This window comes from Streptomyces asoensis (assembly GCF_016860545.1).
GTDB lineage: Bacteria > Actinomycetota > Actinomycetes > Streptomycetales > Streptomycetaceae > Streptomyces > Streptomyces asoensis.
Genome location: NZ_BNEB01000003.1, coordinates 167433 through 282775, shown reverse-complemented (window position 1 = coordinate 282775; position 115343 = coordinate 167433). Strand labels below are relative to the sequence as shown.

Genomic DNA, 115343 nt, shown 5'->3' with positions numbered 1-115343 from the left:
TGTCGGCCGGGTACTTGTCGACGTTCTCCCAGCTCAGCGACTCGTACCAGCCGCCGCCCTGCGCCTTCGCGCTCGCCGGCGGCTCGACGAAGTTCACGCCGAGGGCCTTGAAGTACTCCAGGTCGATGGAGAGGTCGGTGCCGGAGACGTAGAACAGCTCGGCGCTGGCCGAACCGGCCATCACCTTGATGCCGGGCTTGGCCTTGGCGGCGGCGCGCAGCCGGGCGGCGGCGGCCTCGAACTTCTTCTTCGCGTCGGTCACGGCAGCCGCCGTCATGTCGGCGCCCAGCGACTCGGCCAGCTCCCACATGCGCTGGAGCGGAGCGGTCAGCTGGCGGTCGTAGACGGAGACGCCGACGCTCGGCGCGAGCTTGGCGATCTTGTCCTTGGAGGCCTCGGGGACGTACCAGAGGGTGCCGGCGTCGTCGAACATCGTGGAGATGAGCACGTCGGGCGCGAGGGCCGCGTACTTCTCGACGTTGAACTCGTCCCAGACGTTGCCGAGGACCGTCACCTTGCTGACGTCCATGTCGCCCGCCTGGACGTCGGCCTTGCCCGCGGCGGTCCTGGTCGGACCGAACACGCCCTTGACCTGGATGCCGTAGTCGTGGAGCGCGGCGCCGACGCCGGTGAAGGCGACGATGTTCGCGGGGATCTTGTCGAGCTTCACCGTGGTGCCGCGGTCGTCCTTGAACGTCCAGGGCCCGGAGCCGGCCGAAGCGCCCGCCGTCGACGCGGAGCCGCCGCTGCCGGTGTCCTCGTCCCCGCAGGCGGCGAGTGCGGCACCGAGACCGAGGGCGCCACCGGCGGCGAGGATGCCACGGCGGGTGGGACGGGCGGCTCTGGCGTTGGGCATGTCTCTGGCTACTTTCGAACGGGGCGGATCACCCGAGGACTGATCGAACGTAGGTTAGCCTAACCTCATCTCAAATCGAAGGGCCCGGTGGCCTCCCGGCACACCGGACCCCTGGTCCCGCCTCTGCTTCCCGCCGCCGTCGGCTCAGCCGGTGAGTCCCAACTCCCTTGCGATCAGCATCCGTTGCACTTCGCTCGTGCCCTCGCCGATCTCCAGGATCTTGGAGTCGCGCCACATCCGGGCCACCGGATACTCGTTCATGAAGCCGTAGCCGCCGTGGATCTGGGTGGCGTCACGGGCGTTGTCGACGGCGACCGTCGACGAGTACAGCTTCGCGAGGGCCGCCTCCTTCTTGAACGGATCGCCCGCCACCAGCCGCGAGGCCGCGTCCCGCCAGGCGAGGCGGGCCGTGTGGGCCTTCATCTCCATGTCGGCGATCTTGAACTGGATGGCCTGGTTGGCGCCGATCGGACGGCCGAACGCGTGCCGCTCGCGGGCGTACTTGACCGACTCGTCCACACAGCCCTGCGCAAGACCGGTCGCCAGCGCCGCGATGGCGATCCGCCCCTCGTCGAGGATGCGCAGGAACTGCGCGTATCCGCGGCCCTCCTCGCCGAGCAGGTTCGCCGCCGGGACCCGCACGTCGGAGAAGGACAGTTCACGGGTGTCGGACGCGTTCCAGCCGACCTTCGAGTACGGGCTCGCCACCGTGAAGCCCGGGGTGCCGGACGGCACGATGATCGCCGAGATCAGCGGCCGGCCGTCCGGCTTGCGGCCCGTCACCGCCGTGACCGTGACCAGACCCGTGATGTCCGTACCCGAATTGGTGATGAAGCACTTGGTGCCGTTGATCACCCACTCGTCCGTGTCCGGGTCGAGGCGGGCCGTCGTGCGCGTCGCTCCCGCGTCCGAGCCGCCGTCCGGCTCGGTCAGCCCGAAGGCACCCAGGATCTCGCCGGAGCACAGCCGCGGCAGCCACTGACGCTTCTGCTCCGGCGTCCCGAAGAGATGGATCGGCATGGCGCCCAGCGAGACGCCCGCCTCCAGGGTGATCGCCACGGACGAGTCGACCCGCGCCAGTTCCTCCAGCGCGATGCCGAGGGCGAGGTAGTCGCCGCCCATACCGCCGTGCTCCTCGGGGAACGGCAGGCCGAACAGGCCCATGCGGCCCATCTCGCGGACGATCTCGTAGGGGAACTCGTGCCGCTCGTAGAAGTCGCCGATCTTGGGCGCGACCACGTCGTGCGCGAACTCCTCGACGGTACGGCGGAGTTCTTCCAGTTCGGGGGAGAGACGGTGGTCCATCGCGTTCACTGCTCCTTGTGGGGCTGTGTCATCGTGCCGAGGGCTCGGACGGTGCGTGACGGGCTGGGTCGGCCCAGTCGGCCGGCCATCCACTCGCTCGTGGCGACGAGACGGCCGAGATCGATACCGGTGTCGATGCCGAGGCCCCGCAGCATCCACACGAGGTCTTCGGTGGCGAGGTTGCCGGTGGCGGACTTGGCGTACGGGCAGCCGCCGAGACCGCCCGCCGAGGCGTCGACGGTGGTGACGCCGTGCTGGAGCGCGGCGAGGGTGTTGGCGAGCGCCTGACCGTAGGTGTCGTGGAAGTGGACACCCAGCACGTCTGCCGGGACGCCCTGTTCGCCGAGCGCGGTCAGCAGCGCCCGGACGTGTCCCGGGGTCGCCACGCCGATCGTGTCGCCCAGGCTCAGCTCGTCACAGCCCAGGTCGAGCAGGGCCCGGCAGACCCGGACGACCTGGTCGACCGGTACCGCGCCCTCCCAGGGGTCGCCGAAGCACATGGAGAGGTAGCCGCGCACGTGCACGCCCTGCTCCTTGGCCCGGGTCACCACCGGCTCGGTCATGGCCAGCGCCTCGTCCAGGGTGCGGTTGAGGTTGGCCTTCGCGAACGACTCGGTGGCGCTCACGAACACGGCGACCCGGCGGGCGTCCAGGGCGAGCGCGCGGTCGAGCCCGCGTACGTTCGGCACCAGGACCGGCAGCGCCACGTCCAGATCGCTCACCATCGGGAAGAGCCGCTCGGCGTCCGCGAGTTGGGGAACCCAGTCGGGGTGGACGAAGCTGGTCGCCTCGATGGTGGTCAGGCCCGCGTCGGCCAGCCGGCGCACGAACTCCGCCTTGACCTCCGTCGGTACGACCGTCTTCTCGTTCTGGAGGCCGTCGCGTGCGCCGACCTCGTGGATCCGCACCCGGGCGGGCAGCCCGGGGAGCGGCACCGTCATGGGAAGGGTCACCGGTCCTCCTCCACCGGGGCGATGACGGCCAGCACCTGGTCCATCGCGACCGTCGCGCCGGGCGCCACGTCCAGCTCGGCGACCGTGCCGGCGTGCGGGGCGGAGATGACGTGCTCCATCTTCATCGCCTCCACGACGAGCAGGCTCTGCCCGGCGGCCACCTCGTCGCCGACGGCGACCTTGACGACCGTGACCGTGCCCGGCATGGGCGCGGTGAGCGAGTCGGCGCCGGCGTGGGCGCCCCGGCCGAGGGAGTCGGCGACCGGGTCGTGGTCGCGCACCTGCCAGGCGTCGCCCTCGTGGCCCAGCCAGGTGCCGTCCGCCAGTGCGGCGAACGTCCGGCTCACGCCGTCGAGCCGGCAGGTGAACCGGGGATCGGCTCCCGGCCGCGGCGGCTGCCCCGCTGCGGCCCGCAGCGGGGTCGCGTCGCCGTCGAGCAGGACCTCCGCCCCGCCGTCCGCGGTGCCGCGCACCCGGACCGTCACCGGGTCCTGTCCCGGGACCTGGAGGTGGTGGGCCGTCCAGGCGGGGTCGCCGCCCAGACGCCAGCCGTCCGGTACCGAGAAGGGATCCACCCAGTCCGTGTCCGGGGACCGGGGGGCGAGCGCGGCCTGGCGCAGCAGCGCCGCGGCCGTGTACACCTCCTGCGGCACGCCGGCCGGGACGAGCGCCGCGGCCTCCCGCTCCACCAGCCCCGTGTCCAGCTCGCCGGCCACCACCGCCGGATGGGCCAGCAGCCGCCGCAGGAACCCGGCGTTGGTCTGCACGCCCAGCGTGACCGTCCCGGCGAGCGCCGCCCGCAGCCTGCGCAGCGCGGTCTCCCGGTCCGGCCCGTAGGCGATCACCTTGGAGAGCATCGGGTCGTAGAGGCTGCCGACCTCGGTGCCCTCGCTCAGCCCGGAGTCGGTGCGCACACCGTCGCCCTGCGGCTCGCGCAGCCGCAGCACGGTCCCGCCGGAGGGCAGGAACCCGCGGGCGGGGTCCTCGGCGCAGATCCGCGCCTCGACCGCGTGGCCGGTCAGCCGGACGTCCTCCTGGCCGAAGGACAGGGGCTCACCGGCGGCCACCCGCAGCTGCCACTCCACCAGGTCGAGGCCGGTGACCAGTTCGGTGACCGGGTGCTCCACCTGGAGGCGGGTGTTCATCTCCATGAAGTAGTACGAGGACGGGTCGCCGCCCGGCACGATGAACTCCACCGTGCCCGCGCCCCGGTAGCCGCAGGAGCGGGCCGCCTGGACCGCCGCCTCGCCCATGGCCGCGCGGGTCCGTTCGTCCAGCAGGACGGAGGGCGCCTCCTCGACGATCTTCTGGTGGCGGCGCTGGAGGGAGCACTCGCGCTCGCCCAGGTGCACCACGTTCCCGTGGCCGTCGGCCAGCACCTGGATCTCGATGTGCCGGGGCCGGTCGACCCACCGCTCCACCAGGAGCGTGTCGTCGCCGAAGGAGGTGCGCGCCTCGCGGCGGGCGGCGGCGATCTCCTCCTCCAGCACGGCCAGGTCCCGCACCAGGCGCATGCCCTTGCCGCCGCCGCCCGCCGAGGGCTTGAGCAGGACGGGGGCGCCCAGCCGGTGGGCCGCCCCGGCGAGGTCGGGGTCGCGGCCGCCGGGGACGACCGGCACGCCGGCCGCCTCCACGGTCTCCTTGGCGCGGATCTTGTCGCCCATCAGGGCGATGGCGTCCGCGGGCGGCCCGATGAAGACCAGCCCGGCGTCGGCGCACGCGCGCGCGAAACCGGCGTTCTCCGCGAGGAAGCCGTACCCCGGGTGGACCGCCTGGGCGCCGGTGCGGGCGGCCGCCTCCAGCAGCCGCTCCACCGACAGATAGCTCTCGGCCGCCGGCGGCGGACCGATGCGCACGGCCGTGTCCGCCTCCCGGACGTGCCGGGCGTCGGCGTCGGCGTCGGAGAAGACGGCCACCGAGCGCACCCCCAGCGCGCGCAGTGTCCGGATGACCCGGACGGCGATCTCGCCCCGGTTGGCCACAAGCACGGTGTCGAACATCAAGGCTCCCCTCCTCACATCCGGAAGACGCCGAACTGGGGGTCACCCAGCGGCGCGTGGGCACACGCGGTCAGTGCGAGACCCAGCACCTGGCGGGTCTCCAGCGGGTCGATGACGCCGTCGTCCCAGAGGCGGGCCGTGGCGTAGTAGGCGTTGCCCTGGCGCTCGTACTGCTGCCGGACCGGTGCCTTGAACGCCTCCTCCGCGTCCGCGGGCCACTCCTCGCCCTGCGCCTGGAGCTGGTCCCGCTTGACGGTCGCGAGGACGGAGGCGGCCTGCTCGCCGCCCATGACGGAGATCTTGGCGCCCGGCCACATCCACAGGAAGCGGGGCGAGTAGGCCCGGCCGCACATGGAGTAGTTCCCGGCGCCGTACGACCCGCCGACCACGACCGTCAGCTTCGGCACGCGCGTGCACGCCACGGCCGTCACCATCTTGGCGCCGTGCTTGGCGATGCCCCCGGCCTCGTAGTCGCGGCCGACCATGAACCCCGAGATGTTCTGGAGGAAGACCAGCGGGATCCCGCGCTGGTCGCACAGCTCGATGAAGTGGGCGCCCTTCTGGGCGGACTCGGAGAACAGGATGCCGTTGTTGGCGACGATGCCGACCGGGTGACCGTGGATCCGGGCGAAGCCGGTGACCAGGGTCTGCCCGAACTCGGCCTTGAACTCCGCGAAGCGGGAGCCGTCGACCACGCGCGCGATGACCTCGCGGACGTCGTAGGGGGTGCGGGGGTCGACGGGCACGGCGCCGTACAGGCCGAAGGGGTCGACCTTGGGCTCGACGGCGGCCCGCACCTCCCAGGGCAGGGGGCCGCGCGCGGGGAGGGTGGCGACGATGTTGCGGACGATCCGCAGCGCGTGCGCGTCGTCCTCGGCGAGGTGGTCGGTCACCCCCGACACGCGTGCGTGCACCTCGCCGCCGCCCAGCTCCTCCGCGGTGACGACCTCGCCGGTGGCGGCCTTCACCAGCGGGGGACCGCCCAGGAAGATCGTGCCCTGACCGCGGACGATGACCGCCTCGTCGCTCATGGCGGGGACATAGGCGCCGCCGGCCGTGCACGAGCCCAGTACGGCGGCGATCTGCGGGATCCCGGCGCCGGACATCCGGGCCTGGTTGTAGAAGATGCGCCCGAAGTGCTCGCGGTCCGGGAAGACCTCGTCCTGGAGGGGCAGGAAGGCCCCGCCGGAGTCCACGAGGTACAGACAGGGCAGCCGGTTCTCGAGGGCCACCTCCTGGGCCCGCAGGTGCTTCTTGACCGTCATCGGGTAGTAGGTGCCGCCCTTGACCGTGGCGTCGTTGGCGACGATCACACACGCGCGTCCGCTGACCCGGCCGATCCCGGCGATGACCCCGGCCGCCGGCGCCTGTCCGTCGTAGAGGCCGTCGGCGGCGAGCGGGGCGAGCTCCAGGAACGGCGAGCCCGGGTCCAGCAGGGCGTCCACCCGGTCCCTGGGCAGCAGTTTCCCGCGCGCGGTGTGGCGGGCCCGCGCCTTCTCCCCGCCGCCCAGCCGGGCGGCGGCCAGTTTGCCGCGCAGCTCCTCCACGAGGGCGCGGTGCGCCGCCTCGTTGGCCCGCCAGGCCTCCGACGCGGGATCTGCCGCGCTCGTCAGCTCCGGTGCCTGCTCCATCCTTGCGGTCCCCTCACCCAGTGATCGACTGTTAATGAGCGTTAACCATTTCCTTCAGGTTAACGACCGCTAACCTCCCTGTCTAGAATTGCCTTCATGGCCACGAGAACCGACGCCCCGACCCGTCGCGAGCAGATCCTCAGGGAGGCCGCCCGGCTGTTCGCCGAGCGCGGGTTCCACGGCGTCGGGGTGGACGAGATAGGGGCCGCGGTCGGCATCAGCGGTCCGGGGCTGTACCGGCACTTCCCCGGCAAGGACGCGATGCTCGCCGAACTGCTGGTGGGGATCAGCGGGCGGCTGCTGACGGGCGCCGAACGGCGTCTGGCGGAGGCCGACGGGGTGCCGTCCGAGGAGGTGCTCGACTCGCTCGTCGAGGGCCACATCGACTTCGCCCTCGACGACCGTCCCCTGATCACCCTGCACGACCGCGAGCTGGACCGCCTGCGTGACAGCGACCGCAAGATGGTCCGCCAGCTCCAGCGGCAGTACGTCGAGCTGTGGGTGAAGGTCCTGTGCGCCGTGTACCCGGGCCTCGCGGAGCCCGCCGCCCGCTCCGCGGTGCACTCCGTCTTCGGTCTGCTGAACTCCACCCCGCACCTGGGCCGACCGGGTTCCCTGCCCGGGCGCGCGGCCACGGCGGCGCTGCTGCACCGGATGGCCAGGGGGGCCTTCGCCGCGGCGGTGGAGTGACGAGCGTTACCCCCGTCCCACCCTGGACGCTGTTCGTACTCGCCGGTACGGTTGTTCTGAGCAAGCGCTTAGCCAATGAGGGCCGCAATCATCGATCGAGCACCCCGGCGGCGAGCAACCAGGTACGCGAGAGCGGCGCCGGTCCAGGCGCAGGGAAGGGTGGCGGCGGTGCGCCGTACGGTGTTCAACGAGGACCACGAGGCGTTCCGGGAGACCCTCCGGGCCTTCATCGAGGCCGAGGTCGTCCCCGTCTACGACGAGTGGTTCGCGGCCGGCCAGGCGCCGCGCGACTTCTACTACAAGCTCGCCGAGCTGGGCGTCTTCGGCATCCGCGTCGACGAGGAGTACGGCGGCGCCGGCATCGACTCGTACAAGTTCGAGGCCGTGCTCTACGAGGAGACCGCCCGCGCGGGCGTCTCCTTCGGCGGCTCCGGCGTGCACGTGCTGCTCGGCCTGCCCTACATCAAGCTGCTCGCCAACGACGAGCAGAAGAAGCGCTTCCTGCCGAAGTTCGTCTCCGGCGAGGAGATGTGGGCCATCGCGATGACCGAGCCGGGCACCGGCTCCGACCTCGCGGGCATGAAGAGCACCGCCAAGCTCTCCGAGGACGGCACGCACTACGTCCTCAACGGCTCCAAGACCTTCATCACCGGCGGTGTCCACGCCGACCGCATGATCGTCTGCGCCCGTACCTCCGCGCCGACCGCCGAGGACCGCCGGCACGGCATATCCCTCTTCGTCGTCGACACCAAGGCCGAGGGCTACTCGGTCGGCCGCAAGCTGGACAAGCTCGGCCTGAAGACCTCCGACACCGCCGAGCTGGCGTTCGTCGACGTCAAGGTGCCCGTCGAGGACCTGCTCGGCGAGGAGAACAAGGGCTTCTACTACCTCGGCCACAACCTCGCCTCCGAGCGCTGGGGCATCGCCTACGGCGCCTACGCGCAGGCCAAGGCCGCCGTCCGGTTCGCCAAGCAGTACGTGCAGGAGCGCGTCGTCTTCGGCAAGCCGGTCGCGCACTTCCAGAACACCAAGTTCGAGCTGGCCGCCTGCCAGGCCGAGGTCGACGCCGCCGAGGCCGTCGCCGACCGCGCCACGGAGGCCCTGGACGCGGGCGAGCTGACCCCGGCCGAGGCCGCCAGCGCCAAGCTGTTCTGCACCGAGGTCGCCCACCGGGTGATCGACCGCTGCCTCCAGCTGCACGGCGGCTACGGCTTCATGAACGAGTACCCGATCGCCCGCCTGTACGCGGACAACCGCGTCAACCGCATCTACGGCGGCACCAGCGAGATCATGAAGTCGATCATCGCGAAGGACATGGGTCTGTAAGCAGCCCGCCGTCACGGGCCGCTGCAACCAGAAGCCATGAGCCAGGCACTACAGGATCTCCTCGATCTGCTCGACCTCGAGCAGATCGAGGAGAACATCTTCCGCGGCCGGTCCCGCTCCGCCGTCGTCCCGCGGGTCTTCGGCGGGCAGGTCGCGGCGCAGGCGCTGGTCGCCGCGGGACGCACGGTCCCCGAGGACCGCCTCGCCCACTCCCTGCACGCCTACTTCCTGCGTACGGGCGACCCGGGCGCGCCCATCGTCTACACGGTCGAGCGGATGAACGACGGCCGGTCCTTCACCGCGCGCCGCGTCCTCGCCGTCCAGCACGGGCAGCCGATCTTCGCGCTGTCCGCCTCCTTCCAGCGGTACGAGGAGGGGTTCGAGCACCAGGCCCCCATGCCGCCCGCCCCGGACCCGGCCACCCTGCCCACCTCCGAACAGCGGCTGCGCGGCTACGCCCACCTGGACCCCGGCGTCGTCGAGAGGTTCCTGGAGGCCCGTGAGGCGGTCGACCTGCGCTACGTCGACGAACCGCCCTACGGCCGGTACGGCGCACCGCGCGAACCGCACTCCCAGGTGTGGTTCCGCGCCAACGGCAAGGTCGCCGACGACCCGCTCCTGCACGTCGTCCTCGCCACCTACGTCTCCGACATGACCCTGCTCGACTCGGTCCTGCTCGCGCACGGGCGCGGGGGCTGGGCGGTCGGTGACGTGGTGGGGGCGTCCCTGGACCACGCGATGTGGTTCCACCGGCCGTTCCGCGCCGACGAGTGGCTCCTGTACGACCAGGAGTCGCCGTCCGCGCACGGCGGCCGGGGCCTCGGACAGGCCCGCATCTACACCCAGGACGGGCGGCTCGCCGTCTCGGTGGTGCAGGAGGGCGTGGTCCGCGCTCCCCGGGGCGGGTGAGTCCGCGGCGCCGCACGCGCGTGCGGCGCCCTTCGGGCGGAACGCTCCGGCTACGCGGTCAGTCCCGCCGCGGCCAGCAGGTACGCCGTCATCGGGTCGTAGTGCCGCGGGCTGACGACGTGGTCGTCGAGGGGGACCGCCACCTGGACGGTGCCCTCCGACTCGGCGAGGAAGAGCGCCGGGTCGTTGCAGTCGGCGTAGCCGACGGAGTCCACGCCGTGCTGCCCGGCGTAACCCGCCCAGCCGTGGTCGGCGACGACCAGATCGGGCAGCGGGCGGCCCTCCCGCTCCAGCGCGGTGAGGACGGCCTTCATCGGCTCGCCCGAGTGGGTGTGCCACAGGGTGGCGCCGTGCTCGAGGACCGCCACGTCGGCCAGCTGCCACACGTACCCCTCGTCCGTCTGGAGCCCCTCGGGGATGACGACGATCTCGCAGCCCGCGGTGCGCAGCGCGGCGGCCGTGGCGCGGTGCACGTCGAGGAGCCCGCCGGGGTGACCGGTGGCGAACAGCACCCGCTGCTGCCCCTCGGCCGCCTTGCGCAGCCGCGCCGCGAGCCGGTCCAGGCCGTCGGCCGTCAGCTCGGGGTCGATGGTGTCCTGGCCGTAGCGGTACTCGGGATCGTCGTTCACGCCCACCCGCTCCGCCATCACCGCGAGCACGTCCTGCTCGTCGCTCCAGCGGTCACCGAGTTCCAGGCCGAGCCAGAAGTTGCGGACACCGTTCGCGAGCTGGCGGTAGTGCGAGAGGTTGTTCTCGCGGGGCGTGGCGACGTCCCCGGCGATACGGGTTCTGACGAGGTGGTCGACGAGTTCGGCGCGGCTGGGCGTCCCGGGTATCGGCATGGTCTCCATTGTGGGGCAGCCGGCTGTGCGCGTCCGTGCAGTTCCGGACGCTGGGACACGCGTCACTCACCGTCGTCCGAGGCAGAACCACAGCTCCATCCGCACGTCCGGATCGTCCAGGTCGGTCCCCAGCAGGGCCGCGCAGCGGGCGATGCGCTGCCGCACGGTGTTGCGGTGCACCGACAGGGCCACCGCCGTGCGGTCCCAACTGCCGTGCAGCGAGAGCCAGGTGCGCAGGGTCTCGAGGAGCGCCGCCCCGGCGGGGCTCGCCTCGACCGGCGCGAGGACCGCCCGGGCGTGCGCCCGGGCCTCCCCCTCGGGCAGCAGGCCGAGGAGCCCCGACCCGGCGGCGTGCCGGACGAGCGCCGTGCGGGTGGCGCGGGCCCGGGCCAGCGCGCGGGCCGCCTGCGCGTCGGCGGCCGGCCAGTCCGCGGGGGCCGTCTCCGCGCTCACGCCCAGGGTCCAGCCCGGTTGCGGCCGCGGCGCGCGGCCGGCCGGCACGAGGACCCGGACGACGTCCTGGCCGAGGTCGACCAGCGGTGACCCGAGCGCCGCGCCGAGCGCGGAGGCCGCCAGCGGGGTGAGGGGCTGGGCGTCCGGGCGGGCGTGCACGACGAGCCGGCGCCCGCCCCCGAGGAGCGGGGCCACCTCGGCGGGCGGGGCTCCCAGCAGCAGCCGTACCAGGGCCGACGAACGGGCCGCCCCGGGGCCGCTCTGGTGCTCCCCGGTGAGCAGGGAGAGCAGGACCGCGGCGACGGAGGCGATGGTGTGGTCGCCGGGGTCGCGCCGGGGCGCCGCCACCCCCAGCACGAACCCGCGGCCCGCCCCGAGCGCGTAGGCGGCGAGGTGCGTCCCGTCGGGCGCGGTGTCGCCGGCGGTGGCCGAGGCACGGGTGAGCAGGAGACGGGCCAGGTCCGCGAGGGGGGCGTCCGCGGCGGACGCCGCTCCCTCGCCCGCGAGCTCCGTCCCCTCCGGTCCGTACAGCACCGCGCGCCCCGCGACCCGCCGGGCCAGCTGCCGCAGGACCGAGGGGACCGGGTCGGGGCGGGACGCGGCGGTGGCGAGACTCTGCTGGGCCTCGGTCACCCGGCGCAGTTCGGCGGTGCGGGCCCGCTCCAGCAGCTTCCAGACCGCGCGGGCGACGGCCGAGAACGTCGTCCGGGGCGGCACTTCCAGCAGCGGCAGCCCGTGCGCCTCGCAGGCGGCGACCAGCGCCCCGGGCACGGTGTCGTGCACCGGCGCCAGCCCGAAGCCGAGCGCCGCGCCGCCCGCGGCCACGATCCGCGAGACGTAGGCCTCCAGGTGCTCGGCGGGTCCCGGCCCCGCCCGCCCGGCGGCGTCCGGGTGCGCGCCGGCGTCCGGGATGTGCACGCCCGCCGTCAGCAGCAGCTCGCCGCCCAGCAGATACGGGTACGGGTCGGCCATCTCCGAGGTGTGGGCGCCGTGCAGCACGACACCGGGTCCGGCGGGCCCCGCGATCTGCCGCAGGGCCAGGTCCTCGCGGGCCAGCAGGGCGGCGAGGGGGACCGGTGGGGTGGGCGGTACGGCGGGTTCCGACACCATGGACGTTCCCTCCATCAAGCGCCGGGCCAGTGGATGAAACGTACACTTCCAGGGCACTTTTCGGCCACCTAGGGTCAACCCCGAACCACCTCGGACCGAAGGAAGGGTGGGCCCCGTGGCCGTCGACTACACCGTGATCGCCGTCTATCTGGCCGGCATGCTGGCCATGGGCTGGTGGGGCATGCGCCGCGCCCGCTCCAAGAGCGAGTTCCTCGTAGCGGGCCGCCGGCTCGGGCCCGTCATGTACTCCGGCACCATGGCGGCGATCGTCCTCGGCGGCGCGTCCACCATCGGCGGCGTCGGCCTCGGGTACCGGTACGGGCTGTCCGGCGCGTGGATGGTGTTCACCATCGGCCTCGGCCTGCTGGCGCTCTCCGTCTTCTTCTCCGCCCGCATCGCCCGCCTGCGGGTCTACACCGTCTCCGAGATGCTGGACCTGCGCTACGGCGGCCGGGCCGGGGTGATCTCGGGCGTGGTGATGTGGGCGTACACCCTGATGCTCGCCGTGACGTCGACCATCGCCTACGCCACCATCTTCGACGTCCTGTTCGACATGGACCGGACCCTCGCGATCGTCCTCGGGGGCTCGATCGTCGTCGCGTACTCGACGCTCGGCGGCATGTGGTCGATCACCCTCACCGACATGGTGCAGTTCGTGGTGAAGACGATCGGCGTGCTCCTGCTGCTGCTCCCGATCGCCGTCGTCAAGGCGGGCGGATTCGGCGAGATGCGGGCGAAGCTGCCCACCGCGTACTTCGACCCGCTGGGCATCGGCGGCGAGACGATCTTCACCTACGTGCTGATCTACACCTTCGGCATGCTCATCGGCCAGGACATCTGGCAGCGCGTGTTCACCGCCCGCGGCGACCGCACGGCGAAGTGGGGCGGCACGGTGGCGGGCACCTACTGCCTGGTGTACGCCCTCGCCGGCGCCGTCATCGGCACCGCCGCCAAGGTGCTCTACCCCGACCTCGCCTCGGCCGACACCGCCTTCGCGACGATCGTGAAGGACGAACTCCCGGTCGGCGTACGGGGGCTGGTGCTGGCCGCCGCGCTCGCCGCGGTGATGTCCACCTCGTCGGGCGCCCTGATCGCCTGCGCCACCGTCGCCAACAACGACATCTGGTCCCGGCTGCGCGGCCTCGTGCGCCCCGAAGGCGCGGAACGGGACGAGGTGCGCGGCAACCGCCTGTTCATCCTCGTCATGGGCGTCGCGGTGATCGTCACCGCGATCGCGCTGAACAACGTCGTCGAGGCGCTGACCGTCGCCTACAACCTGCTCGTCGGCGGGTTGCTCGTCCCCATCCTCGGCGGGCTGCTCTGGAGGCGCGGCACGGTCCAGGGCGCCCTGGCCTCGGTCGTGGCCGGCGGTCTCGCGGTCGTCGGCCTGATGGCCGGTTACGGCATCCTCGCCAATGAGCCGGTCTACTACGGTCTTCTCGCCTCCCTGGCCGCCTACGTCGTCGTCTCCCTGGCGACCCCCGCCACCGACCCCGCCGTGCTGGCCGCCTGGCGCGAGCGGCTGGCCGGGCGGGCCCCCGGGGCGGCCGCGGCCCCGCCCGTTCCCGCCGCCCGGTAAAGTCGTACAAGAAGCAGTACATACGCGACGAAGCGTAGGAAAGAGAGCAGTTAAGCATGAACGGCAACGAGACGCCCCGCGGTCCCGTCGACTCCTCCCGCATCCCGCGGTACGCCGGTCCCGCGACCTTCGCCCGGCTGCCCCGCCTGGACGAGGTCGGCCGCACCGACGTCGCCGTGGTGGGCGTGCCGTTCGACTCGGGCGTCTCGTACCGGCCGGGCGCCCGCTTCGGCGGCAACGCGATCCGCGAGGCGTCCCGGCTGCTGCGGCCGTACAACCCGGCGCAGGACGCCTCCCCGTTCGCCCTCGCGCAGGTCGCGGACGGCGGTGACATCGCGGTGAACCCGTTCGACATCCACGAGGCCGTGGAGACCATCGAGGCGGCGGCCGACGAGCTGCTGGGCACCGGCGCCCGGCTGATGACCCTCGGCGGCGACCACACCATCGCGCTGCCGCTGCTGCGTTCCGTCGCGCGCAAGCACGGCCCCGTGGCCCTGCTCCACTTCGACGCGCACCTCGACACCTGGGACACCTACTTCGGCGCGGAATACACGCACGGCACGCCGTTCCGCCGCGCGGTGGAGGAGGGCATCCTCGACACCGAGGCCCTCTCCCACGTCGGCACCCGGGGCCCGCTGTACGGCAAGCAGGACCTCACCGACGACGAGAAGATGGGCTTCGGCATCGTCACCTCGGCGGACGTGTACCGGCGCGGCGCCGACGAGGTCGCCGACCAGCTGCGCCAGCGCATCGGCGACCGTCCGCTCTACATCTCCATCGACATCGACTGCCTGGACCCGGCGCACGCCCCCGGCACGGGCACCCCGGAGGCGGGCGGCATGACCTCCCGCGAGCTCCTGGAGATCCTGCGCGGCCTGGCCTCCTGCAATCTGGTCTCGGCGGACGTCGTCGAGGTGGCCCCCGCGTACGATCACGCGGAGATCACGTCGGTGGCCGCGTCCCACACGGCGTACGAACTGACCACGATCATGTCCCGACAGATTGCCGAGGCTCGCGCCAAGTGACCCACGACCACGACCTGGTGCTCCGCCCCACCCCGGCGCAGATCTCCGCCGCGCTGAACCCGCCCGCGGGCCGCATCGGCGGAGACCTGGTCGTGGAGACCCTCGCCGCACTCGGCGCGACCACCGTCTTCGGCCTGCCCGGCCAGCACGCGCTGGGCATGTTCGACGCGCTGCGCCGCTCCTCGCTGCGGTACGTCGGCCTGCGGGTGGAGAACAACGCGGGCTTCGCGGCGGACGCGTACGGCAGGATCACCGGCGAGGCGGCGCCGCTGCTGCTGTCGACGGGCCCGGGGGCGCTGACCTCGCTCGCGGCGCTCCAGGAGGCCGCGGCCGCCTCGGCCCCCGTCCTCGCGATCGGCAGCCAGGTCCCGACGGCCGGCCTCGGCGGCGGCCGCCACGGCTATCTGCACGAACTCCCCGACCAGGCGGCCTCGTTCCGGGGCGTGGTGAAGTCGGTCCACACCGTCCGCACCCAGTCCCAGATCCCGTCCGCGATCGAGGCGGCCTGGAAGTCGGCGCTGAGCGTGCCGCACGGCCCGGTGTGGGTGGAGATCCCGCAGGACGTCCTGCTGGCCCCCACGTCGATCCCCGTGGTGACCGGCGGCGACGCCTTCCCCGAGGAGCTGGCGCCCCGCCCCGAACTGACCGCCGTGGCGGCCCATCTCCTGTCCGGGGCGGCCCGTCCGGCGATCATCGCGGGCGGCGGGGTCGTACGCTCGGACGCGTCGGGCAAGCTGCGGCAGCTCGCCGAGCTGCTCCGGGCCCCGGTGGTCACCACGCCCGGCGGCAAGGGGGCGTTCCCCTGGACGCATCCGCTGTCGATGCAGTCCTGGCTGGAGGACCGCCACACGACGGACTTCCTCGAGGACGCCGACGTGCTGCTGGTGGTCGGGTCCGGCCTGGGCGAACTGTCGTCCAACTACCACACGTTCCGGCCCCGGGGGCGGGTCGTCCAGATCGAGGCCGACCTCGGCAAGCTGGAGTCCAACCACCCGGCCCTGGGCATCCACGCGGACGCCCGGCTGGCGCTCCAGGCCCTCCTGGAGACGGTGCGGGAGCGGCAGGACGACACGGCGCCCGAGCGGGTGCGCGAACTGCTCGCGCGGGTCTCGCGCCGCATCGCGTCCCAGGAACTGACCCTGGAACAGGAGTTGCTGGCGTCGATCCGGCGCGCCCTGCCCGACGACTCGCCGTCCTTCTGGGACATGACCGTCCTGGCCTACTGGGCCTGGTCGGCCTTCGATCCCAGGACCCCCAACTCGATGCACTCCGCCCAGGGAGCGGGCGGCCTGGGCTACGGCTTCCCGGCGGCGCTGGGCGCGGCGGCGGCCGACCCGACCCGCCCGGTGCTGGCGGTCTCCGGCGACGGCGGGGCGCTGTACTCGATCGCCGAACTGGCGACGGCGCGGCAGTACGGCCTCGACGTCACCTGGCTGATCGTCGACGACGGCGGCTACGGCATCCTGCGCGAGTACATGACCGACGCCTTCGGCGAGCCCACGGCCACCGAGCTGACCCGCCCGGACTACGTCGCCCTGGCGGAGTCCTTCGGGGTGCCGGGGGTGCTGACGTCGGCGGGGACCCTGGAGGCGGACCTGGCGAAGGCCCTGGCCACGCCCGGCCCTTCGGTGGTCGTCCTCCCGGCGGTGCTGCGGATGTTCGCACCGACGCACCTCGACGGGGAGCGGCCCGAAGCAGGTCGCTGATACGGTCCGCGCATGTCCGCAGCGCACGGTTCTCCCGGCCCCGGCCCCGTCACCGCCGACGACGTACGGGACGCGGTCCTGCTGGCGGCGGACGCGCTGCGCGCGGCCGGGCCGGCCGACTGGGACGCCAGGGCCGGTTCGCTGGAGTGGAGCTGCCGGGAGACCGTCGAGCACCTCGCCGACGACCTGTTCGCCTATGCCGCTCAGCTCGGCTCGCCCGACGCCGGCGCGCCGTCCGGCACCGAGGTGCCCTTCGTATGGCGCGCGCAGCGGCCAGGGGCGCCGGCGAACGTGATCTTCGCGGATCCCGCGGCCGGGGCGGCCGGCCTGGTCCGGGTGCTGGAGGCCTGCGGGGCGCTGCTGACCGCCATGGTGCGCACGACGTCCGCCGACGTGAGGTCCCATCACGTCTTCGGCGCCTCGGACCCCGAGGGCTTCGCCGCCATGGGGGTCGTCGAGACGCTGGTGCACCTGCACGACGTCGCCGAGGGGCTCGGCCTGCGCTGGGAGCCGGACGCCGGGCTGTGCGACCGGGCGCTGGCCCGGCTCTTCCCGGACGCCCCGGCGGACACCGGCCGGTGGCCCACCTTGCTGTGGGCCACCGGCCGGGGAGAGCTCCCCGGGCTGCCGCGCCGCACGAGCTGGCGCTGGTACGGCGCTCCGCGCGGCGCGGGCGAGGGGTAGCCGGGCGGACGCCGCCGCTACCAGATCGCCTCGACCCACTCCGGGTGGTCGATGAACGGGTTGCGGTTGTGCTGGTACGTGTCGTAGATGACCTGGTTGCGCTTCTCCTCGAAGGCGCTCGGCGGGTCCGCCTCGTTCCACGCCTTGAGGACGGACAGCTTGCCGATGTACGGGTTGCTGCCGTTGCCCACCTTCTCGTTGGGCTCCAGGTTGGCGAAGCCGTCGTCGCCCTCGTAGCGCACGGCCATGTAGAGGATCATGCGGGCCACGTCGCCCCGGTCCGCCGCGCGCGGCGCGAAGGAGTCGGAGTCGACGGTGCTGCCGCCGCCGTTGGTGACCGCGCTGCCGCCGTTGTCGAAGTCCAGGTTGCCGCGGATGCTGTTGACCTGGACGTCCGCGGGACGCAGGTGGTGCAGGTCGGTGCCCGGACCGGTCACCTCGCCGAAGTCGCCGTGGGACTTGGCCCACACGTGCTCGCGGTTCCAGTCGCCGACGTCACCGCCGTTGAGGGACTTGGCTCGCGAGACACCGCTGTACAGCAGGATCACGTTGCTGCTGTTGTTCGGGTCCTGGTCGGTGGCCTTCAGGGCGTCCCAGACCGCGGAGTACGAGATCTTCGTCTGGCTGCTGATGATCGTGTGCAGCGCGGACTTCAGGCTCGTGCCCGTCTTGCCGACCGCGTTCTTGTAGTACGTCGAGTCGTACGCCGTCGTGGTCGCCGCGGCGGGGGTCGCGGTGAGGGCGGGCGCGGAGAGGCCTACCAGGACGGCAGTGGTGGCCAGGGCCACCGACTTCCATCGGCGTATGCGTGTCGCCAGCATGTGGGGTGTCCGATCTACGCGGGTTGATTGAAGGCGGCAATCGGGAGAGTGACATGCACATGCGGTCATGGCAATGAATCTGACATGTCCATCGGGTGACGAGGACCGGCAAACCGTGCCCAGTCCACGCGGATCGAACGCGCTTCCTCACGCAGGAACGGCCCCTGACGTCCTGTCAGGGGCCGTTCCGTCCGGGGAGCCGCTCCGGGTCAGCTCACGTCCGAGGCGTCCAGCCGGTACACCGTCGACTGGCCGCCCTGCGCCGAGGTCTCCGAGCCGGAGGTCTCCGAGCCGGAGGTCTCCGAGCCGGACGCGGAGGCCGACGTCGCGCCGTACTCGCTCGCCTGCACCGCCGTGCCGTTCTTCTGCACCCAGGCGGTGATCTCCTGGTTCAGGCTGCTGTTGCCGCCCATCCCGCCGCCGCCGAGCTGGATGTAGTGCAGTTCGCCCTTCTTCACCAGCTTCTTGAGCTCGGCGAGCGTCATCGCCCGGTCGGAACCGGTGAAGCCCCACATGGAGATGACGGGCTTGCCGGTGCTCAGGATCATCTGGCCCGCGCTCTGCGAGTTGGACACGGCGATCAGCCAGGTGGCGCCGTCCTGGTGCTTCTCCAGGTACGACACGAGCCCGCTGTCGGCGCCGCCCATGCCACCGCCCCCGCCCATGCCGCCACCCGTACCGCCGCCGGGTCCGCCGTCGCCACCGCCCCGGGCGGTGCCCTCCTCGCCGCCCTGGGCGCTGCCGCCGGTGCCGCCGGCCTGCGGGAGTTCGCCGTTGCCGCCGCCGGGGAACCCGCCGCCGGTCCCGGCGCCCTGCCGGTCACCGCCGGGCGCCTGGCCGCCGGGACCGCCTTCGCCGCCCCCGAAGCCGCCCCGGCCGCCACCGCCGCCGGGTCCGCCCGTTCCACCGCCGGTGGACGGACCTGCGGTCGGGTTGGTGCCGCCCATCATGCCGCCGGACGAACCGAAGGCCGGCGAGGCGGCGTACGCCGTCGGACCGGCGAGGGACGCCACGATCGCCGCGGCGAGGGACACACCGAGCAGCCGGGCCCGGATGCCGGACCGCGCCGACCGCAGGACGAGCAGGCCCGCGACCGCGAGGACCGTCAGCACGGCGACGACCGGCCACAGCCAGGTGTTCCAGCCGGTGGCGCGGCGCAGCAGCACGACCGCCCAGACACCGGTGACCGCGAGCCCCGCGGGCAGCACCCACGACCAGCGGGCGCCGCCGTCGCGCAGGGCTCGCCACAGCATCACCCCGCCGCCCCCGCACAGCGCCGCGATGCCCGGGGCGAGCGCGGTCGTGTAGTACGGGTGCATGGTGCCCTCCGCCATGGCGAAGGTCAGGTAGTGCAGGACGAGCCAGCCGCCCCACAGGACCAGCGCGGCGCGCGTCACGTCGGTGCGCGGTGCGCGGCCGCGGAGCACCAGGCCGGCCACCAGCGCGATGCCCGCGAAGGGGATCAGCCAGGAGATCTGGCCGCCGAGGACGTCGTTGAACATCCGGCCGATCCCCGCCGTCCCGGCGAAGGTGCCGCCGCCCCCGCCGCCGCCCCCGTTGCCCTCGCCGCCGAGGACGCGGCCGAGCCCGTTGTAGCCCATGATCAGGTCCCAGGCGCTGCCGTCGGTCGAGCCGCCGATGTACGGGCGGTCGTCGGCGGGCACCAGGGACACGGCGGTCGCCCACCAGAAGCTGGCGACGGCCAGTGCCACGGCGGCCAGCGCCAGGTTCAGGGCCTTCCTGCCCCAGCCGAGCCGCGAGGCGTACAGGTATACGGCGAAGACGGCGGGCAGCGCGATGTAGCCCTGGAGCATCTTGGTGTTGAAGGCGAGCCCGAAGCACACGGCGGAGCCGATGAGCGGCAGCAGCCGGTCGTCGCGGGTGGCGCGCAGCGCGAGGGCGGCGCCGGCCACCATCAGCAGCACCAGGACGGTGTCGGGGTTGTTGTCGCGGTTGATGGCGACCGTGATGGGCGTCAGCGCCAGCACCAGTGCCGCGACGGCTGCGGCCGCGTGCCCGAAGGCCCGCTTCACCGAGGAGTGCAGGATCCAGATGGTGCCCAGGGCCGCCGCGACCTCCGGCAGCATCATCTGCCAGGTGCCGAAGCCGAAGATCCGGCAGGACAGGCCCATGACCATGAGCGCGAACGGCGGCTTGTCGACGGTGATGAAGTTCCCGGCGTCGAGCGAGCCGAAGAACCACGCCTTCCAGCTCTGCGTGCCGCTGTAGACGGCTGCGCTGTAGAAGCTGTTGAGGCTGCTGCCCGACAGGTTCCAGCCGTAGAGCACCGCCGCCAGGACCAGGATCGCGATCAGGGCGGGCAGCGACCAGCGCGGCGCACGGTCCGGCGGCGGAGCCTTTGGAGCCGTCTCGGGAGCCGTCGGAGCGCTCCCGGGCGGGGCCGCGGCGGCGGGGGCGCTCGGGTGGGGGAGGGGATCGGTGGCTGAGGTCACCCTGCGCATGCTGTCCGGCCGCCTTGGGTGACCGCTGTGCCGGAGCTGGCCGTCCGCTGTGAAGGCGCTCCGGCGGGGGTGCGGGACCCCGCGCGCGGCGACCGGAGGAGCGGACCGAGGCCGACATTCGTGGCGACCGCCCACCAGCCCCAGCCGAACCCGCTGCTCGACAACATCGAGGGGCATGGTGGTCACGGGCCGTGACAAGGGCCGGCTGACGGTGCTCCTGGTCAGCGACGACAACCAGAACGCGGCGCAGACCACCCGCTTCCACCGTCCGCGGGTCCGGGCCTGATCCCGCCCCCGATTGTTGCGGAGGGATGAAATCCGCTTCCTTCGGCGTTGGTGCCTTCCGGCAGACGAGGACGACCGGGACGACCGGCCGGCCAGGACGACAGGAAGGCATCGGCGTGGCAGTGCAGCAGGGGGAGCGCCGGCAGGGCTGGGCGCGCAGACTCGCCGGGTACGCCTGGCGCCACCGGACGGACGTCGTCCTCGCGCTCGGCTCCTCCCTCGGCGGCATGGCCGTCCTGGCGCTGGTCCCGCTGGTCACCAAGGTGATCATCGACGACGTCATCGGCGACCACAGCCGGGACATGGCGCCCTGGGCCGGAGCCCTGCTCGGCGCCGCCGTCCTCGTCTACGCCCTCACCTTCGTGCGCCGCTACTACGGCGGCCGGCTCGCCCTCGACGTCCAGCACGACCTGCGGACCGAGATGTTCGAGACGATCACCCGGCTGGACGGCCGGCGCCAGGACGAACTGTCCACCGGTCAGGTCGTGGGCCGGGCCACCAGCGACCTCCAGCTCATCCAGGGCCTGCTCTTCATGCTCCCGATGACGATCGGCAACCTCCTGCTGTTCGTGATCTCCCTGGTCGTCATGGCCTGGCTGTCCCTGCCGCTCACCCTGGTGGCCCTCGCCGTGGCACCCGCCCTCGCGTACATCGCCCGCCGCAGCCGCACCAGACTCCACCCGGCCACCTGGTACGCCCAGGCCCAGGCGGCGGCCGTCGCGGGCGTCGTCGACGGAGCCGTCAGCGGGGTACGGGTCGTCAAGGGCTTCGGCCAGGAGGACCAGGAGACCGGCAAACTGCGCGAGGTCGGCCGCCGCCTCTTCGCCGGCCGGCTGCGCACGATCCGCCTGAACTCGGCGTACACCCCCGTCCTCCAGGCCGTCCCCGCCCTCGGCCAGGTGGCCATGCTGGCGCTCGGCGGCTGGCTGGCGGTACGCGGCCACATCACCCTCGGCACCTTCGTCGCGTTCTCCACCTACCTCGCCCAGCTCGTCGGCCCGGTCCGGATGCTCGCCGTGGTCCTCACCGTCGGCCAGCAGGCCCGCGCGGGCACCGAACGCGTCCTGGAGCTGATCGACACCGAGCCGTCGCTGGCGGACGGCACCAAGGACCTGCCCGCCGACGCCCCCGCCACCGTCGAGTTCGACGACGTGGCCTTCGGCTACGACCCGGACCGGCCCGTCCTCGACGGGCTCACCTTCGAGATCCGCGCCGGGGAGACCCTCGCGGTCGTCGGCTCCTCCGGCTCAGGCAAGTCCACGGTCTCCCTCCTCCTGCCGCGCCTGTACGACGTCACGCGGGGCGCCGTCCTCGTCGGCGGGCACGACGTCCGCGAACTCACCCTCGACTCGCTGCGGGCCGCGATCGGCCTGGTCCCCGAGGACTCGTTCCTCTTCTCCGACACCGTCCGCGCCAACATCGCCTACGGCCGCCCCGACGCCACGCAGGAGCAGATCGAGGCCGCCGCCCGCGCCGCCCAGGCCGACCGCTTCATCACCGAACTGCCCGACGGCTACGACACGACGGTCGGCGAGCACGGTCTGACCCTCTCCGGCGGCCAGCGCCAGCGCGTCGCACTCGCCCGGGCGATCCTCACCGACCCGCGCCTGCTGGTCCTCGACGACGCGACCTCGGCCGTGGACGCGGCGGTCGAGCACGAGATCCATGAGGCGCTGAAGCAGGTCATGCGGGGCCGTACGACCCTGCTCATCGCCCACCGCCGCTCCACCCTCAACCTCGCCGACCGCATCGCCGTCCTGGACGGCGGCCGCCTCGCCGACCTCGGCACCCACGAGGAACTCCAGGAACGCTCCGCGCTCTACCGCCGCCTCCTCACCGACCCCGACGAACTCGGCGGCGTCTCGCCCGGCCACACCCAGCGGCCGGCGCCGGGCGAGGACACCACCGTCCGCGACGAGCTGGACGCCGAGTTCGACGCCGAGCGCGGGGTCACCCCCAGGCTGTGGACCGGCGACCGGGAGCCCGAGGACACCGCGCTGTCCGGGATGCCGGCCACCCCCGGGCTGCTCGCCCAGATCGAGACGCTGCCCCCGCTCGTCGACACCCCCGGCGTCGACGAACGGCAGGCGGTCCTGCCGGAGACGTCGTACGGCCTGCGCAGGCTGCTGCGCGGCTTCGGCGCACCCCTCCTGGTCAGCCTCGGCCTGGTCGCCGTCGACGCCGGGGCGGGCCTGCTGCTGCCGGTGATGATCCGGCACGGCATCGACCAGGGCGTGACCCGGGCGGCGCTGGGCGCGGTCTGGGCCGCCTCGCTGCTCGCCCTGCTCGCCGTCGCGGTGCAGTGGGCGGCGCAGACCGGCGAGATCCGGATGACCGGCCGCACCGGCGAACGGGTGCTCTACACCCTCAGGCTGAAGATATTCGCCCAGCTCCAGCGCCTGGGACTCGACTACTACGAGCGCGAGCTGACCGGCCGGATCATGACGAGGATGACGACGGACGTCGACGCCCTCTCCACCTTCCTCCAGACCGGTCTCGTCACGGCTTTCGTCTCGGTCGTCACCTTCTTCGGCATCATGATCGCCCTGCTGGTGATCGACGTGCAGCTCGCGCTGATCGTCTTCGCGACGCTGCCTCCCCTCGTCGTCGCCACCTACTTCTTCCGCCGGGCGAGCGTGAAGGCGTACGAACTCGCCCGCGAGCGGGTGTCGACGGTCAACGCCGACCTCCAGGAGTCGGTGTCCGGGCTCAGGATCGTGCAGGCCTTCCGGCGCGAGCGGGACGGAGCGGCACGGTTCGCCGAGCGCTCCGACAGCTACCGCAGGGCGCGGATCCGGGGGCAGTTGCTGATCTCCGTCTACTTCCCCTTCGTCCAGCTGCTGTCGTCGGCCGCGGCGGCGGCGGTCCTGATCGCGGGCGCGGGCCGGGTGGAAGCGGCGACGCTCACCACCGGCGCCCTGGTCGCGTACCTCCTCTACATCGACCTGTTCTTCGCCCCGGTCCAGCAGCTCTCCCAGGTCTTCGACGGCTACCAGCAGGCGACCGTCTCCCTCGGCCGCATCCAGCAGCTGCTGCGCGAGCCGACGTCCACGAAGTCCGCCGAGGAGCCGGAGCAGGTCGTGTCGCTGCGCGGCGAGATCGCCTTCGACGACGTGCACTTCCGGTACGGCGAGGAGGAAGAGGCCCTCGGCGGCATCGCGCTGAGCATCCCGGCGGGCCAGACCGTCGCCTTCGTCGGGGAGACCGGCGCGGGCAAGTCGACGCTGGTCAAACTGGTGGCCCGGTTCTACGACCCCACCGGCGGCCGGGTCACCGTCGACGGCAGGGACCTGCGCTCCCTCGACCTCACCTCCTACCGCCACCGGCTGGGCGTCGTCCCGCAGGAGGCCTACCTCTTCCCCGGCACCGTGCGCGACGCCATCGCCTACGGCCGGCCCGACGCCACCGACGCCGAGGTGGAGGCGGCGGCCCGGGCGGTCGGCGCGCACGAGATGATCGCCACCCTCGACGGCGGCTATCTGCACGCGGTGGCCGAACGCGGCCGCAACCTCTCCGCGGGCCAGCGCCAGCTGATCGCGCTCGCCCGCGCCGAACTCGTCGACCCCGACGTCCTGCTCCTCGACGAGGCGACGGCCGCCCTCGACCTGGCGACGGAAGCGCTGGTCAACCAGGCCACGGACCGGCTGGCCGGCCGCCGTACGACCCTGGTGGTGGCCCACCGTCTGACCACCGCCGCCCGCGCCGACCGGGTCGTGGTCATGGACCACGGCCGGGTGGTGGAGGACGGCACGCACGACGAACTGCTCGCGCTCGACGGACGGTACGCCCGCCTGTGGCGCACGTTCGTGGGGGAGGACGAGCCCGCGGCGGTGTGAGCCGGCGCGCGAGCGGGCTGCGCGGGGGCGGCCTGTGCGGGGGCGCGCAACCATTCGGTGTGCTCCGTGCGTCCGTACATCAGTACGGCGATCGGATGTACGGCGGGTGTGGGAGGGGCGGGAAACCGTGGGCGCAGGGACGGCACGTCCGACGGTCCGGCGGCTGGTGCTCGCCCTGGTCGTGCTGCTCGCCTCCGTGCTCCTCGCCGTCGCCGTGCCGGACAGCGCCCGGGCGGCGTCGTCCTCCGCGCCCTGCCCCGGCCGCAAGGTGCGCACCCTGCCCTTCTCCACCGGCTCCGTGCTGGTCTTCAAGGACGGCGCCTACGTCTGCGCCGTGACCGTGCAGAAGAACCCCGGCACCCGGCGGCTGGTCTCGGTGAGCGTGCAGGCGCGCGGTCATGTCGCCGTACGCAAGTCCCGTAAGGACACGCGCAGTTCGCCACCGGTCAGGGTCTACGCGGGACACCGGTGCGTGCGGGTGACGGGAGCGGTGGGCAGCGGCTCGTACCGCTCCGGCTGGTTCCTCTGCTGACCGCGGCCCTCCCGCGGCAACCGGCCCTGATGCGTCAACCCCCTCTGGTGTGACGGGTGTTGCTCCGATAGCTTCCGGCGACGCACATCTGTCTCACAGGGAGGGTGCACGCGCATGCGCAAGGCGCTCAGATGGCTGCTCGCGCTCACGGTGCTCATAGGCACCCTGGGTTCGGCCGCCACGGCCGGGGCGGCCACCGCCGCCGGGCCCGGGGTCACCGCCACGACGGACATCGAGGACCAGCTCCTCGCCGTACCGGGCATGAGCCTGATCCAGGAGAAGCCGTACGCCGGCTACCGCTACTTCGTCCTGAACTACACGCAGCCGGTGGACCACCGGCACCCCGACAGGGGCACCTTCCAGCAGCGCATCACCGTGCTGCACAAGGACACCTCACGCCCCACGGTGTTCTACACCGGCGGCTACAACGTCTCCACCAACCCCGGCCGCCGCGAGCCGACCCAGATCGTGGACGGCAACCAGGTCTCCATGGAGTACCGCTTCTTCACGCCCTCCCGGCCCTCTCCGGCCGACTGGTCGAAGCTGGACATCTGGCAGGCGGCCGGCGACCAGCACCGCATCTACACGGCCCTGAAGAAGATCTACACCAAGAACTGGATCTCCACGGGCGGTTCCAAGGGCGGGATGACGGCGACGTACTACGAGCGCTTCTACCCCGGGGACATGGACGGCGTGGTGGCCTACGTGGCCCCCAACGACGTCGTCAACGACGAGGACTCCGCCTACGACCGCTTCTTCGCGACCGTCGGCACCGCACAGTGCCGCGACCGGCTGAACGCCGTGCAGCGCGAGGCGCTGGTGCGCCGGGCCCCGCTGGAGAAGAAGTACGAGGCCTACGCGGCGGAGAACGGCTACACGTTCACCACCATCGGCAGTCTGGACCGCGCCTACGAGGCCGTCGTCCTCGACTACGTGTGGGGCTTCTGGCAGTACAGCCTGCTGTCCGACTGCGACAAGATCCCCGCGGACGCGGCGACCGCCACCGACGACGAGATCTGGACGACCGTCGACACGATCTCCGGCTTCTCGGCCTACGCCGACCAGGGCCTGGAGACCTACACGCCGTACTACTACCAGGCGGGCACCCAGCTCGGCGCCCCCACCATCCGCTTCCCGCACATCGAGAAGCGGTACATCCGCTACGGCTACCAGCCCCCGCGCAACCTCGTCCCCCGCGACATCACGATGAAGTTCCAGCCGCGGGCGATGCGGGACGTCGACACCTGGGTGCGGCACAACGCCCACCACATGCTCTTCGTCTACGGCCAGAACGACCCGTGGGGCGCGGAGCGCTTCCGGCTCGGCAAGGGCGCGAAGGACAGCTACGTCTTCACCGCCCCCGGCCTGAACCACGGCGCGAACGTCGCCGGCCTGGTCGCGGACCAGAAGGCGCTGGCCACGGCCCGCATCCTGGAGTGGGCGGGCGTCGCGGCCGACGCCGTCGCCCGGGCGAAGCCGCTGGCGGCCTTCGACTCCCGGCTGGACGTGCGCGACGTGGAGCGGGAGCCCGCGCTGCGTCCGTGAGCACCGGCCCGCGGGCGGCCGGGCACCTCGCCCGGCCGCCCGCGGCCCGCACCGTCCGGCAGACCGGTCAGGACGGGTACGTCAGGCCGTAGCCGATGGGGTGGAGCACGCGTGCCGGATCGTCCGCGCGCCGCACCGGCACCGGCAGCCTGCCGTGCGGCCGGGCCGCGCCGGCGATCACCCGGGCGGCGGCCCGCAGTTCGACGTCGGTCCACGAGTACGTCGCCAGACAGGCCCGCACGGACGTCAGCCGGGCGACGTCGTAGGGGTTGCGGACGGCCACCGCGACCACCGGCCGTCCGGTCGCCGCCAGCCGCTCCACCAGGGTCAGCTGCGGGTCGGCCGCCGTCGTGACGTTGCAGGTCGTGACGACCACGGCGTCCGCGCCGTCCGCGGCCGTCACCGCCCGGGCGACGGCCTCGGCGGAGGGGGCCGTGCCCGTGGACAGCGCCGTCGCGCGAAAACCCAGCCCGGTGAGCGCGGCGGCCAGCACGGACGTCGGCGGACCGGTGGTGCCGGTCGGCGAGGCCGGGTCCGCGCCGACGACCAGCAGCCGGGGGTGGGCCAGGGGGGAGAGCGGCAGCAGCGGCCCCTCATTGACCAGCAGCGTCGTCGTCCGGGCGGCGATCCGGTCGGCCGCGGCGCGGTGCTCGCGCGCGCCGACGGTCCGCCCGACGTCCGCCACGTCGACGTACGGCTCGTCGAGCAGCCCCAGCCGGGCCTTCAGCCGCAGGATGCGCAGGACCGACACGTCGAGCCGCCGCTCCGTCAGTTCCCCGTCCCGCACGGCCCGCAGGACGGCGTTCCAGGCCACGTCCAGGTCCGGCGGGTTGAGGAGCTGGTCGACGCCCGCCGCGAGCGCGAGCACGGGCACCCGGTCGTCGCCGTACTTCGTGCGCACCCCCGCCATGTCGAGGGCGTCGGTGACCACCACTCCGTCGTAGCCGAGCCGCTCGCGCAGGAGGCCGGTGACGATCGGACGGGAGAGGGTGGCCGGGTCGCCGGAGGGGTCGAGGGAGGGGACCAGGATGTGCGCCGTCATGACGGACTCCGCCCCGGCCGCGACCGCCGCCCGGAAGGGCACCGCGTCCAGCGCCTCCCACACCTCGCGCGAGTGGGTGATGACGGGGAAACCGGTGTGGCTGTCCACCGCCGTGTCCCCGTGCCCGGGGAAGTGCTTGACCGTCGCCGCCACCCCCGCCGCCCGGTAGCCCTCGGCCACCGCCGTGACCAGGTCGGCGACCGCCCGCGGGTCGGCCCCGAAGGAGCGGACGCCGATCACCGGATTGGCCGGGTTCACGTTGACGTCGGCGACGGGGGAGTAGTTCTGCCGGATGCCCATCGCCCGCAGCTCCCGGCCGGCGAGGGTGCCGAGGGTGCGGGCGTCGGCCCGGCTGCCCCCGGCGCCGACCGCCATGGCGCCCGGGAACAGGGTGGCGGGAGCGCCCACCCGGCAGACGGCACCGTGCTCCTGGTCGGTGGAGATCAGCACCGGCACACCGCGCGGCCGCGCCAGCGACGCCCGCTGGATCCCGTTCGACAGGTCCGCGATCTGCCGCGGGTCACGGGTGTTGTGCGTCCAGGCGAAGTAGATGATCCCGCCGAGCCGGTAGCGGGCGAGCAGCTCGGCGGCCGTGCCGACACCGAGTTCGCGCTGGTTGGCGGCGGCGTCGGCCGCGTCGGGCGCGGTCGCCGAGTGGCCGAAGACCCGGGAGACGAAGACCTGGCCGACCTTCTCCTCCAGGGTCATCCGCGCGAGGAGTTCGCCGGGCCGGCGGTCGTCCGCGTGCGCCGGAGCGCCGACGGTGAGAGCGGCGGTGACACCCGCGCCGGCGGCGAGGACGGTGCGTCTGGAGGGCATGGGCGCTCCTTCCGGTGGGGGAACCGTGGCCGCACGCTACCCGCGGAGGAACCCACCCCCGCCGCAACCACCCGGCACGGGCGCGCCGTCAGGCGGGACCGGCGGGGCGGGCCGAAGAAGGCGCGGGACCGGGCGGCGGCTGCGGGGCGGGGTTCGAGCGGGCCGACACCGCCGGCCACCGGTCGCGCAGCACCCGCACCGCCTCGGCGATCGCCGGACGCCGGGCCGCCCCCGTACGCCACAGCGCGTACAGCCGCCGTACGGGCGTCGGGTCGAGCGGCACCTCCACCGCCCCCGGCGGCAGCGGGCCGCGCCCGAGACGCGGGACGAGCGCGACCCCGAGACCCGCGGCGACCAGGGCGACGAGGGTCGGGTTCTCCTCGGCCGTGTGGACGAGGTCGGGCTCGTGCCCCGCCGCGCGCAGCGTACGGACCAGCCAGTCGTGGCAGACCCGCCCCGGCGGCTGGCAGATCCACCGCTCGCCGCCCAGCTCCTCCCGCCGCACCGCCGTCCGCCCCGCGAAGGGATGCCCCTCGGGCACCAGCAGATCGCACGCGTCGTCACCGATCACCGCGTGCTCGACACCCGCCGGGGCGGGCAGCGGCGCGATGTCCCAGTCGTGGGCGACGGCGAGGTCGACGGCCCCCTTCGCCACCAGGTCCACGGACAGGTGCGGGTCCACCTCCGTCAGCCGGGCGTCCAGGGCGGGATGGCGCCGCGCCAGGTCGGCCAGGACACCGGGCAGCAGCCCGCGCGCCGCCGACGCGAACGCGGCGACGGTCAGCCGCCCGGCCGGCACCCCCCGCCGCTCCTCGATGCCGGTCTCGGCCCGCTCGACGATCGCCATCAGCTCCTCGGCCGTGGCGACGAGTTGAAGCGCCTCGTCGGTGAGCCGGACGCCCCGCCCCGCCCGCTCCAGCAGGACGGTCCGGGTCTCCCGCTCCAGCTTGGTGATCTGCTGGGACACCGCGGACGGGGTGTAGCCGAGAGCGGCCGCCGCCGCGCCGACCGTGCCGTGGACGGAGACGGCGTGCAGGGCGCGCAGCCGCTGGAGATCGAGCACCGGAGATCCAATCGGTAGCGTTGCTTCATCCCACCATGCAGCAATCATCGCTGGTGCTTCACGGTCGGCGGGGGTGATCCTCGGGCCATGCGCCCCGCCCATCTCGCCCTCGCCGTCCTCGTCGCCGCCGTCTGGGGCGTCAACTTCACCGTCCTGGAGATCGGTCTCGGCCACTTCCCGCCGCTGCTCTTCTCCGCCCTGCGCTTCCTGGTGGCGGCCCTGCCCGCGGTGTTCTTCGTGGGGCGCCCCGAGGTGGCCTGGAAGTGGATCGTGGCGGTGGGCCTGGTGCTGGGGGTGGCGAAGTTCGGGCTGCTCTTCGTCGGCATGGACGCGGGGATGCCGGCCGGCCTGTCCTCGCTGGTCCTCCAGATCCAGTCCGTGTTCACCGCCGTCATCGCCTTCGCGGTGCTCGGCGAGCGCCCGACCCGGCTCCGGCTCCTGGGCATGGCGGTGGCCCTCGCGGGGATCGCGGTGGCCGCGGTCGACGAGGGCGCCTCGGGCTCGCTCGGCGCGTTCGCGCTGGTCGTCGCGGCGGCAGCCTGCTGGGGCGGGTCGAACGTCCTCACCCGCCGGGCCTCCCCGCCGGACGCGCTGAACTTCATGGTGTGGGTGAGCACGGTCCCGGTGCTGCCCCTGCTCGCCCTCTCCCTGCTCACCGAGGGCCCCTCGCGCGACCTCGCCGCGCTGCGCGCGCTGGACTGGCAGGGCGCAGGCACCCTGGTCTACGTCGCCTGGGTCACCACGCTCTTCGGCTTCGGCGCATGGGGCCGGCTGCTGCACCGCCACCCGGCGTCCACCGTGGCTCCCTTCTCGCTCCTGGTGCCCGTCTTCGGCATGACGTCGGCCGCCGTTTTCCTCGGCGAGCCGGTGAGCGCCCTGCGCTGGTGCGCGGCGGCCCTGCTGGTCGGCGGGGTGGCGCTGACCTCCCTCGCACCGGCGAGGTGGGCCGCACGGCGGGCCGCCCCGCCCACCGCCGGACCCGCCGTCCCGCCGCAGGGGACCGCCCCGGCACCTGTCCCGGCATCCGTGCCGGAACCCGCCCCGGATCCTGTCCCGGAAGCCGTCCATCCCGTGGACGTACCGGCGGCGGGGCCGACCCGCGCGGGATCATGAGGGGCATGCCCCTCGTCGACATCCCCGGTTCCAAGTCCCTCACCGCCCGCGCCCTCTTCCTCGCGGCGGCCGCCGACGGCGTCACCACCCTCCAGCGCCCCCTGCGCTCCGACGACACCGAGGGCTTCGCCGAGGGGCTGACGCGGCTCGGCTACCGCGTGGGACGGACACCGGACGCCTGGCAGGTCGACGGCCGCCCGCAGGGACCCGCGGTCCCCGAGGCCGACATCCACTGCCGGGACGGCGCGACCACGGCGCGCTTCCTGCCGGCCCTCGCGGCCACCGGGCACGGCACCTACCGCTTCGACGCCTCCGCGCAGATGCGCCGACGCCCCCTCCTGCCGCTCACCCGCGCCCTGCGCGACCTGGGCGTGGACCTGCGGCACGAGGAGGCGGAGGGCCACCACCCGCTGACCGTGCGGGCGGCGGGCGTCGAGGGCGGGGAGGTGGTGCTGGACGCCGGCCAGTCCTCCCAGTACCTGACCGCGCTCCTCCTGCTCGGCCCGCTCACCCGCACCGGTCTGCGCATCACCGTCACGGACCTGGTCTCGGCGCCGTACGTCGGCATCACGATCGCGATGATGCGGGCCTTCGGCGTCGAGGTGGGACGTGAGGGGAACACCTACCTGGTGCCGCCGGGCGGCTACCGGGCCACCGCCTACGCGATCGAGCCCGACGCCTCCACCGCGAGCTACTTCTTCGCCGCCGCCGCGCTGACCGGCGGCGAGGTGACCGTGCCGGGCCTCGGCCGGGGCGCGCTCCAGGGCGACCTGGGCTTCGTGGAGGTACTGCGGCGGATGGGCGCCCGGGTGGACGTCGGCGCGGACCGCACGACCGTCGCCGGGACCGGGGAACTGCGCGGCCTCACCGTCACCATGCGGGACATCTCCGACACCATGCCGACCCTCGCCGCGATCGCCCCCTTCGCCACCGGGCCCGTCCGCATCGAGGACGTGGCGAACACCCGGGTGAAGGAGTGCGACCGCCTGGACGCCTGCGCGGAGAACCTGCGGCGGCTGGGCGCCGAGGTGGCCACCGGACCCGACTGGATCGAGATCCGGCCCGCGGCGGCCGGTTCCGGCGCGGCCGGTCCGGGCCCGGGCGCTTCGCTCACCGGCGCCGGCATCAAGACGTACGGCGACCACCGCATCGCGATGTCCTTCTCGGTGACCGGACTGCGGGTCCCCGGAATCTCGTTCGACGACCCCGGCTGCGTCCGCAAGACTTTCCCCGGCTTCCACGAGGCGTTCGCGGAGCTGGTGAAGGTACTGCGGAAGGACGGCACGGGGTGAGTTTCAGGCTGGAGGGGCCGGTTCTCGAGGGCGCGCTCGTGCGCCTGGAGCCGCTGGGGCACCGGCACACCGCCGACCTGGCGGTCGCGGCCGAGGAGGACCGCGGGACGTACGACTTCACCTGGGTCCCCAGGGCGCACGAGGCCGGTGACTACGTGGACGCCCAGCTCGCCCGCGCGGCGACCGGCAGGCTCGCCCCCTACGCGCAGATCTCCCTCGCCACCGGCCGCGCGGTCGGCGCGACCTCCTTCTGGGAGCCGCGGTCCTGGCTGACCGACGACCGACTGGACGCCGTGGAGGTCGGTTTCACCTGGCTGGCCGGCTCCGCCCAGGGCACGGGAGTCAACGCCGAGGCCAAGCTCCTGCTCTTCCGGCACGCCTTCACCCGGTGGGGCGTCTCCCGGGTGGACCTGAAGACCGACGCCCGCAACGCCCGTTCCCGCGCCGCCATCGAGAGCGTCGGCGGCCGCTTCGAGGGTGTCCTGCGCAACTGGTCCCGCTCCTGGGCGCCGGGCGAGGACGGCGCCCTGCGCGACTCCGCGATCTTCTCCGTCACGGCGGAGGAATGGCCGCGGTGCGAGCGGCGGCTGACGGAACGCGTCGCACGGTTCCTGCCGGAGCCGCCGCCGGAGCCGGAGCCGGAGCCGGGGCCGGAGCCGGAGCCGGGGCCGGAGCCGGAGCCGAGGCCGGGCGCCGGGTGAGCGGCAGCGGGACGGCGGCGGGTCACGGCAACGGACCGCACACCGCCGGGAGACCGCCCGGGGTGTGAGACGCCCGTGGCCCGCGCACGGGTGTTCGCCGATCATCGGCCCCATGACCACGCGCTCGTATCTCATCCTCCACGGCTGGCAGAACCACCGTCCCGAGGCCCACTGGCAGCACTGGCTCGCGGACCGGCTCGCCGAACTCGGCCACGAGGTCGTCTACCCGCAGCTGCCCGACCCGGACGACCCGGACCTGGAGGTGTGGCTCGCCGAACTGGCCCGCCGTCTCGACGCCCCCGCCGCCGGCACCGAGCGGGTGGTGATCGCGCACAGCCTCTCCGTCCTGCTCTGGCTGCACGCCGTCGCCCGCGGTCTTCCCGGGCTCGCCGGGGTCCACCGGGTGCTGCTGGTGTCCCCGCCGTCCGGTGCGGTCCTCGCGCGGTATCCGGAGGTCGAGGGGTTCGCCTTCGCGGGCGACGACCTCGCGCGGCTCGGCGGTCGCCCGCTCCCGCACCCGACCCGGCTGGCCGCCGGGGACGACGACCCGTACCTCCCGGAAGGCGTGCAGGCGGCCTACGGCGACCCGCTGAACCTCACCGCCGAACTCCTCCCGGGCGCCGCCCACCTCGATCTCGACGCCGGCTACGGCTCCTGGCCGTCGGTCCTGCAATGGTGCCTGGACGACCGCACACCCCTCCACCCACGCCGACCTCACTGAAACAGGACTGGGCGCCCATGGCGGACGGCCCCGCGGCCGGAGGATCCGGCACCTGCGGCTCCGGGCTCCGTGGCTCAGCGCCCTGCGGGCCCGAGGGCGGTGCACCCTCTAGAGGCCCGCGGCGGACGGTCCCGTGGCCGGAGTGTCCCGTGCCTCGGTAACCTGCGGTTCCGGGCCCCGGGGCTCCGCAACCTGCGTGTCCGCAGGTGGCAGGCCCGGGACCTGCGCACGCGGGGCCGGGACGTCCGCGAGCGGGCTGTCCGCGACCCCCGCGTCCTGGACCGCGACGTCGGGGACAGGCGGGCCCAAGACGTGCGGGCCCAAGACGTGCGGGCCCGGGACGGGTGGGTCCGAGGCGGGCGAATCCGGGACGTGCGGGTCCGTCGGGGCACCGCGGAGTTCCGCAGTGGTCGCCCCCACCGCCGTCACCGCCGCCAGGCACATCAGACCGCCGGTGATCAGCGCGGTCGTGCCGGAGGACCAGCCCGCCACCACACCGCCCCGCAGGTTGCCGAGGTTGGGCCCCGCCTGGCCGACGATCGTCTCGGCCGCGGTCACCCGGCCCAGCAGGGCGTCCGGGGTGAGGGTCTGCACGATCGTGGCCCGGGACAGCACGGCCACCGAGTCCGCCGCCCCCGCCAGGGCCAGCATCCCCAGCCCCGCCCACGCACTGGTCGTCACACCGAAGAGGGCGAGGGCCGCACCCCACAGGGCCGCGGCGCAGAGCATCACCGGGCCGGGACGGCCGAGCCGGGTGACCGGCCCCGAGAGTGCGGTCGCCGTGACCCCGCCCACGGCCAGCGCGGACAGGAACAGACCCAGGGTCCGCGGGTCCCCGCCGAAGCGCTCCTCGTTGACGAGCGGGAAGAGACCGGCCGGCATCGCCAGCACCGTCGCGGCCAGGTCGATCAGCAGCGCGCCGCGCACCGTGCGGTGACCGGTCAGGAACCGCAGTCCGTCCAGGACGCCGTGCACCCCGGCACGGGACTTCTCGCCCTCGGGGGGCAGCGCGGGCAGCCCGTAGGCGCCGTAGAAGGACATGCCGAAGCTGAGGGCGTCCAGCAGGTAGCAGACGCCGATGCCCCACCAGCCGAGCACCACTCCGGCGACGGCCGGGCCGAGCAGCATCATCGCCTGGCCGGTGACCTGGTTCAGGGCGAGCCCGGCGGCCACCTGGTCCCTGGGCAGCAGCCGGGGCACGAACACACCGGCGGCGGGCGCCCCGATCGCGCCGAACGACGACTGCACCGCCACCAGCGCCAGCACGACGAGCACCGGGACGTGCCCGGTGAACCCCTGCACGGCGAGCAGCAGGGAGCAGACCGCGGAGCCGACGGTGCCCAGGAGGTACGCGCGGCGGCGGTCGGCCCGGTCCACCCAGGCGCCCGCGAACAGGCCGACGCCGATCATCGGCAGCGCCTGGGCGAGGCCGACCGCGCCGCTCCAGACGGCGCTGTGGGTCGTGTCCCACACCTGGTACATGACGGTGACCATGGTCATGAAGGCACCGAGCGTGGACACCGTGCGCCCGATCAGCAGCCGCCGGAAGACGGGGGAGGAACGCAGGGGACGTACGTCGACCAGGGCCCTGGACAAGAGGTTCATGACGGAACGACGGCGACGGAGGCCGCAGGCTGCTGATGCACGGCGCGGACACTAACCCGCGCCCGCACCGGACCGCCACCGGGTTACCGGCCCCCGGGCCCCGCCCCCGAGGCCCCCGGTTCAGGCGGAGTCGTTGAGCAGCCGGGCGAGGTGGTCGCGTCCGCCGCTCAGCAGTCCGGGCAGCGGCTCGGCGTCGTCGTACCAGCGCTGCTCGTACTCCCAGCACAGCCAGCCGTCCCAGCCGTGGCGGGTCAGGACCTCGACGCACTCGGCGAGCGGCAGCACCCCGGCGCCGAGCGCGAGCGGTGTGGTGTCCTGCGCCGAGGCGATGTCCTTGACCTGCACGTATCCGAGGTACGGCGAGAGTGCCGCGTAGGTCTCCAGCGGCTGTTCGCCGCCCAGCCAGGTGTGCATGACGTCCCACAGCGCACCGACCTGCCGGTGTCCGACCGGGCCGAGGACCCGGATGGCGTCCGCGCCGGTCCGGTGCGAGTCGTGGGTCTCCAGCAGGACGCGTACGCCGAGGTCGGCCGCGTACTCGGCGACGGTGCCCAGCCGCCGGGCGGCGACGGCGTCGGCGTGCTCGTCCTCGCCGCCGGGGAAGACACGCACGAAGGGCGCCCCGAGGTCGCGGGCGAGAGCGACGAGCTCGCGGATCTCCTCGATCACGGGCTCGTCGTCCCCCGGGGCGGCGACCCGCGGATAGCCCGCGAGCCCCAGGACCTCGACGCCCGCCGCCTTGAAGTCGGCGGCGACGCCGGCCCTGGCCTGCGGACCGAGCCCCGGATGGACCGGCTCCTCCGGATGCACGCGCAGTTCCACACCGTGGTAGCCGTGCGCGACCGCGAGCCGCAGCACGTCGGGGAGGGGAAGACCGGGAACACCGAGGGTGGAGAAGGCGAACTTCATACCCCCACTCTCACCCGCCCCGCCCCACGGGTCCACCACACACCACCCCGAAACCCACCGGCCCCCACCCGAGCGAGGGCCCCACCGGCCCCGTCCCACGGGTCCTCCGGGCTCCGCCCGAGGGACCCACCGGCCATCACCCGACGGGCCACCGCCCCCCCGCCCCACGGGCGCACCGGCCCTCGGCCCAGGAACCCACCGCCCCCCGACCGGGCTCCGCCCGAGGGCCCCACCGGCCCCACCCGAGGGACCTACCAGACCCCGTCCCACGAGCCCACCGGGCTCCGCCCGAGAGCCCACCGGCCCCCACCCCACGGACCCACCGGGCTCCGCCGGGCTCCGCCGGGCTCCGCCCCACGGACCCACCGGGCTCCGCCGGGCTCCGCCCCACGGACCCACCGGGCTCCGCCCGAGAGGCCCGCCGGACTGCGGCCGAGTCATCCACCGGACCCGGGCCCACGCGGCACCCCCGTCCCACCTTGCCCGTCCGTCCCACCCCGCCGCCCGTCCCGGCAGACCGTCCGTCCCGGCACACCGCCGGAACGCCGTGCATCCCGGCCCACCGCCCGTGCCGGCACACCCTCCGTGCCGGCACACCCTCCGTCCCGGTGCACCCTCCGTCCCGGCACACCACCCGGCCCCGCCGGCCTGATCCACCGCGCCGCGAGGCAGCGGCGGAGCACCCGCGGCCCCACGCCCCCTCAGGTGCGCGGGCTTCCCGAGGACCCCCGCACCATCAACTCGCCCCGCACCGTGGCGATGCCGCCCGGCGGCGGCTCCTCACGGCCCATGGCGATACGGCCCGCCCGTGCTCCGGCCTCGGCCAGCGGCAGCCGGACCGTCGTGAGGGAGGGCACCGCGTCGATGCTGAAGGGGAGGTCGTCGAAACCGGCCACCGAGACGTCGTCCGGGATGCGCAGGCCGGACTCGCGTAGCGCCGCGCAGGCGCCGAGCGCGACGGAGTCGTTCGCGGCGACGACCGCCGTCAGCGAGGGGTCCCGGCGCAGCAGCTCCAGCGTCGCCTCGTAGCCGGCCCGCCGGTCGTAGCGTCCGTGGACGGTCCAGCGGGGGTCCTCCTCGATGCCGGCCGCGGCCAGCGCCGCCCGGTGGCCCTCGAGCCGGTGGCGCGTGGTCGTCCGCTCCTCGGGGCCCGCGATGTAGCCGAGCCGCCGGTGCCCGAGCCCGATCAGATGCTCGGTCAGCTCCCGGCCGCCGCCGCGGTTGTCGAAGGTCAGCGCGATCGCGCCGGTCTCCGGCGCGGGCGGCCGGCCGCACAGCACCACGCGGGTCCCCGCCTCGCCCAGCCGCCGCAGCTTCGCCGCCACCGCCGCCGCGTGCGGCTCGTTCTCCATGGCCCCGCCGGTCAGCACCACGGCCGCGGCCCGCTGCCGCTGAAGGAGCGTCAGGTAGGTCAGCTCGCGCTCCGGCGAGCCCCCGGTGTTGCAGACCACCGCGAGCCGTTCGCCGCCGGCCCGGCCGCCCGGCCCGCCGATCTCCGCCTGGATCGCGCTCGCCATGATCCCGAAGAAGGGGTCCGCGATGTCGTTCACCAGGATGCCGACCAGGTCGGACGTCGCCGCGGCCAGCGCGCTCGCCGGCCCGTTCAGCACGTAGTCCAGTTCGTCGACCGCCCGCAGCACCCGCTCCCGGGTGGAAGCGGCGACGGGGTAGTTCCCGTTCAGCACGCGCGACACCGTCGCGGGCGAGACCTGCGCGCGGGCCGCCACGTCCGCCAGGGTCACCGTCATCTACTCGTCCTCCGGTCACGCATCTCGTCGTACGTCGTCGTACGCCCAGGTAGACAGCGGCCCCGGGGGGCCTGGTTCCGGGCGTGTCGAGCAGACCTTACGGCCCGGCAGGCCAGTTGTTCGCCCCCTCGAACAACTCAGGATGGACACGGTCTTGTCCGGACCACTGGTCAGAGGCTAACTTCCTCTTATATAGAAAGCGCTTGCTGTCACGCTGATCAGGAAGAGGCGTACGCGGCGCGCGACAACCGCGGACAACGCCCACGAAGGGACCGACGTGACACGCAAGACGGTGCGTATCGCCATGAACGGCGTGACGGGGCGCATGGGCTACCGCCAGCACCTCGTACGATCCATCCTGGCCCTGCGCGAACAGGGCGGCCTCGACCTCGGCGACGGCACGGTGCTGTGGCCGGAACCCATCCTCGTCGGCCGCCGCGAGCACGCCCTGCGGGCGCTCGCCGAGCGGCACGGCCTCGAACACGTCTCGACCGACGTCGACGCGGTCCTCGCGGACCCCACCGTCGACATCTACTTCGACGCCCAGGTCACCTCGGCCCGCGAGGAGGCGATCAAGAAGGCCATCGCCGCCGGCAAGCACATCTACACCGAGAAGCCGACGGCCACCGGCCTCGACGGAGCCCTCGAACTGGCCCGCCTGGCCTCCGCCGCGGGCATCAAGCACGGCGTCGTCCAGGACAAGCTGTTCCTCCCCGGCCTGCTCAAGCTGAAGCGCCTCATCGACGGCGGCTTCTTCGGCCGGATCCTGTCCGTGCGCGGCGAGTTCGGCTACTGGGTCTTCGAGGGCGACTGGCAGGCCGCCCAGCGCCCGTCGTGGAACTACCGCGCCGAGGACGGCGGGGGCATCGTCGTCGACATGTTCCCGCACTGGGAGTACGTGCTGCACGAGCTGTTCGGCCGGGTGAAGTCCGTCCAGGCTGTCGCCACCACCCACATCCCGCAGCGCTGGGACGAGAACGGCAAGCCCTACGACGCCACCGCCGACGACGCCGCCTACGGCATCTTCGAACTCGACGGCGGCGCCATCGCCCAGATCAACTCCTCCTGGGCGGTCCGGGTCAACCGCGACGAACTCGTGGAGTTCCAGGTCGACGGCACGGAGGGTTCGGCCGTCGCCGGCCTGCGCAACTGCCGCGTCCAGCACCGCAGCGCGACCCCCAAGCCGGTCTGGAACCCCGACATCCCCGCCACCGAGGTCTTCCGCGACCAGTGGCAGGAGGTGCCGGACAACGGCGAGTTCGACAACGGCTTCAAGGCGCAGTGGGAGCTGTTCCTCAAGCACGTCTACGCCGACGCGCCCTACCACTGGGACCTGCTGGCCGGCGCCCGTGGCGTCCAGCTCGCCGAGCTCGGCCTGAAGTCCTCGTCCGAGGGCCTGCGCCTGGACGTCCCGGAGGTCACGCTGTGACGATCCAGCTGCCGGGCGCCGACGGGAGCCTGCGGACCTACGAGCCCCGCACCGAGTCCCTCGCCCTCACCGCCGGCGCGCCCTTCACCTCCCGTACGGTCTTCTCCGCGGCGCACGTCGTCGCGGACCCGTTCGCCGACACCACGCCCGACTCGCCCGCCGCGATCGACTGGGACGCCACCCTCGCCTTCCGTCGGCACCTGTGGTCGCACGGACTCGGCGTCGCCGAGGCGATGGACACCGCCCAGCGCGGCATGGGCCTGGACTGGGCGGGCGCGGCCGAGCTGATCCGCCGCTCCGCCGCCGAGGCGAAGTCCGTGGGCGGTCTCGTCGCCTGCGGCGTCGGCACCGACCAGCTCACCGGCCCCGCGACCCTGGCCGAGGTCCGCGCGGCCTACGAGGAGCAGCTCGCCCTCGTCGAGGCCTCCGGCGCCCGGTCCATCCTGATGGCGTCCCGTGCCCTGGCGGCGGCCGCGTCGGGCCCCGAGGACTACCTCGACGTCTACGGACACCTCCTGCGCCAGGCCTCGGAGCCGGTGGTCCTGCACTGGCTGGGCCCGATGTTCGACCCGGCGCTGGAGGGCTACTGGGGGACGAGCGACCTCGACGCGGCCACCGACACCTTCCTGGAGGTCATCGCCGCCCACCCGGACAAGGTGGAAGGCATCAAGGTCTCGCTGCTGGACGCCGGGCGGGAGATCGACATCCGCCGCAGGCTGCCCCAGGGCGTCCGCTGCTACACCGGCGACGACTTCAACTACCCCGAGCTGATCGCGGGCGACGAGAAGGGCTTCAGCCACGCCCTCCTCGGCATCTTCGACCCGCTGGGCCCGCTGGCGGCCCAGGCGGTCCGGGTCCTCGACACGGGCGACACGGCGGGATTCCGTGCCCTCCTCGACCCGACCGTCGACCTCTCGCGCCACCTCTTCCGGGCGCCCACCCGCTTCTACAAGACGGGTGTGGTCTTCCTGGCCTGGCTGGCCGGCCACCAGTCGCACTTCACGATGGTCGGCGGCCTCCAGTCGGCCCGCTCCCTCCCGCACCTCGCCCGCGCCTACGAACTCGCCGACGGTCTGGGCCTGTTCCCCGACCCCAAGCTCGCCGAGGAACGGATGAGGAACCTGCTCGCCCTGTACGGAGTGGCCCGGTGAGCGACCGCGACCTGACCCGCTTCTCCATCAACCAGATGACGGTGAAGCAGCTGTCGATGCCCGAACTGGTCGCCGCCTGCGGTGACCTGGGGGTGACGAACGTCGGCCTGTGGCGCGAGCCGGTGCAGGCGTTCGGTGTGGAGGAGACGGCGAAACTGGTCCGCGACGCGGGCCTGACCGTGACCACGCTCTGCCGCGGAGGCTTCCTCACGGCGCTCGACCCGGACGAGCGGGCCGCCGCGCTGGCCGACAACCGGCGCGCGGTGGACGAGGCGGCGGCGCTCGGCACCGAGGTGCTGGTCCTGGTCTCCGGCGGCCTCCCGGCCGGATCGAAGGACCTGCACGGCGCCCGCGAACGCATCGCCGACGCACTGACGGTCCTCGGCCCCTACGCCGAGGAGCACGGGGTGAAGCTGGCGATCGAGCCCCTGCACCCCATGTACGCCGCCGACCGCTGTGTGGTCTCGACGCTCACGCAGGCCCTGGACCTGGCCGAACGCTTCCCCGCCCACCAGGTCGGCGTCACCGTCGACACGTACCACATCTGGTGGGACGACCGGGCGCCCGCCCAGATCGCCCGGGCGGGCGCGGGCGGCCGTATCCACACCTTCCAGCTCGCCGACTGGACGACCCCGCTGCCGGAGGGTGTGCTGAACGGCCGCGGTCAGATCGGCGACGGCTCGATCGACATGCGCGAGTGGCTCGGCCATGTGACGCGGGCCGGTTACACGGGCGCCGTGGAGGTCGAGCTGTTCAACGACGGGCTGTGGGCCCGCGACGGCCGCGAGGTCCTCGCGCAGACGGCGGAGCGCTTCGTGCGGCACACGGCGGGCTGACCGGACCGCGACCCGCCGGGGGCGCCGCCCCCGTCCCCAGGTCTGCGTGGCACCGTCCGCGTCATCTGCGTCATCTGCGTCGTTCCGCAGGACGGCCGCCGGGGGCATCCCCGAACCCGGCGGCCGTCGGCCCGGTGGCCCCGGGGCCGTGCGCGGCCCGACCGCCGCCGCCCCGGCCCGGGGCATCCGCACCTGCCGCCCGGATCAGTCGGGCAGCCGGTCCAGCAGCCAGGTGCAGAGCTCCTCGCTGATGGCCGTGTGCGGCGTGGTGGTCGACGACAGGACGAAGTCGTCGAACTCGCTCTCTTCCGGCGAGAGTTCGTCGATGTTCACGTACAGGTCGGACTGCTTCTCGATGTCGCGGACGGCGACCGCGCTCACCGACGGGACGAAGCACACGTCCTCGTGCCGCAGATCCACCGTGCCCCCGAGCTTGCGCAGGGTGTCGGCGAGGATCTCGTAGGTGTGCAGGGTGCCGCCCGGTGCACCGTCCAGCTCCGGGAAGCCGTTGGTGGTGACGGTCTTCTCGGCCTGGGGGAGCCGCCGCTTGAGGTAGGCGGCCGTGACGTCGTCGCCCTGGGCCTGCGTGTAGAAGGTGGTGCCGGGGTAGATCCCGTCCACCCTCAGGGCGACCTCGCCGGGCTTGACCTCGGGCAGGCCGACCCCGTCGGCGCGGCCGTTGGCGAGGCCGAGCAACCGGGGGATCCGCGGCCAGTTGCCGATCCGCTCCAGCTCGGCCAGGAACTCCGTGCGCTCCGGGGCGACGCCGATCTTGCCGGTGTCCTTGTCGTAGTGACGCCACAGCATCTGACGGGCCGCCGGGCTGTTCATCTGCTTCGCGAAGTCGTTCGGGAACGGGATGAAGTACGCGAACGCCTGCACGCCGACCGGGATGGACGCGCCGCGGTGCGGGCTGTCCCAGGAGAAGTACAGGCCGGTCCGGTGGTCCATGCGCTGCATCTCGAGCCGGGTCAGCGCGTAGCGGGTGACGATGCCGCCCATGCTGAACCCGCCGACGACCAGCCGGGCGTCCCCCAGCTGCTCCGCGTGCGCCCGCATGATGGCGGCCGTGGCCGTCTCCGCGTTGGTCAGGATGGACGCGCTGCGCTCCTCGAAGCCGACCAGGATCACGTCCCGGTTCCGCCGGCGCAGCTCGCTGACGAGCGGGAACTCGCCGCCCTCCAGCCCCTGGTAGAGCTTGTCGAGCTCGCTGCGGCCGAGGTTGAAGCCGTCGGCCATGATGACGGGACGGCGGATGCCGCCGCCGTTGTCCTCGCCGGGGAACACCCAGGCGAAGCCGTTCGGCAACGGCCATTCCTCGTGCTCGGGAACGGTGACCGCGGTGGGGGACGCGGTCGTCGGCGGGGTACCGAGGGTGAACGTGCCGGCGTTGGGCTCGGCGGTCTCGGACATGGTCGTGCTCCTCGTGGGAGGGGTGGGGGAACGATCACATCATGGGGGGCGATTTCGCCTCGTCACCCGTTTGACCTGCGGGGTTCATTCCAAGTGATGCAAAGTGCCCGCGAGGTGTTTGGTGCGCCTGGCATGTGCCCCTGGCTTGTTCTGTTCGCCCGGGCGTTCACATCGCCGGGTGTCGCCGACGTGCCGTCCGGCTGCCGCCGGACGCGTCGGCACGACCTGCGCCGTCCGCGCCCGGGCCGCCGAAGATCTTGCGCGAGCCGTGCAACCCTTGCGCGCCTTCGGCCGTCGTACTCGGCATCAGGGCTTCTGGAGGGGGATCCGGGGGGATCGCGGGGGTTCTGGTGCGGAGGGGAAGAGCCGAGGGGGCCGGGTCGACGGACCGGGCCCCCTCGAAGCTTTTCCGCCGGTGGCCGCGATCAGAAGAACACCCCGCACCGCAGCAGCACGTTCGCGTACGGCCGGGCCTCCCCGGTCCGCACCACCAGCCGCGCCCCCGCCGACAGCCGCTTCAGCTCCTCGTGCGCGACCAGGTCCAGCTCCGGGAAGTGCCCGTCCAGCAGCGCGGCCGCCGCCGGATTGGCCTCCCGGACCTCGGCCGCCGCCGTGGCGCCCTCCACGACCAGCTCGTCGAGCAGCCCGTCGACCACCTCGGCGAACGACGGCACCCCCGCCCGGAAGGCCAGGTCCACGACCCGCGGCCCGTCCGGGATCGGCATCCCGGCGTCGCACACCAGCACCCCGTCCCCGTGGCCCAGACCGGCCAGCGCGCCGGCGAGATGCCGGTTGAGTATCCCGGCCTTCTTCACCGGACCCCGCCCTCTTCGCCGGTGAGCGCCTCGACCTCGTCTGCCGTGGGGAACGACTCCTGCGCGCCCCGCCGCGTCACGGCCACCGCCCCCACCCGCGCCGCGTACGCCGCGGCCTCGGCCAGGGACGAACCCGTACCCAGCCGCCACGCCAGCGCCGCCGTGAAGGAGTCACCGGCACCCGTCGTGTCCACGGCGTCCACCCGCACCGACGGCACCCGCGTGACCCCCTCCGCGGACGCCACCAACGCGCCCTGCGCGCCCAGCGTCACGACCACCGACCGCGGACCCCTGGCCAGCAGGGTCCGCGCCCAGTCCTCGGGATCCGCGCCGGAGCGCTCCTCGCCGAGGATGACCGCCGCCTCGTGCTCGTTGACGATCAGCGGGTCGCAGGCCGCCAGCACCTCGGCCGGCAGGGGCCGCGGCGGGGACGGGTTCAGCACGAACCGGCTGCCCGGCGCCAGACTCCGCACGACCTCCACGACCGTCTCCAGCGGGATCTCCAGCTGCGCCGACACCACACGGGAGGCGCGGACCAGCCCGGCCGCCGCGCGGACGTCGGCCGGGGTGAGGTGCCCGTTGGCACCCGGTGACACCACGATGCTGTTGTCGCCCGACGGGTCCACGGTGATCAGCGCGACGCCCGTCGGGGCCCCGCCCTCCAGGACGCCGGCCGTGTCGACCCCGGCCGCCCGCTGGGAGTCGAGCAGCAGCCGCCCGTACGCGTCGTCGCCGACCCGGGCCAGCAGGGCCGTACGGGCCCCGAGCCGGGCGGCCGCGACGGCCTGGTTCGCGCCCTTGCCGCCGGGATGGACCGCCAGGTCGGAACCGAGGACCGTCTCCCCGGCGGCGGGCCTGCGCTCGACGCCGATCACCAGGTCGGCGTTGGCGGACCCTACGACCAGAAGGTCGTGGTCGTACATGAAATGACTCCCCTGATACGTGACTCGGGGCGGACGGTGCCCGGGAAGCCCCCGGGACGACCGTCCGCCCGCTCGCCGGATGTCAGCCGCTGAACCCGGCCACGTTCTCCTTCGTGACCACCTTCACCGGCACCTTGACCGTCTGCTCGACCTTCTTGCCCTGCAACGCCTTCAGCGCGTTGTCCACAGCGATCCTGCCCAGCTGGGACGGCTGCTGCGCCACCGACGCGTACAGCGTGCCGTTCTCGACGGCGGTCAGCCCGTCCGGCGTGCCGTCGAAGCCGACGACCTGGACGGACTTGCCGGCCTTCGCACCCAGCGCCTTGATCGCGCCGAGGGCCATCTCGTCGTTGGCGGCGATGACGCCCTGGACGTCCGGGTGGGCCTGGAGCAGGTTCGACATCACGTCGAGGCCCTTGGTGCGGTCGAAGTCGGCCGGCTGCTGGGCCAGCACCTGGATGCCGGGGTAGGCCTTGAGCCCCTTGGCGAAACCTTCCGCCCGCTCGCGCGCCGCGGAGGTGCCCGCCTGGCCCTGGAGGATCACGATCTTGCCGGTGCCGCCCAGCTTCTCGGCGACCGTCCTGGCGGCCAGTTCGCCGCCCGCCACGTTGTCGGAGGCGACCAGCGCGTCCACGGTGGCCTTGTTGACGCCCCGGTCGACCGCGATGACCGGGATCTTCGCCTTGTCGGCGGCCTTCACCGAGTTGCTCGCCGCGTCCGAGTCCACCGGGTTGACGATGATCGAGTCGAGGCCGGAGCTGGTGAAGTTCTGGAGCTGGTTGGCCTGCTGCGAGGCGTCGTTCTGGGCGTCGGTGACCGTCAGGTCCACGCCCAGCTTCTTCGCCTCGGCCTTCGCGCCCGACTGGATCTGCACGAAGAACGGGTTGTTGAGCGTGGACAGCGCCAGGCCGACCTTGGGGTTCGTGCCCGAGGTGGTGCCGCCGTGCAGGAAGGACGTCGCGCCGACCACCGCCACGGTGACCACGGCCGCGAGACCGTAGGTCGCCGCCTGCCGGCCCTTGCCGCCCCCGCTGCCCGTCCCGGCCGCCATCGGGGTCGCCCCCGCCTTGCGGCGCACGGTGTCGAGCAGCACGGCCAGCGCGATGACGACGCCGATGACGACCTGCTGCCAGAACGCGGACACCGACAGCAGGTTGAGCCCGTTGCGCAGCACCGCGAGGATCAGCGCGCCGATCAGCGTGCCGGACGCCTTGCCGGTGCCGCCCGCGAGGGAGGCACCGCCGATGACGACGGCGGCGATCGCGTCGAGCTCGTAACCGTCGGCGGCCTGCGGCTGCGCGGAGGACAGCCGGGAGGCGAGCACGATGCCGGCCGCGGCCGCGAACACACCGGACAGCGCGTAGATCGCGAGCTTCTGCCTGCGCACCCGCAGCCCCGACAGCCGGGCCGCCTCCTCGTTGCCCCCGATGGCGTACATGGAACGGCCGATGTACGTCCGGCCGAGCACGAACGCGGCGATCAGACCCGCCACGACCATCACGATCACCGGCACCGGCAGCCAGCCGCCGAGGGTGTCACCGAGGTGGGAGACCGAGTCGGGGAAGGCGATCGGGGAGCCCTCGGAGATCACCAGCGACAGTCCGCGCGCCACCGACAGCATCGCGAGCGTCGCGATGAACGGCGGCAGCTTGCCGTAGGCGATGAGGAAACCGTTCACCAGGCCGGCCGCGATGCCGGTGGCGACGGCCAGGACCACCGCGACCGCCACCGGTACGCCGTGCTGGGTGGCGCTCCAGGCCAGCACGGTGGCCGACAGGGCCGCCACCGAGCCGACCGACAGGTCGATGCCGGCCGAGACGATCACGAAGGTGACGCCGAAGGCGAGGATGGCGGTCACGGCCGCCTGGACACCCACGTTGAGCAGGTTGTCCGTGGTCAGGAAGTCGCCCGACAGCGCCGACATGGCGATGACGAGCACGATCAGCGCGGTCAGCGCGCCGTTGTCGAGGAGCAGACGGCGGACCGCCGTGGCGCCACCGGCGCCCGTCCCGCTCTTGAGCGTCTCAGCGGCCATGGCCGGCCTCCAGTTCGTTGTCGGTGGGGGTGGGAGTGGTGGTGCCGACGGCCAGTGCCATGACGGAGTCCTGCGTGGCCTCGTCGGCCGACAGTTCGCCGGCGATCCGGCCCTGGGCCATGACCAGCACCCGGTCGCTCATGCCGAGCACCTCGGGCAGGTCGCTGGAGATCATCAGGACGGCGGCACCGGCGGCCGTCAGTTCGTTGATCAGCTGGTAGATCTCGACCTTCGCGCCGACGTCGATCCCGCGCGTCGGCTCGTCGAGGATCAGCACCTTGGTGTCGGCGAGCAGCCACTTGCCGATGACGACCTTCTGCTGGTTGCCGCCGGACAGCGTGCGCACCTGCTGGCCGAGACCGGCCATCCGCACGTTCAGCTGCGCGGCGATCCGTCCGGCCGACTCGTGCCGGCCCTTCAGGTCGACCAGCCCGGCGCGGGCGGAGGCCCGCATGGTCACGAGCCCGAGGTTCTCCTCGACCGACTGGTCGAGCACCAGCCCCTGGCCCTTGCGGTCCTCGGGCACGAGCCCGATGCCGGCCGCCATGGCGGCGTTCACGTCGTGCCGGGGCAGGGCCGTGCCGCCGACGCGGACGGTCCCCCGGTCGTAGGGGTCCGCCCCGAAGACGGCCCGGACGACCTCGGTGCGGCCCGCTCCGACGAGCCCGGCGACACCGACGACCTCACCGGCGTGCACCTCGAAGCCGACGTCGTGGAAGACGCCGTCGCGGGTCAGGCCCTCGACGGACAGCAGCGCGTCTCCCGCGCCGGCGCGCTCCCTCGGGTACTGCTGCTCGATGGAACGGCCCACCATGAGCCGCACGAGCTCGTCCTCGGGGGTGGAGGCCGGGACCTGGCCGACGCTGCGGCCGTCCCGGATGACCGTGACCCGGTCGCCGAGGGCCGCGATCTCGTCGAGGTGGTGCGTGATGAAGACGATGCCGACGCCGTCCTCGCGCAGCCTGCGCACGATGGCGAAGAGCTTCTCGACCTCCTCGGAGGTCAGCACGGCGGTCGGCTCGTCCATGATCAGCACGCGCGCGTCCAGGCTGAGGGCCTTGGCGATCTCCACCATCTGGAGGCGGGCGATGCCGAGTTCACGCACGCGCGTGCGCGGCGACACCCGGACCCCGACCCGCTCCAGCAGGACGGCCGCCTCGGCCTCCATCCGCTTGCGGTCGATCATCCCGAAGCGGCGCGGTTGCCGTCCCAGGAAGATGTTCTCGGCGACCGTCAGATCGGGGACGAGGTTGAACTCCTGGTAGATGGTGGCGATCCCGAGGCGCTCGGAGTCCTGCGCGCCGTGGATGCGCACCTCCTCGCCGCCGGCCAGGATCCGGCCCGCGTCGGGCCGGTAGGCGCCGGAGAGCATCTTGATGAGGGTGCTCTTGCCCGCGCCGTTCTCACCGAGCAGCACGTGCACCTCGCCCCGGCGCAGGTCGAAGTCGACGCTGTCCAGCGCGACCACGCCGGGGAAGGTCTTGCGTATGCCCTCGATGCGCAGCAACTCGTCCGCGTTGCTCACGTCTGGCTCCTGTTCGTTGCGGGGGACGGCTCCTGAGGGGCGGGGAACCCCTCGGGGCCGGGCGGCTCCTGGGGCGCGGGCTCGCCGCACGAGCGGCGGGCGACGAGCCGGGCGGCGAGGGTGACGGACTGCGGGGGCCGTCCCTCGATGCGGTCGACGAGCGCCCGTACGGCCGCCCGTCCGAGTTCACCGGTGGGCTGGGCGATCGCCGTGACGGGCGGATCGGTGTGCACGAACCACGGGATGTCGTCGAACGCGGCGAGCGCGAGGTCGTCCGGCACGCGCAGCCCACGCGCGCGTACGGCGTCGAGCGCGCCCAGCGCCATCAGGTTGTCGGCGGCGAACACGACCTCGGGCGGTTCGGGCAGATCGAGGAAGCCCTCGGTGACCCTGCGTCCGCTCTCGGCCTGGAAGTCGCCCTGGCCCGTGTAGGCGTCCGGGAGCGGCAGTCCGTACTCGGCCAGCGCGGCCCGGAAGGCCTCGACGCGCTCGCTGCCGGTGGTGGTGGCGGCGGGCCCCGCGATGATGGCCAGCCTGCGGTGGCCCAGCGCGTGCAGATGCGCCACGAGGTCACGCACGGCGGCGCGTCCGTCGGCCCGCACCACGGGCACCTCCACGCCCGGGATCCACCGGTCGACGAAGACCATCGGCGTCCCGCCGCGCGCCGCGTCGAGGATCAGCGGCGAGCCGCCGTCGGTGGGGGAGACGAGGAGGCCGTCGATCCGGCGGTCCAGCAGGGTCCGTATGTGGTGGTCCTGGAGGTCGGGCCGTTCGTCGGCGTTGCCGATGATGACGCTGTAGCCGAGCGAACGGGCCTCCTCCTCGACGGATCGGGCCAGCTCGGTGAAGTACGGGTTGAGCACGTCGCTGATGACCAGGCCGAGGGTGCGGGTCTGGTCGGTGCGCAGGGAGCGGGCGACGGCGTTCGGGCGGTAGCCCAGGGTCTCGACGGCGGCCAGGACACGCGTGCGTGCGTCGTCGCTGACCGACGGATGGTCGTTCAGGACGCGCGAGACCGTGGCGACGGAGACCCCCGCCTCGGCCGCGACGTCCTTGATGCTCGCCATCGCCGCCCCACCTCCTTGTGGACTCGGTTCACGGACGCCGAGGTCATGGAATCGATTACATCGGCGTGTACGGAGGATTGGAATCGATTACACGGGTATTAATCAAGCCCTCAACCAGATCCCGAGACCGGATCGTGATGAACGGGGCCGCCGGAGGGCCCCGCCGTCCGCGGCCGGGCGGTCCGGCTCCCGCCCCGGGGCTGTCGGTGCCGGGCGGTAACGTCGGGTCATGACCGATCAGGCGGGGGCCGCCCAGGCGGGAGAGCGGCGTACGGCCGCGCTGGAGGGTGTGCTCGAGCGCATCACGTACGCGAACGAGGAGACCGGCTACACGGTCGCCCGCGTGGACACCGGCCGGGGCGGCGGCGACCTGCTCACGGTCGTGGGCGCGCTGCTGGGCGCCCAGGTCGGCGAGTCGCTGCGCATGGAGGGCCGCTGGGGTTCCCACCCGCAGTACGGCAAGCAGTTCACGGTCGAGAACTACACGACCGTGCTGCCCGCCACCGTCCAGGGCATCCGCCGCTACCTGGGTTCGGGCCTGGTCAAGGGCATCGGCCCGGTCTTCGCCGACCGCATCACCCGGCACTTCGGCATGGACACCCTGAAGATCATCGAGGAGGAGCCGAAGCGGCTCGTCGAGGTGCCGGGACTCGGCCCGAAACGCACGAAGAAGATCGCCGACGCCTGGGAGGAGCAGAAGGCGATCAAGGAGGTCATGCTCTTCCTCCAGACCGTCGAGGTGTCCACGTCCATCGCGGTCCGCATCTACAAGAAGTACGGCGACGCCTCGATCTCCGTAGTGAAGAACCAGCCCTACCGGCTCGCCGCCGACGTCTGGGGCATCGGCTTCCTCACCGCCGACAAGATCGCCCGGTCGGTCGGCATCCCGCACGACAGCCCGGAGCGCGTCGGGGCCGGCCTCCAGTACGCGCTGTCGCAGGCCACCGACCAGGGGCACTGCTACCTCCCCGAGGAGCGCCTGATCGCCGACGCGGTCAAGCTCCTCCAGGTCGACACCGGGCTCGTCATCGAGTGCCTCGCCGATCTCGCGGCGCCGTCCGAGGAGGGCGGGGACCCCGGGGTCGTGCGGGAGAAGGTCCCCGCGGCCGACGGCGGCGACCCCGTCACCGCCGTCTACCTGGTCCCCTTCCACCGCGCCGAACTCTCCCTCGCCGGACGGCTGCTGGGGCTGCTGCGCGCCGAGGAGGACCGGATGCCGGCCTTCCGTGAGGTGGCCTGGGACAAGGCGCTGGCCTGGCTGAAGTCCCGCACGCGGACCGACCTCGCGCCCGAGCAGGAGGCGGCGGTGCGGCTCGCCCTGACCGAGAAGGTCGCCGTGCTCACCGGCGGCCCGGGCTGCGGCAAGTCCTTCACCGTCCGCTCGATCGTGGAGCTCGCCCGCGCGCGCAGGGCGAAGGTCGTGCTGGCTGCTCCCACCGGCCGCGCCGCCAAGCGCCTGGCCGAGCTGACCGGCGCCGAGGCCTCCACCGTCCATCGCCTGCTGGAGCTCAGGCCCGGCGGTGACGCGGCCTACGACCGCGACCGCCCGCTCGACGCCGACCTGGTCGTGGTCGACGAGGCGTCGATGCTGGACCTGCTCCTCGCCAACAAGCTGGTCAAGGCCGTGCCCCCGGGCGCGCATCTGCTCTTCGTCGGGGACGTCGACCAGCTGCCCAGCGTCGGCGCGGGGGAGGTGCTGCGCGATCTGCTCGCCGACGGCAGTCCGGTGCCCGCCGTGCGCCTCACGCGTGTGTTCCGGCAGGCCCAGCAGTCCGGTGTGGTCACCAACGCGCACCGGATCAACGCGGGGCAGCACCCGCTCACGGACGGCATGAAGGACTTCTTCCTCTTCGTGGAGGACGACACGGAGGAGACGGGCCGCCTCACCGTGGACGTGGCCGCCCGGCGGATCCCGGCGAAGTTCGGTCTGGACCCGCGCCGGGACGTGCAGGTCCTGGCCCCCATGCACCGCGGCCCGGCGGGCGCCGGCGCCCTCAACGGCCTGCTCCAGCAGGCGGTCACCCCGGGGCGGCCCGACGTGCCCGAGAAGCGGTTCGGCGGCCGGGTGTTCCGGGTCGGCGACAAGGTGACCCAGATCCGCAACAACTACGACAAGGGGGAGAACGGCGTCTTCAACGGCACCGTGGGCGTCGTGACCTCGCTCGATCCGGTCGACCAGCGCCTGACGGTCCTGACCGACGAGGACGAGGAGGTCCCGTACGACTTCGACGAGCTGGACGAGCTCGCCCACGCCTACGCGGTGACCATCCACCGTTCACAGGGAAGTGAATATCCCGCGGTGGTGATCCCCGTCACCACCGGAGCATGGATGATGCTTCAACGGAACCTTCTGTATACGGCCGTGACCCGCGCCAAGAAGCTGGTCGTGCTCGTGGGTTCACGCAAGGCGATCGGTCAGGCGGTGCGCACCGTCTCGGCGGGCCGCCGCTGCACGGCGCTCGACTTCCGGCTCGCGGGCCGCTGACCGCGGTCGTCCCGGCGGATCTTCGGGCATGTCACAAGAAATGATCGATCAAATGAGTCACGAAGGTCACAGAGCACTTCCCCAACTGTGACGAAGGCGGCAGGATGAGCGGGTTGGCGGCACTGAGTGCCGCCGATAAGCCCAATGGTCGACCCCGAGTGCACTCTCGTGCGCCAAATGGGGGATGGTAGAAGACAGTCAGGGCAACCTCGAAGAAGAGGCACAACGTCGGTGAGGGATGACGTGAGCGAGCACACCAACAACGCTGTAGTACTGCGGTTCGGCGACGGCGAGTACACCTACCCGGTGATCGACAGCACCGTCGGCGACAAGGGCTTCGACATCGGGAAGCTCCGCGCCCAGACCGGTCTGGTGACCCTGGACAGCGGCTACGGCAACACGGCCGCCTATAAATCCGCCATCACCTACCTCGACGGCGAACAGGGCATCCTCCGGTACCGCGGCTACCCGATCGAGCAGCTGGCCGAGCGGTCGACCTTCCTCGAGGTGGCCTACCTGCTGATCAACGGCGAGCTGCCGACCGTCGACGAGCTCTCCGTCTTCAAGAGCGACATCACCCAGCACACCCTGCTGCACGAGGACGTCAAGAACTTCTACCGCGGCTTCCCGCGCGACGCCCACCCGATGGCCATGCTGTCCTCGGTGGTGTCCGCGCTGTCCACGTTCTACCAGGACAGCCACAACCCGTTCGACGAGAAGCAGCGCAACCTCTCCACGATCCGGCTGCTCGCCAAGCTCCCGACGATCGCCGCGTACGCCTACAAGAAGTCGATCGGCCACCCGTTCGTCTACCCGCGCAACGACCTCGGCTACGTCGAGAACTTCCTGCGCATGACGTTCTCGGTGCCGGCCCAGGAGTACGAGCTCGACCCGGTCGTCGTCTCCGCGCTCGACAAGCTGCTCATCCTGCACGCGGACCACGAGCAGAACTGCTCGACGTCCACGGTCCGTCTGGTCGGTTCGTCCCAGGCCAACATGTTCGCGTCGATCTCGGCCGGCATCTCCGCGCTGTGGGGCCCGCTGCACGGCGGCGCCAACCAGTCCGTGCTGGAGATGCTCGAGGGCATCCAGGCCAACGGCGGCGACGTCGACTCCTTCATCCGCAAGGTGAAGAACAAGGAGGACGGCGTCCGCCTGATGGGCTTCGGCCACCGGGTGTACAAGTCCTTCGACCCGCGCGCGAAGATCATCAAGGCGGCCGCGCACGACGTCCTGTCGGCCCTCGGCAAGTCCGACGAGCTGCTGGACATCGCCCTGAAGCTCGAGGAGCACGCGCTCTCCGACGACTACTTCGTCTCGCGCAACCTCTACCCGAACGTCGACTTCTACACCGGCCTGATCTACCGCGCCATGGGCTTCCCGACCGAGATGTTCACGGTCCTGTTCGCCCTCGGCCGGCTGCCGGGCTGGATCGCCCAGTGGCACGAGATGATCAAGGAGCCGGGTTCCCGCATCGGCCGCCCGCGCCAGATCTACACGGGCGTCGTCGAGCGTGACTTCGTGCCCGTCGAGGAGCGCTGACGCCTTCCGGCGACGGGCCCTGCCATGAGGCGCCCCTGACCTGAACCGCGACTGCCCGGGACCCCGCGTCCCGGGCAGTCGCGTGTGCGGGTTCGGGAGCGGGTCGATGGAGGGCCGTCCACCTGTGCGCGGGCATACGGAAGGCGCCCCGGCGCCGGTCCCCCCACGGGCCGACGACCAGGGCGCCTTCCCATGTCCCGGTACGGATTCCCCCCACGGGATCCGGCCGGGCGTTGTGAGGACAGCGCCTGAATTCGCTGTTTCTTGTGACGATGTTCGGTTGTCGGGCCCGCGGTCGGGCAGAACGGGCGGAACCCGTCCTGCCACCGCTGTGTGCGATGTGCCGGGACAACGCACGTCGGGAGGGCCGCTCAAAGCTTCCCGGTGTACGTGCCCCGGCAACGCATCTCTGAGGAAGTCCCCCAAGACATCCCCAGATGTCAGGTCGCGCCCCCCAAGACGCTTCCTGACATCGTCAACTTAGACCGTCGAAGCCCTTCGATGGTTACGTTCACATCACTGTGATCTGTGTCTCTTGCATATGTCCGTTAGATGCGCAAGAGACCGGATACGGCGATCGGGGCCCAAGCGTAAGGATGATGCGCGAGCCTTGTGAAGAGCTTATGTGAGGCTCGCGCAGGACTCCAGGGGTCTCCCCGATCCACCCGGTCCCACTTGGGTTCTCATACGACAGTCTCACCTTGTCGTCTCACGCACCGGTCCCACTCCGTGGTCCCTCACCCCGTTCTCACCTGAACGAGCGCAGCCGCAGGCTGTTGGTGACCACGAACACCGACGAGAACGCCATCGCCGCCCCCGCGATCATCGGGTTCAGCAGTCCCGCGGCGGCCAGCGGCAGCGCGGCCACGTTGTAGCCGAACGCCCACACCAGGTTGCCCTTGATGGTGGTGAGGGTGCGCCGGGACAGCCGGATGGCGTCCGCCGCCACCCGCAGATCCCCCCGCACCAGCGTCAGGTCGCTCGCCTCGATCGCCGCGTCCGTGCCCGTGCCCATGGCGAGCCCCAGGTCGGCGGTGGCGAGCGCCGCCGCGTCGTTGACGCCGTCGCCGACCATGGCGACCACCCGCCCGTCGTCCTGGAGCCGCCGTACGACGTCGACCTTGTCCTCGGGCAGCACCTCGGCGATCACCCGGTCGATCCCCACGGCCTCGGCGACGGCCTCGGCGACCGCCTGGTTGTCCCCGGTCAGCAGCACCGGGGTGAGCCCCAGCGCGCGCAGCTCGCGCACCGCCTCGGCGCTGGTCTCCTTGACCGCGTCGGCGACCGCGAGCACACCGCGCGCCACACCGTCCCACCCCACGACGACGGCCGTACGGCCGCGCCGCTCCGCCTCGCTCCTCGCGCGCGCCACGTCGTCCGGGACCGTGTCGAAGAGCCGTCCCGCGGCCACCTCACGGCCCTCCACGAGCCCGCGCACCCCGCGCCCGGGGACGTTCTCGAACCGCTCGGCCGCCGGCAGCTCCCCGACCCGGTCCGCGGCGCCCGCGGCCACCGCCCGGGCGACCGGGTGCTCGGAGGCGTGCTCGAGGGCCCCCGCGAGCCGCAGCAGCTGCGGTTCGTCGGTGCCGTCGGCGGCGTACACCTCCTGGAGGGTCATCCGGCCGGTGGTGACGGTCCCGGTCTTGTCGAGCACGACGGTGTCGACGCGGCGCGTGGACTCCAGGACCTCGGGTCCCTTGATGAGGATGCCGAGCTGGGCGCCGCGCCCGGTGCCGACCATCAGCGCCGTGGGCGTGGCGAGCCCGAGCGCGCAGGGGCAGGCGATGATCAGGACCGCGACGGCGGCGGTGAACGCGGCGACCGCGTCGCCCGTCGCGGCGAGCCAGCCGCCGAAGGTGGCGAGCGCGATCAGCAGCACCACGGGCACGAAGATCCCGGAGATCCGGTCGGCCAGCCGCTGCACCTCCGCCTTGCCGTTCTGGGCGTCCTCGACCAGCCGTGCCATGCGCGCCAGGCGGGTGTCCGAGCCGATCCGGGTGGCCTCGACGACCAGCCGGCCGGCCGCGTTCACCGTGGCGCCCGTGACGGCGTCACCGGGTCCCACGTCCACCGGCACCGACTCGCCGGTGAGCATCGAGGCGTCCACGGCGGAGGCGCCCTCCACGACCGTCCCGTCGGTGGCGACCTTCTCCCCGGGCCGGACGACGAAGCGGTCGCCGACCGCCAGCCGGTCGACCGGGATCCGTATCTCCTTCCCGCCGCGCAGCACCGTCACGTCCTTCGCGCCCAGCTCCATCAGGGCCCGCAGCGCCGCCCCCGCGCGCCGCTTGGAGCGGGCCTCCAGGTAGCGGCCGAGCAGGATGAAGACGGTGACGCCGGCGGCGACCTCCAGATAGATCGTGGAGGCGCCGTCCGTGCGCGAGACGGTGAGTTCGAAGGGGTGGCGCATGCCGGGCATGCCCGCGTCGCCGAAGAACAGCGCCCACAGCGACCAGCCGAGCGCCGCCAGCGTGCCCACGGAGACCAGGGTGTCCATGGTGGCCGCGCCGTGCCGCAGGTTCGTCCAGGCGGCCTTGTGCAGCGGTGCGCCGCCCCATACGACGACGGGCGCGGCGAGCGTCAGGGAGAGCCACTGCCAGTTGTCGAACTGGAGCGAGGGGATCATCGCGAGCAGGACGACGGGTGCGGCGAGCAGCGTCGAGACGAGGAGCCGGTGGCGCAGTGCGTCGAGTCCGGGGTCCCGGGGGGTGTCCTCGGCGGCCTGCTCCGGTTGCGGCGCGGGCTCGGGTTCCTCGGCCGTGTACCCGGTCTTCACCACGGTGGCGATCAGGTCGGCGACCTCGGTCCCGGCCGGGTAGCTGACCCTGGCCCGCTCCGTCGCGTAGTTGACGGTCGCGGTGACGCCGTCCATGCGGTTGAGCTTCTTCTCGACGCGGGCCGCGCAGGAGGCGCAGGTCATTCCGCCGATGAGCAGTTCGACCTCGGTGTCCGGGGCGGACTGTCCGGCTGTCGGGGTTTCCGTGGCGGTGCTGGTCATGTCCGTGCTCCAGGAAGCTGACCGGGCCGTACGGAACCAGTATCAGCTGGTCGGCACGGCCCGGTGGTGGAGGAGGGGTGTCGAGGGGAGGTGACGGGCGCGCGGCCCGTCGGGCGGGTGCCTCAGGCGCGGCCGACGAGTTCGAAGCCGGCCTCGTCGACGGCGGCGCGCACGGCCTCCTCGTCGAGTGCGGAAGCGGAGACGACCGTGACCTCGCCGGTCGAGGCGACGGCCTTCACGGAGGTGACGCCGGAGAGTTCGGAGAGTTCGCCGGAGACGGCGCCTTCGCAGTGACCGCAGCTCATGCCGCTCACCTTGTAGACGGTGGTGACGGAGCCCGGGGTGTCGGTTCGAGCGGTCATGTCGTTCTCCTCGTGGAGGCAGGTGGGGCGGGTGGGGGCCGCGAGAGGCCTCCCCCGTGCACCCACACTATACCCCTAGGGGGTATGAAACCAAGGAAGCGGCCCGCCGGGCGGGCGGCCGTGCGGCGGTTCTCCGGGCGTGCGGCGGCCGGCCGGCGGCCGACGTGCGGCGGACCGGCCGAAGGGGCGGGCACCCCGGGCTACGAGGCTGCGCAGGCTCCGGCGCCGCTGTCCTGCGGGGCGCCCAGCCGGTCGCCCACCAGCGGTTCGAGGTAGCGGATCAGTACGTTCTTCAGCTCCCGCACGTAGGCGTCCCGCTCGGCGCCGTCGTGCCCCAGGACCAGTTCCAGGCCGGCCTTGTACAGGCCCAGGCACATGTGGGCGGTGCGGGAGAGGTCGGCGGGGGGCGCGTCCGGCAGCAGGGAGGAGAGCAGGCCCTCGATGCGGGCGAGCAGCGTGGCGTGCAGCGCGTCGTGCTCCTCGGCGATGTGGCCGGGGATGTCGGGCCCGTGCATCAGCGCGAAGAACACCGGGTGGTCGCAGTTGAAGGCGATGAACCGGTCCACGGCCGCGCCGACGGCCTCCTCCAGCGGGGTCGCGGGGTCGACCGGCGCGAGCGCCTCGCCGTAGGTGTCGCGCATCTCGTGCATCAGCCGGTCGCCCAGCTCGATCGCGATCGCTTCCTTGTTCGGGAAGAACTGGTAGAGCGTCCCCGGGGAGACGCCCGCCTCGCGGGCGATGGCGTTGGTGCTGGCGGCGGTGTAGCCGGTCGTGCAGAAGACGCTGGCCGCCGCTTGGAGGAGCTGTGCGATGCGCCGCTCGCCGCGCGCCTGGCGGCGCCGCGGCTGTTCCTTCTCCTGGCTCTCGGCCACCGGTTGTCCCCAGCTTTCCCGAACACGATTGACAAACGCGAGTGGTCGCTCGCATTCTGGAGATCACAAATGCGAGCGCTGTCTCGTGTTTTCCATTTTACGGTTTTCACGACTGCTTGCAGGGTGAAGGGGACACCGCACGATGACCGAAGTCAACAGCCCACCCCGCCCCGGCGGCTGGACCCGCTTCGTGACCGCCCGGCCCGGGTTGTCGCTGCTCGCGGCCCTGGTGCTGACCGTGCTCGCGGTGCTCGCCGGCAGCGGGGTCGCCGAGCGGCTCGGCAGCGGCGGCTGGGAGGACCCCGCCGCGCAGTCCACGTACGCGACCAAGGCCCTGGAGCGGGAGTTCCCCGGCTCGCAGCCCAACCTCCTGCTCCTGCTCGACGCGGGCGACGCCTCGGTCGACGACCCGGCCGTGACCGCCGAGGCGAACCGCCTCACCGCGCGTCTGGCCGCCGAGAAGGGCGTCGTGGGCGTCGGCTCCTACTGGCAGGCGAAGGCGTCCGGCACGTCCTCCTCGCTGCGCGCGAAGGACGGCCACGAGGCGCTGATAGCCGCCCGCATCACCGGCGACGAGAAGACGATGGGCGAGACGCTCGACCGCATCGCCCCCGCCCTGCGCGGCACGCACGGGCCGGTGGAGGTGAGCATCGGCGGCGGCGTCGCCGTGCGCCACGAGATGCAGACCGTCATCCAGGAGGACCTGACGCGCGCCGAGGTGATCGCCCTGCCGATCACACTGGTGCTGCTGGTGATGGTGTTCGGCAGCGCCGTCGCCGCGCTGCTGCCGCTCGGCATCGGCATCGTCGCGATCCTCGGCACCAACGCGGTCCTCAGCGGCCTCACCCGCTTCACCGACGTCTCCATCTTCGCGATGAACCTCACCACGGCCCTGGGCCTCGGCCTCGCCATCGACTACGCCCTGTTCATCGTCCGCCGCTTCCGGGAGGAGCTCGCCACCGGCGCCGACCCCGCGGCCGCCATCGGCACCACCCTGCGCACGGCCGGCCGTACGGTCCTGTTCTCCGCGCTCACCGTCGCCGTGTCCCTGGCGGCGATGCTCCTCTTCCCGCAGTACTTCCTGCGCTCCTTCGCCTACGCCGGCATGGCCGTGGTCCTGCTGGCCGCCGCGGCCGCGCTGATCCTGCTCCCCGCCGCGCTGATCCTGCTGGGCGAGCGCGTCAACTCCCTGGACCTGCGCCGGCTGCTGCGCAGGGGGCGGACCGCCGCGGCCCGGGGCGGGGAGGGCGCCGAGGGGGACGGCAGGCTCTGGGGCCGCACGGCGGACCTGGTCATGCGCCGGGCCCCGTTCTTCGCTCTGGCCACCACGGCCGTCCTCGTCCTGCTCGGGGTGCCCTTCCTCGGCGTGAAGTTCGGCACGGCCGACGACCGCCAGCTGCCCTCCTCGGCCGAGTCCCACGTGGTGCAGCAGCACATCAGGGACGGCTTTCCGGGCAGCCCCGGCGGTGGCCTGGAGGTCCTCGCCGAGGGCAGGGCGACCCCGGCCCAGTACACCGCCTACAAGGAGCGCGTGGCGGCGCTGCCCGAGGTCGCCCGGGTCGACGGCCCGCTCGTGAAGGGCGACACGGCGTACTTCACGGTGCTGCCCAAGGGCGAGGCCGTCGACGAGGAGGCCCAGCGCCTGGTGCGCGACCTGCGCGCCACCGCCGCCCCGTTCGGGACGAAGGTGACGGGCACGGCGGCCGTCCTGGTCGACTCCAAGCACGCGATCGGTGCCCGGCTGCCCTGGGCGGCGGCCTTCATCGCGGTCGTCACCCTGCTCCTGGTCTTCCTCCTGACCGGCAGTGTGCTGATACCGCTCCAGGCGGTCCTGCTCAACGCGCTCAGCCTGACGGCGATGTTCGGCGCCGTGGTGTGGGTCTTCCAGGACGGCCACCTCTCCGGCCTGCTCGGCTTCACCAGCCCCGGATCCATCGAGACCACCCTCCCCGTCCTGATGTTCTGCGTGGCCTTCGGCCTCTCGATGGACTACGGAGTGTTCCTGCTCTCCCGCATCAAGGAGGAGTACGACCGCACGGGCGACCACGCGGGGGCGGTCGCCCTCGGCCTGCGCCGCACGGGCGGGCTGATCACGGCGGCGGCGGTCATCCTGGCGGTGGTCATGGTCGCGATCGGCACCTCGCGGGTCACCAACACCAAGATGCTCGGTCTGGGCATCGCCCTGGCGGTTCTCATGGACGCGATGGTGGTCCGCAGCCTCCTGGTCCCGGCCGTCATGCGGCTCACGGGCCGGGCCACCTGGTGGGCGCCGGCGCCCCTGCGCGCGTTCCACCGGAGGTTCGGGCTGAGCGAGGGCGAGGGCGGGGCCGCACGGCCCGCGCCGGACGCGGAGGCCCCGTCCGGCCCCGCCGGGCGCGAGCGGGACACGGCCGACGCGCATCATTAGCGTGCACCCGGTCCGACCGCGGACACGGGGCGGGCACGGGCCCGCGGGTCACCGGGGGACCGCGGGGGCACAGGGCGAAGGCGAGGGCGAAGGCACATGCGGGCTGTGGTGTTCGAGCGGTACGGGGAACCGGCCGAGGTGCGGGAGCTGCCCGATCCGCGACCCGCCGCCCACCAGGTGGTCGTACGGGTCGAGGCCACCGGCCTGTGCCGCAGCGACTGGCACGGCTGGATGGGCCACGACCCGGACATCACCCTGCCGCACGTGCCCGGGCATGAACTCGCCGGCGTGGTGGAGAGCGCCGGGAGCCGGGTGACCGGGTGGCGGGCGGGCGACCGGGTCACCGTCCCCTTCGTGTGCGGCTGCGGCAGCTGCCCGTCCTGCGCGGCGGGCGACCACCAGGTGTGCGAGCGGCAGACCCAGCCCGGCTTCACGCACTGGGGCTCCTTCGCCCAGTACGTGGCCCTGGACCACGCCGACGTCAACCTGGTCGCGCTCCCCGACGACCTGTCGTACGCCACCGCGGCCGCCCTCGGCTGCCGGTTCGCCACCGCGTTCCGGGCGGTGGTGCGGCAGGGCCGGGTCGCGGCGGGGGAGTGGGTGGCGGTGCACGGCTGCGGAGGCGTGGGCCTCTCGGCGGTGATGATCGCGGCGGCGAGCGGGGCCCGGGTGGTGGCGGTGGACGTCTCACCGGCGGCCCTGGACCTGGCCCGCCGCTTCGGTGCGGCGGCGTGCGTCGACGCCCGCGAGGCGCCGGACACCGCGGCGGCGGTCCGTGAGCTGACCGGGGGCGGCGCCCACCTCTCCCTCGACGCGCTCGGCTCCCCCGCCACCTGCGCGGCCTCGGTGAACGGCCTGCGCCGCCGCGGACGTCACGTCCAGGTCGGCCTGCTCCCCTCGGCGGACGGCACGACACCCGTCCCGCTGGGCCGCGCCATCGCCCTGGAACTGGAGATCCTGGGCAGCCACGGCATGGCCGCCCACGCCTACCCGCAGATGCTGGAGCTGGTCCGGACCGGGATGCTGCGTCCCGACCTGCTGGTCACGTCGACGATCACCCTGGACGAGGCCCCGGCCGCCCTGGCCGCCCTCGGCACGGCGCCCGGCGCGGGGGTGACGGTCATCCGTCCGTGGGCGTGAGCGCCGCCCACTCCCGGTCCAGGATCCCCATGAGCACCTCGTCCACCCACACCCCGTCGCGCAGCGCGGCTTCCCGCCGCACCCCTTCGACCACGAACCCGGCCTTCTCGTAGACACGGCGGGCCCGCGCGTTGTCGCCGTACAGCTCCAGCTGCACCCGGTGCAGACCCAGCCGTTCGAAGCCGTGGCCGACGATCAGCCGGGTCGCCTCGGTGCCCAGCCCGCGCCCGCGGCCCCGGGGGCCGATCAGCGTGCGGAAGCTGCAACTGCGGGCGGCGGGATCCCACTCGTTCAGTACGACCTCGCCCACGAGTTCGCCGGTCGCGCGGTCGGTGACGGCGAGGTCCAGCCGGTCGGGCTGCGCGGCGCGCGAGCCGTACCAGGAGCGCACCCGTTCCCGGGTGAGGTCGCTGTTGGCCGGGAAGGTGAAGCGGACGACCTCGGGGTCGCCGATGATCTCCCACATGGTGTCGGCGTCGGCCCCGGTGAAGGGCCTCAGGACGGTCTTCGGGCCGCGGAGCAGGGGTTTGTCGGAGAAGTTCACCCGCAGCACTGTGCCCCACCCGCCCGGTGGGGCACAGCCGGTTTTTTCCCGCCACTTCTTCCTGCGGCGAGGATCAGTGCCGATCGCGTCCCCGGTTTCCCGGCCGGGACGCGACCCAGGCGCGCACGGTGTCGGCGTACCAGAAGGGTTTCCCGCTCTCGACGTGGTCGGGCGGGGGCAGCAGTCCGTGTTTGCGGTACGACCGTACGGTGTCCGGCTGCACCTTGATGTGCGCCGCGATCTCCTTGTAGGACCAGAGCCTTCGGTCGGTCATGCGTGCACCTCCCTGCGCGCGCGGGGGTCGGCGGCCGGGGGGCCGCCCGGGGGGACCCGGCGCTGCGCTGGCGATCACCAAGCCTGTGCCCCCTGAACGACAGCCGGTGACCGGGCGCGATCGGCCGTCGACCGGCTGTGACGGAAGACCCGCGTACGCGCGACATGTGTGACGTGAAGGAGGCATTTGTGACAGGAGTGACGCACAGGCGCACGCGGGGCCCGGGGGAGGGGTGCGTCGGCGCGCGGCCCCGTCTCGGGCAGGGGCCGGGCCGGGTCCGCTGCGACGGCCCCGGCCCGTTCCCCGCTCCCCGCCATCCCCCGGAACGCCCTGCCGGCCCGGCCGGAGCACCAGGACCGGCCGGACATCACCGGATCGACCGGCAGAGCTCCAGCCTGTATTCAGCCAATGCGCCGGGTCTTGGAAAAATGCGCACCTGGTCCGGACCGATCGTCCGGGCGTGCCGGCAGCACCAGGCTCGTCGCCTCCCCGCGCAGCCGGTCGGCCGCCCCGTGCGCCTGCGCCGCGAGCCGCCTGGCCTGGGTGAACTCCCGCGGTGTGCATCCCGTCATCGCCTTGAACTCGCCGCTGAGATGGGCCTGGTCGTAGAAGCCGCAGAGCGCCGCGGTGTCCGCGACGCTGCGCCCCTCGGCGAGAAACCGACGGGCCCGCTGCAACCGCAGCACCCGGGCCGCCGCCTTGGGGCCGAGCCCGATCTGCTCCCGGAACCGGCTCTCCAGTTGACGTACGCTCCAGCCGACCTCCTCCGCCAGCCGGGGCACCGGTATCGCGCCGGCGGTGCGGACCAGCAGCGACCAGGCCCGCACCACGCGCTGCGATCCGGGGGGCGCGGTCTCCCACCAGTGCGTGAGGACCTCGTCGAGCAGCGCGAACCGCTGCGCCCAGCCCGGTGACGCGGCGAGCGCGGCGGCGAGTTCACGCAGCGGAGCGGACCGGCCGTGCGGCAGCGCGTCCGGGTCCACGGTCCGGTTGGCGAGCTCGTGCTGGGGTGTCCCGAAGAGGGCGAACCCGGCCCAGGGCGCCATCAGCACCTCCACGCCCGAGAACCGCCCGCCGTGCTCCCCGACGGCGGGCGTGGTCGTGGGCCCGCAGTACACGGACACCAGGGTGTCCGCGGGCCGCCCCGCCCGGGAGATCCGCACCGGCTGCTCGAAGCCCAGCAGCAGCGTCGAGGCGCCGATGGGCGTCTCCAGCCGCCGCCGGGGCCGGTTCATGGCGACCCGGATCCCGCGGTAGCCCAGCACCCCGGGCCGCAGCCGCGGATGAGGTGCGGCGAGGGCGAACTCCCAGGACCCGCCGGGCCCTTCACCGGATCGGACGTGTACGGCACTCCCAGCCATGGGCACTCATGGTGCTACGGCGCGGGCGATGCCGTTAAGGGGTGCGGGCGCCGTATCGGTGCGCGGCTCGGCCGCGGGGGCGCGACCGGCCCCACGCGTGCGGCCCGCGCGGGACGCGACCTCGTACCCCGGTGGGCGCGGCTACGCCCCGCACGACCTGAGGAACGCCCGCGTCCGCTGTGCGATGGGCAGTGGGGCGTCCGGCGCGCACGGGTACATGTCCTGCTCGACGATCGCGAAGAGATCGACGTCCAGTTTCTGCGCGGCCTCCAGGACGGGTCCGAGTGCGGGCACGCCGGACGGCGGCTCGCACATGACGCCCCGCGCGACGGCCGGCCCGAACGGCACCTGGTTGGCCCGCACGTCCGCCAGGATCTCCGGGTCGACCTGCTTGAGGTGGAGGTACCCGATCCGCTCGCCGTAGGTCTCGATCAGCTTGACGCTGTCGCCGCCGCAGTAGGCGTAGTGCCCGGTGTCCAGGCACAGCGAGACCAGGTCGGAGTCGGTGCCGTCCAGGAAGCGGACGACGTTCTCCTCGCTGTCGACATGGGTGTCGGCGTGCGGGTGGACGACGATCTGGAGGCCGTACCGCTCCCGCACCTCCTTGCCGAGCCGCTCGGTCAGCGAGGTGAGGTTGCGCCACTGCTCGGGGGTGAGGGTGTCCGGCTCCAGTACCTCGCCGGTCTTGTCGTCCCGCCAGAAGGACGGGATGACGACCAGGTGCTTCGCGCCCATCGCCTGGGCGAGCGCCGCGTTGTCCGCGACATGCGCCCAGGTCTTCTCCCAGACGGCCTCGCCGTGGTGCAGGCCGGTGAAGACCGTGCCCGCCGACACCTTCAGGCCGCGCCTGGAGGTCTCCTCGGTGAGGAGCACGGGATCGGTCGGCAGGTACCCGTAGGGGCCGAGCTCGATCCACTCGTAGCCGGACTGCGCGACCTCGTCGAGGAAGCGCTGCCAGGGGACCTGGGCGGGATCGTCCGGGAACCAGACGCCCCAGCTGTCGGGAGCGGATCCGACACGGATACGCGAAACACCGGAAACTGATGACTGAGGTGACAACGACGTCATGGCCGTCAGCGTGCGGTCTCACCGGAGGGGTGTCAAGGGCTGGTCCGAATGTCTGGACAAAACATTGACAGGGCCCGCCGTGCGGGGCTAGAAAGCCGTGAGAGCCGATACGGGGACGTGGGCCGGGGACGTGTCACGGGCGGCCTCCCGGGCACGAGCCGATACGAAGGGAACTCGATGGCGTACGACCTGATCACCATGGGGCGGATAGGGGTGGACCTCTATCCGTTGCAGACGGGTGTGCCTCTCCCGCAGGTCACGTCCTTCGGGAAGTTCCTGGGGGGATCGGCGACCAACGTCGCCGTCGCCGCCGCCCGGCTGGGCCGCGAGACCGCGGTGATCTCCCGCACCGGCGACGACCCCTTCGGCACCTATCTGCACGAGGCCCTGCGCGGCTTCGGCGTGGACGACCGCTGGGTCACCCCCGTGCCCGGGCTGCCGACGCCCGTCACCTTCTGCGAGGTCTTCCCGCCGGACGACTTCCCGCTGTACTTCTACCGGCAGCCCAAGGCGCCGGACCTGGAGATCGACGCCCATGAACTCGACCTCGACGCCGTCCGCGAGACCCGCATCTTCTGGGTCACCGGCACCGGCCTGAGCGAGGAGCCCAGCCGTACGGCGACCCTCGCGGCCCTCGCCCACCGGGCCCGGGCCGGCACCACGGTCTTCGACCTCGACTGGCGGCCGATGTTCTGGAACGACCCGTCCGGGGGCGACCCGGCGAAGGTCGCCCGTCCGTTCTACGCCGAGGCCCTGAAGCACACCACCGTCGCCGTGGGCAACCTCGACGAGGTGGAGGTCGCCACCGGAGTGCGCGAGCCGAGGGCCGCCGCACAGGCGCTGCTCGACGCGGGCGTGGAACTCGCGGTCGTCAAGCAGGGCCCCAAGGGCGTCCTCGCCGTCAACAGCAGGGGCGAGTCCGCCGAGGTCCCGCCGCTGCCGGTGAACGTGCTCAACGGCCTCGGGGCCGGTGACGCCTTCGGCGGCTCCCTCTGCCACGGCCTGCTCGCGGGCTGGGACCTGGAGAAGATCATGCGTCACGCCAACGCCGCCGGCGCCATCGTCGCCTCCCGGCTGGAGTGCTCCTCCGCGATGCCGACCCCGGACGAAGTGGAAGCGGCGATCAAGGCGGGGGCCGTCCTGTGACGACCGTCGACATCTCCGAACTCGTCCGCCTGCGCACCCACCGCCCCGAAGCGATCGCCGAGGCGGCCGCCCGCCGCCCGCGCCGGCCGCTGATCGGGGACTCCGGGCGGCTGATGATCGTCGCCGCCGACCACCCCGCCCGCGGCGCGCTCGGCGTCGGGAACGACAGGCTGGCCATGGCCAACCGGGCCGGCCTGCTGGAGCGCCTGTGCCTGGCCCTGTCCCGGCCCGGCGTCGACGGCGTCCTCGCGACCGCCGACATCCTCGACGACCTGCTCCTGCTCGGCGCGCTCGACGGCAAGGTCGTCATGGGCTCGCTGAACCGCGGCGGCCTCCAGGGTTCCGTCTTCGAACTCGACGACCGGTTCACCGGGCACCGTCCCGAGGACATCGAGCGGATGAACTTCGACGCGGGCAAGCTGCTCGTCCGCATCGACTACGACGACCCGGGCTCGCTCACCACCCTGGAGTCCACGGCCCGTGCCGTCGACGACATGGCGGGCCGGCGGCTCCCGCTGTTCGTCGAGCCGTTCATCAGCCGCCGCACCCCCGACGGCAAAGTGCGCAACGACCTCTCCGCCGAGGCCGTCACCAAGTCCGTCGCCATCGCCTCCGGACTGGGCGGCACCTCCGCCTACACCTGGCTGAAGCTCCCGGTCACCGACAACCCCGACGACATGGCCGAGGTCATGCAGACGTCCACCCTCCCGGCCGTCCTGCTCGGCGGCGAGGTCGGCGACGACCAGGACGGGGCCTACGAGAAGTGGCGCGGGGCACTGCAACTGCCCACCGTCCGGGGCCTGGTCGTCGGCCGTTCGCTGCTCTACCCGGCGGACGGGGACGTGGCCGCCGCCGTGGACACCGCCGTCGGACTGCTGTGAGGGACGCATGACGAAGACCGAGCCGCACCACGACCTGTACATCCCGCACGGCGCGGGCGCCGGCGGCGACTACGTGCTCGACATCGACCCGAAGCGGGCCGGCTGGGAGTACTCCAGCCTGCGGATCGTCGAGCTGGAGCCGGGCGGCAGCCACGGGTTCACCACCGGCGACAGCGAGTGGATCGTCCTTCCGCTGGCCGGCGGATGTACCGTGCGCACAGCCGGTGAAGAGTTCCAACTCCTGGGCAGGGAGAGCGTTTTCGCGTCGGTCACCGACTTCGCGTACGTTCCCCGGGACGCCCGGGTCCAGATCGCCTCCGGCGCGGGAGGCCGCTTCGCCCTGGCAGGAGCGAAGTGCGAGCGACAACTCCCCGCCCGCTACGGCCCCGCGCCGGAGGTCCCCGTCGAAGAGCGCGGCAGCGGCAACTGCGCCCGTCTGGTGCGCAACTTCGCCTCCGCCGACGCCTTCGACTGCGACAAGCTGATCGCCGTCGAGGTGATCACCCCCGGCGGCAACTGGTCCTCCTACCCGCCGCACAAGCACGACGAGCACCGGCCGGGCGAGGAGGCCGAACTCGAGGAGATCTACTACTTCGAGATCGACGGCCCGAACGGCTTCGGCTACCAGCGCGTGTCCCCTTCCCGTGAGGGCGGCTCCGACGTCCTCGCGGAGGTCCGCTCCGGCGACGCCGTGCTCGTCCCCGACGGCTGGCACGGCCCGGCCGTCGCCCAGCCCGGACACGCCATGTACTACCTGAACGTCATGGCGGGACCGGGCGAGACCCGGGAATGGCGGATCTGCTTCCACCCGGACCACGTAGAGAGCACAGGGGGTTACCGATGACGGCGCAGACCTCGACGACGAGGCTGACGGTCGCCCAGGCACTCGTCCGCTTCCTCGCCGCCCAGTACACCGAGCGCGACGGCGTACGGCAGCGGCTGATCGGCGCGACCTGGGGCATCTTCGGCCACGGCAACGTGGCGGGCCTCGGCCAGGCGCTGGTCGAGTACGGCGACGAGATGCCGTTCCACCAGGGCCGCAACGAGCAGTCGATGGTCCACGCGGCCGTCGGCTACGCCCGCCAGTCGAACCGTCTGTCCACCCACGCGGTGACGACGTCGATCGGCCCCGGCGCCACCAACCTGGTCACCGGCGCCGCGCTCGCCACCGTCAACCACATCCCGGTGCTCCTCCTCCCCGGCGACACCTTCGCGACCCGGGTCGCCGACCCGGTGCTCCAGCAACTCGAGGTCCCCTACGCGGGCGACGTGTCGGTCAACGACACCCTGCGCCCGGTGTCGAGGTACTTCGACCGGGTCACCCGCCCGGAGGCCCTCGTCCCGGCGGCGCTCCAGGCGATGCGCGTCCTCACCGACCCGGTGGAGACGGGCGCCGTCACCCTCGCGCTGCCCCAGGACGTCCAGGCCGAGGCGTACGACTGGCCCGACGAGTTCTTCGCCGAACGGACCTGGACCGTGCGCCGCCCGGCCGCCGACCCGGCCGAGCTCGCGGAGGCGGTCCGTGCCGTCCGCGCCGCCCGGCGCCCGCTGATCGTGGCCGGCGGCGGCGTCCACCACAGCCGCGCGGAGGAGGCCCTCGCCGAGTTCGCCGACGCCACCGGCATCCCGGTCGCCTCCACCCAGGCCGGCAAGGGCTCGCTGCGCCACGACCACCCGCAGGACGTGGGCGGCGTCGGCCACACCGGCACGGCGACGGCGGACGAACTCGCCCGCACCGCCGACCTGGTGATCGGCGTCGGCACCCGCTACACGGACTTCACCACCGCCTCCCACACGCTGTTCGCGGCCGACGGCGTCCGTTTCCTGAACCTGAACATCGCCTCCTACGACGGCCACAAGCTCGCCGGGCTGCCGCTCGTCGCGGACGCCCGCAGCGCCCTGATGGAGCTGACCGCGGCCCTGCGCACCCACGGCCACCGGGTCGCCGACGCCTACGTCAGCGAGTACGCGGAGGACAAGGAGCGCTGGGAGCAGCGCGTCGACGCCTGCTACGAGGCCGAGGAGCCGGACACCCGCCCGACCCAGCCGCAGGTGCTCGGCGCCCTCGACGCCCTCGCCGACGAGTCGGACGTGATCATCAACGCGGCCGGTTCCCTCCCCGGCGACCTGCACAAGCTCTGGCGGGCGCGGTCCCGGGACCAGTACCACCTGGAGTACGGCTACTCCTGCATGGGATACGAGATCCCGGCCGCGATCGGCGTGAAGCTGGCCTCGCCCGAACGCAACGTCTGGGCCCTCGTCGGCGACGGCACGTACCTGATGATGCCGACGGAGATCGTGACGGCCGTGCAGGAGGGGATCGCGATCAAGATCCTGCTCGTGCAGAACCACGGCTACGCCTCGATCGGCGGTCTGTCGGAGTCGGTGGGCGGCGAGCGGTTCGGCACCGCGTACCGCTACACCGCGGACGACGGCACCTTCACCGGGGCCCCGCTCCCCGTCGACCTGGCCGCCAACGTGGCCAGCCTCGGCATGCGCGTGCTGCGCGCGAGGACCGTCCGCGAACTGCGCGAGGCCCTCGCCGAGGCGCGCCGCGCCGACACTCCCACATGTGTCTACGTCGAGACGGAAACGGCCGACACTGTGTCGGGGCCGCCGCCGGCGCAGGCCTGGTGGGATGTACCTGTGGCCGAGACCGCGACGCGACCGTCCGCGGTGAAGGCACGTGAGCTGTACGAACGGCACGTCTCCACCCGACGCCGCCATCTGTGAAGGAGTACTCGGTCATGACGAAGATCGTCAACCACTGGATCGGCGGCAAGACCGTCGAAGGCGCGTCGGGGAACTACGGGCCGGTCACCGACCCGGCGACCGGCGCGGTCACCACGAAGGTCGCCTTCGCCTCCGTCGAGGAGGTCGACGCGGCGGTGGCGGCCGCCAAGGACGCGTGGGCCTCGTGGGGCACCTCGTCCCTGGCCAAGCGGACCACCATCCTGTTCAAGTTCCGGGCGCTGCTCGACGCGCACCGCGACGAGATCGCCGAGCTGATCACCGCCGAGCACGGCAAGGTGCACAGCGACGCGCTGGGCGAGGTGGCGCGCGGCCTGGAGATCGTGGACCTGGCCTGCGGGATCACCGTGCAGCTCAAGGGCGAGCTGTCGACCGAGGTGGCGAGCCGGGTGGACGTGTCGTCCCTCCGTCAGCCGCTGGGTGTCGTCGCGGGCATCACGCCGTTCAACTTCCCGGCGATGGTCCCGATGTGGATGTTCCCGATCGCCATCGCGACCGGCAACACCTTCGTGCTGAAGCCGTCCGAGAAGGACCCGTCGGCGTCCCTGAAGCTGGCCGAGCTGCTCGCTGAGGCCGGACTGCCGGACGGCGTCTTCAACGTCGTCCACGGCGACAAGGTGGCGGTCGACCGCCTTCTGGAGCACCCGGACGTCAAGGCCGTGTCCTTCGTCGGCTCCACCCCGATCGCCCGCTACATCCACACCACCGCCTCCGCGAACGGCAAGCGGGTACAGGCGCTGGGCGGGGCGAAGAACCACATGCTGGTCCTCCCGGACGCGGACCTGGACGCCGCCGCGGACGCCGCCGTCTCGGCGGCCTACGGCTCGGCGGGCGAGCGCTGCATGGCGATCTCCGCGGTCGTGGCGGTCGGCGCGATCGGCGACGAGCTGGTGCAGAAGATCCGCGAGCGCGCCGAGAAGATCAAGATCGGTCCCGGCAACGACCCCACCTCCGAGATGGGCCCGCTCATCACGAAGGTCCACCGCGACAAGGTGGCGTCCTACGTCACGGGCGCGGCGGCCGAGGGCTGCGAGGTCGTCCTGGACGGCTCCGGCTTCACGGTCGAGGGCTTCGAGGACGGCCACTGGATCGGCATCTCGCTGCTCGACAAGGTGCCGACGACCGCGAAGGCGTACCAGGACGAGATCTTCGGCCCGGTGCTGACCGTGCTGCGTGTGGACAGCTACGACGAGGGCATCGCCCTCATCAACGCCTCGCCGTTCGGCAACGGCACCGCGATCTTCACCCGGGACGGCGGCGCGGCCCGTCGCTTCCAGTTGGAGGTCGAGGCAGGCATGGTCGGCGTGAACGTCCCGATCCCGGTCCCCGTCGGTTACCACAGCTTCGGCGGCTGGAAGGACTCGCTCTTCGGCGACCACCACATCTACGGCAACGACGGCACCCACTTCTACACCCGCGGCAAGGTCGTCACGACCCGCTGGCCGGACCCGGCCGACGGTCCGGGCGGGGTGGACCTGGGCTTCCCGCGCAACCACTGACCGACCCGCTTTTTCTGGTGAAGCCGTCCGGACTCCGGACGGCTTCACGTTTTTTCGGCGCCAGGCCTGCGGTTCCCGCACGCCCCGAGCCGCAGTGACCACTAGCGGCGGACGACCGTAAGCGCAGCAAAGACCGCCATTGCCCTACGGATTCCGTAGGTGAACACCTATTGACGCACCGGTTTTCGTCGGGGTTCCATGCAGCACCACCACAGCCGCCGGAGGCATCCGCACGAGTCGATCGGACCCGCCGCATGACCGACACGCTCCGCCCCGTCGCCACCGCCGCCCCCGAGGCGCCGGCGCCGGACAGTCCCCAAAAGCTCAAGCGCTCCATCGGAGTCGTCGGCGGCACCCTCCTCACCCTCTCCTGCGTCACCCCCGCCTCCACCCTCTTCGTCGTCGTCCCGGACCTCTTCGGCTCCCTCGGCACCGCGACCGCCCTCACCATCGCGATCGGCTCGCTGCTCTGTATCGCCGTGGCGTTCTGCTACTCGGAGCTGGGCACCCTCATCCCCAGCGCGGGCGGCGAGTACGCCATGGTCTCCACGCTGGCCGGACGCCTCGCCGGGTGGCTGGTCTTCGTCCTCTCGCTGCTCGTCGTCATGATCGTGCCGCCGGTGATCGCGATGGGCACGGCCGACTACCTGGCCCCGCTCGTCCACCTCGACCCCGCGGTCGCCGGCGCCGGCGTCATGCTGCTCGCCACCCTCGCCGGTCTGCTCGACCTGCGCGCCAACGCCTGGATCACCGGCGTCTTCCTGGTCCTGGAGGTCATCGCGGCCGCCGTCGTGGCCGTCCTGGGCTTCACCCACGGCCACCGCGGCCCGGGCAGCCTCGTCTCGATGCAGGTCGCCGGCGCCGACGGCCACGCCGACACGGTCACCGCCATGCTGGTCGTCTCCGGCCTCGCGATCGCCCTCTTCATCACCCAGGGCTTCTCGACCGCCGTCTACCTCTCCGAAGAGCTGGAGAATCCGCGCCGCAACGTCGCCCGCACGGTCCTGGCCACCCTCGCCATCTCCACCGTGATCATCCTGGTCCCGGTCGTCGCCATCACCTTCGGCGCCTCCGACCTCACCGAGCTCACCGGCGGAGACATCGGCTCCATGGTCACCGCCTGGTCCGACTCGGCCGTCGGCACCTTCGTCAGCCTCTGCGTGGCCCTCGCGATCATCAACGCCGGCATCGTGATGGTCATCCAGAACTCCCGCGTCCTGTTCGCCTCCGCCCGTGACAAGGCCTGGCCCCGGCCCGTCAACGACGTCTTCTCCAAGCTCGGCCGCTTCGGCTCCCCCTGGGTCGCCACGCTCGCCGTCGGCATCCCGGGCGCCCTGCTCTGCTTCGTGAACCTCGACACCCTGTACGGCGTCACCGGCGTCTCGGTGACCGGCATGTACCTGCTCGTCGCGGTCGCCGCCCTGCTCTCCCGGCGCGGTCACCACCAGCACGCCCACGCCTGGCGGATGCCCGTGTGGCCGGTGCTGCCGGTCCTGCTCATCGTCGTCCTCGCCTACATCCTCACCCAGCAGGAGACGGCCTACCTCCTGTGGACCGGGGGCATCACCGCCGCCGCCACCCTGTACTGGGCCCTCTACCTCCGCCCCCGCCGCGACACCCGCTGGCTGGTGTCGATCCCGGAGGACGTGCAGGCCTGACGCGTACCGCGACCGCTGTACGCCGGCCCGCCCCCGTACGCCTCCGGTAGGGCGCACAGTTCGGTCTGCGGTCGACAACTCACCGACAGGTCCACCCCGTACCGTTGAAGCATGGATCTTCGACTGCCCGGTCTGCGAGGACCACGGCGGCCACGACGGATCGTCTCCGCCGTGGCCGCCGTCGTCGTACTCGCCGGTGCCGGTACCTGGACGGCCGTCGCCTCCGACGACGACACGCCCGCGGTGCACCGCGCCGACCGGGTCATGGCGGTGGACGGCGTACGCCTGGACACCTCCTACTTCACCTCGGGCACGGCCGGCCGCCGTCCCGCCGTCCTCCTCGGGCACGGCTTCGGCGGCACCAAGGACGACGTACGGCAGCAGGCCGAGGACCTCGCCCGGGACGGCTACGCGGTCCTCACCTGGTCGGCCCGCGGCTTCGGCAGGTCCACCGGAAAGATCGGGCTGAACGACCCCAAGGGCGAGGTCGCCGACGTCTCCCGGCTGATCGACTGGCTCGCGAAGCAGCCCCAGGTACAGCTCGACCGCAGCGGCGACCCCCGGGTCGGCGTGGCCGGCGCCTCCTACGGCGGAGCGATCTCCCTGCTCGCCGCCGGGTACGACGACCGCGTCGACGCCATCGCCCCCGCGATCACCTACTGGAACCTCGCGGACGCCCTGTTCCCCGACGGCGTGTTCAAGAAGCTGTGGGCCGGCATCTTCTTCAACACCGGCGGCGGCGCGGCCCGCTTCGAACCCGCGCTCGCCGCGATGTACGAGCGGGTCGCCGAGTCCGGCACCCCGGACACCGCGGCCCGCGAGCTCCTCGAAGCACGCTCGCCGTCCGCCGTCGCCGACCGCATCAAGGTCCCCACCCTCCTCCTCCAGGGCCAGACCGACTCCCTCTTCACCCTCGCCCAGTCCGACGCGGCCGAGGAGGCGATCCGGGCCAACGGCGCGCCCGTCGACGTCGACTGGATCGCGGGCGGCCACGACGGCGGCGACCTGGAGGGCGACCGTGTCCAGAGCCGTGTGCGGTCATGGTTCGACCGCTACCTCAAGGGCGACAAGGCCGCCGACACCGGGCCCGCCTTCCGCGTCACCCGCACCGGGGGCGTCGACTCCACCGACGGCGCGGCCCGGCTGCGGGGCGCGAGCGCGGACACCTACCCCGGCCTGGAGAACGGCGAGCGCGCGTTCACGCTGACCGGCCGCCGCGAGGAGCAGTCCTTCACCAACCCGCCCGGGGCCAGCCCGCCCGCCGTCTCGGCGCTGCCCGGCCTCGGCGGGGGCGGCCTCTCCCAGCTCTCCTCGCTCGGCGTCGGCGTCTCCCTCGACTTCCCCGGCCAGTACGCGTCCTTCGACTCCGCCCCGGTCACCGACGACCTGCGGGTCACCGGCTCCCCGACGGTCACGGTCCACGTGAGGTCGACGTCCGACACCGCCGTCCTCTTCGCCAAGGTCTACGACGTCAGCGGCAGCGGCGGCCAGGTGCTTCCCTCCCAGCTCGTCACCCCCGTCCGCGTCGAGGGCGCCAAGGCCGGCAAGGACGTCACGATCACGCTCCCGGCGGTCGACCACAAGGTGCAGGACGGCCACCGGCTGCGCCTGGTCCTCGCCTCGACCGACCTCGGCTACGCCTCCCCGATGACCCCGGCGACGTACACCGTCTCGATGAAGGGGGCGCTGAAGGTCCCGACCGCCCCCGCCGTGACCACCGCCGCCGCCCCCCTCCCCTCCTGGGTGTGGTGGCTGCCCCTCACGGGCGCGGCGATCGCCCTGGCCCTGCTGCTGACGGCCCGCCGCCGCACCGCCGGACCGGCCCCCGACCCCGCGCTCGCCGAGGTCCCGCTCCAGATCACCGACCTGAGCAAGAAGTACGCCAACGGCGACCGCTACAGCGTCCGCGACCTCTCCTTCCGCGTCGAGAAGGGCCAGGTCCTCGGACTCCTCGGCCCGAACGGCGCGGGCAAGACGACGACCCTGCGCATGCTGATGGGCCTGATCACGCCCGACGGCGGCGAGATCCGGGTCTTCGGACACGCCGTCCGGGCCGGCGCGCCCGTCCTTTCCCGGGTGGGCTCCTTCGTCGAGGGCGCCGGCTTCCTGCCGCACCTGTCCGGCCGGGAGAACCTGGAGCTGTACTGGCGGGCCACCGGCCGCCCCGCCGAGGACGCCCACCTCGAGGAGGCCCTGGAGATCGCCGGCCTCGGCGACGCCCTCGCCCGCGCGGTCCGCACCTACTCCCAGGGCATGCGCCAGCGCCTGGCCATCGCCCAGGCCATGCTCGGCCTGCCCGACCTGCTCATCCTCGACGAACCGACCAACGGCCTCGACCCGCCGCAGATCCGCGAGATGCGCGAGGTGATGATCCGCTACGCGGCGGACGGCCGCACGGTCATCGTCTCCAGCCACCTGCTGTCCGAGGTCGAGCAGTCCTGCACGCACCTCGTGGTCATGGACCGCGGCCGGCTGGTCCAGGCAGGCCCGGTCGCCGAGATCGTCGGCTCCGGCGACACCCTCCTCGTGGGCACCGCGGCTCCCGTGGAGGAGCCGGTCGTCGAGAAGATCGCCGCCCTGCCCGGCGTGGCCTCCGCCGTCCCCGTCGACGAGGGCCTGCTGGTCCGGCTCGACGCCGACGGCAGCGCCCAGCGCCTGGTCGCCGAACTCGTCCGGCTCGACGTGCCCGTCCAGGCCGTCGGCCCGCACCGCCGCCTGGAGGACGCCTTCCTCACCCTGATCGGAGGTTCCGCATGAGCACGCTCACCGAGGTCGCCCCCGGTTACCAGGCGGGCCGCACCCTCCCGCTGCGCGTCGAGCTGGTCCGCCAGTTCAAGCGCCGCCGCACGCTGGTCATGGGCGGCATCCTCGCCGCGCTGCCGTTCGTCCTGCTCATCGCCTTCGCGATCGGCGGGGAGCCCGGCGGCCGCAACGACCAGGTGACCTTGATGGACACGGCGACGGCGTCCGGCGCCAACTTCGCCGCCGTCAACCTCTTCGTGTCCGCGGGCTTCCTCCTGGTCATCCCGGTCGCCCTGTTCTGCGGGGACACGGTCGCCTCGGAAGCCGGCTGGTCCTCGCTGCGCTATCTGCTCGCCGCCCCCGTGCCGCGCGCCCGCCTGCTGTGGTCCAAGCTGGTCGTCGGTCTCGGGCTGAGCCTGGCCGCGATGGTGCTGCTGCCGGTCGTCGCCCTCGCCGTCGGCTCCGCGGCCTACGGCTGGGGGCCCCTGGAGCTGCCCACCGGCGGCTCGCTCGACCCGGCCACCGCCGCCCAGCGGCTCGTGATCGTGGTCGGGTACGTCTTCGTCTCCCAGCTGGTCACCGCGGGGCTGGCGTTCTGGCTCTCGACGAAGACCGACGCCCCGCTCGGCGCGGTCGGCGGCGCGGTCGGCCTGACCATCGTCGGCAACGTCCTGGACGCCGTCACCGCCCTCGGCGACTGGCGCGACTTCCTGCCCGCGCACTGGCAGTTCGCCTGGGCCGACGCGGTCCAGCCCACCCCCGAGTGGTCCGGCATGATCCAGGGCACCGCCGTCTCGGTGACCTACGCCCTGGTCCTGTTCGCCCTGGCCTTCCGGGGCTTCGCCCGCAAGGACGTCGTGTCCTAGAGGGTGTCCGACGGACGCCGGACGCCGGACGGCGGGCCACCGGGGAACCGGTGACCCGCCGTCGCGGTACGTCAGGGTGCGGCTCAGCCGTTGCCCGCGCCGTTGCCCGCCAGGACCGAGATGTCGTCCAGGATGTGCGACAGCGGCTCGTCGCCCTTGGCCTGGGTGCTGTTCTCGACACACTGCTGGTTCTGCGGGGCCGACAGGATCGGGATGTCCTGCACACCGATGTTGAGCGCCGCGATCAGCGACTGGGCGTTGATCTTCGCCGGCAGACCGATGCACGGCTTGTTCAGCGAGCCCTGGACGAGCGAGAGCTGCGGGCTCATGTCGCCGAAGGTCGCCGAGTTGCCGAACTCCGACGAGGCACCGTTGCCGCTGGCGGACGTGGTGCCGCTGTCGTCACCGATGGCGAGGGCCTGCGGGGCGCTCATCGCCGCGAGACCGGCGACGGAGGCGGCGAGGGCCGCGGTCGCCCACAGCTTCTTCATGTTCGTTCCCTTCGAAAAGGCGGACTCCGGGGGAGGAGCTGCGTGATCATCAACGCGCCGCACCCGCCCGGGGTTGCGCGCTGTGCCCCGATCGGCCCAGCGCACCGCGCACGGCGCGCGTGCGCCCCTCGGCGACACGCGTACGCGCTCCCCCGCACGGGTGTCGTGCCGCCGACGAGGGCCGACGGGTCCGACGGGTCCGTCGGGGTGGCGAACTGCGTCGCCGGGGCCGGCCGTCACGTGGGAGCTCTCCTCGCCGGTGCGCGCGGCATGCCGAAACAGCGGGCCGCCGATGATCCGGCGGCCCGCTGCGAGGGCGGATAAACCACTCCTGGGCTCAGGAAGAGAACCCGTTCGCGGCGACGGCTCAGTGGTTGGCCGCGCCGTTGCCCGCCAGGACCGAGATGTCGTCCAGGATGTGCGACAGCGGCTCGTCGCCCTTGGCCTGGGTGCTGTTCTCGACACACTGCTGGTTCTGCGGGGCCGACAGGATCGGGATGTCCTGCACGCCGACGTTGATCAGGGCCAGGATCGACTGGGCGTTGAGCTTGGCCGGCAGACCGATGCAGGGCTTGTTGAAGGAGCCCTGGATGAGCGCCATCTGGGGGCTCATGTTGCCGAAGGTGGCCGAGTTGCCGAAGGACTGGCTGGCGCCGTTGCCGCTGGCGGAGGTGGTGCCGCTGTCGTTCCCGATGGCGAGGGCCGGAGCGGCCGCCGCGGCGGAGACGCCGACGACGGAAGCGGCGACCGCGGCGGTGGCAAGAACCTTCTTGATCACTTGTCAATCCCTTCGTGAAGAAGCCCCGTCCACCGGAGCGTTCGGATTAACTTCACCTGACCTGTTTGGTTGCTCCCGTTCACTCCGATGGCCTATTGGTGTGACGTGCGGCCGCCGGGCCGGAAAAACCGATCGGGTGACGGACCGCAACCAAATGCGGCGCATCCGGTTGGTTCGGTGGCAGGCACATGGTCCTGGCCAGGAGTCAGGACAGGGAAAGGAATAGCGAAATGCTCAAGAAGGCAATGGCCGCGGCGGCGGTCGCCGCTTCCGTCGTCGGTATGTCCGCGGCGGTCGCCCCCCAGGCGCTTGCCATCGGGGACGACGCCGGTACCACCTCCGCCAGCGGCAACGGCGCGCGCGAGGCGTTCGGCAACTCGGTGACCAAGGGCGACATGAGCCCACAGGCCAGCCTGGTCCAGGGCACCGCCAACAAGCTCTGCGTGGGCCTGCCGGTCAAGGCCGACGTGCAGTCCGTCCTCGCCGTCATCGCCAACGTCGGCGTGCAGGACATCCCGATCCTGTCGGCCCCGCAGAACCAGCAGTGCGCCGAGAACAGCACCCAGGCCAAGGGCGACGAGCCGCTGTCGCACATCCTGGACGACATCTCCGCGCTCTCGGGCAACGGTGTGGCCAACCACTGACGTCCCCCCCGGCGCAGCGCCCGCCGGACGGCCCGTCCCTTTCCGGCGGGCCGTCCGGCCGCTTTTTTTGCGCTGACTTTCCGTCATTTTCCCCGCCGCCGAGGTGAAGCGTTTCTTCCCCGGTGGGCCTTGCGTGTGAATTTCCCGAGGGCGTTCGAGTGAATTCCCGGGCGACTCGCGTTCATCGGTTTCTTCGGCTGTCTATCTCTCGTTTGCAGCCTGCGGGTCATGGTGCGAGCCGTTCCAGTTGAGCTCGCTCGGTTTCGACCGTCATCCGGGCATGACCGCAGAGAAGGGAAACTCATGAAGAAGAGCGCTGCTGTTGTCGCGGGTCTGATTCTGGCCCTCGGCGGGGCCGCCCCCGCCTTCGCCGACGCCGGAGCCAACGGCGCAGCCATCGGCTCGCCTGGTGTCCTGTCGGGCAACGTCGTCCAGATTCCGATCCACATCCCGGTCAACCTGTGCGGCAACTCGATCAACGTCATCGCCGCGCTGAACCCGACCGGCGGCAACGTCTGCGTCAACGACTGACGACGCGACACCCCGGCCGTACGGCCGGACCGAGCCGGCCCTGGACGACGTCCCCGTGGTCCAGGGCCGGCTCTTTTCCACTTCTCCCGGCAGGAGGACAACGAGATTGCGACAGAGCCTGAGCAGGGCAATGGTCGCGGCCGCCGCCGCGACGGGCATCCTGTCCCTGTACGCGGGCGGGCACGCCCTCGCCGACCCGCAGACCTGCGGCGCCTCGGCCGACGCCGTCGCCGCGCTCGCCCCGGCGTCCGGCGCCTCCTGTGCCACCCCCTCGGCCCCATCCACCCACCGCTCCCACCGGTCCCCGCACGACGACGCCTACGACGGTGACTTCGACCTGGGCGACTTCGGCAACGGCGGCTCCGGGTACGGGGATCCGGCGAACGACGGGGACTCCGGCCACGGGGACTCCGAGCACCCAGGGCAAGGTCCGGGTGACGACTGCGGAGGCTACGGCGACACCTGCGGCGGTGGCGGCGGCACTCCGCCCGGCGGTCACACGAGTCCGCCTCCGCACGGCGGTCACAGCACTCCGCCCGGTGGTCACACGTCCCCGCCTCCGCACGGTGGTGGTCACAGCACTCCGCCCGGCGGTCACACGAGCCCGCCCCCGCACGGCGGTCACAGCACCCCGCCGGGTGGGCAGCACTCGACTCCGCCCCCGCACGGCGGTCACAGCACGCCGCCCGGCGGGCACACGAGCCCGCCCCCGCACGGCGGTCACAGCACCCCGCCGGGTGGGCAGCACTCGACTCCGCCCCCGCACGGCGGTCACAGCACGCCGCCCGGCGGGCAGACGTCCGCGCCTCCGCACGGTGGTGGTCACAGCACTCCGCCGCCCCACGGCCATCACAGCACCCCGCCCGGTGGTGGCCGCACGACTCCGCCGCCGCACGGCGGTGGCGGCGGCGGAGGTACCCGGCCCCCGCACGGCGATCACAGCGTGCCCCCGCGGGACAACGGTGGGCCCACTCGGCCCGAACTGCCGCACACCGGCAGTGAGAGCACGGCTCTGCTGGCAGCCTCCGGCATCAGCGCGGCACTCATCGGCGGCGGTGTCCTCCTGTACCGGCGAGGCCGGGCCGCGTCCCGACGGTGAAGGCGCCGGGGGCCGGACGACCTGACGTCCGGCACCCCCGTCCCGCGTGGTTCAGTGCCGCACGGTCTGCGCCGCCCCGAGCCTGTCCGGTGCCGGCGCCGGGATCGCGCCGACCGGCACGCCCGTGTGCAGCCGGCGCCGGACGCCCCGCACGAGGGTCCCCGCCGTGAAGGCCGCGCCGTACACGAAGCGCATCGCCGGGCCGAAGCCGGCCGCCGTCACCAGACCGGCCAGGAACAGGCCGGGACGGGACGACTCGAAGTCCCGCCCCACCGCGGGGGAGCCGTCGGGCACCGTGGCCAGCGACCCGCGCAGCTCGCCGGAGAGCAGGGTGAGCCGGTCACGGGTGGCCCTGAAGCCGGTGGCAGCGATCACGTGCTCGGTCTCGAACGACTCCGCTCCGGCCATCTCCAGCCGCACTCCGCCGGAGACCGCGCGCGCCGCCGTCACCTCGTGGTCGAGGCGTACCTCGACGGAGCCCTCCACCCGGTCGCGCACCCACCATGCGCCGGCCGGTCCGAGCGCCGTCCCCGCGATGCGGGCCCGGGTCGGTTCCGGGAGCAGGCGGTACAGGCCGGGGCGTTCGGCGTAGAACCAGTTGCGCCAGCCGCAGCCGAGCCCGCTGTGCGGGGTGCGGGCCGACTGCCACCAGGGCCGCTCCCAGGCCGGCGGCACGTCGTTCCAGTGCAACCGTTCGGCGCGGGCCAGCACCCTCACCCGGGAGCCCTGTTCGGCGAGGAGGGCGGCGGTCTCCAGGGCCGCCTGGCCGCCGCCGATCACCGTGACGTCCCGGCCGCGGAACCGGTCGAGGTCGCCGTGGTGGCTGCTGTGCGAGACCAGGGCGGGGGAGAGCCCGCGCAAGGGGGCCGGGATCTCGACGAACGGCATGACGCCCACGGCGAGGGCGACGGTCCTGGCCCGCACGGTCTCGCCGTCCGCCGTGACCGCCTCGAAGCCGCCCGGCCGGGCGGCGATCCGGGTCACCGTGCGCTCGTCGACCGCCGGGACGGCATGGCGGGCGAACCACAGGCCGTAGTCGGCGAACATCTCCACCGGGATCGGTTCGCCGTGCCGGGCCGTCACGCCCCGGGTCGCGCAGTACGCGTCGAGCCGCAGCCGCCCTTCGGGGTCGGACAGATTGGAGGCCCACGGCTCCGACTTCAGGAACATCCCGCCGGGCATGTTGTCGCGCCAGGACGCCATCGGCCGCCCGAAGACACGCAGGGTGAGCCCGGCTGCCGCGGCGTGGGCCGCGACGGACAGGCCGTACGGGCCCGCCCCCACCACCAGCAGGTCGTACATCAGCAGCTGCTCGCTTTCTCGTCGTCGGTCGGTTCACCCGGGACCGCCGCGCCTGCGGACGGTTCGGTCAGGCCGGTCAGGGACAGCGGGGGCGCCGGCGCCTGGCGGACCACACGCGGGCGTGCGCCCGCCGGGCCCGAGGCGTCGGACCGGCGGAGCCTGCCGAGCAGCCGGCGGGCCACATGGGCGCCCCACAGACCCCACATGGCCCGGCCCGGCGCGGTGTCGTCGCCCGCGTGCCAGGCCAGCTCGCGGCCGCGGGGCGCCGGACGCAGCGCGGCCAGCGGCGCGTAGTTCTCGACCACGAACGCCCGCCCGGGACACGGCACCCCGGCCGGCAGCGGACGGTGTGTCAGGTCCAGGTGCTGGGCGCGGACGACGTCGTGTCCGGCGGCGTCGGCGAAGAGCCGGAACTGGGCGCCGGGGCGGGGGTTGAAGTCGAGCAGGTGGTAGTCGCCGGTGGCCCCGCAGCGGCGGAAGTCGAGGTCGAGGATGCCCCGGTAGCCGAGTTCGCCGGTGAGCCGCTCGGCCAGCGTCCGCACCCGCGCGTTCTCGGTCCACTCGCCCACCGCGGTGAGTCCCGCGCCGCGCGGCCAGGCGCACAGCTTGCGGCCGGTGCCGCCGCCGCCGAGCGTGCCGGAGCGGTCGGCGTACCCGTGGAAGAACCAGTCGCGGTCCTGGCCCGCGGGCAGGAAGGCCTGGAGCAGCAGACGGCTGCCGGCTTCGTCGGTGCGCAGGTACAGGTCGCGCGCCTCCTGCGTGGAGCGCACCACGGCCGTGCTGCGCAGCCCGGAACCCGAGGGCAGCAGCCAGGGGCGGCTCCACTTCGCGACGACGGGCAGACCGAGCCGCCAGGCGGCGGTCGCGGCCTGCGTCGCGCTGTCCGGGATCAGGGTCAGCGGATGCGGGACGTCCGCCGCCGCGCACAGCCCGGCCAGCTCCGCTTTGTCGGCGACCCGTTCGGGGACCGTGCCGGGCTGCTGCGGGAGCAGGTAGGCGGGCGCCAGTTCCTCGCGCAGCCGGCCCACGGCGACGGCGCCGGCGTCGTCCATCGGGATCAGCACGGCGGGCCGTTCGACGCGGGCGGCCACCCGCAGCAGGGTGGCGGCGATGTCGGTGAGGGCGGCGCCGGGCGGCGGCGGGGGATGCAACTGGCGTACGAAACGGGAGCCGCCGACGGGACTTCCCGTGGTGTCGGCGACCACGTGCACGTCGATTCCCGCTCGGCCGAGCGAGCGCACGGCACCCAGGGTTCCGTGGTGAAAGGGATTCCGGTCGATCCGCAACAGGACGGCGGGGACACGGGTGTCGAGGAGCGACTCGGGCATGTGATTCCGGGTCCTTAGCTTCGGTTCACCGATACGGGCGATCAAGGCACTCGAAAGCCGTAACGGCAGTGGCGTGTTGCCTTTTCGTGTGACTTTCATATGACTGAGTGTCAGTAATGCGCTGTCCTCGCGCGTCACGTGAGAGTGGAGAAAGGAGCAGGCATGGCCCCACAGCAGCGACGCATGCGGTCGCGGCGGCTGGCCGTCGTCGCGGCGGCGGTCGCGGCGTCGGCCGTCCTCGCGTCCGGACCTGGATTCGCCGCCGGTGCGAGGGTGGGTCGGGTCGGTGATCCTCCCGCTCCCACCCCGACCTCCCCGTCGGCCGCCGCGGTCCGCCCCGCACCCGCCGTCCCCGCCACGCCCGCCGTCCCGGCCACGCCCGCCGCACCCGCACCGAGTGTGACCCCGGCACCACAGGCGAGCCCCGTGGCATCGGTGACACCGGCGGCACCGGCGAGCCCCCAGGCGCCCGCGAAGCCCGCCGCACCGGTCGCCCCGACGCAGAGCGCGTCCACCCTGCCCGCCAAGGAGACACCCGCCTTCGGCGCCTACCTCGACTACGGGGCCCGGGGCGTGGCCCGGATCGCCGAGCTCAGCGCGTGGCTGCACGGCGCGGAGCTGCGGGTCGGCCACACCTACCTGCCGGGCGACCGGTGGAGCAACATCGAGGGCCCGCCCGGCTTCCTCGACGTGTGGGCCGACTGGCGGCGGGAGAAGGACGACCGGATGTTCGTCCTCAACGTGCCCATGATGGAACGCAACGAGCAGGGGGTGTCGGACGACGACGTGCGCACCCTGCTGGCACAGGGCGCGGCCGGCGACTTCGATCACCACTTCAAGGCCCTCGCCGAGCGGCTGGTCGCCCTGAAGGTGCCGGACACGGTGATCGTGCTCGGCTGGGAGATGAACGGCATCACGTACACCCATCGGTGCGGGCCGGACCCGGAGGCCTGGAAGAAGTACTGGAACAGGATCGTCTCCACCATGCGTGCGGTGCCGGGTCAGAAATTCCGCTTCGATTTCACACCGACCCGCGGCAAGGACGCCGTTCCGTGGACCCTGTGTTATCCGGGGGACGACACGGTCGACATCATCGGAATGGACTCCTACGACCAGCCGACCGGCCTGTCCTTCGACGACCAGGTGAAGGAACCCTACGGTCTCCAGGCGCACGTGGACTTCGCCAAAACCCACGGCAAGCCGATTTCGTACCCGGAATGGGGCCTCTTCCGCAACGGTGACAACCCCGAATACATGCGCCGCATGCTCGCCTGGATGGACGAGCACCGGCCGCTGTACAACACGGTGACCGACTACTGCCCGCACGGTGTGTGGCAGTGCACCGAGAACCCGAAGTCGTCCGCCGTCTACCGCTCGCTCCTGTCCGGCCGCGGCGACGGGACGGACACCCCGTCGGCGAGTCCGGAGCCCTCGGCCGAACCCTCCGCGGAGCCCTCCACGCCGACCACCGTGCCGCAACCCCCGGCGAACTGCACCCCGATGGAGCTCGGCGACTGGGTCGAGTACTGGATCGGCGGCAAGCTGTGCTTCCGGCTGGACTGGTGGTCGGACGACGACTGAGCCGAGGTGCGCCGGCGGCGGGCCCGCGTCAGGACCCGCCGCCACCGTCACGCTCCCTCCGCCGCTCCAGCCGGAGCAGCAGCTCCTTGCCCCGCCGCCGCGCGGCCACGTCGCACACGACCGCCGACATCAGGGGGGCGGTGCGCCGACGGGCCAGCAGCAGCCGCTGGTTGACGACCGGCTCGGGCCGCCAGTGGAGCTTGTAGGGCTCGTTGCCGCGCAGCAGGCTCAGCGCGGCCCGCCCCTCGTCCCGGGAGTGCTCGGCGCAGGCGTCGAGCAGCATCACCGCCACGTCCGCCTTGCGCTCGCGCAGCCGGGGATGGGCGCCGTACAGGTAGCCCCCGGCCAGCCGCCGCGACAGCAGCGTCAGATCGACGGCGACCACGTCGTCGTCCAGCCGGAACTCGGTGACCACGGCGTCCCCCGAGCGGACCATCGGGCCGACCGAGCGCACCAGGTGCTCGCAGAACCGCTCCCGCAGGTGCTCGCCCGTCACCTTGCGTCCCTGCCACTGCAACCGGTGCAGGTCCAGCAGCCGTCGCAGCGCCGCGTCCACCTCGTCGGGGCACACCACCTGGCGCTGCACCCCGAGCGCGGTCAGCTTGCGCAGCTTGGCGCGGACCCGCTGGGCCTTCGCCGACGGGAGCCGCGCCAGCAGCTCCTCCATGGGGACGGCGGGCAGCTCCAGGCACACCGAGTCGCTCACCCGCCGCCGGGGCCCGTGCCAGCGCTCGTAGACCCGTTCCACCGCGCCGCCCGGACGCACCTCACGGAAGTCGATCACCGCTGTGCGGGCGGCCGCGGCGAGCGCCTCGGTGAGCGCGGCGACGGCCCGCTCGCCTTGTCCGTCGTCGACGAGGACGTCCCCGTAGTCGGAGATGGCCCCGCCGAGCGGCACGAGCGCCGGCAGCGGCCGGCGCACGGCCATCAGCGGGGCGGCGGCGATCAGTTCGCCGCCGTCGCGGACCAGCAGCACGCGCAGCCTGCCGCGTCTGCCGTACGACAGCCACCACGAGTGGAGCCAGGCGTGGCTCTGGAACGGGGTGGCCGTCGCGCACCGCTGGTAGAGCCGGCCCCAGGCGGGGGCGAGCGCGGCGAAGACCTGCTCGTCGGTGACGAGTTCGGTCGTGAACGCCGGCTTCACAGCGCCCCGTGTGATTCGGCGGCGAGGGCCGGGCCGGGAACGGCGGCCGGGCGCGCGGCCTCCTCCTGCGCGTCCCGCCGGGGGCGGACCAGCAGCACCAGTCCGCCGAGCAGCCCGCCCGCGCTCGCCCCCACCAGACCCGAGACCGCAGGCGACATCGAGGAGGGGCCCGTCGGCCGGACCGCGCGGGCGAACTGCTGGAGCTCCACGTTGGTGGCGGTCCGGGAGCTCTTGGCGTGCTGGGTCAGCGACCGGGAGACCGCGTTGGCCATGTCGGCGGCCAGGTCCGCGCGCGGGGAGGTCGCCGTGATCGACACCATCGGGGCGTCCGGCGAGGTCGCCGTCTGCACGCTGGACTGGAGCGTCTTCACCGGCACCCCGGCCCACACCTGCGCGTCCCCGAGCACCGCCAGCTGTGTGGCGACCCGGCCGTAGGCCTGCGCGAAGCCCAGGGCGGACGCCGGGTCGGACTTCTCGGTGGGGACGGCGACGACATAGGCGGTGGCCGTGTAGACGGGCGGCTTGAGGGCGCCGTACGCGCCGCCGAGCAGCCCGCCGGCGACGACACCGGCCGCGAGCAGGGACCAGGGCGGCAGCGTCCGTGCGCGGCGTGCGGCGGCAGGACGGCGGGGGTTCTCGGTCATGGGGAACTGACTCCCTGGGGTGTCGGGGTGGCGGGGAAGAGCGGGGACGGTCCGCGGTGTCCGGAGACCGTGGCCGCGTACACGTCCATGAGCTGGGCGGCGCTGCGGCCGATGTCGTAGTGGAGGGCGGCCTCGGCGGCGGTGCGCGGGCCGGGGGCCTGCGCGCGCGTCTCGGTCAGCGCGCGGACGAGGTCCTCGGTGCCGCCGGTCACCCGGCGGGCGTTCGGGACGTCGGCGGGCAGCTGCTCGATCGCCGGGCAGGACGCGTAGAGCACGGGCAGGCCGCAGGCCAGCGCCTCGACGATCGCCAGGCCGAAGGTCTCCTCCGGGGAGGGGGAGACGAACACGTCCATGGCGCAGACCAGGGAGGGCAGGTCGGGGCCGGGGGTGCCGTCGGGAACGCAGGGCCGTTCGCCGGTGAACAGGACACGGTCGGCGACCCCCGCCTCGTGGGCGGTGCGGCGCAGCACGTTCTCCTCGGGGCCGCCGCCGACCAGCACCAGCCAGTGGTCGCGGGGCAGGCGGGCGAGGGCGTGCACGAGGACGTCGAAGCGCTTGCCCGCGGTGAGGCGTCCGACACCGCCGACGACCCGGGCGTCGTCGGGCAGGCCGAGGCGCCGGCGGGTGCGGTGGCGGGCCTGCGGGTCGAAACGGAAGCGGGTCAGGTCGATGCCGTTGGGGACGACCTCGATCCGCGGTGCCGGGACGCCCCAGCCGCGCAGCCGGTCGGCGACCGTGGGGGAGACGGCGACCGTCGTGCGGCCGAGCCGTTCGCTGGCCAGGTACAGCGCCCGCACCCCGGAGGTCAGCCGCCGCCCTTCCAGCTGCGAGTCGCCAAGCGAGTGCTCGGTGGCGACGACCGCCCGGACCCCGGCCAGCCGAGCGGCCAGCCGGCCGTAGACGCAGGCCCGGTAGAGATGGGTGTGGACGAGGTCGTAGCCGCCGGCGCGGATGATCCGCACCAGCCGCGGCAGCGCGGCCAGGTCGCGGTTGCCCGCCATGCCCAGGTGGACGACGCGGACCCCGTCCTCGGCCAGCCCGTCGGCCACCGCCCCCGGGTTGGTGAGCGTCACCACCTCGCACTCGACCGGCAGATGCCGCAGCAGCAGACGCAGCTGCTGTTCGGCGCCGCCGACCCCGAGCCCGGTGATGATGTGCAGCGCCTTCACCGCAGCCCCTCGACGGGACGCCGGCGCAACCGGTGCAACCGGTACTTCAGGTGCATGCGCACGACGTTGTCGTTCTGCCCGACGTGCACCCGGGGCAGGGCGTGCAGACCGTTCAGCGCACCGGGGTCGATCGCGCACGCGTAGGCGTAACCGGCTTCGCGCACGGCGTCCATGGCGCGCCGGTCGATCGTCCCGTACGGGTAGCAGAAGCCGTCGACCGCGGTGCCGAGCAGCTCGGTGAGGACCGCCCGGCTCTCGACGGTCTCCTTCTTCAGGGTGAGGTCGTCGGCCCGGGTCAGATCGACGTGGGTGAGACCGTGCGAACCGATCTCGACGCCCTCGTAGGCGGCGCGGCAGATGCCGTCGGCGGTCAGCAGCGGCTTGCGCGGGCCGAGCGGGTCCCAGGCGTTGTCGCCGCCGAGCCTGCCGGGCAGCACGAAGAGCGTGGCGTTGCAGCGGTGGCGGCGCAGCACCGGCAGCGCCTCGCCGAGGAAGTCGGTGTACCCGTCGTCGAAGGTGAGGCCGACGAGGTTGCGCCCTTCGCCGCGGGCGCGGGCGGCGAGCAGTTCGGCCATGGAGACACCGCGCAGACCCTGCCTGCGCAGCCACATGAGCTGCTTCTCCAGCCGCTCGGGGGTGACCGTGATGCGGTAGGGGTCGTCGGCGCAGTCCCCCACGGAGTGGTACATCGCCACCCACGGGACGGGAGTGCGTCTGCTGTTGTCAGGAGCGGCCATGGGAGAGCCTCCGGGTCACGGAACGGACGGAACGGAGTGCGGAGACGACGCCCTGGGAGCCCAGGGCGCGGCCCAGCAGCAGGAAGGTGACGGTCACGGTGAGACCGCCGGCGGCCAGCGCGGCCGCCGGGTCGGCGAATCGTCCGGCGGCGAAGGACCCGGCCAGGGTGGCCACCAGGGCCGCCCGCACCGGCCGGCTCAGTTCGAGCAGCACGTCCCGGATGCCCACCGGCACGCTGCGCGGTCCCATCCCCGCCAGCAGGACGAGGGCGGTGACGGTGATGCCGGTCGCGTTGGCGGCGGCGATCCCGTACACCCCCCACGCACCGACGCTCAGCGCGCCGATCCAGGAGGTCACGACGATCCCGGCGGCCATCGCGCCGACCGGGTACCAGGAGCCGCGGCCCGCCGAGAAGTACGAGCGCACCAGTACGCCCACCAGGGTCTGGCCGAGCAGCCCGAGCGCGTACACACGCATCACGCCCGCCGTCGCCGCCGTGTCCCTCGCGGTGAACGCGCCTCGCTGGAACAGCACTTCGACGATCTGCGGGGCGCACGCCACCACGGCGGCCGTGCCCAGCAGCACGACGCACGCGGCCAGCGCCAGATCGCGCTCCACCCGGGAACGGGCCCGTTCGGTGTCCCCCTCGGCGAGCGCCCGCGCGACCACCGGGAAGGTGACCGTGCAGACCATCACCGACAGGATCATGGGCATCTGCGCGACCTTCTGCGCGTAGTTGAGGTGCGAGATCGCGCCGGCCGGCAGCTGCGAGGCGAGGAAGCGCTCGATGAGGACCTGGGACTGCCGGCACAGCGCGAACAGCAGGACGGTCGCCAGCAGCAGGGTGTCGAGCGGCCGGGCCTCCTCCTGTCCGGCGACCACTTCGTTCACCGTGCGCTTCCTCAACTCCCGCAGGAGGGAGGGCAGCTGGACGACGACCATGAGCAGCCCGCCGACCGCGACCCCGGCCGCCGCCGACCGCACGCCCCAGTGCCCGCCGAGCACGAACATCCCGGTGATGATGCCGGTGTTGTAGGCCACGTAGATCGCGGCCGGAGCCGCGTACCGCCGGTGCGCGCGCAGCGCCGCGCTGCAGTACCCGGCGAGCCCGAAGCTCACCACGCAGGTGGCGGTCAGCCGGGTGCAGTCGACGGCGAGGGCGGGGTCGGGCAGGCCGGGCGCGAGGACGTCGACCAGCTGCGGTGCCAGACCGATGAACAGTGCGCCGACGGCGACGAAGGCCAGCGACAGCCGGGGCAGCGTGCCGGCGACCAGCGCGCGCACCGGGTCGCCGGGGACGCCCCGGGCGCGCCGGGCCAGCGCCATGCTGAACGCCGGGATCAGGGCGAACGCCAGGCCGTCCTCGATGAGCAGGGTGGCCGCGAACTCGGGCACGGTCCACGCCACCAGGAAGGCGTCCGTGTCGCTGCCCGCGCCGAACAGCCGGGCCAGCGCCTGGTCGCGCACCAGCCCCAGCAGCGACCCGGCGACGGAGAGGACGGCGGTGACGAGGGTGGCCTTGGCGAGGAACCCCCGCGAGGGGGGCGGCAGTTCACCGTCGTCGGCCCCGGCGGCCGGGAGTCCGCCGCCGTCCGCTCCGGGCGACGGGAGTCCGCCGCGGTCCGCCCCGGCCTTCGTCCGCGTTCCCGCCCCGGTCCCGACCGCCGTCTCGGCCCCGATGGCCGTCGACGCCGTGGAGGGGGTCGCCGTGGAGGGGGTCGCCGTGGCGTCCGCCGCTTCGGCGGCTTCCTCGGCCGTCTCCCCGGGGCGTGCGACGGACCGCGCCGGCGGTACGGGAACGGGACCGTCCGTGCGGGGCGTCCGAGGAGGCGTCACCGTCATCGGGCGAGCGCCTCCTCGCGGCCACCGGCGCCCACCAGCGCCCACCAGGCCACGACGCCGAAGACGACGGCGGTCAGCACGGTCGAGGGGCCGCCGATGTCGGCGTACGCGAAGTCCACGAGCTGCCACACCAGCAGGCCGCAGGCGACCAGCGCGCAGTCGAGGCCCGGCCCGGCGTGCCGGACCCGGAACCAGCCGCGCAGCCCGCGGGCCAGCAGCGCAAGCCAGCCGCCCGCGAGGGCGAGCAGACCGATCAGGCCCTGCTCGCTGAGGATCAGCAGGTACATGTTGTGCGGGGAGAGCAGCGGCTGCTTGACGAACCCGGATCCCGCGCCGGCGGTGTCGCTGCCCGAGGACAGGGCGAGGGAGGCGTGCGCGTCGCGGTGCTCGGGGAAACCCTTCAGGCCGACGCCGGTCAGCGGTTCGTCGCGCCAGATGCCCACCGCGGACGCCCACAGCGTGTACCGGTCGGTGACCGACTGGTCGGGGGCGTCCTTGACCTGGGTGATGCTGTTGACACGCTCCTGGAGCATCGCCGAGCCGACCCCGAACCCGCCGACCAGGATCACCCCGGCCGCGGCCGCCACGGCGGCCACCTTCAGCGCCCGCAGCGGCCCGGCGAGGACCAGCTGGACCACGCAGGTCAGCGCGGTCGCGATCCACGCGCCCCGGCTGAAGGAGAGCGCGAGCGGCACCAGCAGGGCCAGTGCCGAGCAGGCGGCGATCACCCGCTGCCGTACGGGCGTGCGGCCCAGCGCCAGCCCGACGGCGCAGACCAGGCCGAACGCCACCACGGTCGCCATGCCCATCACGTCCTGCGGTCCGAACGTGCCGACCGCCCGGATGTCCGCGCCCTGGTAGGAGGCGCCGGTCCCGGTGACGAACTGGTGCACGCCCACCGCGCCCTGCCATCCGGCGAGCCCGACGAACGACCAGGCCAGCACCCGGAAGTCGGCCCGGTCACGGACCAGCAGGACGACGGACGCCGGGACCAGCACGAAGACCTGGAGGTAGCGGCCGAGACCGCCGAGCGCCGCCCCCGGGGAGGAGGCGCCCGCGGCGGCGACCGCGAGCCCGACGACCGGCAGCCCGAGGACCACGGCGGCCGTCCGCGACAGCGGGCGCTGCCGCCGTCGCAGCAGCCGGACCGCGCAGAACAGCACGACCAGTGCGGACAGCGCGTCGGCCGGTCCGGCGCCGCCCTCCCCGCCCGGAGCGAGCGGCAGGCCGAGCAGGGCGACCACGGCGACCACGGGCAGGACGGGTGACAGCGTCCGGACGCGGGGCAGGGGCAGGGCGAGGGTCATCGGCGGTTCAGCTCCCGGTCGGTCGCACGACGGCGGCCGCGGTGCGCAGCAGGATGCAGATGTCCTGCCACAGCGACCAGTTGTCGATGTAGGCGTTGTCGAAGCGGGCCCGGTCCTCGATCGAGGTGTCCCCGCGCAGCCCCTGCACCTGGGCGAGGCCGGTGATGCCGGTCTGCATCCGGTGACGGGCCGCGTAACCGGGATAGGTCTGGCTGAACTCGCCCACGAAGTAGGGGCGTTCGGGGCGGGGGCCGACCAGGCTCATGTCGCCGCACAGCACGTTCCACAGCTGGAGCAGCTCGTCCAGCGAGGTCTGGCGCAGGAAGCGGCAGAAGCGGCTCATCTGCCGTTCGCCGGCCACGCTCCACCGGGTCGCCGCCTCGTGCTCGTCGACGGGGCGGTGGGTGCGGAACTTCAGCAGCGTGAAGGGCCGGCCGTCCTTGCCGATGCGCTCCTGGCGGAAGACCACCCCGGGTCCGTCGGTCACCCGCAGCACCAGCGCGCACGTCAGCAGCAGCGGGCTCAGCAGCAGGAGCAGGGTGCCGGAGGCCGCGACGTCCAGCAGCCGCTTGCCCAGGCTGCCCCGGCGCCGGGTGCCCAGGTCGAGACGGCGGCAGGAGAACCCGGCGAGCTGGTCGCGGCTCGCGTAGGAGGGGGAGTCGGCGTCGACCTCCCACACCGTGCAGCCCGACTCGGCGAGCGCCCGCAGCAGGGGGCCCTGCACGGTGCGCACGGCGGGGTGGACGCACAGGACGTCCCGGACGCCGTTCTGGATGAGGGCCCGCTGGACCTCCTGACCGGTGGTCAGCACCGGCAGCCCTTCGGGGCCGTCGGGCCGTTCGGTCACCACGCCCACCGGCTGGATGCCGGAGCGGGGGTGGCGCAGCACGGCGGCGGCCACCCGCTGCGCGGTCGTGGCGGGCCCGATGACGAGCGCGGCGTGCGGGCGGCGCAGCAGGGCCCGGCGCCGCCGCAGGTGCACCAGCGCGCGGCCCGCGCAGCCGGCCGCGGTCTGCGCCGCGAACCCCAGGAGCAGGGTGCGGACCGACAGCGCGTGGGCCGGGTTCCACGCCGCGACGAGCGCGCCCAGCGCCAGCCAGGCCACCGCGATCCGGCCACAGACCGCGGGCAGTTCGTCCAGGACCCCCGCGACCGGACGCGTGCGCTGCGGGCGCAGCAGTATCGTCGCCGCCACCAGGACGGCCACCAGCAGCGGACGCCGCTGTGCCCCGGTCAGGGCCAGCGCGCCCGCGAACGCTGCGAGGCCGTCGGCGACGAGCAGCGGCAGCGGCGACGCGGGCCGCGCCGGGGGCCGCCGGGTGGGGAACCGGAATCCCGCTGCGCTCGCCCGCCGCGGAATGACCGAGACGGGGGAGTACCCGGGCTGCGAGCCGGGCGAGGGGACGGTGCTTTCCGCAGTCACGAGTGGATGGACTCCCTGCACTCGGTGGGCGCGACACGCGCCCCGTGGGTGGTCGTGAGCAGTTCGCGGTACACGTCCGCGACCGCCTCGGCCGTGCGCCGCACGTCGTGCGTGGACAGGACGTGCCGACGCCCCTGATGGCCGAGCGACTCGCGCAGCAGCGGGTCGAGCAGCAGTCCGGCGACGGCACCGGCGAGCGCCGCCGGGTTCTCGGCGGGCACCAGACAGCGGGACGCGAGAGCGGGCGGCACGCTCTCGCGGGCACCGTCCACCTCGGTCACCACCACGGGCCGCCCGCAGGCCAGCGCCTCCAGCGGGACCAGCGCCATGCCCTCCCAGCGCGAGGGCAGCACCACCAGGTCGGCGGCCTGGTACCAGGGCACGGCGTCGTCGACGGCGCCCGTGAACAGCACCGACTCCGGCGCGCGGGAGCGCAGCCGCTCCGCGTCCGGGCCGTCGCCGACCAGCACCAGCCGGGCGCCGGGCACCCTGCGCTCGATGTCCGGCCAGGCGGCCAGCAGGACGTCCTGCCCCTTCTGCCGGCACAGCCGCCCCACGCACACCACCAGCGGGGCGGCCGGGTCGGCACCCGGCAGCAGACCGGCCCGTACGGTGTCCACGCAGGCCGGGTGGAACCGCTCGGGGTCGACGCCGTTGGGGACGACGCTCCACCGTCCGGCGATCCCGGCGCGCACACCGGTCGCGCGTTCCGCCTCGCTCACACAGACCAGCCGGTCCGCCCAACGGGCCCCGAAGCGCTCCCAGGTGAGGGCCAGCGCCGCCATGACCCCGTCGACCGCCTCGAAGGACCAGGCGTGCGGCTGGAACACGGTGGGGATCCGGCCGCGCACCGCGAGCCGCCCGGCCAGCCCGGCCTTGGCGCTGTGCGCGTGCACCAGATCGGGGCGTACCTCGTCGAGCAGGCGTACGAGCCGTCGTACCTCGCCGGCGAGCGACGGACCCGGCGAACGCGTGGCCGCCCAGTGCCGCACCTGCGCGCCGAGGGCTCGCAGGTCCCCCGCGAGCGGGCCGGCCGGGCAGGCCACGGTGACGTGCAGACCGGCCGCGAGCTGGGCCCGTGCCAGGTCCTTCACGACCCGGGGGACCCCGCCGTCCACGGGCTGGGTGAGGTGCAGGACCCGGAGTCGGCCGTCGGGTTCTGGCTGGTGCATTGCGCGGTTTCCTCGCTCACGGTGGCGCTCGGGACAGGCGGGAACGCGCTTACTGCTTCTTCCGTGTGTCGACGGCGACGAAGAGCGCCCCGGCCCACGCCGCGTCCCGGTGGGAAACGAGCCGAACGGCCAGCTGGTCACCGCCGCGCCGCAATCCGGACCGCAGATCGAACACGTCGGAGTCGTAGCCGAGAGTGTTGGCGTACGCCGGTACACGCGCCGCCGGAGCCTCCCCCGGCTCGCTGATCGTGGAGTTCAACACATCGTCAGATGGATTGACCGGGTTCGTGAGCGGGGCGGCCGTGCGGCCACCGGTCGCGAACATGAGCGAATCACCCGTTCGGCCGCGGTCGCCCTCGTAGGCGACGAGCCCGGCCCGGCCGCCCGCCCCCTGGGGGATGCGCAGTCCGCGCAGCCGGAGCTCCTTGCCGGCGGCGCCGACGGTGTCGAAGCCGTCCCACAGGGAAAGGTGCCGCAGCGGCTCGGCCGGGTTCTCGTAGGCCACGACCAGGGTCCAGCCGCCCCACGCGCCGGCCGCGGACCTGCCCATGGCCACATTGACCTGCGCGACCGTGTACAGCCCTCCGCCGCTGCGGCGGACCAGTCCGGTGACGTCCGCGGAGGCCTGGAAGGCGTCGGCGCCCCGCTCCACGCGGTGGCCGACGACCGTGTCCGCGAGGACCGCCTTGTACGCGCCACCGGGTTCGGCGATCAGCACGCGCCCGTTGTCCTTCGGCGGCTTCTGCTCGCCGACCAGGAGATTGCCGCCCCAGTACAGCCGCGCGTACGACACCCGCGCGCCCCGGGGCAGACGGACCTCCGCGCGGGAGGAGTTGTAGGTGTTCGGGTCGGTGTCGACGTCGACGTAGAACATGTTGAAGGCCTGGTTGACGCCGGCCGTGCCCTGGCGCACGGAAGCGCAGGTCGGCGCCGCCTTCCCGGTGGGCGTCGTCGTGGTGCGGCAGCTGATGGCCGCGTTGGCGGCGCGGACGATCCCGCCGTGCTGTGTCGCGTGGAAGCGCTGGGTGAAGGCGAGGCGCGGAGCCTCGGCGGCGGGCGGCGCGCCGGCCGCGAGGGCTCCGGCGGGCGCCCAGAGCGACGCGAGGGCGAGGACGCCGACGGTCGCGCGGCGTAGCAGCGGACCAAGGGAATTGCGCATGACCGGCGGGGCCCTTTCGTGCGATTTGCTTGCTATAGGCGTGCGTCGGATGGGGCGCAACTCTAATCGCTGACCGGACTAATCCGTCGAAACCGGACAAGTGTGTCGGAATGGTGAAGCCGGGCTCCGGTGACATCACTCGTTCGGCGGCACAACCCCCGCGAGCCCCGCGCGTTGATTCAGCGCCGGGCATCCCCGCCCGGGTGTTTTTTCATCACCCCAAGGAGCACCTCTCCATGTCGCGTATCGCGAAGGGCCTGGCCCTGACCTCCGTTGCCGCCGCGGCCGTCGTCGGCGCCTCCGGCCTCGCCGCCGCCGACAGTGGCGCGAACGGCGTCGCCGAGCACTCCCCGGGCGTGCTGTCCGGCAACGTCGTCCAGGTTCCCGTGCACATCCCGGTCAACGTCTGCGGCAACACGATCAACGTGGTCGGCCTGCTGAACCCGGCGTTCGGCAACACCTGCGTCAACGACTGACGTCACCTCCCCCAGGGGTCACGACACGTCATGAGCCGAACGGCCGCCCTCCAGTCGGGAGGGCGGCCGTTCGCCTTCGTGCGGGCGCCCGTCGGGGTGATCGCCTCGAACGGGGCAAGGCGGCCGCACCCCGCGCGGGGTCTTGCCATGCCGCCCCACCAGGGGTGATGCAGGCGGGACCGGCCTGCGGTGATTACCTCGAGCGGTCGAACGGTTGCGGAGGGCTACACCCGTTCGCACGGTGGGCGGGAGACCCGACGCGACCGAGAGGAACTCCCATGCGTGGTCTGCCCGCACGGCGTACCGCTTCCAGCCGCACTCTGCGCCACCCTCGTCCTCGGCATCGCCGTCCCGGCCGCCATGGCGGCCGACGGGGCCGCTGCCCATGAGCGCACCGCCGCGGTGTCGGACTCGCCCGTCGCCGACGCGGACGCGCTGCTCGCCCAGGCCGCCCGGCTCGGTGGCTTCGGCACGGTCCTCGCCCCGGTCACCGGCCTGCTCGACACCGTCCTCAAGGCCGACGACGGCCGGCTCACCACCGACCAGGCCGCCCGGCTCGGCGCGGCCGTGGCGGCGGCCGTCGCCAAGATCACGGCGACGGCCCCGGCGACGGACCCGGCCCCACCCGCCGACCCCGCGGCCCAGACGCCCGCCCAGCCCGCCGCCCCGGCCCACCCGGCGGCGCAGGCGCCCGCCGACCCCGCGGTGCAGGCCGCCGCCGAGCCCGCGGCCTCGCTGTCCTCGTCCTCCTCGGGCGGCAAGAGCGGTGCGGCGGGCAAGAGCACCGCAGCCGCCGGCCGGGCGAAGGCGGCCGCCGACCCGGTGTCCGACGCCGTCGCCGCGCTCGACAAGGCGGTCACCGCCCTGCTCGCCGCCGCCACCTCCCCCGACGTCGGCCAGGTCCTCCCGGCCGTGTCCGGCGTGGTGTCCGGCCTCGTCGACCTGCTCACCGCCACGCCGGCCGGAGCCGGCCTGACCCTTCCCGAACTGCCGGTCCAGGCCCCGGCGGTGGCGCCGCCCGCGCTTCCGGCCGAGGCGTCGCTCCTCCCCGCGGCCCCGGCCGCCCCCGCGGCCCCTGCGGTCCCCGAGGCACCGGCAGCCCCCGCAGCACCGGCAGCCCCCGCAGCACCGGCCGCGCCCGCCGCCTGAGCCCCGCCCCGTGTCCCCGCACCCCGGCCGCTGCGCCGGGGTGCGGAAATTTCTGCGCACACGGTTTCCGCATCCGGCGGGGCTCGTTAGGCACGGCGCCCAGAACGTCCCTGGCGACCCGTGCCGCGCCGAGCCGCCGCACGACCCGACACGCGGACGGCCGAGCCGCCGTACCGGGCCGGGTCGGCGGGTCGCCGAAGAAAGGAACCCGATGAAGTCCCTGAAGGCTGCCGCTGTCGTTGCCGGATCCCTGGTCCTCGCCGGTGCCGCCGCACCCGCGTTCGCGACCCCCGCCGACCTCACGCCCACCAGCCTCAACGGCGCCGTGGACACCCTCGCCAAGGGTCCGATCAACCTGCGGGACGCGATGCCGCTCCAGCACCAGTCGGACGCCCTCGACACCGAGAACAAGGACTCCGTCCTCAACACCGTCAACGGCGCGGCCGCCGCCCTGAATGCCCCCGGCTCCCTCCTCGGCGGGCTGCCGCTCCGCGGCTGAGACGCGCCTCGCGCGGGGCCGGTCCGTCACCGACGGGACCGGCCCCGTCGCTGTTCGAGGCGGGTCGAGCGGCGCGTCCCTCGTTCGTGTGGAGCAACCCGCCCACGTCATCCGGTCGGGTGAGAACACACCGGAAGGCGCCCGGCCGCGCCGGTAGGGTCGCGCGGTGACCTCAACCCCCAGCGCAACCCGCCCCTTCCGCGTGACCGACCTGGGCACCCTCGTCGTGATGCCGTGGAGCGGCGAGGCCCCCGACGGCAGTGACATGCCCTACCTGCTGGCCTACTCCCTCGGCGACACCCAGGAAGGACCGGAGGGGACGGCAGCCGCCGTCGCGCGCCTGCTCACCGACAACGGCATGTCCGTCGGCGGCGAAGTCGTCGACGGCACCGAGCGGCCCAGCCTGCCGTTCGGCCTGCTCGTCGAGGCCGGTGCCGCCGTCCTCAACATGCCGGGCCTGAACGCCCAGTGCCTGCCGCCCGCGGAGTGGCTGACTGCCGCCGAGCAGCGCGGCTACGCCTACCTCGTCTTCACCACCCGCGCCTGGCCCGAGGCCACGCCCGGCCGGCCCGTCCCGCCCGAGGCGCTGGCCGCGTTCGCGGGTGCCCCCGAGACCCTGACGGCCGCGGCCCACATCGTCCTGCCCGCGCGCCGACTGCGCGGCTGATGCGCGAGCCGTACCCGGCGCCGGCGGGCGGCGGCCGCGGGTACGCCCTGCTGCTCGTCCTGACCGGTGCGGCCGGGCTGCTGGCCGCCTGGGTCATCACCCTCGACAAGTTCAAGTTGCTGGAGGATCCCGGCTTCACGCCCGGGTGCAGCCTGAACCCCGTCGTCTCCTGCGGCAGCGTCATGACGAGCCACCAGGCCTCGGTGTTCGGGTTCCCCAACCCGATGCTGGGCCTGGTGGCCTACGGGATCGTCGTCTGCGTCGGCATGAGCCTGCTGGCCGGCGCCGTCTTCCCCCGCTGGTACTGGCTGACCTTCGCCGCGGGCTGCCTCTTCGGCGTCGTGTTCGTGTCCTGGCTCCAGTTCCAGTCCCTGTACCGGATCAACGCGCTGTGCCTGTGGTGCTGTCTGGCCTGGGTCGCCACGATCCTCATGTTCTGGTACGTCGTCTCGTTCGCCGTACGCCACGCGTTCCTGCCCGCGCCTGCCTGGGCACGGACTTTCCTCACCGAGTTCACCTGGGTGCCGCCGCTGCTGCACATCGGGGTGATCGGCATGCTGATCCTGACCCGGTGGTGGGACTTCTGGACGAGCTGACCTTCCGACCGTCGTACCGGCGGCCGTAGCACTATTGCGGCACCCGGGGGAATTGTGAACTGATGCCGTTTTCCGGCTCGTTACCCGGTACGGACGCAACGCCCCCGAATCCCTGCGAAAGGTCCCGTACCCGAGATGAAGCCGACCACCCGAGGAACCCTCGCCGCCGTCGTCACCTGTGTCGCGGCCGCCGCCGCTGCCGCCGCCTCCGTGACCCCCGCCGCCGCGATCGGCACGGTGCCCGTCCCCGTCCCGCTGGACGGAGTCGAGAAGTCCCTCAACGTGGAACTGCCCAGGCTCGGCGCCGAGCTCCCCCTGCCGACGCCGGGCGCGCCCGAGGGACCGCGTTTCGTCGAGGGCCGGCTGCTCCCCGAACGCGTCGTCCCGCAGCTGCCCGTCGCCGCCGGGCTGCCCGGCGTGGGGCTGCGCGCACCCCTGCCGGAGATCCTCGGCAACGACTTCAACCACCTCGGACTGGACGCCCCCGCCTCCGACGTGCGCACCCTCGGCCCGGGGCTCACCCTGGACGCCCCGCTGACGGCGCCCAACCCCGACCGCTTCGGCCTGCCGGACCTCCAGCTGCCCGCGGCGGGCGTGCTCACCCCGGTGCTCCAGGCGGTGCCCGGCGCGGACCTCGGCCTGGGCCAGGGTCTCTAACCGGCCGACCGGCGGCCCCACCGCCACGACCACGGGCCCGGACGGCGTCGTCCGGGCCCGTCGCCATGCCCGGATCCGCTTCCCGCGCCGACCGTCCGGCCCCCGGGCGGTGACCCGGAGGGCCGTCGGACGGTTACCACCACGGACACCCGCCACGCAGACCGGACGAGGAGCACACCATGGCCGTCGACATCGACGCAGGACCGGTGACCGCGGTACCGGTGGGAGCCGGCAGACGAGCCGCGGCGCGCGCCACCCGGCGACGGGACCTGCTGCGCGGGCTGCTCGGCGCCACCGCGGCCCTCGCGACCGTCCCCGTCGTCACCGCCTCCCGGCCCACCCGACCGGCGGACGGCGGCCCCGCGGACTCCTCCTTCGACGAGACCTACCGCGGACGGCACATCCACGGGGTCCTCGCCCCGACGGGACAGACGGCGGCGGGCGCCCGCTGGGACATCACGGTGGACGGCCGGCCGCTGCACCTCATGCGCCGCGCCGACGGCACCTGGCTCAGCATGGTCGACCACTACCGCTCGTACGCCACCCCCCTGGAGGCGGCCCGTGCCGCCGTGGACGAACTCGGCCCCGGGGAACGGCTGCGCGAGGCGGACCAACCGCACCAGCACACGCACATGGGGGGACACCATGGCCTACACCCGTAAGGACGTCAGCACACTCACCGCCGCCGAGCGGCGGCGCTTCGTGAAGGCGCTGCTGGAGATCAAACGCAGGGGGGAGTACGACGAGTTCGTCCGCATGCACATCGACCACTACGTCTCCGACGGCGACGGAGGCCTGCGGTCCGCCCACATGGCGCCCTCCTTCCTGCCCTGGCACCGCCGGTTCCTGCTCGACCTGGAAAGGGCGCTGCGCCGGGTGGACCCCTCGGTGACCGTGCCCTACTGGGACTGGACGCGCGACCGCTCCACGACCGCGGCGCCCTGGACCAAGGACCTCCTCGGCGGAAACGGACGGCGCTCCGACCACCAGGTGACCACGGGGCCGTTCGCCTACTCCACCGGCCAGTGGACCATCCGGGAGAACGTCACCGACGGGAAGTTCCTCACCCGCGACCTCGGCCGTGCCGCCGCCCCGATCGCCCTGCCCACCGGGAGCGACGTGGAAGGGGCGCTCCAGGACCCGGTCTACGACACTGCGCCCTGGGACTCGACGGCCACCCGGGGCTTCCGCAACAAGCTGGAGGGCTGGGGGACCGGCTCGGGCAGCGCCGCCTGGCGCAACCACAACCGGGTGCACCGGTGGGTGGGCGGGGTCATGCTCGGCGGCGCCTCCGTCAACGACCCGGTGTTCTGGCTGCACCACGCCTTCATCGACCTGCTGTGGACGCGCTGGCAGACCCGCCACCGCGAGCACCGCTACCTGCCCGCCGCGGCGCCGGGCCCGCGCGACCGCCAGTACCGCCGGGTCGTCGCCCGGCAGGAGAAACTCCCCCCGTGGGACGTGACCCCGGCCCAGCTCGAGGACGTCTCCCGGATCTACCGGTACGCGTGAACCGGTGACGGACGGGGAGAGCCCCGGCGCTCGAGGTGCCGGGGCTCTCCTGGTGGTCCGTACACGGGGTACGACCGGGGTGTACGTACGGGACGTACGGGCGGGGGTCAGCCGCCGTAGCCGCCGCCGTGCTCGCCGTGCTTGTCGCCACCCTTGTGGTGGTCGCTGACGTTGGCGCAGGTGTTGCCGAAGGCCGGGTTCAGCAGGCCGATGACGCTGATGGTGTTGCCGCAGACGTTGACCGGGATGTTGACCGGAACCTGGACGACGTTGCCCGACAGGACACCCGGCGAACCCACGGCCGCGCCCTGCGCACCCGCGTCCGCCATGGCCAGGCCGGCTCCGCTGACCACCACGGCGCTGGTGCCGAGGGCAACAGCGGCCACCTTCGCGATGCGAGACATCACGTTCTCCTTAGGGAATCGGTTCGCACGGCGGCAGGGGTCGCCACCGCACTCCCCGTTCAACGCGGCCACCCCGGGCGGGTCACGGTGCGTCCGGCCGGATCACCCTTTTTGAACAGGACGGACGTACAGCCGGGTGGCTAGTGCTACTGGAGGTGCGCCGCCACGAAGTCCGTCAGGGTGGCGATGGACTGGAGACTGTCCAGGCTGAGGTCCAGCGCGGCCACGTCGACGCCGTAGCGCCGGTCGATCCCGCCCAGCAGGGTCACCCCGGCCAGCGAGGTCAGTCCGATCTCCGGTCCGAACAGGTCGGTGTCGGCGGGCAGTCCGGCGACCACGGTGTCGTCCAGACGGGCGGCCTCGGCGATCATCGAACGGATCTCCCGTTCCACCGCGGCCCGCTCTCGGGTGTCCGTCACGCTTCGGTGTCCTCTCGGTCGGATACGTGCAGCCAGGCGGGCGGCCCGGGCACATCGCCCCCGAGTGTCCGGCCCAGGACCGCCGCCTCGGCGGGGGCCGTCCGAGCGACGGGGGCACCGGACGCGTCGGCCGGGCCGGGCACGGCGGCGTCCGTGCGGCGCAGGCCGGCCTGGCGGAGCAGGATGCGCATCTCCAGGTTGGCGTCCGTCGGGCGCAGCGTCACCCGGAACTCCTCGGCGCCGGCCTCGCGGGCCCGTTCCATCAGCCGGAACAGGAAGGCGGCCGCCGCGCCCCGCCCCGCGACCCGGCAGGAGAGCGCGAGCAGCGGGACGGCCCAGGTGGCGGAAGCCGTCCCGGCGCCGTCGCGCACGCCGGGGGTGTCCGGGCCGCGGTCGACGAGGGCGGCGCCGATGATGCCGTAGTCGCCGAAACGGTCCGTCATGCGGGCGGTGTACAGCTCGTGTCCGTCCGCCGCGGCCAGCTCGCGCAGCCGGTCCGGGGTGAGCCCGGAGGAGTTCAGGCGGTGGGTGCGGGCGGCGAGTTCCAGGGCGCGCGGGAGCTCGTCGGCGGTGGCCGCGCCGACGGTCAGCCGCATGTCGCACCAGCGCAGGAACTCCTCACGCGAGCCCCGGAACCGCGCGCCCTCGGCCCTGCGGGTCTCCTCCGTGCGGTAACGGCCCACGCGGGCGCGGGACTCGGGGGTGATCTCCCGCCCCTCGAACGCGGCCAGCAGCGCGGGCACGTCCGCGGGGTCCAGGGTGCGCACCCCGGGCAGGAGCGCCTCGACCTCGGCGCGCTCGTAGGGGGAGTCGTCGACCAGGACGAGGGCCTCCACCGCGATGCCGAGTTCTTCGGCGATCCTGCGCAGCGACTCGCTCTTGTCCTGCCAGGACACCTGCGGCGCGAGGAAACGCGCCCGCAGCCCCGGTACGGCGTCCAGCCGGTCGAGCACCGAGGGAGCGCTGCGGCTCGCGATGCTGCTGAGCACACCGCGGGCCGCCAGGTCGTCGATCGCGGCGAGCGTCGCGGGGCGGGGCGCCGGCAGGTCGTCGGTGGGCGACTCGACGGCGATCTCGTCCCACAGGGTGCCGTCGAGGTCCCAGACGACGCACTTCACGCCGTCGGGATCGAAACCGTCCGCCACGCTCATCGGCCGTCGGTCCCCTGGGGCAGGAACAGCTTCATCGACAGGCTCGTGGGGTCGAACCCGAACTTCCGGTACACCGTGCGCATCGGGACGTTGCCCACGTGGACCCGGCCGACGACCTCGGTGATGCCGTTGGCCAGGCAGAACTCCAGGCCCGCGGTGAGGAGGAGTTCGGCGACGTCACCGCGGTTGTCCACCGGGGACACCGCGAGGGAACGGAAGTTGGCGTAACGGTCGCCGGTCATCGCGTTCTGGTTGATGCTCACCCAGCACCAGCCCACGGGCTCCCCGCCCGGAGCGTCGGCGACGATCATGCCCTCCTTCGACTTCTCCATGGCGCGCCCGAGCCGGGACGCCCACCGCTGCGGGTCGTCGATGGCGTCCTCCCCGAAGGAGACCCGGGCGATCTCGGCCTCGAACCGCCCGATGGCCGGGAGGTCGCGCTCGTCGGCCCCACGGGTGACGTACGGCCGTGCCCGCTCGGCGAGCGCGGCCCGCTCGGCCTCGCTCGGCGCCCGCCAGCCGTGGGCCCGCCCGACGGAAGGCGCGGGGGCGGAGGCCCCGGGAGACGCGGAGACGGGAGCGTCGGGGGTGGCGGGCGTGGTGGGAGTGACAGGGGGGCCGGCATCGGCGGGGCCGCCAGCGGCCGTGACCGGGGTGGCCGGCTGCTCGGCCGAGGGGGCCGGATCCTCCGCCGGGACCAGGCGGCCCGGACGGAAGGGGCCCTTGCCGCAGTTCGGGCAGCCTTCCTCGCGCAGGGCGCCGACCGAGGCCCAGCGCGCGCCGGGCCCGACGCGCAGCCGCGCGTCGCACGCCACGCACGTGTACTCGCGCTGCCGGGTCCGCTTGTCCCCGGTGTAGAGCGGGCCGCTGAACTCGCCGTCCTGGGAGGGGGCCGTCGAGGTGGTGGTGAGCAGGTGCTGGAAGAAGCCGACACCCCCGAGGATGCCGCTGCCCTCGTACTCGTTGAAGTTGCGGATGTACCCGTTGGTGATCAGGCCGAGCCCGATGATCTCCCGCTGCACCTCCAGCATCTCGTCGGGGCTCTTGCCGCCGAAGGAGAAGAAGATGCTGTGCGCGGGACCGGGCCGCAGCCCCTCCACGGCCCGCGACAGGAACAGGCGGGCGCCTTCGGGGGTGTACGGCGGGTCGGTCATCGCCACGTCGTGCTGCTGGTGGAGTGCCTCGGGCAGCGGCAGCCGCAGGTCGTGGCGCACGGTCTCCACACGGGTGCCGAGACCGGCCGACACCTTCTGGATGTAGTCGAGGATCTCCGGGGAGATGTCCACGACGGTCACCCGCTCGACGATCGGACCGCCGAGCACATCACCCACCACGGCGACGGCGAGGGACACCAGGTCGTCGTCGCCGATCAGCAGCAGCGAACCGCCCGGCAGCGCGCCCGCCCTGAGCAGCGCGAGCACCCGGCGCACCTTGGTCTCGGCCGTGCAGTGCGACTGGTCGATCGCCATGTCGACGGCGGGACCCGACTCCATCAGCGCCCGCAGCCGGCGCACCGCCTCGTCCAGCACGTCCGGGATCACGAGCTCGCGCCCGTCGCACGTGCGGCAGGTGGCGTCGAGCGAGAGGTCCATGCCGAGCTCGGCGACCAGGTCGCGACCGTCCTCGGTCAGCCGGGACGGACGCTGCGCGGTGACGAACCCCCGGCGGCGCAGTTCGTTGCCCAGCGCGGCCACGATCGGGACGGGCAGTCCGGTCGCGCGGCTGAGGTCCTTGGTGGACGCCGGCTCCAGCCGACGCAGGGCACGAAGGACGGACCGTACTCCCGGCGGGCCCTCCTGGAGACGGACGGCTTCCGCGACTTCCGTGAGCACGGAATCCGCGGTGGTGCTCCGAGGGTGCCGACGCGCGTTCGTCACAATGCTGCTCCAGGCAAACTGATTGAAGGATTCCGGGACTATCGAGTATACGGGCTGGTGAGCAGCCATCAGGACCCGCTCCGGGAGCGGGGAAATACGGAAAGGGAGTCGCGGGAAAGGGAAATCGCTCGCGGCGCATTCGGATATGCGGCGGAGGGTTCTCCTGCCCGTTCTGCTACCTGTTCGGCTGCCCCTTCGGCTACCTGTTCGGCTGCCCCTTCGGCTGCCTGTTCGTCTTGCTGTTCTGCGGCGAGTTTCTCGGTGCTTTAGCGAGGAGCTTTACGATATTCCGGGACGGTGTGTCCGGAGTGTGTTCCACGGGGTGTTTGCCGGCGGCCGGGCGAAACGCACCGACCGGGGTCGCCGTGCAACCCGGGCGCCCCGAGGTGCTCCTCGCCGAACCGCCGGACGGTCCGCGCTTTTCCCACCCTTTTTTCCGCGGGGTGCCGTCCTGGAAGGTCTTCGGGATGTCCTCCCTGATGCGCTCCCGGGTGATCTTCCGGCTGCCCCTCCGGCCGTTCGTTTCCGGGCGTTTGTCCGAAAGGGGCGGGTGGGTTTTCGGCCGAATATCAGCGGACCCCCCTTCCCCCCTTGACGGGGTGCACGCGCGAGCCCCTGAGTACCCCGGATGCTACGCTGGGCACCACCGAGCGCCGCTGACCGGCCTCGCAACCTTCCCCTTTGGCCGCGCGGACCAGCGCAGATCTATGTGAAAGGAGACGGGGGCAGCGGTTCCTCACCCCCCGGTTTCCCCATGACCAACTCCGCCAACCTCGGCACCGAGGGTATAAACGTCGACGATCTGTGCTCTTACGCAGTCGACGTATGGGTGAGCGACCACAGCATCCTGACCGACGAGGAGCGTCTCCTCAAGGTCCTGCGCACGGCCGCTGAAAAGGGAAACGCCACGGTACTCGGTGAGGCCTCGCACGTTTTCCCGAACGGCGCCGTCACCGCGATCCTGCTGCTTTCCGCTTCGCACCTCAGCATTCACACCTGGCCCGAATTCAGCCTGGCCAACGTCGACCTTCTCGCTTACGGCCGGCTGAACGGCGAGCGGATGATGCAGAGCGTCGAACTCGGCCTCTCGCCGACGCGGATCAACGTGACGCGCATGCTGCGCGCCGTGCACTGACCCGACTTACCGGCCCGGCTTACCGGCCCGCCTCACCGCGGGTTTCACAGCCACCCGGACAGCGACTCGACGAATGCGCCGAACCGGTCCCGGTGGATCGCGTGCGGGGCGTCGGGCACCGTACGCACCTCGAAACCGCGGCGCGCCAACTCCGCCCGCATACCGGCGCTGACGAGCATGCTCGGGTCCGAGGTCTGGACGAGCGACGGCACCACGGCCTTCTCCGGCGTGTGGTCGACGTGCCGGTGGGAGGAGAGCGCGAGCGCCGTGTTCTCGTCCCACCGCTCCAGGGCCTCCTGCTCGGCCACCGCCCGCGCGTCGAGCCGCCCGGCGTCCGCACCGGTGCTGCGTGCTGGCCGGGATGAGCGGGAGAGGGCGGCCAGGGCGCGGGACGACCGCTTGAACAGGGTGAACAGGGCCGGGTCCAGGGAGCCGTTGGCCCCGGCCAGCTGCCACGCCGGTTCGGAGTAGACGGCGCGGGCCGGCCCCAGCTCCGGCACCGCGAGGGCCAGCGCCAGCGCGCCGAGCGAGTGGCCCAACGCCACTTCCGGGGCGGGCGGGAGCGTCTCGACGAGATCCTCGGCGAAGTGCCGGGGCTCGTACGGTCCCCGCGGGCTGGCGCCGTGCCCGCGCAGATCCACGGCGAGTACGCGGTAGCCCCGCCCCGTCAGGACCGGAACCAGCTCGTGCCAGGTGCGGTGGTCGGACATGATGCCGTGGACGAGGACGGCGACACGCTCGCCCGTCCCCCACTCCTGTGTGTGCAGTCGCATGCGGCTGCTTCCTGTGTGGTGTGGTGTGAGCACGTGTGTGGTGCGAACAGGGGCGTGGTGTGAGCAGGTGTGTGCTGTGACCAGGAGTGTAGGCGCGGACCGGCCGTCGAACCATGACGAGGCGCAGTGACGGGACACCCGGTGCAGGTGTGGTGGGCCCGCCTGGACGACGCCCGCCCGGCCCTCCTGACCCTCCTCGACCCCGTCGAACGCGCCCGCTGGGAGTCCACCCCGGACCCCGCGGGCAGGGGGCGCTTCCTGGTCGGCTGCGCGCTGGGCCGTCTGGTCCTGGGCCGACTGCTCGACCTGCCCCCGGCTGACGTCCCCCTGCGCCGCGTGTGCCCACGCTGCGCAGGCCCCCACGGCAAGCCCCGCCTGCGGACAGCGCCGGACGTCCCCGCGGGGGAGCCTGCGGACCTGGACTTCTCGGTGACGCACAGCGGCACCCTGATCGGTGTCGCCGTGTGCCGGGGCGGCGAGGTGGGCCTGGACGTCGAGGAGAGCGGGCCCGACGCGGTCGTCGACGTCGACTCCGCGGCCGGCGTGGCGCTGTCCGCCCCCGAGCTCGCCGCGCTGCACGCCCGTCCGCCCGGCGAACGGCAGTCCGCCTTCCTGCGCACCTGGACCCGTAAGGAGGCGGTCCTGAAGGCCCTCGGCACAGGACTCACGGTCCCGCTGCGCGAACTACAGGTCTCCCCACCCGACCACCCCCCGGCCGTCCTCACCTGGCCCACCGCACTCCCGCCCCACCCCCGGATGTCCTTGACCGACCTCCTCGTCGAGAACACCCACCCGGCGGCGGTGGCGGTAGCACTACGAGCGCCGTCGGGCGCAGAGCCGAGGACCACCGGGACCGAAGAGGACGAAACCGCCGTCCAAGTCGCCGTACAGGACGGCACGAGAACGCTGGCGGACTACGCGGGATGAACCGCGGAGCGGCGAGCGCGGAGCCAGCGGACGCCCTTCGTGGCGTAGACGACGCTCATGAGCGCGAAGCCGGCGAGGGTGAGCCAGAACCAGGAACCCCTCACGACGAGGCTGAGCAGCAGGCCGCCGAAGAGCATCAGGGAGGCGACGACGTCCAGCAGGTCGAGCCGTGCACCGAAGCGCGCCGCGGAGTCGGACGCGCGGAGCCGGCGGACGACGGGAACGAGGCCGAGGGCCTGCAAGAGGGCCGCCGGACCGACAGCGATCCAGACGAACCAACCAGGTATGTCCACGGCGTGCACTGTATCGGCCCTCCCGGGCCCCGGCGCCCTCTAGGGGGACGGGAGGCCGTGGGGCAGGGCGCAGACGTCGTCGCGCAGGTGCAGTCTGCGGAGATCCCGGAGCAGGGCGACAGGGCAGGGACGCACCGCCCACTTGGCCAGACAGCCGGCCTCACCGTGCTCCTCGAGCACCGCGTGAGCCGCGGTCAGAACAGCTTGCGCGAACGTGTGCCGCGGATGGGCCGACTGCCCCACGGCCCGCCGCGTTCCCCCGGGCGGCGCCCGGCCCCGACCGGCGTGGCACCATGCCCCCTCAGCACACGAATCCATGGGGGAAACATGCGTACCGGCGCTGCCATCACACTCACCACCGCTCTGCTCGTCGCCACCGTCGCCGCCTGCACCTCGTCCGGCGACGACAAGGCCGACCCCCCGAGCAGCCGCCCCACCTCGGCCGCCAAGTCGCCGACCCCCACCCCGACCCCGCCTGATGCCGTCGAACTGGAGCGCGTCGCGGACACCTACGTGAACCTCTACTTCGGAGGGGTCGGGGAGGGGGCCTACGCCTTCCTGTCGAAGCGCTGCCGCGCCAAGGCGGACCCGGCCGCGTACACGGCCACCGTGGAGCAGGCAGCGAAGGACTACGGGCCCGACCACCCGGCGACGGACGTGCACGCCACGGTCTCAGGGGACATGGGCCGCGTCTCGTACAAGGTGAAGGGCCTGCCGAAGTTCGACCAACAGGCGCAGCCGTGGACGGTCGAGAACGGCACCTGGAAATACGACGCCTGCTGACCCCGCGCCACCGTGTCTGCGTCGACAGGCTTCGACGGAGGAATTCCACCCGCCCAGGGGGCCGAGTGGACGGGGAGCAGTGGGCCAGTGTTGCCGGACCCTATGTCCGATGCGTCGAGGGAGGGCTGGCTGGCCTGAAGAGGCGCCTGGAGGCTGCCGGGGAGCTCTCGCGTCGGCTCGCGGAGGCCGATGCTTTTCGCCGAGTACTTCGACACGTATGCGACACGTATGCGACACGGCCACCCGCGAAAACCCCGGTGGTCGCCGGGCAGCCCCGGACCGCTCCCTTGATCATCGGGGGAGTGTCCGGGGCTTCGCCATGTCGCGCGAAACGTGCTCTGAGCAGCAAAAATGCCCTCCCGATGGGAGGGCGGAGACTTGCGCCCCCGGCAGGACTCGAACCTGCGGCCAAGCGCTTAGAAGGTGTTGAGCACTCAGCTCTGTACTAACCTGCGGTTTTCCCTGGTCGCGCTGCACCACATTAATGCAAGGCGCTTGGCCCATTCTCTGGCCCCTTCGACCGAGAACAGACGCCCCGGACGAGGGACCGCCCCGGCCCACTGTAGGACCGGGGCGGCCAGCCGACACGCGGGTCCGCTATCTGAGCGGGCGACCTCGTGCAGAGTGTCACCGCGGCCGGCGTCACTGAGGGGGGTGCTCCGCATCGATACCCACCACCCCTCGAAGATCAAACAATGTAGGACTACGACCACAGACAGACGATCATGAACCGGGGAACGTGGGCGGGTGCCGTCTGCCTCGCCCCCGCCCGACTGGGTGCTGACCCAGCGCCGGGCCATCGGCGAACGTCTCCGTGCCGAGCGGCTGCACGCCAACCTCACCCAGGAACAGGTCTCGATCCGGTCCGGTGTCGACCGTCCCTCCGTCGTGCGGATCGAGCAGGGCCAGCAGTCACCCACCGTCGACACGCTGATCCGGTTAGCCGCGGCCATCGGGGTGCCTCTCGTCGTCCTGGTGCAGTGAGCGGCCGCCCCACGACGGGGGCGCAGGGCGGCCGCCCGGACCGGCCCCCGCGTCGGCGCGAGCGGGGGCCGGTGGCCTAGTCGAAGTCGCGGTCCCGGTAAAAGTCTCTGTGCCTACCCGTGTGCCCCGGGCGGAGCGTGCAGTGTCCGGGGCCGGTGGCGTTCTCCACCCAGCAGTACCCGCCCGCACGGCCCGCCGACCGAGCCGCCTCAGCTGCACGCTCTGCTGCGCTCTTTGGCATCAGGCCTCGTCCCCCATCGCGAGCGCCCGCAGCGCCGTGCCGTCCGGGCAGTACCGCGGGAGGGGCGGCGAGCAGCGCGTGCACGTGGTGACATGCAACTTCAGGACTCGATCCGCCTCGCGCTGAGTGCAGCCGTCGCAGGCCCGCGGATACCAGGGGCCGTAGACCCCGGCATAGCTGCCCTGCCGGCGGCCGAGGTCCACCGCGTCGGCCGTCAGCTGCTTGCGGCACCAGACGCACGTGGCGCCGCGTACCTGCTCGGGCTCCAAGCCGGACTGCCGGGGAACGGGGAGGACCGTCACGATGCTGACGGTCACAGGGGTGCCGGGCGTCGGGCCCATGCCCGTATCGTGTGCCATGTCGACCTGCTCTCAGCGGGAGGTTGACCTGCCCCGGGCCGTTCGCGCGGCTGCGGGGCTTTACCGTCCTCGCAGCGTAGACCTAGCTAGCTAGGCCCGCCAGGCGATCGTAGCTATCTCGTCTCGCTGAGTGAGCTGAGAGTGCCTAGCGTCGAGATCATGGAGTGGCAGCCGGACGTACCGCGGTGGCGGCAGGTGTACGACGTGATCGAGGCCCGGATCACGGACGGCACGTACGCCCCGGGCGAGCAGCTGCCGGGCGTGCTCGGGATCCAGGCCGAGTTCGGGATCGCGCAGATGACGGCACGGCGGGTGCTCACCGAACTGCGCGCGGCCGGGCTCGCGCAGATGCAACCCGGCGTCGGCACTTTCGTGACCGAGCTGCCCCGGCCGCCCGCGTAGCTCAGGCGCTGGTGCCGTCGGTGATCAGGCCGAGGCTGGCCAGAGCGGAGATCAGCGAACCGAGCGCCGCGTTCCCACCGCGCGACCCGGTCACCGTCGGCTTGGCCACCGCTGCCGCGCCGAAGAACCCCAGCGTGGTGCCCATGTGGCGGAACATCAGCGCCACGATCAGCGCGTCATCGGTCGTCCACTCGTTGGCCGCGGACCGACGCAGGTTCGTGTCCCGGGCTCCGCTCCCGGGGCCCGCCTCGAGCGTGCCGTTGGCCAGCAGGCGCCACCGGTCGAAGGTGTCGCCCGAGACGCCGCCGCCGAACGCAGGCGTGGCGCCACTGGCCACGTTGTTCGTGACCGTGCCGGACATGGTGCCGCCCGCCAGCGGCAGCAGCGCAGCGAGCGCGGCAGCGAGCCCGGTCACCTGAGACTGAGCGACCGTCACCGGGTCCCCGCCGGCGGATCCGTGGCTCGCGGCGTGTGCGGTCGGTGTGCGTGCGTTCGTGGTGGTGGGGTCGTCGGAGCGCAGTGCCACGGTGGGCCCGGTCCCGGCGGCGCCAAGCGGCGGCTGCGATCCGGTCGCGCCTGTGTCGCCCTTCGGGCCGGTCGCCCCGGTCGCACCTGCGGGCCCCGCCGCGCCGGTTGCGCCGGCCGGTCCCTCGGGTCCCTCCGCGCCGGGCGGTCCCGGCGGGCCGGGCACGAGCACGTACTCGCCGTCGTCGGCCCCGGCCGGGACCAGCTCGGCGAGGTCGACCTCGCCGAGCGACGCGGGCAGCGACAGGTACAGGGCGTCGCGGCCCGTCTCGACGCGGTACGTCCACCCCGTCGGCGTGAACCCCTCCGCGTCGGTCGCGACCAGCGTCTTGGACCACTGGCCTGCGTCGTTGGGGGTGACGACGACGGGGTCCCCCTCGACGACGACGCCCCAGTCCGCGCCGACGACGCGCCCCGGCACAGGCCGGATCCGCACCGGCAGCGGACGCCCCTCGCCGTCGGCCAACGTCTGGTGTCCGGTCAGGGTGACGGTCTGCACTCCGGGCGGGAACGACATGGTCAGGCTCCTGTGTGCATGTGCTCGCGCACGCGGTCGTGAATGTCCTCGGGCTCCGGAGTCACACCCCGGTCCCGCATGCGGTTCATCAGCCGGTCCACCGTCCACGAGTAGGCCAGCACCAGACTGGACAGCCCGTCGATCCGCCGGTCCTGCCGCTCGATCTTCGCCTTCATCTCGTCGCGGATCTCCCGGAACGCGGTCAGGTCGGCCTGCCGCTGCGCGGGCTCGGCCGCGGCCTCGGCCGCCGCGCGCTGCGCCTCGGCCGTCGTCAGCGCCGCCGCCTTCGTCGCGCGGGCCGCGAACAGCCCCGCACCCAGCAGCGCGACGGCGCCGAGTATCGACCCGACGACCCCGGCCGCAACCCCCCACGCTCCGCTCATCTTCGTGCCCTTCGTGCAGGGTGGGGGACGGAGTACTCAGGCACCGTCGCCAGCCACATGATCAGCCCCACGTGCCCGATCGCGTACCACGCTGCGATGGCCAGGCCCCGCGGATACTCCCCCGTCACGGCGCCCCACAGGAACGCCGTCCCCCAGATGAACGGCGGGAAGATCGCGGCGATGAAGCCGAGCCCGTCCCGTCCCACCCGCAGCCACGCGCAGCCGAAGGTGATGATCCCGCAGAGGATCCACACCGAGGACCAGCAGCGGATGTCCGCGAACCTCGTCAGCAGCCCCAGCCCGACGGGGCGGGGGTCCGGCTGGAGGGCGTAGCCCAGGCCGAACGCCACCTTGGCCGAGCCGAGAAGTACGAGGGCCATGCCGCGGCGGCCCAGCTGCTTGCGGAGCCGCCGGACCGCCGCGCGCATCAGACGCCCTTGACGAGCGACGCCGAGTTCTTCGTACCGAACGCCCGCGCCAGCATCCCCTTCAGCACGGTTCCGCCGGCGGCGATCCCGGCCGCGGCCATGGTCTCCCAGAAGCTGGCGTGGAACATGTCGGCGGGCCCGGCCGCGATGGCGACACCGCCGGCCGCGACCACGGCCGTGGAGAGGGTGCGCTCGGCCAGGTCTCTGGCGTAGGTCTTGGCCGTCTTGATGACGGTCTCTGCCTGGGGCAGGTCGATCTGCGACATGGTGTGTCCTTCCGTGGATGGGTCGGGGGGGGTGGGTCAGACGGCCCAGTACGGGCCGGACGCGGTGCGGTGCAGCAGCGCCACCGAGGCGCCGTCCGACGTCTTCACGCGCAGCTGGAAGCGCAGGTGCTTGCCCGCCGGGACGGTGCCCGACAGCACGAATTGGTGCCCGCCACCACCGCGGCGGGTGACGGTCTGGTACGCCGACGGGCTGCCGCCCGAGGTGTCCGTCAGGTAGAACCGGCCCTCCACCACGGCGTCCGCCGGGGTGTCGTCGGCGAGGGTGACGTGCACGAGGGTGTCGTGCACGCGCGGCCCGGAGTGGACCACCGGGTCCGCGAACGCCAGGCCCACCCACTCACCCGAGGGCAGGTCCACGTCGGCCGGGTTCGCTTCGTTCAGCATCATCGGGGCGGGCATGTCGTCCTCCTGGACAGGGGGTGTCGGGGTCGGGGTGGTCGTGGGCGCGGCGGCCGGACGCGGCGCGCCCTTCTGCACCCACGCGTACAGGGGGCCGCCGGGGCAGCTGGTCGCGTAGCCGTCGCGGTGACCCTTGATCTCGGTCCCGGCGCCGTGCTCGCGCAGCAGCTCGATCCCGTCGCGGATCGCCGAGAGCATGGCGTCCGTCGGCTCGGTCAGTCCCTCGCTGCCGACCAGGCCGACGATCGCGTAGTGCGCGCGGTTCAGGTCCTGGTTGCCGTTGGCGCCCGTGCGCCGGCCGACGCCGCGGCCCTCCAGCAGGAACCCGTGCGGGCAGGCCGCGTAGTTGTAGGCGACGTCGGAGTAGTTCTCCACCTTGTTCGCCAGGTGGCTGGCCCGTATCGCCTTCCACTCGGCGACGCACGCCGCATGGTCGGAGAGCAGCCGCGTCGACACCGCGGTCCCCTCGTAGTGGACCTTCACCCCGCGGGTCGTGGCCTGGAGCGGGGCCTCCGACGCCAGCCATCCGAACTCGGCGCGTCGTACAAGTCTCATGGTGGTGCCCTTTCAGAGGAGTCGCGCGTAGGTGGGGGCGCCGCCGATCGAGCCGCCGCCGCCGAATTTCCCGCCGGTCGTGGCGCCCGCCGTGCGGCGTACCTGGATCTGGACCTTCAGCGAGGCCGACGCCCGATACGGAGTCAGGTCGATGACGGCCGTGGGGAACACGTAGGAGAAGAGCGCCGGCACGGAACCGGACGCGGCGACCGTGGCCCCGTCGAGGAGGATTTGCCAGGACCCGCCCGTGTTCACGGCCGACACCTGGTCGCCGATGAACACCATGCCGATGCTGAGCGTCGCCGTGCGGGGGCTGAGGATGGCCTCCCACAGCGTGATGAACGAGGTGGAGTCCTCGTACGGCATCGTGTGCAGCGACGTCGGGTAGAACGGCAGCTCATCCCGCTCCCACCCCGCACGGCGCAGCGCAGCCACCTGCGACTCCAGCTGCGCCACCCGCTGCATCAGGTCCGGCGTCCGGACGATCCTCGGCATCACGCCCCCACACAGGTCAGCCGGACCCGCTCGGGCCCGGACGCCGCGGTGTTCTCGATGCCGACGATCCGCAGCACCGCCGACCGGCCCGCCGGGGACAGCGGCTCGGGGTCGATGACGAACAGCGCCTGGTCCCCGACGGAGTACGAGCCGAACTCGGGGTCGGTGTCCGCGCTGACCTCAAAGGTGGGCTGCGCCTGCGCGCCGGCCTGCGCATCCAAGTCGGCGTTGGTCAGGCCCTGCACCTGCGTCTCGTCGATCACGTCGTCATAGGTGGCCACGCCTTCGAGGAGCGGCCAGCCCGACGCGATCGCGTCCGAGTCCGCGGCCGTCTTCACGATGCGCGCCTCGCCGGTACCGGCGCCGAGCCCGGTCATCTCCGTCACCACGGCGGTGCCGTCCTCGGGCCAGTCGTAGTCCAGGATCGAGCCGTACCCGCCGCCCTTGGAGAACACCAACCCGGACTCGGCGGCCGTGCGCCCGCGGCGCGGGAACCAGGTCATGGCTCGGCGGTAGCGGGTGGGCGGGGTCGTGGCCGTGGCCTGCGACCACCCCACCTCGATTCCGAAGTCGAACCCGTCATCGGCCGCGGCCAGTTCGCTGATCGCCTTGTAGATCTCCGGGCGCTCGTACTGGTAGTACGTGATGTTGCGCGCCACGCCGTGGGGGGCGGAGGCGATCTGCCCGAGGTCGATGCCGATCGATCCGCCCGACTGCTCGGCGGCGTACCGCATCAGCGACCACATGACGAACTTCTGGTCGCTGTAGAGGCGCTGCGCCGTCGGGCCCGAGCCCACGTAGGTGGGGTCCGTGACCACCGAGGTGTCCGTCGACAGCGTGCGCTTGACGTACCGGTGCTGGTAGTAGGAGAGGAACTCGGACGCCTGGATCGCCCGGCCACCGTCCGCGTTCTGCCGGGTCCACACGATCCCGCCCCACACGAGCACGCCGTCCCGGTCCACGTACACGGCGGTCCGGCCCGGGGTGCTCGCCGTCTCCGGGTCCAGCGGCAGCGTCTCGCTGTTGTACGGGATCGTCCCCCGCAGGGTGCCCGGCTGGTTGAGCGCGAACGAGTACGTGACCCCGGCGAGGGGCAGCTCGGCGAGCAGCTGGTCCGTGCGCAGGTCGCAGAACAGGTAGGTGTACGTGTGCTGCGTCTGCGGGTCGAAGGGCGTCGTCACGAGGCGGCCTCGTACTGCCCGTGGACCACGAGCCGCATCGTGCTGCCCCACACGAAGGGGGTGATGGAGTCGACGACGCCCGCTACCGTGGCGCTGCCGTCCACGCGGGGGCCGGACATGTGCAGGCTGATGTCCGCCGCGCCCGTGTTGACCTGCGCCATCGCCATCGACGCGCGCTGCCCGTTGCCCGGCTCGATGTGCGCGGTGCCCGCCGGGGTGAGCGCCACCGCCGCGGCCACCGGCAAGCTGAAGACCCAGTTGTCCGCGCTCGTCGGCGAGGACCCGAAGTTCGTGCTCGTGCCGAACGTGATGTCCATGTAGAACTTCACGTCCCGGCCGGTCTTGGAGTACCGGCAGTTCACCGCCGCGTTGCCGTACGACGGCAGCCGCAGACCGGTCGACGTCGTCCACGTCGGCGTCCACGACGTCCACGCCCCCGGGGTTTTCTGCACCTCGCTGAGCGTCCCGGCCAGCGTGCCGTACATCAGCCGGTCAGTGTCCGTGTAGTAGAACATCTGGCCCGGGTGCGGCCGGGCGGGCACCGCAGCCGAGGACACCGGCAGCACACCGCCGATCGCGCACCCGTACGTGCGGACGTCCGTGATGTTCGCCGCCGCCACGCTCGACTGCGACGGAGCGAGCGCAATGTCCGCCAGCACCACACAGTTGGCGGGCAGGGTGCCGCGCACCGTCGCGCCGGCCGACGCCGCGTACGGGCCCTGAATCACCTCCAGCTGCCACTGAGACAGGGCCCCGGAATACTCGGCGTCGTACACCGAGGCGACCACGGTGTCCTTGCGGTACTGGCCGGCGCCGCCCGCGGGGTTCACGTTCAGGGTGACGTCGCCGTCGTTGGCGCAGATGTAGGCGCCGGACCCGCCGGTCTCCCGCTGGTCCACGAACACGGTGCCGCCGGACACGATGACCGTCATGTTCGGGGTGCCCGCCGCGCGCACCTTCAGCTGGTAGTTCTGGTAGCTGGGCTTCACGCCCGGCCGGATCCGCAGCGGGTTGGCCTCGTCGGACGCGTTCCCCGGATACGTGAGCAGCCCGGACAGGGCCAGCCTGTCGTTCCGAGCCGGGTAGCTCGGCGCCTGCTGCCAGGCGGGCGGGTTGATGACGGCCATCTCTGGCCCTCCTTTCCTACAGGCTGGTGTCTCGCCAGGTGACGGTGAGCAGGGACGTCTGACCCGGGGCGCCGGCCAACGCGCTGCCCCGGTACGCGATCTCGTTGGGGCCGGGCTGGAGCAGGGGCCACACCGACCCGGCGCGCACCCACGAGCGGCGCGGGCTGGAGCCCATGAACAGCACCGCGCGCGACCGGGTGTCGATCAGCAGGTACTCGCCCGGCTGAAGCGTCGCGTCGATGACGAGGAGGGCGCCGGTCGTGGTCTGCTCGATCGTCGGGCTGGCCACCGGCCCATCCACCCGGAGCACCGGATACGCGGGCGACGCGCCTGCGTTGATGGCGGTCAGCCGCCCGGACGTGCCCGCCGCCCCGTACGTCCGCGGGTGGACCAGCGGGTACGTGCGGCCCGCGGCCGGGGAGTAGGCGGTGGTCGAC

101 protein-coding genes and 2 pseudogenes (2 of these 103 cut by a window edge) are annotated in these 115343 nt (G+C 73.0%); 47 read left to right on the top strand and 56 right to left on the bottom strand.

The window, feature by feature from the left end:
- The 5 genes from Saso_RS14000 to Saso_RS13980 form a co-directional block, all read right to left on the bottom strand.
- Positions 1-856, bottom strand: the 5' portion of a protein-coding gene (locus Saso_RS14000; RefSeq protein WP_189918129.1) for an ABC transporter substrate-binding protein. The gene continues 194 nt to the left of window position 1, outside the view; the window shows 856 of its 1050 coding nt (coding positions 1-856); it begins with the start codon at positions 854-856; the stop codon falls past the left edge of the window.
- Positions 857-1000: 144 nt separating this feature from the next.
- Positions 1001-2161, bottom strand: a complete 1161-nt coding sequence (locus tag Saso_RS13995) for an acyl-CoA dehydrogenase family protein (RefSeq protein ID WP_189918128.1) — start codon at positions 2159-2161, stop codon at positions 1001-1003.
- Between the two features lie 5 nt (positions 2162-2166).
- The gene (locus tag Saso_RS13990) at positions 2167-3114 is read right to left on the bottom strand and encodes a hydroxymethylglutaryl-CoA lyase (protein ID WP_229901037.1); all 948 of its coding nucleotides are present in this window, start codon (positions 3112-3114) and stop codon (positions 2167-2169) included.
- On the bottom strand, positions 3111-5114 hold the full coding sequence (locus tag Saso_RS13985; RefSeq protein ID WP_189918126.1) for an acetyl/propionyl/methylcrotonyl-CoA carboxylase subunit alpha: 2004 nt from the start codon (positions 5112-5114) through the stop codon (positions 3111-3113). Before Saso_RS13985 ends, Saso_RS13990 begins: the two co-directional genes overlap by 4 nt.
- 14 nt (positions 5115-5128) lie before the next feature.
- Positions 5129-6745, bottom strand: coding sequence for a carboxyl transferase domain-containing protein (locus Saso_RS13980; RefSeq protein ID WP_189918124.1), 1617 nt, complete (start codon positions 6743-6745; stop codon positions 5129-5131).
- Between the two features lie 96 nt (positions 6746-6841).
- On the opposite strand from Saso_RS13980, the gene Saso_RS13975 reads away from it, so the two are divergent.
- The 3 genes from Saso_RS13975 to Saso_RS13965 all read left to right on the top strand — a co-directional run bounded on the left by Saso_RS13975 (position 6842) and on the right by Saso_RS13965 (position 9670).
- Positions 6842-7435 (top strand): SACE_7040 family transcriptional regulator, encoded by a 594-nt coding sequence (locus tag Saso_RS13975; RefSeq protein ID WP_189918122.1) that lies wholly within the window; start codon positions 6842-6844, stop codon positions 7433-7435.
- Positions 7436-7603: 168 nt separating this feature from the next.
- The gene (locus tag Saso_RS13970) at positions 7604-8761 is read left to right on the top strand and encodes an acyl-CoA dehydrogenase family protein (RefSeq protein WP_189918120.1); all 1158 of its coding nucleotides are present in this window, start codon (positions 7604-7606) and stop codon (positions 8759-8761) included.
- 36 nt (positions 8762-8797) lie between these two features.
- Complete coding sequence (locus tag Saso_RS13965; RefSeq protein ID WP_189918118.1) at positions 8798-9670, top strand: acyl-CoA thioesterase; 873 nt, start codon at positions 8798-8800, stop codon at positions 9668-9670.
- A 50-nt stretch (positions 9671-9720) separates the two neighbouring features.
- Here the strand turns inward: Saso_RS13965 and Saso_RS13960 are convergent, their stop codons facing one another.
- Both Saso_RS13960 and Saso_RS13955 read right to left on the bottom strand, forming a co-directional pair.
- Positions 9721-10512, bottom strand: coding sequence for a phosphatase (locus Saso_RS13960; protein WP_189918116.1), 792 nt, complete (start codon positions 10510-10512; stop codon positions 9721-9723).
- Positions 10513-10578: 66 nt separating this feature from the next.
- Positions 10579-12090: a PucR family transcriptional regulator gene (locus tag Saso_RS13955; protein ID WP_189918546.1), complete on the bottom strand. Its 1512-nt coding sequence runs from the start codon at positions 12088-12090 to the stop codon at positions 10579-10581.
- 100 nt (positions 12091-12190) lie between these two features.
- Between Saso_RS13955 and Saso_RS13950 the strand changes: the two genes are divergently transcribed.
- From Saso_RS13950 to Saso_RS13935, 4 genes are read left to right on the top strand one after another with little or no spacing between them, the layout of a single operon-like run.
- The gene (locus Saso_RS13950; RefSeq protein ID WP_189918114.1) at positions 12191-13654 is read left to right on the top strand and encodes a sodium:solute symporter family protein; all 1464 of its coding nucleotides are present in this window, start codon (positions 12191-12193) and stop codon (positions 13652-13654) included.
- A 56-nt stretch (positions 13655-13710) separates the two neighbouring features.
- Entirely contained in the window at positions 13711-14679 is a 969-nt protein-coding gene (speB, locus tag Saso_RS13945) for an agmatinase (RefSeq protein ID WP_189918112.1), read from the top strand.
- On the top strand, positions 14676-16385 hold the full coding sequence (locus Saso_RS13940) for a thiamine pyrophosphate-binding protein (RefSeq protein WP_189918110.1): 1710 nt from the start codon (positions 14676-14678) through the stop codon (positions 16383-16385). The genes speB and Saso_RS13940 overlap by 4 nt, the downstream gene beginning before the upstream one ends.
- A gap of 12 nt (positions 16386-16397) precedes the next feature.
- Entirely contained in the window at positions 16398-17069 is a 672-nt protein-coding gene (locus tag Saso_RS13935) for a maleylpyruvate isomerase N-terminal domain-containing protein (protein WP_189918108.1), read from the top strand.
- 17 nt (positions 17070-17086) lie between these two features.
- Here Saso_RS13935 and Saso_RS13930 read toward each other — a convergent pair whose 3' ends face one another.
- A complete protein-coding gene (locus Saso_RS13930) occupies positions 17087-17890 on the bottom strand; it encodes an endonuclease I family protein (protein ID WP_189918106.1) in 804 nt (267 codons plus the stop codon).
- Positions 17891-18099: 209 nt separating this feature from the next.
- A complete protein-coding gene (locus tag Saso_RS13925) occupies positions 18100-20343 on the bottom strand; it encodes a mannosyltransferase YkcB-related protein (RefSeq protein WP_189918104.1) in 2244 nt (747 codons plus the stop codon).
- Positions 20344-20463: 120 nt separating this feature from the next.
- Between Saso_RS13925 and Saso_RS13920 the strand changes: the two are divergent.
- From Saso_RS13920 to Saso_RS13905, 4 genes and pseudogenes are all read left to right on the top strand, one after another.
- Positions 20464-20638, top strand: a pseudogene (locus Saso_RS13920) (esterase-like activity of phytase family protein); the annotation flags it as partial.
- A 115-nt stretch (positions 20639-20753) separates the two neighbouring features.
- Positions 20754-24473, top strand: a complete 3720-nt coding sequence (locus Saso_RS13915) for an ABC transporter ATP-binding protein (RefSeq protein WP_189918102.1) — start codon at positions 20754-20756, stop codon at positions 24471-24473.
- Positions 24474-24600: 127 nt separating this feature from the next.
- Entirely contained in the window at positions 24601-25005 is a 405-nt protein-coding gene (locus Saso_RS13910; RefSeq protein ID WP_189918100.1) for a hypothetical protein, read from the top strand.
- A gap of 114 nt (positions 25006-25119) precedes the next feature.
- Entirely contained in the window at positions 25120-26550 is a 1431-nt protein-coding gene (locus Saso_RS13905; protein ID WP_189918098.1) for a S28 family serine protease, read from the top strand.
- A 67-nt stretch (positions 26551-26617) separates the two neighbouring features.
- On the opposite strand, the gene Saso_RS13900 is transcribed toward Saso_RS13905, so the two are convergent.
- Positions 26618-28411, bottom strand: a complete 1794-nt coding sequence (locus tag Saso_RS13900) for a glycoside hydrolase family 3 protein (RefSeq protein WP_189918096.1) — start codon at positions 28409-28411, stop codon at positions 26618-26620.
- An 88-nt stretch (positions 28412-28499) separates the two neighbouring features.
- Entirely contained in the window at positions 28500-29474 is a 975-nt protein-coding gene (locus Saso_RS13895) for a LysR family transcriptional regulator (RefSeq protein WP_229901036.1), read from the bottom strand.
- A gap of 87 nt (positions 29475-29561) precedes the next feature.
- On the opposite strand from Saso_RS13895, the gene Saso_RS13890 reads away from it, so the two are divergent.
- From Saso_RS13890 to Saso_RS13875, 4 genes are all read left to right on the top strand, one after another.
- A complete protein-coding gene (locus Saso_RS13890) occupies positions 29562-30587 on the top strand; it encodes an EamA family transporter (protein ID WP_189918094.1) in 1026 nt (341 codons plus the stop codon).
- Positions 30588-30592: 5 nt separating this feature from the next.
- Complete coding sequence (aroA, locus tag Saso_RS13885; protein WP_189918092.1) at positions 30593-31879, top strand: 3-phosphoshikimate 1-carboxyvinyltransferase; 1287 nt, start codon at positions 30593-30595, stop codon at positions 31877-31879.
- A complete protein-coding gene (locus Saso_RS13880) occupies positions 31876-32580 on the top strand; it encodes a GNAT family N-acetyltransferase (protein WP_189918090.1) in 705 nt (234 codons plus the stop codon). The genes aroA and Saso_RS13880 overlap by 4 nt, the downstream gene beginning before the upstream one ends.
- A 112-nt stretch (positions 32581-32692) precedes the next feature.
- Positions 32693-33301: an RBBP9/YdeN family alpha/beta hydrolase gene (locus Saso_RS13875; protein ID WP_189918088.1), complete on the top strand. Its 609-nt coding sequence runs from the start codon at positions 32693-32695 to the stop codon at positions 33299-33301.
- Positions 33302-33676: 375 nt separating this feature from the next.
- On the opposite strand, the pseudogene Saso_RS13870 reads toward Saso_RS13875, so the two are convergent.
- The 3 genes and pseudogenes from Saso_RS13870 to Saso_RS13860 all read right to left on the bottom strand — a co-directional run.
- Positions 33677-34906, bottom strand: a pseudogene (locus Saso_RS13870) (MFS transporter); the annotation flags it as partial.
- Between the two features lie 120 nt (positions 34907-35026).
- On the bottom strand, positions 35027-35815 hold the full coding sequence (locus Saso_RS13865) for a sugar phosphate isomerase/epimerase family protein (RefSeq protein ID WP_189918086.1): 789 nt from the start codon (positions 35813-35815) through the stop codon (positions 35027-35029).
- 701 nt (positions 35816-36516) lie between these two features.
- On the bottom strand, positions 36517-37563 hold the full coding sequence (locus Saso_RS13860; protein WP_189918084.1) for a LacI family DNA-binding transcriptional regulator: 1047 nt from the start codon (positions 37561-37563) through the stop codon (positions 36517-36519).
- A gap of 277 nt (positions 37564-37840) precedes the next feature.
- Here Saso_RS13860 and Saso_RS13855 point away from each other — a divergent pair, with 277 nt between their 5' ends.
- The 3 genes from Saso_RS13855 to Saso_RS13845 are packed head-to-tail and all read left to right on the top strand — an operon-like array spanning position 37841 to position 40979.
- Positions 37841-38992 carry a Gfo/Idh/MocA family protein gene (locus Saso_RS13855; protein ID WP_189918082.1) on the top strand — a complete coding sequence of 384 codons (1152 nt, stop codon included), beginning with the start codon at positions 37841-37843 and terminating at the stop codon, positions 38990-38992.
- The gene (locus tag Saso_RS13850; RefSeq protein ID WP_189918080.1) at positions 38989-40143 is read left to right on the top strand and encodes a dihydrodipicolinate synthase family protein; all 1155 of its coding nucleotides are present in this window, start codon (positions 38989-38991) and stop codon (positions 40141-40143) included. Before Saso_RS13855 ends, Saso_RS13850 begins: the two co-directional genes overlap by 4 nt.
- A gap of 35 nt (positions 40144-40178) precedes the next feature.
- On the top strand, positions 40179-40979 hold the full coding sequence (locus tag Saso_RS13845) for a sugar phosphate isomerase/epimerase family protein (protein WP_234483116.1): 801 nt from the start codon (positions 40179-40181) through the stop codon (positions 40977-40979).
- A gap of 204 nt (positions 40980-41183) precedes the next feature.
- On the opposite strand, the gene Saso_RS13840 is transcribed toward Saso_RS13845, so the two are convergent.
- The 6 genes from Saso_RS13840 to Saso_RS13815 all read right to left on the bottom strand — a co-directional run bounded on the left by Saso_RS13840 (position 41184) and on the right by Saso_RS13815 (position 48757).
- Positions 41184-42392, bottom strand: a complete 1209-nt coding sequence (locus tag Saso_RS13840) for an esterase/lipase family protein (protein WP_189918076.1) — start codon at positions 42390-42392, stop codon at positions 41184-41186.
- Positions 42393-42817: 425 nt separating this feature from the next.
- Positions 42818-43207: a D-ribose pyranase gene (gene rbsD / locus Saso_RS13835; RefSeq protein ID WP_189918074.1), complete on the bottom strand. Its 390-nt coding sequence runs from the start codon at positions 43205-43207 to the stop codon at positions 42818-42820.
- Positions 43204-44130 (bottom strand): ribokinase, encoded by a 927-nt coding sequence (gene rbsK / locus Saso_RS13830; RefSeq protein ID WP_189918072.1) that lies wholly within the window; start codon positions 44128-44130, stop codon positions 43204-43206. Before rbsK ends, rbsD begins: the two co-directional genes overlap by 4 nt.
- A gap of 82 nt (positions 44131-44212) precedes the next feature.
- On the bottom strand, positions 44213-46165 hold the full coding sequence (locus Saso_RS13825; RefSeq protein ID WP_189918070.1) for an ABC transporter permease/substrate-binding protein: 1953 nt from the start codon (positions 46163-46165) through the stop codon (positions 44213-44215).
- Complete coding sequence (locus Saso_RS13820) at positions 46155-47690, bottom strand: sugar ABC transporter ATP-binding protein (RefSeq protein ID WP_189918069.1); 1536 nt, start codon at positions 47688-47690, stop codon at positions 46155-46157. The genes Saso_RS13825 and Saso_RS13820 overlap by 11 nt, the downstream gene beginning before the upstream one ends.
- The gene (locus Saso_RS13815) at positions 47687-48757 is read right to left on the bottom strand and encodes a LacI family DNA-binding transcriptional regulator (RefSeq protein WP_189918068.1); all 1071 of its coding nucleotides are present in this window, start codon (positions 48755-48757) and stop codon (positions 47687-47689) included. Before Saso_RS13815 ends, Saso_RS13820 begins: the two co-directional genes overlap by 4 nt.
- Before the next feature lie 229 nt (positions 48758-48986).
- Between Saso_RS13815 and recD2 the strand changes: the two genes are divergently transcribed.
- Both recD2 and Saso_RS13805 read left to right on the top strand, forming a co-directional pair.
- Complete coding sequence (gene recD2, locus Saso_RS13810; protein WP_189918067.1) at positions 48987-51242, top strand: SF1B family DNA helicase RecD2; 2256 nt, start codon at positions 48987-48989, stop codon at positions 51240-51242.
- Positions 51243-51485: 243 nt separating this feature from the next.
- Positions 51486-52784, top strand: coding sequence for a citrate synthase (locus Saso_RS13805; protein ID WP_020131734.1), 1299 nt, complete (start codon positions 51486-51488; stop codon positions 52782-52784).
- Between the two features lie 748 nt (positions 52785-53532).
- On the opposite strand, the gene Saso_RS13800 is transcribed toward Saso_RS13805, so the two are convergent.
- From Saso_RS13800 to Saso_RS13790, 3 genes are all read right to left on the bottom strand, one after another.
- Positions 53533-55782 (bottom strand): heavy metal translocating P-type ATPase, encoded by a 2250-nt coding sequence (locus Saso_RS13800; RefSeq protein ID WP_189918066.1) that lies wholly within the window; start codon positions 55780-55782, stop codon positions 53533-53535.
- A gap of 122 nt (positions 55783-55904) precedes the next feature.
- Positions 55905-56144 (bottom strand): heavy-metal-associated domain-containing protein, encoded by a 240-nt coding sequence (locus tag Saso_RS13795; protein ID WP_189918065.1) that lies wholly within the window; start codon positions 56142-56144, stop codon positions 55905-55907.
- 200 nt (positions 56145-56344) lie between these two features.
- Positions 56345-57016: a TetR family transcriptional regulator gene (locus tag Saso_RS13790; RefSeq protein ID WP_189918063.1), complete on the bottom strand. Its 672-nt coding sequence runs from the start codon at positions 57014-57016 to the stop codon at positions 56345-56347.
- 142 nt (positions 57017-57158) lie between these two features.
- Between Saso_RS13790 and Saso_RS13785 the strand changes: the two genes are divergently transcribed.
- Together Saso_RS13785 and Saso_RS13780 are read left to right on the top strand one after the other, a co-directional pair.
- On the top strand, positions 57159-59423 hold the full coding sequence (locus Saso_RS13785) for an MMPL family transporter (RefSeq protein WP_189918061.1): 2265 nt from the start codon (positions 57159-57161) through the stop codon (positions 59421-59423).
- 96 nt (positions 59424-59519) lie between these two features.
- Complete coding sequence (locus Saso_RS13780; protein ID WP_189918059.1) at positions 59520-60563, top strand: zinc-dependent alcohol dehydrogenase family protein; 1044 nt, start codon at positions 59520-59522, stop codon at positions 60561-60563.
- Here the strand turns inward: Saso_RS13780 and Saso_RS13775 are convergent.
- The 4 genes from Saso_RS13775 to Saso_RS13760 all read right to left on the bottom strand — a co-directional run bounded on the left by Saso_RS13775 (position 60544) and on the right by Saso_RS13760 (position 63810).
- On the bottom strand, positions 60544-61107 hold the full coding sequence (locus Saso_RS13775) for a GNAT family N-acetyltransferase (protein ID WP_372442435.1): 564 nt from the start codon (positions 61105-61107) through the stop codon (positions 60544-60546). The two genes, Saso_RS13780 and Saso_RS13775, sit on opposite strands and share 20 nt — an antisense overlap.
- Positions 61108-61180: 73 nt before the next feature.
- Positions 61181-61381 (bottom strand): helix-turn-helix transcriptional regulator, encoded by a 201-nt coding sequence (locus Saso_RS13770; RefSeq protein ID WP_189918056.1) that lies wholly within the window; start codon positions 61379-61381, stop codon positions 61181-61183.
- Positions 61382-61782: 401 nt separating this feature from the next.
- Positions 61783-62742: a helix-turn-helix transcriptional regulator gene (locus tag Saso_RS13765; protein ID WP_189918054.1), complete on the bottom strand. Its 960-nt coding sequence runs from the start codon at positions 62740-62742 to the stop codon at positions 61783-61785.
- Positions 62743-62883: 141 nt separating this feature from the next.
- Positions 62884-63810, bottom strand: coding sequence for a sugar phosphate isomerase/epimerase family protein (locus Saso_RS13760; RefSeq protein WP_189918052.1), 927 nt, complete (start codon positions 63808-63810; stop codon positions 62884-62886).
- A gap of 177 nt (positions 63811-63987) precedes the next feature.
- On the opposite strand from Saso_RS13760, the gene iolC reads away from it, so the two are divergent.
- From iolC to Saso_RS13720, 8 genes are all read left to right on the top strand, one after another.
- Positions 63988-64956 (top strand): 5-dehydro-2-deoxygluconokinase, encoded by a 969-nt coding sequence (iolC, locus tag Saso_RS13755; RefSeq protein ID WP_189918050.1) that lies wholly within the window; start codon positions 63988-63990, stop codon positions 64954-64956.
- Positions 64957-64967: 11 nt separating this feature from the next.
- Complete coding sequence (locus Saso_RS13750; RefSeq protein WP_434090811.1) at positions 64968-65837, top strand: Cgl0159 family (beta/alpha)8-fold protein; 870 nt, start codon at positions 64968-64970, stop codon at positions 65835-65837.
- Between the two features lie 7 nt (positions 65838-65844).
- Positions 65845-66681: a 5-deoxy-glucuronate isomerase gene (iolB, locus tag Saso_RS13745; RefSeq protein ID WP_189918048.1), complete on the top strand. Its 837-nt coding sequence runs from the start codon at positions 65845-65847 to the stop codon at positions 66679-66681.
- Positions 66678-68570: a 3D-(3,5/4)-trihydroxycyclohexane-1,2-dione acylhydrolase (decyclizing) gene (iolD, locus tag Saso_RS13740; RefSeq protein WP_189918047.1), complete on the top strand. Its 1893-nt coding sequence runs from the start codon at positions 66678-66680 to the stop codon at positions 68568-68570. The genes iolB and iolD overlap by 4 nt, the downstream gene beginning before the upstream one ends.
- A gap of 14 nt (positions 68571-68584) precedes the next feature.
- Positions 68585-70087 (top strand): CoA-acylating methylmalonate-semialdehyde dehydrogenase, encoded by a 1503-nt coding sequence (gene mmsA / locus Saso_RS13735; protein WP_189918046.1) that lies wholly within the window; start codon positions 68585-68587, stop codon positions 70085-70087.
- Between the two features lie 254 nt (positions 70088-70341).
- A complete protein-coding gene (locus Saso_RS13730) occupies positions 70342-71745 on the top strand; it encodes an APC family permease (protein WP_189918045.1) in 1404 nt (467 codons plus the stop codon).
- A gap of 111 nt (positions 71746-71856) precedes the next feature.
- The gene (locus tag Saso_RS13725) at positions 71857-74502 is read left to right on the top strand and encodes an alpha/beta fold hydrolase (RefSeq protein ID WP_189918044.1); all 2646 of its coding nucleotides are present in this window, start codon (positions 71857-71859) and stop codon (positions 74500-74502) included.
- Complete coding sequence (locus Saso_RS13720; RefSeq protein WP_189918043.1) at positions 74499-75353, top strand: ABC transporter permease; 855 nt, start codon at positions 74499-74501, stop codon at positions 75351-75353. The genes Saso_RS13725 and Saso_RS13720 overlap by 4 nt, the downstream gene beginning before the upstream one ends.
- 83 nt (positions 75354-75436) lie before the next feature.
- On the opposite strand, the gene Saso_RS13715 is transcribed toward Saso_RS13720, so the two are convergent.
- The gene (locus tag Saso_RS13715; protein WP_189918041.1) at positions 75437-75844 is read right to left on the bottom strand and encodes a rodlin; all 408 of its coding nucleotides are present in this window, start codon (positions 75842-75844) and stop codon (positions 75437-75439) included.
- A gap of 367 nt (positions 75845-76211) precedes the next feature.
- Positions 76212-76622: a rodlin gene (locus Saso_RS13710; RefSeq protein ID WP_189918040.1), complete on the bottom strand. Its 411-nt coding sequence runs from the start codon at positions 76620-76622 to the stop codon at positions 76212-76214.
- Positions 76623-76852: 230 nt separating this feature from the next.
- Between Saso_RS13710 and Saso_RS13705 the strand changes: the two genes are divergently transcribed.
- The 3 genes from Saso_RS13705 to Saso_RS38925 all read left to right on the top strand — a co-directional run bounded on the left by Saso_RS13705 (position 76853) and on the right by Saso_RS38925 (position 78896).
- Positions 76853-77266, top strand: a complete 414-nt coding sequence (locus Saso_RS13705) for a rodlin (protein WP_189918039.1) — start codon at positions 76853-76855, stop codon at positions 77264-77266.
- Between the two features lie 303 nt (positions 77267-77569).
- Complete coding sequence (locus Saso_RS13700) at positions 77570-77797, top strand: chaplin (RefSeq protein WP_189918038.1); 228 nt, start codon at positions 77570-77572, stop codon at positions 77795-77797.
- A gap of 106 nt (positions 77798-77903) precedes the next feature.
- A complete protein-coding gene (locus tag Saso_RS38925; protein ID WP_229901035.1) occupies positions 77904-78896 on the top strand; it encodes an LPXTG cell wall anchor domain-containing protein in 993 nt (330 codons plus the stop codon).
- Between the two features lie 51 nt (positions 78897-78947).
- Here Saso_RS38925 and Saso_RS13690 read toward each other — a convergent pair whose 3' ends face one another.
- The gene (locus tag Saso_RS13690; protein ID WP_189918037.1) at positions 78948-80198 is read right to left on the bottom strand and encodes an NAD(P)-binding domain-containing protein; all 1251 of its coding nucleotides are present in this window, start codon (positions 80196-80198) and stop codon (positions 78948-78950) included.
- Positions 80198-81526: a carboxylate--amine ligase gene (locus tag Saso_RS13685; protein WP_189918036.1), complete on the bottom strand. Its 1329-nt coding sequence runs from the start codon at positions 81524-81526 to the stop codon at positions 80198-80200. Before Saso_RS13685 ends, Saso_RS13690 begins: the two co-directional genes overlap by 1 nt.
- A 162-nt stretch (positions 81527-81688) precedes the next feature.
- On the opposite strand from Saso_RS13685, the gene Saso_RS13680 reads away from it, so the two are divergent.
- Entirely contained in the window at positions 81689-83107 is a 1419-nt protein-coding gene (locus Saso_RS13680) for a glycoside hydrolase family 26 protein (protein ID WP_189918035.1), read from the top strand.
- 28 nt (positions 83108-83135) lie between these two features.
- Here the strand turns inward: Saso_RS13680 and Saso_RS13675 are convergent, their stop codons facing one another.
- The 9 genes from Saso_RS13675 to Saso_RS13635 are packed head-to-tail and all read right to left on the bottom strand — an operon-like array spanning position 83136 to position 93705.
- Positions 83136-84251, bottom strand: coding sequence for a GNAT family N-acetyltransferase (locus Saso_RS13675; RefSeq protein WP_189918034.1), 1116 nt, complete (start codon positions 84249-84251; stop codon positions 83136-83138).
- Positions 84248-84895, bottom strand: a complete 648-nt coding sequence (locus Saso_RS13670; protein ID WP_189918032.1) for a YveK family protein — start codon at positions 84893-84895, stop codon at positions 84248-84250. Before Saso_RS13670 ends, Saso_RS13675 begins: the two co-directional genes overlap by 4 nt.
- Positions 84892-86064 carry a glycosyltransferase gene (locus Saso_RS13665; RefSeq protein WP_189918030.1) on the bottom strand — a complete coding sequence of 391 codons (1173 nt, stop codon included), beginning with the start codon at positions 86062-86064 and terminating at the stop codon, positions 84892-84894. Before Saso_RS13665 ends, Saso_RS13670 begins: the two co-directional genes overlap by 4 nt.
- On the bottom strand, positions 86061-86801 hold the full coding sequence (locus Saso_RS13660; protein ID WP_189918028.1) for a polysaccharide deacetylase family protein: 741 nt from the start codon (positions 86799-86801) through the stop codon (positions 86061-86063). Before Saso_RS13660 ends, Saso_RS13665 begins: the two co-directional genes overlap by 4 nt.
- Entirely contained in the window at positions 86788-88644 is a 1857-nt protein-coding gene (murJ, locus tag Saso_RS13655; RefSeq protein ID WP_229901033.1) for a murein biosynthesis integral membrane protein MurJ, read from the bottom strand. Before murJ ends, Saso_RS13660 begins: the two co-directional genes overlap by 14 nt.
- The gene (locus Saso_RS13650; RefSeq protein WP_189918026.1) at positions 88641-89951 is read right to left on the bottom strand and encodes an O-antigen ligase family protein; all 1311 of its coding nucleotides are present in this window, start codon (positions 89949-89951) and stop codon (positions 88641-88643) included. Before Saso_RS13650 ends, murJ begins: the two co-directional genes overlap by 4 nt.
- Positions 89952-89958: 7 nt before the next feature.
- On the bottom strand, positions 89959-91374 hold the full coding sequence (locus tag Saso_RS13645) for an exopolysaccharide biosynthesis polyprenyl glycosylphosphotransferase (protein ID WP_189918024.1): 1416 nt from the start codon (positions 91372-91374) through the stop codon (positions 89959-89961).
- A complete protein-coding gene (locus tag Saso_RS13640) occupies positions 91371-92546 on the bottom strand; it encodes a glycosyltransferase (protein ID WP_189918016.1) in 1176 nt (391 codons plus the stop codon). The genes Saso_RS13645 and Saso_RS13640 overlap by 4 nt, the downstream gene beginning before the upstream one ends.
- A 49-nt stretch (positions 92547-92595) precedes the next feature.
- On the bottom strand, positions 92596-93705 hold the full coding sequence (locus tag Saso_RS13635; protein WP_189918014.1) for a DUF3344 domain-containing protein: 1110 nt from the start codon (positions 93703-93705) through the stop codon (positions 92596-92598).
- A gap of 236 nt (positions 93706-93941) precedes the next feature.
- On the opposite strand from Saso_RS13635, the gene Saso_RS13630 reads away from it, so the two are divergent.
- The 8 genes from Saso_RS13630 (at position 93942) to Saso_RS13595 (ending at position 99261) form a co-directional block, all read left to right on the top strand.
- On the top strand, positions 93942-94181 hold the full coding sequence (locus tag Saso_RS13630) for a chaplin (protein WP_189918012.1): 240 nt from the start codon (positions 93942-93944) through the stop codon (positions 94179-94181).
- A gap of 282 nt (positions 94182-94463) precedes the next feature.
- On the top strand, positions 94464-95330 hold the full coding sequence (locus Saso_RS13625) for a hypothetical protein (protein WP_229901031.1): 867 nt from the start codon (positions 94464-94466) through the stop codon (positions 95328-95330).
- 211 nt (positions 95331-95541) lie between these two features.
- On the top strand, positions 95542-95829 hold the full coding sequence (locus tag Saso_RS13620; protein WP_189918010.1) for a hypothetical protein: 288 nt from the start codon (positions 95542-95544) through the stop codon (positions 95827-95829).
- A 166-nt stretch (positions 95830-95995) separates the two neighbouring features.
- Positions 95996-96496 (top strand): DUF5949 family protein, encoded by a 501-nt coding sequence (locus Saso_RS13615; protein WP_189918009.1) that lies wholly within the window; start codon positions 95996-95998, stop codon positions 96494-96496.
- Positions 96496-97092 carry a vitamin K epoxide reductase family protein gene (locus tag Saso_RS13610; protein WP_189918007.1) on the top strand — a complete coding sequence of 199 codons (597 nt, stop codon included), beginning with the start codon at positions 96496-96498 and terminating at the stop codon, positions 97090-97092. Before Saso_RS13615 ends, Saso_RS13610 begins: the two co-directional genes overlap by 1 nt.
- Positions 97093-97227: 135 nt before the next feature.
- Complete coding sequence (locus tag Saso_RS13605) at positions 97228-97749, top strand: hypothetical protein (RefSeq protein WP_189918005.1); 522 nt, start codon at positions 97228-97230, stop codon at positions 97747-97749.
- Positions 97750-97928: 179 nt separating this feature from the next.
- On the top strand, positions 97929-98411 hold the full coding sequence (locus tag Saso_RS13600; RefSeq protein WP_189918003.1) for a tyrosinase family oxidase copper chaperone: 483 nt from the start codon (positions 97929-97931) through the stop codon (positions 98409-98411).
- Positions 98395-99261: a tyrosinase family protein gene (locus tag Saso_RS13595; RefSeq protein ID WP_189918001.1), complete on the top strand. Its 867-nt coding sequence runs from the start codon at positions 98395-98397 to the stop codon at positions 99259-99261. Before Saso_RS13600 ends, Saso_RS13595 begins: the two co-directional genes overlap by 17 nt.
- Positions 99262-99368: 107 nt before the next feature.
- Here Saso_RS13595 and Saso_RS13590 read toward each other — a convergent pair whose 3' ends face one another.
- From Saso_RS13590 to Saso_RS13575, 4 genes are all read right to left on the bottom strand, one after another.
- Positions 99369-99665, bottom strand: coding sequence for a chaplin (locus Saso_RS13590; RefSeq protein ID WP_189917999.1), 297 nt, complete (start codon positions 99663-99665; stop codon positions 99369-99371).
- Positions 99666-99811: 146 nt separating this feature from the next.
- Positions 99812-100084, bottom strand: a complete 273-nt coding sequence (locus tag Saso_RS13585; protein WP_189917998.1) for an acyl carrier protein — start codon at positions 100082-100084, stop codon at positions 99812-99814.
- A complete protein-coding gene (locus Saso_RS13580) occupies positions 100081-101235 on the bottom strand; it encodes an HAD-IIIC family phosphatase (protein WP_189917996.1) in 1155 nt (384 codons plus the stop codon). The genes Saso_RS13585 and Saso_RS13580 overlap by 4 nt, the downstream gene beginning before the upstream one ends.
- Positions 101232-103067 (bottom strand): GNAT family N-acetyltransferase, encoded by a 1836-nt coding sequence (locus Saso_RS13575; RefSeq protein ID WP_189917994.1) that lies wholly within the window; start codon positions 103065-103067, stop codon positions 101232-101234. The genes Saso_RS13580 and Saso_RS13575 overlap by 4 nt, the downstream gene beginning before the upstream one ends.
- A gap of 799 nt (positions 103068-103866) precedes the next feature.
- On the opposite strand from Saso_RS13575, the gene Saso_RS13570 reads away from it, so the two are divergent.
- A complete protein-coding gene (locus Saso_RS13570) occupies positions 103867-104247 on the top strand; it encodes an S-adenosylmethionine decarboxylase family protein (protein WP_189917991.1) in 381 nt (126 codons plus the stop codon).
- A 44-nt stretch (positions 104248-104291) separates the two neighbouring features.
- Here the strand turns inward: Saso_RS13570 and Saso_RS13565 are convergent, their stop codons facing one another.
- A complete protein-coding gene (locus tag Saso_RS13565) occupies positions 104292-105020 on the bottom strand; it encodes an alpha/beta fold hydrolase (protein ID WP_189917989.1) in 729 nt (242 codons plus the stop codon).
- Between the two features lie 126 nt (positions 105021-105146).
- Between Saso_RS13565 and Saso_RS13560 the strand changes: the two genes are divergently transcribed.
- Positions 105147-105947: a 4'-phosphopantetheinyl transferase superfamily protein gene (locus Saso_RS13560; RefSeq protein WP_229901029.1), complete on the top strand. Its 801-nt coding sequence runs from the start codon at positions 105147-105149 to the stop codon at positions 105945-105947.
- On the opposite strand, the gene Saso_RS13555 is transcribed toward Saso_RS13560, so the two are convergent.
- A complete protein-coding gene (locus Saso_RS13555; protein ID WP_189917988.1) occupies positions 105935-106240 on the bottom strand; it encodes a hypothetical protein in 306 nt (101 codons plus the stop codon). The genes Saso_RS13560 and Saso_RS13555 overlap by 13 nt on opposite strands.
- Positions 106241-106567: 327 nt before the next feature.
- Here Saso_RS13555 and Saso_RS13550 point away from each other — a divergent pair, with 327 nt between their 5' ends.
- Complete coding sequence (locus tag Saso_RS13550) at positions 106568-107023, top strand: hypothetical protein (RefSeq protein ID WP_189917986.1); 456 nt, start codon at positions 106568-106570, stop codon at positions 107021-107023.
- Positions 107024-107770: 747 nt separating this feature from the next.
- Positions 107771-108007: a helix-turn-helix domain-containing protein gene (locus Saso_RS13545; protein WP_189917984.1), complete on the top strand. Its 237-nt coding sequence runs from the start codon at positions 107771-107773 to the stop codon at positions 108005-108007.
- Between the two features lie 240 nt (positions 108008-108247).
- On the opposite strand, the gene Saso_RS13540 is transcribed toward Saso_RS13545, so the two are convergent.
- Entirely contained in the window at positions 108248-108607 is a 360-nt protein-coding gene (locus Saso_RS13540) for a hypothetical protein (RefSeq protein WP_189918588.1), read from the bottom strand.
- Positions 108608-108766: 159 nt separating this feature from the next.
- Here Saso_RS13540 and Saso_RS13535 point away from each other — a divergent pair, with 159 nt between their 5' ends.
- On the top strand, positions 108767-109009 hold the full coding sequence (locus Saso_RS13535; protein WP_189917982.1) for a GntR family transcriptional regulator: 243 nt from the start codon (positions 108767-108769) through the stop codon (positions 109007-109009).
- Position 109010: 1 nt separating this feature from the next.
- Here the strand turns inward: Saso_RS13535 and Saso_RS13530 are convergent, their stop codons facing one another.
- The 9 genes in view from Saso_RS13530 to Saso_RS13490 are tightly spaced (at most 36 nt apart) and all read right to left on the bottom strand, a layout consistent with a single transcriptional unit that may run on beyond the window.
- A complete protein-coding gene (locus tag Saso_RS13530; RefSeq protein ID WP_189917980.1) occupies positions 109011-110051 on the bottom strand; it encodes a hypothetical protein in 1041 nt (346 codons plus the stop codon).
- Positions 110052-110053: 2 nt separating this feature from the next.
- A complete protein-coding gene (locus Saso_RS13525; RefSeq protein WP_189917978.1) occupies positions 110054-110434 on the bottom strand; it encodes a hypothetical protein in 381 nt (126 codons plus the stop codon).
- Entirely contained in the window at positions 110431-110862 is a 432-nt protein-coding gene (locus tag Saso_RS13520) for a hypothetical protein (RefSeq protein WP_189917976.1), read from the bottom strand. Before Saso_RS13520 ends, Saso_RS13525 begins: the two co-directional genes overlap by 4 nt.
- Positions 110862-111128, bottom strand: coding sequence for a hypothetical protein (locus tag Saso_RS13515; protein ID WP_189917974.1), 267 nt, complete (start codon positions 111126-111128; stop codon positions 110862-110864). The genes Saso_RS13520 and Saso_RS13515 overlap by 1 nt, the downstream gene beginning before the upstream one ends.
- 36 nt (positions 111129-111164) lie before the next feature.
- A complete protein-coding gene (locus tag Saso_RS38250) occupies positions 111165-112103 on the bottom strand; it encodes a peptidoglycan recognition protein family protein (RefSeq protein WP_229901024.1) in 939 nt (312 codons plus the stop codon).
- Between the two features lie 12 nt (positions 112104-112115).
- Positions 112116-112598 carry a hypothetical protein gene (locus tag Saso_RS13505; RefSeq protein WP_189917971.1) on the bottom strand — a complete coding sequence of 161 codons (483 nt, stop codon included), beginning with the start codon at positions 112596-112598 and terminating at the stop codon, positions 112116-112118.
- Entirely contained in the window at positions 112598-113779 is a 1182-nt protein-coding gene (locus Saso_RS13500) for a hypothetical protein (RefSeq protein WP_189917969.1), read from the bottom strand. Before Saso_RS13500 ends, Saso_RS13505 begins: the two co-directional genes overlap by 1 nt.
- Positions 113776-114906 carry a hypothetical protein gene (locus tag Saso_RS13495; RefSeq protein WP_189917967.1) on the bottom strand — a complete coding sequence of 377 codons (1131 nt, stop codon included), beginning with the start codon at positions 114904-114906 and terminating at the stop codon, positions 113776-113778. Before Saso_RS13495 ends, Saso_RS13500 begins: the two co-directional genes overlap by 4 nt.
- Before the next feature lie 16 nt (positions 114907-114922).
- Positions 114923-115343, bottom strand: the 3' portion of a protein-coding gene (locus tag Saso_RS13490; protein ID WP_189917965.1) for a phage distal tail protein. The gene runs 434 nt beyond the window's last position; the window shows 421 of its 855 coding nt (coding positions 435-855); its start codon lies beyond the right edge, outside the window; its stop codon occupies positions 114923-114925.

Excerpts from the sequence above, each read along its gene's own strand:
- Saso_RS13565 (WP_189917989.1), bottom strand. The coding sequence starts at position 105,020 with ATGCGACTGCACACACAGGAGTGGGGGACGGGCGAGCGTGTCGCCGTC.
- Saso_RS38250 (WP_229901024.1), bottom strand. The coding sequence starts at position 112,103 with ATGAGACTTGTACGACGCGCCGAGTTCGGATGGCTGGCGTCGGAGGCC.
- Saso_RS13550 (WP_189917986.1), top strand. The coding sequence starts at position 106,568 with ATGCGTACCGGCGCTGCCATCACACTCACCACCGCTCTGCTCGTCGCC.
- Saso_RS13605 (WP_189918005.1), top strand. The coding sequence starts at position 97,228 with ATGAAGCCGACCACCCGAGGAACCCTCGCCGCCGTCGTCACCTGTGTC.
- recD2 (WP_189918067.1), top strand. The coding sequence starts at position 48,987 with ATGACCGATCAGGCGGGGGCCGCCCAGGCGGGAGAGCGGCGTACGGCC.
- Saso_RS13640 (WP_189918016.1), bottom strand. The coding sequence starts at position 92,546 with ATGCACCAGCCAGAACCCGACGGCCGACTCCGGGTCCTGCACCTCACC.
- iolB (WP_189918048.1), top strand. The coding sequence starts at position 65,845 with ATGACGAAGACCGAGCCGCACCACGACCTGTACATCCCGCACGGCGCG.
- Saso_RS13975 (WP_189918122.1), top strand. The coding sequence starts at position 6,842 with ATGGCCACGAGAACCGACGCCCCGACCCGTCGCGAGCAGATCCTCAGG.
- Saso_RS13800 (WP_189918066.1), bottom strand. The coding sequence starts at position 55,782 with ATGACCAGCACCGCCACGGAAACCCCGACAGCCGGACAGTCCGCCCCG.
- Saso_RS13580 (WP_189917996.1), bottom strand. The coding sequence starts at position 101,235 with ATGAGCGTGGCGGACGGTTTCGATCCCGACGGCGTGAAGTGCGTCGTC.
- Saso_RS13840 (WP_189918076.1), bottom strand. The coding sequence starts at position 42,392 with ATGTCCGAGACCGCCGAGCCCAACGCCGGCACGTTCACCCTCGGTACC.
- Saso_RS13865 (WP_189918086.1), bottom strand. The coding sequence starts at position 35,815 with ATGAAGTTCGCCTTCTCCACCCTCGGTGTTCCCGGTCTTCCCCTCCCC.
- Saso_RS13815 (WP_189918068.1), bottom strand. The coding sequence starts at position 48,757 with ATGGCGAGCATCAAGGACGTCGCGGCCGAGGCGGGGGTCTCCGTCGCC.
- Saso_RS13845 (WP_234483116.1), top strand. The coding sequence starts at position 40,179 with ATGACGGTGAAGCAGCTGTCGATGCCCGAACTGGTCGCCGCCTGCGGT.
- Saso_RS13930 (WP_189918106.1), bottom strand. The coding sequence starts at position 17,890 with ATGCTGGCGACACGCATACGCCGATGGAAGTCGGTGGCCCTGGCCACC.
- Saso_RS13520 (WP_189917976.1), bottom strand. The coding sequence starts at position 110,862 with ATGCGCGCGGCGGTCCGGCGGCTCCGCAAGCAGCTGGGCCGCCGCGGC.
- Saso_RS13515 (WP_189917974.1), bottom strand. The coding sequence starts at position 111,128 with ATGTCGCAGATCGACCTGCCCCAGGCAGAGACCGTCATCAAGACGGCC.
- Saso_RS13980 (WP_189918124.1), bottom strand. The coding sequence starts at position 6,745 with ATGGAGCAGGCACCGGAGCTGACGAGCGCGGCAGATCCCGCGTCGGAG.
- Saso_RS13860 (WP_189918084.1), bottom strand. The coding sequence starts at position 37,563 with ATGACGGTGACCCTGGCGGACGTGGCGGCCCGCGCGCAGGTCTCGCCC.
- Saso_RS13995 (WP_189918128.1), bottom strand. The coding sequence starts at position 2,161 with ATGGACCACCGTCTCTCCCCCGAACTGGAAGAACTCCGCCGTACCGTC.
- rbsK (WP_189918072.1), bottom strand. The coding sequence starts at position 44,130 with ATGTACGACCACGACCTTCTGGTCGTAGGGTCCGCCAACGCCGACCTG.
- Saso_RS13670 (WP_189918032.1), bottom strand. The coding sequence starts at position 84,895 with ATGACCGAGAACCCCCGCCGTCCTGCCGCCGCACGCCGCGCACGGACG.
- Saso_RS13685 (WP_189918036.1), bottom strand. The coding sequence starts at position 81,526 with ATGCCCGAGTCGCTCCTCGACACCCGTGTCCCCGCCGTCCTGTTGCGG.
- Saso_RS13540 (WP_189918588.1), bottom strand. The coding sequence starts at position 108,607 with ATGGCACACGATACGGGCATGGGCCCGACGCCCGGCACCCCTGTGACC.
- Saso_RS13610 (WP_189918007.1), top strand. The coding sequence starts at position 96,496 with ATGCGCGAGCCGTACCCGGCGCCGGCGGGCGGCGGCCGCGGGTACGCC.
- Saso_RS13590 (WP_189917999.1), bottom strand. The coding sequence starts at position 99,665 with ATGTCTCGCATCGCGAAGGTGGCCGCTGTTGCCCTCGGCACCAGCGCC.
- Saso_RS13730 (WP_189918045.1), top strand. The coding sequence starts at position 70,342 with ATGACCGACACGCTCCGCCCCGTCGCCACCGCCGCCCCCGAGGCGCCG.
- Saso_RS13795 (WP_189918065.1), bottom strand. The coding sequence starts at position 56,144 with ATGACCGCTCGAACCGACACCCCGGGCTCCGTCACCACCGTCTACAAG.
- aroA (WP_189918092.1), top strand. The coding sequence starts at position 30,593 with ATGCCCCTCGTCGACATCCCCGGTTCCAAGTCCCTCACCGCCCGCGCC.
- Saso_RS13535 (WP_189917982.1), top strand. The coding sequence starts at position 108,767 with ATGGAGTGGCAGCCGGACGTACCGCGGTGGCGGCAGGTGTACGACGTG.
- murJ (WP_229901033.1), bottom strand. The coding sequence starts at position 88,644 with ATGACGGTGACGCCTCCTCGGACGCCCCGCACGGACGGTCCCGTTCCC.
- Saso_RS13595 (WP_189918001.1), top strand. The coding sequence starts at position 98,395 with ATGGCCTACACCCGTAAGGACGTCAGCACACTCACCGCCGCCGAGCGG.
- Saso_RS13700 (WP_189918038.1), top strand. The coding sequence starts at position 77,570 with ATGAAGAAGAGCGCTGCTGTTGTCGCGGGTCTGATTCTGGCCCTCGGC.
- Saso_RS13985 (WP_189918126.1), bottom strand. The coding sequence starts at position 5,114 with ATGTTCGACACCGTGCTTGTGGCCAACCGGGGCGAGATCGCCGTCCGG.
- Saso_RS13955 (WP_189918546.1), bottom strand. The coding sequence starts at position 12,090 with ATGGAGGGAACGTCCATGGTGTCGGAACCCGCCGTACCGCCCACCCCA.
- Saso_RS13760 (WP_189918052.1), bottom strand. The coding sequence starts at position 63,810 with ATGACGTCGTTGTCACCTCAGTCATCAGTTTCCGGTGTTTCGCGTATC.
- Saso_RS13495 (WP_189917967.1), bottom strand. The coding sequence starts at position 114,906 with ATGGCCGTCATCAACCCGCCCGCCTGGCAGCAGGCGCCGAGCTACCCG.
- Saso_RS13505 (WP_189917971.1), bottom strand. The coding sequence starts at position 112,598 with ATGCCGAGGATCGTCCGGACGCCGGACCTGATGCAGCGGGTGGCGCAG.
- Saso_RS13530 (WP_189917980.1), bottom strand. The coding sequence starts at position 110,051 with ATGTCGTTCCCGCCCGGAGTGCAGACCGTCACCCTGACCGGACACCAG.
- mmsA (WP_189918046.1), top strand. The coding sequence starts at position 68,585 with ATGACGAAGATCGTCAACCACTGGATCGGCGGCAAGACCGTCGAAGGC.
- Saso_RS13770 (WP_189918056.1), bottom strand. The coding sequence starts at position 61,381 with ATGACCGACCGAAGGCTCTGGTCCTACAAGGAGATCGCGGCGCACATC.
- Saso_RS13635 (WP_189918014.1), bottom strand. The coding sequence starts at position 93,705 with ATGCGCAATTCCCTTGGTCCGCTGCTACGCCGCGCGACCGTCGGCGTC.
- Saso_RS13890 (WP_189918094.1), top strand. The coding sequence starts at position 29,562 with ATGCGCCCCGCCCATCTCGCCCTCGCCGTCCTCGTCGCCGCCGTCTGG.
- Saso_RS13620 (WP_189918010.1), top strand. The coding sequence starts at position 95,542 with ATGAAGTCCCTGAAGGCTGCCGCTGTCGTTGCCGGATCCCTGGTCCTC.
- Saso_RS13825 (WP_189918070.1), bottom strand. The coding sequence starts at position 46,165 with ATGGCCGCTGAGACGCTCAAGAGCGGGACGGGCGCCGGTGGCGCCACG.
- Saso_RS13905 (WP_189918098.1), top strand. The coding sequence starts at position 25,120 with ATGCGCAAGGCGCTCAGATGGCTGCTCGCGCTCACGGTGCTCATAGGC.
- Saso_RS13875 (WP_189918088.1), top strand. The coding sequence starts at position 32,693 with ATGACCACGCGCTCGTATCTCATCCTCCACGGCTGGCAGAACCACCGT.
- Saso_RS13525 (WP_189917978.1), bottom strand. The coding sequence starts at position 110,434 with ATGAGCGGAGCGTGGGGGGTTGCGGCCGGGGTCGTCGGGTCGATACTC.
- Saso_RS13690 (WP_189918037.1), bottom strand. The coding sequence starts at position 80,198 with ATGTACGACCTGCTGGTGGTGGGGGCGGGCCCGTACGGCCTGTCCGTC.
- iolC (WP_189918050.1), top strand. The coding sequence starts at position 63,988 with ATGGCGTACGACCTGATCACCATGGGGCGGATAGGGGTGGACCTCTAT.
- Saso_RS13965 (WP_189918118.1), top strand. The coding sequence starts at position 8,798 with ATGAGCCAGGCACTACAGGATCTCCTCGATCTGCTCGACCTCGAGCAG.
- Saso_RS13900 (WP_189918096.1), bottom strand. The coding sequence starts at position 28,411 with ATGCCCTCCAGACGCACCGTCCTCGCCGCCGGCGCGGGTGTCACCGCC.
- Saso_RS13680 (WP_189918035.1), top strand. The coding sequence starts at position 81,689 with ATGGCCCCACAGCAGCGACGCATGCGGTCGCGGCGGCTGGCCGTCGTC.
- Saso_RS13705 (WP_189918039.1), top strand. The coding sequence starts at position 76,853 with ATGCTCAAGAAGGCAATGGCCGCGGCGGCGGTCGCCGCTTCCGTCGTC.
- Saso_RS13570 (WP_189917991.1), top strand. The coding sequence starts at position 103,867 with ATGACCAACTCCGCCAACCTCGGCACCGAGGGTATAAACGTCGACGAT.
- Saso_RS13660 (WP_189918028.1), bottom strand. The coding sequence starts at position 86,801 with ATGGCCGCTCCTGACAACAGCAGACGCACTCCCGTCCCGTGGGTGGCG.
- Saso_RS13960 (WP_189918116.1), bottom strand. The coding sequence starts at position 10,512 with ATGCCGATACCCGGGACGCCCAGCCGCGCCGAACTCGTCGACCACCTC.
- Saso_RS13600 (WP_189918003.1), top strand. The coding sequence starts at position 97,929 with ATGGCCGTCGACATCGACGCAGGACCGGTGACCGCGGTACCGGTGGGA.
- Saso_RS13935 (WP_189918108.1), top strand. The coding sequence starts at position 16,398 with ATGTCCGCAGCGCACGGTTCTCCCGGCCCCGGCCCCGTCACCGCCGAC.
- Saso_RS13785 (WP_189918061.1), top strand. The coding sequence starts at position 57,159 with ATGACCGAAGTCAACAGCCCACCCCGCCCCGGCGGCTGGACCCGCTTC.
- iolD (WP_189918047.1), top strand. The coding sequence starts at position 66,678 with ATGACGGCGCAGACCTCGACGACGAGGCTGACGGTCGCCCAGGCACTC.
- Saso_RS13650 (WP_189918026.1), bottom strand. The coding sequence starts at position 89,951 with ATGACCCTCGCCCTGCCCCTGCCCCGCGTCCGGACGCTGTCACCCGTC.
- Saso_RS13765 (WP_189918054.1), bottom strand. The coding sequence starts at position 62,742 with ATGGCTGGGAGTGCCGTACACGTCCGATCCGGTGAAGGGCCCGGCGGG.
- Saso_RS13630 (WP_189918012.1), top strand. The coding sequence starts at position 93,942 with ATGTCGCGTATCGCGAAGGGCCTGGCCCTGACCTCCGTTGCCGCCGCG.
- speB (WP_189918112.1), top strand. The coding sequence starts at position 13,711 with ATGAACGGCAACGAGACGCCCCGCGGTCCCGTCGACTCCTCCCGCATC.
- Saso_RS13725 (WP_189918044.1), top strand. The coding sequence starts at position 71,857 with ATGGATCTTCGACTGCCCGGTCTGCGAGGACCACGGCGGCCACGACGG.
- Saso_RS13720 (WP_189918043.1), top strand. The coding sequence starts at position 74,499 with ATGAGCACGCTCACCGAGGTCGCCCCCGGTTACCAGGCGGGCCGCACC.
- Saso_RS13780 (WP_189918059.1), top strand. The coding sequence starts at position 59,520 with ATGCGGGCTGTGGTGTTCGAGCGGTACGGGGAACCGGCCGAGGTGCGG.
- Saso_RS13715 (WP_189918041.1), bottom strand. The coding sequence starts at position 75,844 with ATGAAGAAGCTGTGGGCGACCGCGGCCCTCGCCGCCTCCGTCGCCGGT.